The 114,074-nt window shown below is 56.1% G+C and carries 107 protein-coding genes, 2 tRNA genes and 3 rRNA genes (2 of these 112 only partly in view); 79 read left to right on the top strand and 33 right to left on the bottom strand.

The annotated features are described in order from the left end of the window. From GBK02_RS13015 to GBK02_RS12970, 10 genes are all read left to right on the top strand, one after another. A protein-coding gene (locus GBK02_RS13015) for a hypothetical protein (RefSeq protein WP_203467066.1) crosses the window boundary here: on the top strand, positions 1-103 show its 3' end. It extends 206 nt beyond the left edge of the window; the window shows 103 of its 309 coding nt (coding positions 207-309); its start codon lies beyond the left edge, outside the window; the stop codon is at positions 101-103. After that, positions 103-660 carry a transcription elongation factor GreB gene (gene greB / locus GBK02_RS13010; protein ID WP_203467065.1) on the top strand — a complete coding sequence of 186 codons (558 nt, stop codon included), beginning with the start codon at positions 103-105 and terminating at the stop codon, positions 658-660. The genes GBK02_RS13015 and greB overlap by 1 nt, the downstream gene beginning before the upstream one ends. A gap of 378 nt (positions 661-1,038) precedes the next feature. Next, a 16S ribosomal RNA gene (locus tag GBK02_RS13005) occupies positions 1,039-2,576 on the top strand. Positions 2,577-2,636: 60 nt separating this feature from the next. Then, a tRNA-Ile gene (locus tag GBK02_RS13000) sits at positions 2,637-2,713 on the top strand. Positions 2,714-2,725: 12 nt separating this feature from the next. Beyond that, a tRNA-Ala gene (locus tag GBK02_RS12995) sits at positions 2,726-2,801 on the top strand. A 208-nt stretch (positions 2,802-3,009) separates the two neighbouring features. Beyond that, positions 3,010-5,887, top strand: a 23S ribosomal RNA gene (locus GBK02_RS12990). Positions 5,888-5,983: 96 nt separating this feature from the next. Beyond that, positions 5,984-6,096 (top strand): 5S ribosomal RNA (gene rrf / locus GBK02_RS12985). The 16S, 23S and 5S rRNA genes sit together here with 2 tRNA genes alongside, the layout of an rRNA operon. A gap of 179 nt (positions 6,097-6,275) precedes the next feature. Continuing rightward, positions 6,276-8,186, top strand: coding sequence for a molecular chaperone HtpG (htpG, locus tag GBK02_RS12980; protein WP_203467064.1), 1,911 nt, complete (start codon positions 6,276-6,278; stop codon positions 8,184-8,186). Positions 8,187-8,238: 52 nt separating this feature from the next. After that, complete coding sequence (locus GBK02_RS12975; RefSeq protein WP_203467063.1) at positions 8,239-8,451, top strand: DUF3820 family protein; 213 nt, start codon at positions 8,239-8,241, stop codon at positions 8,449-8,451. A 100-nt stretch (positions 8,452-8,551) separates the two neighbouring features. Continuing rightward, positions 8,552-10,336 carry a GspE/PulE family protein gene (locus GBK02_RS12970; protein ID WP_203467062.1) on the top strand — a complete coding sequence of 595 codons (1,785 nt, stop codon included), beginning with the start codon at positions 8,552-8,554 and terminating at the stop codon, positions 10,334-10,336. Between the two features lie 17 nt (positions 10,337-10,353). Here the strand turns inward: GBK02_RS12970 and GBK02_RS12965 are convergent, their stop codons facing one another. From GBK02_RS12965 to nth, 6 genes are read right to left on the bottom strand one after another with little or no spacing between them, the layout of a single operon-like run. Continuing rightward, positions 10,354-11,001, bottom strand: a complete 648-nt coding sequence (locus GBK02_RS12965) for a FecR domain-containing protein (protein ID WP_203467061.1) — start codon at positions 10,999-11,001, stop codon at positions 10,354-10,356. Positions 11,002-11,011: 10 nt separating this feature from the next. Next, positions 11,012-12,184 carry a VWA domain-containing protein gene (locus GBK02_RS12960; protein ID WP_203467060.1) on the bottom strand — a complete coding sequence of 391 codons (1,173 nt, stop codon included), beginning with the start codon at positions 12,182-12,184 and terminating at the stop codon, positions 11,012-11,014. After that, the gene (locus GBK02_RS12955) at positions 12,185-13,030 is read right to left on the bottom strand and encodes a MoxR family ATPase (protein ID WP_203467059.1); all 846 of its coding nucleotides are present in this window, start codon (positions 13,028-13,030) and stop codon (positions 12,185-12,187) included. It lies immediately after the preceding gene. An 11-nt stretch (positions 13,031-13,041) separates the two neighbouring features. Beyond that, positions 13,042-13,473 carry a DUF1841 family protein gene (locus tag GBK02_RS12950; RefSeq protein WP_203467058.1) on the bottom strand — a complete coding sequence of 144 codons (432 nt, stop codon included), beginning with the start codon at positions 13,471-13,473 and terminating at the stop codon, positions 13,042-13,044. Continuing rightward, positions 13,466-14,482 carry an FIST C-terminal domain-containing protein gene (locus tag GBK02_RS12945; RefSeq protein WP_203467057.1) on the bottom strand — a complete coding sequence of 339 codons (1,017 nt, stop codon included), beginning with the start codon at positions 14,480-14,482 and terminating at the stop codon, positions 13,466-13,468. The genes GBK02_RS12950 and GBK02_RS12945 overlap by 8 nt, the downstream gene beginning before the upstream one ends. Then, positions 14,479-15,111, bottom strand: a complete 633-nt coding sequence (gene nth, locus GBK02_RS12940) for an endonuclease III (RefSeq protein ID WP_203467056.1) — start codon at positions 15,109-15,111, stop codon at positions 14,479-14,481. Before nth ends, GBK02_RS12945 begins: the two co-directional genes overlap by 4 nt. A 93-nt stretch (positions 15,112-15,204) precedes the next feature. Between nth and GBK02_RS12935 the strand changes: the two genes are divergently transcribed. Then, entirely contained in the window at positions 15,205-16,173 is a 969-nt protein-coding gene (locus GBK02_RS12935; RefSeq protein WP_203467055.1) for a GGDEF domain-containing protein, read from the top strand. Between the two features lie 29 nt (positions 16,174-16,202). Here GBK02_RS12935 and GBK02_RS12930 read toward each other — a convergent pair whose 3' ends face one another. The 9 genes from GBK02_RS12930 to GBK02_RS12890 form a co-directional block, all read right to left on the bottom strand. Then, a complete protein-coding gene (locus GBK02_RS12930) occupies positions 16,203-16,892 on the bottom strand; it encodes an electron transport complex subunit E (protein ID WP_203467054.1) in 690 nt (229 codons plus the stop codon). After that, positions 16,889-17,566, bottom strand: coding sequence for an electron transport complex subunit RsxG (gene rsxG, locus GBK02_RS12925; protein WP_203467053.1), 678 nt, complete (start codon positions 17,564-17,566; stop codon positions 16,889-16,891). The genes GBK02_RS12930 and rsxG overlap by 4 nt, the downstream gene beginning before the upstream one ends. Next, positions 17,563-18,582: an RnfABCDGE type electron transport complex subunit D gene (locus GBK02_RS12920; RefSeq protein WP_203467052.1), complete on the bottom strand. Its 1,020-nt coding sequence runs from the start codon at positions 18,580-18,582 to the stop codon at positions 17,563-17,565. Before GBK02_RS12920 ends, rsxG begins: the two co-directional genes overlap by 4 nt. Next, positions 18,579-20,327 carry an electron transport complex subunit RsxC gene (gene rsxC, locus GBK02_RS12915; RefSeq protein WP_203467051.1) on the bottom strand — a complete coding sequence of 583 codons (1,749 nt, stop codon included), beginning with the start codon at positions 20,325-20,327 and terminating at the stop codon, positions 18,579-18,581. The genes GBK02_RS12920 and rsxC overlap by 4 nt, the downstream gene beginning before the upstream one ends. Next, positions 20,327-20,887, bottom strand: coding sequence for an electron transport complex subunit RsxB (rsxB, locus tag GBK02_RS12910; RefSeq protein ID WP_371810489.1), 561 nt, complete (start codon positions 20,885-20,887; stop codon positions 20,327-20,329). The genes rsxC and rsxB overlap by 1 nt, the downstream gene beginning before the upstream one ends. After that, positions 20,887-21,471, bottom strand: coding sequence for an electron transport complex subunit RsxA (rsxA, locus tag GBK02_RS12905; RefSeq protein ID WP_203467050.1), 585 nt, complete (start codon positions 21,469-21,471; stop codon positions 20,887-20,889). Before rsxA ends, rsxB begins: the two co-directional genes overlap by 1 nt. A gap of 73 nt (positions 21,472-21,544) precedes the next feature. Continuing rightward, positions 21,545-22,588, bottom strand: coding sequence for a quinone-dependent dihydroorotate dehydrogenase (locus tag GBK02_RS12900; protein WP_203467049.1), 1,044 nt, complete (start codon positions 22,586-22,588; stop codon positions 21,545-21,547). Positions 22,589-22,640: 52 nt separating this feature from the next. Beyond that, entirely contained in the window at positions 22,641-22,967 is a 327-nt protein-coding gene (locus GBK02_RS12895) for an AzlD domain-containing protein (RefSeq protein ID WP_203467048.1), read from the bottom strand. Further along, complete coding sequence (locus tag GBK02_RS12890; protein WP_203467047.1) at positions 22,964-23,668, bottom strand: AzlC family ABC transporter permease; 705 nt, start codon at positions 23,666-23,668, stop codon at positions 22,964-22,966. The genes GBK02_RS12895 and GBK02_RS12890 overlap by 4 nt, the downstream gene beginning before the upstream one ends. 244 nt (positions 23,669-23,912) lie before the next feature. Between GBK02_RS12890 and GBK02_RS12885 the strand changes: the two genes are divergently transcribed. The 6 genes from GBK02_RS12885 (at position 23,913) to GBK02_RS12860 (ending at position 30,298) form a co-directional block, all read left to right on the top strand. After that, a complete protein-coding gene (locus tag GBK02_RS12885) occupies positions 23,913-24,422 on the top strand; it encodes an ankyrin repeat domain-containing protein (RefSeq protein ID WP_203467046.1) in 510 nt (169 codons plus the stop codon). Between the two features lie 160 nt (positions 24,423-24,582). Further along, complete coding sequence (locus GBK02_RS12880; RefSeq protein ID WP_203467045.1) at positions 24,583-25,722, top strand: ABC transporter substrate-binding protein; 1,140 nt, start codon at positions 24,583-24,585, stop codon at positions 25,720-25,722. Positions 25,723-25,786: 64 nt separating this feature from the next. Continuing rightward, complete coding sequence (locus GBK02_RS12875) at positions 25,787-27,187, top strand: TolC family protein (protein WP_203467044.1); 1,401 nt, start codon at positions 25,787-25,789, stop codon at positions 27,185-27,187. Then, positions 27,184-28,386: an efflux RND transporter periplasmic adaptor subunit gene (locus tag GBK02_RS12870; protein WP_203467043.1), complete on the top strand. Its 1,203-nt coding sequence runs from the start codon at positions 27,184-27,186 to the stop codon at positions 28,384-28,386. Before GBK02_RS12875 ends, GBK02_RS12870 begins: the two co-directional genes overlap by 4 nt. Next, positions 28,386-29,084 carry an ABC transporter ATP-binding protein gene (locus GBK02_RS12865; RefSeq protein ID WP_203467042.1) on the top strand — a complete coding sequence of 233 codons (699 nt, stop codon included), beginning with the start codon at positions 28,386-28,388 and terminating at the stop codon, positions 29,082-29,084. Before GBK02_RS12870 ends, GBK02_RS12865 begins: the two co-directional genes overlap by 1 nt. Continuing rightward, a complete protein-coding gene (locus GBK02_RS12860) occupies positions 29,078-30,298 on the top strand; it encodes an ABC transporter permease (RefSeq protein WP_203467041.1) in 1,221 nt (406 codons plus the stop codon). The genes GBK02_RS12865 and GBK02_RS12860 overlap by 7 nt, the downstream gene beginning before the upstream one ends. On the opposite strand, the gene GBK02_RS12855 is transcribed toward GBK02_RS12860, so the two are convergent. The 7 genes from GBK02_RS12855 to GBK02_RS12825 all read right to left on the bottom strand — a co-directional run bounded on the left by GBK02_RS12855 (position 30,299) and on the right by GBK02_RS12825 (position 36,347). Further along, positions 30,299-31,609, bottom strand: a complete 1,311-nt coding sequence (locus GBK02_RS12855) for an EAL and HDOD domain-containing protein (RefSeq protein ID WP_203467040.1) — start codon at positions 31,607-31,609, stop codon at positions 30,299-30,301. It abuts the gene before it with no gap. Between the two features lie 156 nt (positions 31,610-31,765). Beyond that, positions 31,766-32,734, bottom strand: coding sequence for a CapA family protein (locus GBK02_RS12850; RefSeq protein WP_203467039.1), 969 nt, complete (start codon positions 32,732-32,734; stop codon positions 31,766-31,768). Next, complete coding sequence (locus tag GBK02_RS12845) at positions 32,731-33,138, bottom strand: hypothetical protein (protein WP_203467038.1); 408 nt, start codon at positions 33,136-33,138, stop codon at positions 32,731-32,733. Before GBK02_RS12845 ends, GBK02_RS12850 begins: the two co-directional genes overlap by 4 nt. Beyond that, on the bottom strand, positions 33,122-33,808 hold the full coding sequence (locus GBK02_RS12840; protein ID WP_203467037.1) for a YbaY family lipoprotein: 687 nt from the start codon (positions 33,806-33,808) through the stop codon (positions 33,122-33,124). Before GBK02_RS12840 ends, GBK02_RS12845 begins: the two co-directional genes overlap by 17 nt. Beyond that, complete coding sequence (locus GBK02_RS12835; RefSeq protein WP_203467036.1) at positions 33,805-34,554, bottom strand: arginyltransferase; 750 nt, start codon at positions 34,552-34,554, stop codon at positions 33,805-33,807. Before GBK02_RS12835 ends, GBK02_RS12840 begins: the two co-directional genes overlap by 4 nt. 6 nt (positions 34,555-34,560) lie before the next feature. After that, positions 34,561-35,265 carry a leucyl/phenylalanyl-tRNA--protein transferase gene (gene aat / locus GBK02_RS12830; protein WP_203467035.1) on the bottom strand — a complete coding sequence of 235 codons (705 nt, stop codon included), beginning with the start codon at positions 35,263-35,265 and terminating at the stop codon, positions 34,561-34,563. Then, on the bottom strand, positions 35,262-36,347 hold the full coding sequence (locus GBK02_RS12825; protein WP_203467034.1) for an ABC transporter ATP-binding protein: 1,086 nt from the start codon (positions 36,345-36,347) through the stop codon (positions 35,262-35,264). The genes aat and GBK02_RS12825 overlap by 4 nt, the downstream gene beginning before the upstream one ends. Before the next feature lie 148 nt (positions 36,348-36,495). On the opposite strand from GBK02_RS12825, the gene GBK02_RS12820 reads away from it, so the two are divergent. Beyond that, on the top strand, positions 36,496-38,133 hold the full coding sequence (locus GBK02_RS12820; protein WP_203467033.1) for an iron ABC transporter permease: 1,638 nt from the start codon (positions 36,496-36,498) through the stop codon (positions 38,131-38,133). Positions 38,134-38,139: 6 nt separating this feature from the next. Here the strand turns inward: GBK02_RS12820 and GBK02_RS12815 are convergent, their stop codons facing one another. The 3 genes from GBK02_RS12815 to GBK02_RS12805 all read right to left on the bottom strand — a co-directional run bounded on the left by GBK02_RS12815 (position 38,140) and on the right by GBK02_RS12805 (position 40,530). After that, the gene (locus tag GBK02_RS12815) at positions 38,140-38,766 is read right to left on the bottom strand and encodes an ankyrin repeat domain-containing protein (protein WP_203467032.1); all 627 of its coding nucleotides are present in this window, start codon (positions 38,764-38,766) and stop codon (positions 38,140-38,142) included. A 110-nt stretch (positions 38,767-38,876) separates the two neighbouring features. Further along, entirely contained in the window at positions 38,877-39,893 is a 1,017-nt protein-coding gene (locus GBK02_RS12810) for a Fe(3+) ABC transporter substrate-binding protein (RefSeq protein ID WP_203467031.1), read from the bottom strand. A gap of 127 nt (positions 39,894-40,020) precedes the next feature. Further along, positions 40,021-40,530, bottom strand: coding sequence for a C40 family peptidase (locus tag GBK02_RS12805; protein WP_203467030.1), 510 nt, complete (start codon positions 40,528-40,530; stop codon positions 40,021-40,023). A 123-nt stretch (positions 40,531-40,653) separates the two neighbouring features. Here GBK02_RS12805 and GBK02_RS12800 point away from each other — a divergent pair, with 123 nt between their 5' ends. The 8 genes from GBK02_RS12800 (at position 40,654) to GBK02_RS12765 (ending at position 49,733) form a co-directional block, all read left to right on the top strand. After that, a complete protein-coding gene (locus GBK02_RS12800) occupies positions 40,654-41,649 on the top strand; it encodes an oxidoreductase (protein WP_203467029.1) in 996 nt (331 codons plus the stop codon). A gap of 1 nt (position 41,650) precedes the next feature. After that, positions 41,651-42,769, top strand: a complete 1,119-nt coding sequence (locus tag GBK02_RS12795; RefSeq protein WP_203467028.1) for a response regulator — start codon at positions 41,651-41,653, stop codon at positions 42,767-42,769. A 48-nt stretch (positions 42,770-42,817) separates the two neighbouring features. Then, positions 42,818-44,710, top strand: a complete 1,893-nt coding sequence (locus tag GBK02_RS12790) for a propionate--CoA ligase (RefSeq protein ID WP_203467027.1) — start codon at positions 42,818-42,820, stop codon at positions 44,708-44,710. Between the two features lie 130 nt (positions 44,711-44,840). Continuing rightward, on the top strand, positions 44,841-46,343 hold the full coding sequence (gene ppx, locus GBK02_RS12785) for an exopolyphosphatase (RefSeq protein WP_203467026.1): 1,503 nt from the start codon (positions 44,841-44,843) through the stop codon (positions 46,341-46,343). Continuing rightward, positions 46,340-47,446: an ABC transporter permease gene (locus tag GBK02_RS12780; RefSeq protein WP_203467025.1), complete on the top strand. Its 1,107-nt coding sequence runs from the start codon at positions 46,340-46,342 to the stop codon at positions 47,444-47,446. Before ppx ends, GBK02_RS12780 begins: the two co-directional genes overlap by 4 nt. After that, positions 47,443-48,198, top strand: a complete 756-nt coding sequence (locus GBK02_RS12775) for an ABC transporter ATP-binding protein (RefSeq protein ID WP_203467024.1) — start codon at positions 47,443-47,445, stop codon at positions 48,196-48,198. Before GBK02_RS12780 ends, GBK02_RS12775 begins: the two co-directional genes overlap by 4 nt. Before the next feature lie 9 nt (positions 48,199-48,207). Next, the gene (locus GBK02_RS12770; RefSeq protein ID WP_203467023.1) at positions 48,208-49,134 is read left to right on the top strand and encodes an MlaD family protein; all 927 of its coding nucleotides are present in this window, start codon (positions 48,208-48,210) and stop codon (positions 49,132-49,134) included. Between the two features lie 80 nt (positions 49,135-49,214). Continuing rightward, positions 49,215-49,733, top strand: a complete 519-nt coding sequence (locus GBK02_RS12765; RefSeq protein WP_203467022.1) for an ABC-type transport auxiliary lipoprotein family protein — start codon at positions 49,215-49,217, stop codon at positions 49,731-49,733. Here the strand turns inward: GBK02_RS12765 and GBK02_RS12760 are convergent. Next, the gene (locus tag GBK02_RS12760) at positions 49,730-50,341 is read right to left on the bottom strand and encodes a TetR/AcrR family transcriptional regulator (protein WP_203467021.1); all 612 of its coding nucleotides are present in this window, start codon (positions 50,339-50,341) and stop codon (positions 49,730-49,732) included. The genes GBK02_RS12765 and GBK02_RS12760 overlap by 4 nt on opposite strands. Positions 50,342-50,469: 128 nt before the next feature. Here GBK02_RS12760 and GBK02_RS12755 point away from each other — a divergent pair, with 128 nt between their 5' ends. From GBK02_RS12755 to dnaB, 10 genes are all read left to right on the top strand, one after another. After that, a complete protein-coding gene (locus GBK02_RS12755) occupies positions 50,470-51,219 on the top strand; it encodes an electron transfer flavoprotein subunit beta/FixA family protein (protein WP_203467020.1) in 750 nt (249 codons plus the stop codon). Positions 51,220-51,221: 2 nt separating this feature from the next. After that, the gene (locus GBK02_RS12750; protein ID WP_203467019.1) at positions 51,222-52,154 is read left to right on the top strand and encodes an electron transfer flavoprotein subunit alpha/FixB family protein; all 933 of its coding nucleotides are present in this window, start codon (positions 51,222-51,224) and stop codon (positions 52,152-52,154) included. A 30-nt stretch (positions 52,155-52,184) separates the two neighbouring features. Continuing rightward, the gene (locus GBK02_RS12745; RefSeq protein ID WP_239003023.1) at positions 52,185-52,829 is read left to right on the top strand and encodes an energy-coupling factor ABC transporter permease; all 645 of its coding nucleotides are present in this window, start codon (positions 52,185-52,187) and stop codon (positions 52,827-52,829) included. Then, a complete protein-coding gene (locus GBK02_RS12740) occupies positions 52,765-54,708 on the top strand; it encodes a FimV family protein (protein WP_203467017.1) in 1,944 nt (647 codons plus the stop codon). Before GBK02_RS12745 ends, GBK02_RS12740 begins: the two co-directional genes overlap by 65 nt. Further along, positions 54,705-56,486 carry an acyl-CoA dehydrogenase gene (locus GBK02_RS12735; protein ID WP_203467016.1) on the top strand — a complete coding sequence of 594 codons (1,782 nt, stop codon included), beginning with the start codon at positions 54,705-54,707 and terminating at the stop codon, positions 56,484-56,486. Before GBK02_RS12740 ends, GBK02_RS12735 begins: the two co-directional genes overlap by 4 nt. Before the next feature lie 114 nt (positions 56,487-56,600). Then, complete coding sequence (gene rpsF / locus GBK02_RS12730) at positions 56,601-56,972, top strand: 30S ribosomal protein S6 (protein ID WP_203467015.1); 372 nt, start codon at positions 56,601-56,603, stop codon at positions 56,970-56,972. Between the two features lie 5 nt (positions 56,973-56,977). Continuing rightward, positions 56,978-57,325, top strand: coding sequence for a primosomal replication protein N (gene priB / locus GBK02_RS12725; RefSeq protein WP_319002854.1), 348 nt, complete (start codon positions 56,978-56,980; stop codon positions 57,323-57,325). Continuing rightward, entirely contained in the window at positions 57,297-57,572 is a 276-nt protein-coding gene (gene rpsR, locus GBK02_RS12720; protein ID WP_027458986.1) for a 30S ribosomal protein S18, read from the top strand. The genes priB and rpsR overlap by 29 nt, the downstream gene beginning before the upstream one ends. An 18-nt stretch (positions 57,573-57,590) precedes the next feature. Beyond that, a complete protein-coding gene (rplI, locus tag GBK02_RS12715) occupies positions 57,591-58,037 on the top strand; it encodes a 50S ribosomal protein L9 (protein ID WP_203467014.1) in 447 nt (148 codons plus the stop codon). Between the two features lie 67 nt (positions 58,038-58,104). Further along, positions 58,105-59,511 carry a replicative DNA helicase gene (gene dnaB, locus GBK02_RS12710; RefSeq protein WP_203467013.1) on the top strand — a complete coding sequence of 469 codons (1,407 nt, stop codon included), beginning with the start codon at positions 58,105-58,107 and terminating at the stop codon, positions 59,509-59,511. A gap of 3 nt (positions 59,512-59,514) precedes the next feature. Here dnaB and GBK02_RS12705 read toward each other — a convergent pair whose 3' ends face one another. From GBK02_RS12705 to GBK02_RS12695, 3 genes are all read right to left on the bottom strand, one after another. Continuing rightward, positions 59,515-60,798 carry a transglutaminase-like domain-containing protein gene (locus GBK02_RS12705; protein WP_203467012.1) on the bottom strand — a complete coding sequence of 428 codons (1,284 nt, stop codon included), beginning with the start codon at positions 60,796-60,798 and terminating at the stop codon, positions 59,515-59,517. Positions 60,799-60,879: 81 nt separating this feature from the next. Beyond that, positions 60,880-62,310 carry a PhoH family protein gene (locus GBK02_RS12700; RefSeq protein ID WP_203467011.1) on the bottom strand — a complete coding sequence of 477 codons (1,431 nt, stop codon included), beginning with the start codon at positions 62,308-62,310 and terminating at the stop codon, positions 60,880-60,882. 33 nt (positions 62,311-62,343) lie between these two features. Further along, a complete protein-coding gene (locus GBK02_RS12695) occupies positions 62,344-62,799 on the bottom strand; it encodes a peroxiredoxin (RefSeq protein WP_203467010.1) in 456 nt (151 codons plus the stop codon). A gap of 85 nt (positions 62,800-62,884) precedes the next feature. Here GBK02_RS12695 and GBK02_RS12690 point away from each other — a divergent pair, with 85 nt between their 5' ends. Continuing rightward, entirely contained in the window at positions 62,885-65,029 is a 2,145-nt protein-coding gene (locus GBK02_RS12690) for an ABC transporter substrate-binding protein (RefSeq protein WP_203467009.1), read from the top strand. Continuing rightward, positions 65,026-66,198, top strand: a complete 1,173-nt coding sequence (locus GBK02_RS12685; RefSeq protein WP_203467008.1) for a methyltransferase — start codon at positions 65,026-65,028, stop codon at positions 66,196-66,198. Before GBK02_RS12690 ends, GBK02_RS12685 begins: the two co-directional genes overlap by 4 nt. Here the strand turns inward: GBK02_RS12685 and GBK02_RS12680 are convergent. From GBK02_RS12680 to GBK02_RS12665, 4 genes are all read right to left on the bottom strand, one after another. After that, on the bottom strand, positions 66,176-66,844 hold the full coding sequence (locus GBK02_RS12680) for an HAD family hydrolase (RefSeq protein ID WP_203467007.1): 669 nt from the start codon (positions 66,842-66,844) through the stop codon (positions 66,176-66,178). The two genes, GBK02_RS12685 and GBK02_RS12680, sit on opposite strands and share 23 nt — an antisense overlap. Further along, the gene (gene ubiG, locus GBK02_RS12675) at positions 66,837-67,535 is read right to left on the bottom strand and encodes a bifunctional 2-polyprenyl-6-hydroxyphenol methylase/3-demethylubiquinol 3-O-methyltransferase UbiG (RefSeq protein WP_203467006.1); all 699 of its coding nucleotides are present in this window, start codon (positions 67,533-67,535) and stop codon (positions 66,837-66,839) included. Before ubiG ends, GBK02_RS12680 begins: the two co-directional genes overlap by 8 nt. A gap of 70 nt (positions 67,536-67,605) precedes the next feature. Then, positions 67,606-68,265, bottom strand: a complete 660-nt coding sequence (locus tag GBK02_RS12670; protein WP_203467005.1) for an OmpA family protein — start codon at positions 68,263-68,265, stop codon at positions 67,606-67,608. A gap of 56 nt (positions 68,266-68,321) precedes the next feature. Continuing rightward, entirely contained in the window at positions 68,322-69,656 is a 1,335-nt protein-coding gene (locus tag GBK02_RS12665) for a TRZ/ATZ family hydrolase (RefSeq protein WP_203467004.1), read from the bottom strand. Positions 69,657-69,754: 98 nt separating this feature from the next. Between GBK02_RS12665 and gyrA the strand changes: the two genes are divergently transcribed. The 41 genes from gyrA to lapB all read left to right on the top strand — a co-directional run. Then, the gene (gyrA, locus tag GBK02_RS12660) at positions 69,755-72,391 is read left to right on the top strand and encodes a DNA gyrase subunit A (RefSeq protein WP_203467003.1); all 2,637 of its coding nucleotides are present in this window, start codon (positions 69,755-69,757) and stop codon (positions 72,389-72,391) included. Continuing rightward, positions 72,391-73,476, top strand: coding sequence for a 3-phosphoserine/phosphohydroxythreonine transaminase (serC, locus tag GBK02_RS12655; protein WP_203467002.1), 1,086 nt, complete (start codon positions 72,391-72,393; stop codon positions 73,474-73,476). Before gyrA ends, serC begins: the two co-directional genes overlap by 1 nt. 6 nt (positions 73,477-73,482) lie before the next feature. Next, positions 73,483-74,574: a prephenate dehydratase gene (pheA, locus tag GBK02_RS12650; protein ID WP_203467001.1), complete on the top strand. Its 1,092-nt coding sequence runs from the start codon at positions 73,483-73,485 to the stop codon at positions 74,572-74,574. Positions 74,575-74,585: 11 nt separating this feature from the next. Then, positions 74,586-75,674, top strand: coding sequence for a histidinol-phosphate transaminase (gene hisC, locus GBK02_RS12645; protein WP_203467000.1), 1,089 nt, complete (start codon positions 74,586-74,588; stop codon positions 75,672-75,674). After that, positions 75,675-76,541, top strand: coding sequence for a prephenate dehydrogenase/arogenate dehydrogenase family protein (locus tag GBK02_RS12640; RefSeq protein ID WP_203466999.1), 867 nt, complete (start codon positions 75,675-75,677; stop codon positions 76,539-76,541). After that, positions 76,541-77,380, top strand: coding sequence for a DNA ligase (locus GBK02_RS12635; RefSeq protein WP_203466998.1), 840 nt, complete (start codon positions 76,541-76,543; stop codon positions 77,378-77,380). Before GBK02_RS12640 ends, GBK02_RS12635 begins: the two co-directional genes overlap by 1 nt. 49 nt (positions 77,381-77,429) lie before the next feature. Continuing rightward, positions 77,430-78,494, top strand: coding sequence for a dTDP-glucose 4,6-dehydratase (gene rfbB / locus GBK02_RS12630; RefSeq protein WP_203466997.1), 1,065 nt, complete (start codon positions 77,430-77,432; stop codon positions 78,492-78,494). After that, positions 78,491-79,375, top strand: coding sequence for a glucose-1-phosphate thymidylyltransferase RfbA (gene rfbA, locus GBK02_RS12625; RefSeq protein ID WP_203466996.1), 885 nt, complete (start codon positions 78,491-78,493; stop codon positions 79,373-79,375). Before rfbB ends, rfbA begins: the two co-directional genes overlap by 4 nt. Continuing rightward, on the top strand, positions 79,375-79,908 hold the full coding sequence (rfbC, locus tag GBK02_RS12620) for a dTDP-4-dehydrorhamnose 3,5-epimerase (protein ID WP_203466995.1): 534 nt from the start codon (positions 79,375-79,377) through the stop codon (positions 79,906-79,908). The genes rfbA and rfbC overlap by 1 nt, the downstream gene beginning before the upstream one ends. A 76-nt stretch (positions 79,909-79,984) precedes the next feature. After that, complete coding sequence (locus tag GBK02_RS12615; RefSeq protein ID WP_203466994.1) at positions 79,985-80,983, top strand: NAD-dependent 4,6-dehydratase LegB; 999 nt, start codon at positions 79,985-79,987, stop codon at positions 80,981-80,983. Beyond that, positions 80,973-82,148 (top strand): LegC family aminotransferase, encoded by a 1,176-nt coding sequence (locus tag GBK02_RS12610; protein ID WP_203466993.1) that lies wholly within the window; start codon positions 80,973-80,975, stop codon positions 82,146-82,148. The genes GBK02_RS12615 and GBK02_RS12610 overlap by 11 nt, the downstream gene beginning before the upstream one ends. A 94-nt stretch (positions 82,149-82,242) precedes the next feature. Then, positions 82,243-83,244, top strand: coding sequence for an N-acetylneuraminate synthase (gene neuB, locus GBK02_RS12605; RefSeq protein WP_203466992.1), 1,002 nt, complete (start codon positions 82,243-82,245; stop codon positions 83,242-83,244). Continuing rightward, on the top strand, positions 83,244-84,422 hold the full coding sequence (gene neuC, locus GBK02_RS12600; RefSeq protein ID WP_203466991.1) for a UDP-N-acetylglucosamine 2-epimerase: 1,179 nt from the start codon (positions 83,244-83,246) through the stop codon (positions 84,420-84,422). Before neuB ends, neuC begins: the two co-directional genes overlap by 1 nt. After that, on the top strand, positions 84,419-85,462 hold the full coding sequence (locus GBK02_RS12595) for a nucleotidyltransferase family protein (protein WP_203466990.1): 1,044 nt from the start codon (positions 84,419-84,421) through the stop codon (positions 85,460-85,462). Before neuC ends, GBK02_RS12595 begins: the two co-directional genes overlap by 4 nt. Positions 85,463-85,489: 27 nt before the next feature. After that, on the top strand, positions 85,490-86,614 hold the full coding sequence (locus GBK02_RS12590; RefSeq protein ID WP_203466989.1) for an N-acetyl sugar amidotransferase: 1,125 nt from the start codon (positions 85,490-85,492) through the stop codon (positions 86,612-86,614). Continuing rightward, positions 86,614-87,243 carry an imidazole glycerol phosphate synthase subunit HisH gene (hisH, locus tag GBK02_RS12585; RefSeq protein ID WP_203466988.1) on the top strand — a complete coding sequence of 210 codons (630 nt, stop codon included), beginning with the start codon at positions 86,614-86,616 and terminating at the stop codon, positions 87,241-87,243. The genes GBK02_RS12590 and hisH overlap by 1 nt, the downstream gene beginning before the upstream one ends. A 1-nt stretch (position 87,244) precedes the next feature. After that, a complete protein-coding gene (locus GBK02_RS12580; protein WP_203466987.1) occupies positions 87,245-88,066 on the top strand; it encodes a HisA/HisF-related TIM barrel protein in 822 nt (273 codons plus the stop codon). Further along, positions 88,063-89,082: a Gfo/Idh/MocA family protein gene (locus GBK02_RS12575; protein ID WP_203466986.1), complete on the top strand. Its 1,020-nt coding sequence runs from the start codon at positions 88,063-88,065 to the stop codon at positions 89,080-89,082. The genes GBK02_RS12580 and GBK02_RS12575 overlap by 4 nt, the downstream gene beginning before the upstream one ends. Continuing rightward, a complete protein-coding gene (locus tag GBK02_RS12570) occupies positions 89,079-89,777 on the top strand; it encodes a cytidylyltransferase domain-containing protein (protein WP_203466985.1) in 699 nt (232 codons plus the stop codon). The genes GBK02_RS12575 and GBK02_RS12570 overlap by 4 nt, the downstream gene beginning before the upstream one ends. A 59-nt stretch (positions 89,778-89,836) precedes the next feature. After that, on the top strand, positions 89,837-90,403 hold the full coding sequence (locus GBK02_RS12565; RefSeq protein ID WP_203466984.1) for a DapH/DapD/GlmU-related protein: 567 nt from the start codon (positions 89,837-89,839) through the stop codon (positions 90,401-90,403). Beyond that, positions 90,404-91,177 carry an oxidoreductase gene (locus tag GBK02_RS12560; protein WP_203466983.1) on the top strand — a complete coding sequence of 258 codons (774 nt, stop codon included), beginning with the start codon at positions 90,404-90,406 and terminating at the stop codon, positions 91,175-91,177. It abuts the gene before it with no gap. After that, entirely contained in the window at positions 91,174-92,754 is a 1,581-nt protein-coding gene (locus GBK02_RS12555; protein ID WP_203466982.1) for a lipopolysaccharide biosynthesis protein, read from the top strand. The genes GBK02_RS12560 and GBK02_RS12555 overlap by 4 nt, the downstream gene beginning before the upstream one ends. A gap of 55 nt (positions 92,755-92,809) precedes the next feature. After that, positions 92,810-94,657 (top strand): hypothetical protein, encoded by a 1,848-nt coding sequence (locus GBK02_RS12550; protein WP_203466981.1) that lies wholly within the window; start codon positions 92,810-92,812, stop codon positions 94,655-94,657. After that, on the top strand, positions 94,650-95,315 hold the full coding sequence (locus tag GBK02_RS17025) for a CatB-related O-acetyltransferase (RefSeq protein ID WP_305852112.1): 666 nt from the start codon (positions 94,650-94,652) through the stop codon (positions 95,313-95,315). The genes GBK02_RS12550 and GBK02_RS17025 overlap by 8 nt, the downstream gene beginning before the upstream one ends. After that, on the top strand, positions 95,312-95,935 hold the full coding sequence (locus tag GBK02_RS16900; RefSeq protein WP_239003017.1) for a DapH/DapD/GlmU-related protein: 624 nt from the start codon (positions 95,312-95,314) through the stop codon (positions 95,933-95,935). Before GBK02_RS17025 ends, GBK02_RS16900 begins: the two co-directional genes overlap by 4 nt. Continuing rightward, a complete protein-coding gene (locus GBK02_RS12535) occupies positions 95,932-97,068 on the top strand; it encodes an NAD(P)-dependent oxidoreductase (protein ID WP_203466980.1) in 1,137 nt (378 codons plus the stop codon). The genes GBK02_RS16900 and GBK02_RS12535 overlap by 4 nt, the downstream gene beginning before the upstream one ends. After that, positions 97,065-98,039, top strand: coding sequence for a glycosyltransferase (locus GBK02_RS12530; protein ID WP_203466979.1), 975 nt, complete (start codon positions 97,065-97,067; stop codon positions 98,037-98,039). Before GBK02_RS12535 ends, GBK02_RS12530 begins: the two co-directional genes overlap by 4 nt. Positions 98,040-98,057: 18 nt before the next feature. Further along, positions 98,058-99,779: a heparinase II/III family protein gene (locus GBK02_RS12525; RefSeq protein ID WP_203466978.1), complete on the top strand. Its 1,722-nt coding sequence runs from the start codon at positions 98,058-98,060 to the stop codon at positions 99,777-99,779. Continuing rightward, positions 99,767-101,638, top strand: coding sequence for an asparagine synthase (glutamine-hydrolyzing) (gene asnB, locus GBK02_RS12520; protein WP_203466977.1), 1,872 nt, complete (start codon positions 99,767-99,769; stop codon positions 101,636-101,638). The genes GBK02_RS12525 and asnB overlap by 13 nt, the downstream gene beginning before the upstream one ends. Positions 101,639-101,645: 7 nt before the next feature. Next, positions 101,646-102,503, top strand: a complete 858-nt coding sequence (locus tag GBK02_RS12515; protein ID WP_203466976.1) for a glycosyltransferase family A protein — start codon at positions 101,646-101,648, stop codon at positions 102,501-102,503. A 53-nt stretch (positions 102,504-102,556) separates the two neighbouring features. Further along, positions 102,557-103,471 carry a glycosyltransferase family 2 protein gene (locus GBK02_RS12510; RefSeq protein ID WP_203466975.1) on the top strand — a complete coding sequence of 305 codons (915 nt, stop codon included), beginning with the start codon at positions 102,557-102,559 and terminating at the stop codon, positions 103,469-103,471. A 48-nt stretch (positions 103,472-103,519) separates the two neighbouring features. Next, positions 103,520-104,677: a glycosyltransferase gene (locus GBK02_RS12505; protein WP_203466974.1), complete on the top strand. Its 1,158-nt coding sequence runs from the start codon at positions 103,520-103,522 to the stop codon at positions 104,675-104,677. Continuing rightward, complete coding sequence (locus GBK02_RS12500) at positions 104,661-105,263, top strand: sugar transferase (RefSeq protein WP_203466973.1); 603 nt, start codon at positions 104,661-104,663, stop codon at positions 105,261-105,263. Before GBK02_RS12505 ends, GBK02_RS12500 begins: the two co-directional genes overlap by 17 nt. Further along, complete coding sequence (locus GBK02_RS12495; RefSeq protein WP_203466972.1) at positions 105,260-105,916, top strand: acetyltransferase; 657 nt, start codon at positions 105,260-105,262, stop codon at positions 105,914-105,916. Before GBK02_RS12500 ends, GBK02_RS12495 begins: the two co-directional genes overlap by 4 nt. 8 nt (positions 105,917-105,924) lie before the next feature. Continuing rightward, on the top strand, positions 105,925-107,130 hold the full coding sequence (locus GBK02_RS12490) for a DegT/DnrJ/EryC1/StrS aminotransferase family protein (protein WP_239003015.1): 1,206 nt from the start codon (positions 105,925-105,927) through the stop codon (positions 107,128-107,130). A gap of 49 nt (positions 107,131-107,179) precedes the next feature. Next, positions 107,180-109,018: a nucleoside-diphosphate sugar epimerase/dehydratase gene (locus GBK02_RS12485; RefSeq protein WP_239003014.1), complete on the top strand. Its 1,839-nt coding sequence runs from the start codon at positions 107,180-107,182 to the stop codon at positions 109,016-109,018. Between the two features lie 98 nt (positions 109,019-109,116). Then, on the top strand, positions 109,117-111,048 hold the full coding sequence (locus GBK02_RS12480; protein ID WP_203466971.1) for a bifunctional 3-phosphoshikimate 1-carboxyvinyltransferase/cytidylate kinase: 1,932 nt from the start codon (positions 109,117-109,119) through the stop codon (positions 111,046-111,048). 92 nt (positions 111,049-111,140) lie between these two features. Further along, the gene (rpsA, locus tag GBK02_RS12475; RefSeq protein WP_203466970.1) at positions 111,141-112,820 is read left to right on the top strand and encodes a 30S ribosomal protein S1; all 1,680 of its coding nucleotides are present in this window, start codon (positions 111,141-111,143) and stop codon (positions 112,818-112,820) included. 12 nt (positions 112,821-112,832) lie between these two features. Next, positions 112,833-113,117, top strand: coding sequence for an integration host factor subunit beta (locus GBK02_RS12470; protein ID WP_119492172.1), 285 nt, complete (start codon positions 112,833-112,835; stop codon positions 113,115-113,117). Positions 113,118-113,187: 70 nt separating this feature from the next. After that, on the top strand, positions 113,188-113,469 hold the full coding sequence (locus GBK02_RS12465; RefSeq protein WP_239003013.1) for a lipopolysaccharide assembly LapA domain-containing protein: 282 nt from the start codon (positions 113,188-113,190) through the stop codon (positions 113,467-113,469). Next, positions 113,466-114,074 carry the 5' portion of a lipopolysaccharide assembly protein LapB gene (gene lapB, locus GBK02_RS12460; RefSeq protein ID WP_203466969.1) on the top strand. Its footprint extends 564 nt past the window's final position, so 609 of the gene's 1,173 nt are visible here — the first part of the coding sequence; it begins with the start codon at positions 113,466-113,468; its stop codon lies beyond the right edge, outside the window. The genes GBK02_RS12465 and lapB overlap by 4 nt, the downstream gene beginning before the upstream one ends.

Below are 114,074 nucleotides of genomic sequence, written 5' to 3'. Positions count from 1 at the left end.
TGAGGGTGGTGGATGGGCTGAATCGTTTGCCAAGTGTACGGGGTCAATACTGGGGCGAGAATTGATTCGTGTTGATGTCGAGCACTACAGTATCGGGTACTGATGAACAAGGCGTTTGTCAGAGAGACGGAGAGCGACGAGGATGAAGAGCTTCCGAAGTCGCTGGTTCTTCCCTCGGGGACACGTAACTACATAACTCCATCCGGTCATGAGCGTTTAAAGGCTGAGTTGGAAGGTCTCGTAAAGCGTGAGCGACCACATGTGGTCGAGATCGTCGCTTGGGCAGCTTCAAATGGTGATCGTTCTGAGAATGGTGACTATATATATGGCAAGCGACGGTTACGCGAAATTGATCGGCGAATACGTTTCTTGACGAAGCGCCTCGAAATTGCAGAAATTGTTGATCCGCTTCGCCAGGGAAGCAATGACCAGATTTTTTTCGGCGCCAAGGTTACGGTTTCCAGCGAACATGGCGATGAAAACACCTACACCATTGTAGGGGTTGATGAGGTTGATGTTGCCAGAGGGCGTATTAGTTGGATATCGCCATTGGCGCGAGCATTGCTCAAGGCAAGGGAAGGTGATTCGGTAAGATTCCAGAGCCCTCATGGCGTTCGTGAAATAGATATTGTTGAGGTGCAGTACCTCGAGATTGACTGAATGACTCTGCTTTTTTATTTGTTTCCCCGATTTTGCACAAAGTAGTTGACTGCGATTTTAGTGTGTATATAATTCGCCCTCTTCGCTGCTGCCGGGGTTTCCGGCGGAAGGGAAGAAGAAGTTGGTAGGAAAAAAGAAGTGAGAAAGTGCTTGACGAGATGTAGGAAGTGCTTCATAATCTCGCTTCTCTGCTGCAGACGAATCGAAAGAAACGGCGCGGTAGCGATCTTTAAAAATTTGAACAACCGATAGGTGTGGGTGCCTTGATGCGAAGCGACGCAAGTCGCAAAAAAGTATTAAGGCAATCACACGGATGGAGAGATCCATCGAGGTAGAAGTAAAAATTCTACCGTCAGTGAATTGCGAGTGTTTTGGATTGAACTGAAGAGTTTGATCCTGGCTCAGATTGAACGCTGGCGGCATGCCTTACACATGCAAGTCGAACGGTAACAGGGAGCTTGCTCCGCTGACGAGTGGCGAACGGGTGAGTAATGTATCGGAACGTACCTTTCAGTGGGGGATAACGTAGCGAAAGTTACGCTAATACCGCATATTCTGTGAGCAGGAAAGCAGGGGACCTTCGGGCCTTGCGCTGATTGAGCGGCTGATATCAGATTAGCTAGTTGGTGAGGTAAAGGCTCACCAAGGCGACGATCTGTAGCGGGTCTGAGAGGATGATCCGCCACACTGGAACTGAGACACGGTCCAGACTCCTACGGGAGGCAGCAGTGGGGAATTTTGGACAATGGGGGCAACCCTGATCCAGCCATGCCGCGTGAGTGAAGAAGGCCTTCGGGTTGTAAAGCTCTTTCGGCCGGGAAAAAATCGCATGGGCTAATACCCTGTGTGGATGATGGTACCGGAATAAGAAGCACCGGCTAACTACGTGCCAGCAGCCGCGGTAATACGTAGGGTGCGAGCGTTAATCGGAATTACTGGGCGTAAAGCGTGCGCAGGCGGTTTTTTAAGACAGGCGTGAAATCCCCGGGCTCAACCTGGGAACTGCGCTTGTGACTGGAAGGCTAGAGTACGGCAGAGGGGGGTGGAATTCCACGTGTAGCAGTGAAATGCGTAGAGATGTGGAGGAACACCAATGGCGAAGGCAGCCCCCTGGGTCGATACTGACGCTCATGCACGAAAGCGTGGGGAGCAAACAGGATTAGATACCCTGGTAGTCCACGCCCTAAACGATGTCAACTAGGTGTTGGGTGGGTAAAACCATTTAGTACCGGAGCTAACGCGTGAAGTTGACCGCCTGGGGAGTACGGCCGCAAGGTTAAAACTCAAAGGAATTGACGGGGACCCGCACAAGCGGTGGATGATGTGGATTAATTCGATGCAACGCGAAAAACCTTACCTACCCTTGACATGTTCAGAATCCCGAAGAGATTTGGGAGTGCCCGAAAGGGAGCTGGAACACAGGTGCTGCATGGCTGTCGTCAGCTCGTGTCGTGAGATGTTGGGTTAAGTCCCGCAACGAGCGCAACCCTTGTCGTTAATTGCCATCATTTAGTTGGGCACTTTAACGAGACTGCCGGTGACAAACCGGAGGAAGGTGGGGATGACGTCAAGTCCTCATGGCCCTTATGGGTAGGGCTTCACACGTCATACAATGGTCGGTACAGAGGGTTGCCAAGCCGCGAGGTGGAGCCAATCCCAGAAAGCCGATCGTAGTCCGGATCGTAGGCTGCAACTCGCCTGCGTGAAGTCGGAATCGCTAGTAATCGCGGATCAGCATGTCGCGGTGAATACGTTCCCGGGTCTTGTACACACCGCCCGTCACACCATGGGAGCGGGTTCCGCCAGAAGTAGGTAGCCTAACCGCAAGGGGGGCGCTTACCACGGCGGGGTTCGTGACTGGGGTGAAGTCGTAACAAGGTAGCCGTAGGGGAACCTGCGGCTGGATCACCTCCTTTCTAGAGAAAGCATCTCTGGCACCCACAACCTATCGGTTGTTCAGTAGTGGCAACAGACGAGGGTCTGTAGCTCAGTCGGTTAGAGCACCGTCTTGATAAGGCGGGGGTCGTTGGTTCGATTCCAACCAGACCCACCAACGTCTAAACACGGGGGATTAGCTCAGCTGGGAGAGCACCTGCTTTGCAAGCAGGGGGTCAACGGTTCGATCCCGTTATCCTCCACCAAAACCTAAAGATAAGCATGGGTGTTTATCTTTGGCTTTTGGAAACGAAATGCCACGCTCTTTAACAAATTGGAAGAAGGTTGTATTGCTGATGCTGATGAGGCATTGGCAGTACGTTGTGATTGCATCGATCGTTATTTCTTAGTCGGGATAACGGTCGCACAAAGATTTGCCTGTAGCCGCTCTCGCGAGAGAGGACAAGGTTATAGGATCAAGCGACTAAGTGCATGTGGTGGATGCCTTGGCGATCACAGGCGATGAAGGACGTGCAAGCCTGCGAAAAGCGGGGGGAGCTGGCAATGAAGCTTTGATCCCCGATATCCGAATGGGGAAACCCGGCCAGCAATGGTCATCTTTATCTGAATACATAGGATATTGAAGCGAACCCGGTGAACTGAAACATCTAAGTAGCCGGAGGAAAAGAAATCAACCGAGATTCCCCTAGTAGTGGCGAGCGAACGGGGAAGAGCCTGCTAGTGATAGCGGAACTGTTAGAAGAACGGAATGGAAAGTCCGGCCGTAGTGGGTGATAGCCCCGTATTCGAAAACAGATCCGTGGTACTAAGTTAGCGAAAAGTAGGGCGGGGCACGTGAAACCTTGTCTGAACATGGGGGGACCATCCTCCAAGGCTAAATACTCGTGATCGACCGATAGTGAACCAGTACCGTGAGGGAAAGGCGAAAAGAACCCCGGGAGGGGAGTGAAATAGAACCTGAAACCGCATGCATACAAACAGTGGGAGCCTCCTTGTGGGGTGACTGCGTACCTTTTGTATAATGGGTCAGCGACTTACGTTGTGTTGCGAGCTTAACCGAATAGGGGAGGCGTAGCGAAAGCGAGTCTGATAAGGGCGTTTAGTAGCACGGCGTAGACCCGAAACCGGATGATCTATCCATGGCCAGGATGAAGGTGCCGTAACAGGTACTGGAGGTCCGAACCCACTAACGTTGAAAAGTTAGGGGATGAGCTGTGGATAGGGGTGAAAGGCTAAACAAATCCGGAAATAGCTGGTTCTCCCCGAAAACTATTTAGGTAGTGCGTCTTGTATCACTTACGGGGGTAAAGCACTGTTATGGCTAGGGGGTCATCGCGACTTACCAAACCATGGCAAACTCTGAATACCGTAAAGTGCGAGCAAGGCAGACAGACAGTGGGTGCTAACGTCCATTGTCAAGAGGGAAACAACCCAGACCGCCAGCTAAGGTCCCAAGACATGGTTAAGTGGGAAACGAAGTGGGAAGGCATAGACAGCTAGGAGGTTGGCTTAGAAGCAGCCATCCTTTAAAGAAAGCGTAATAGCTCACTAGTCGAGTCGTCCTGCGCGGAAGATGTAACGGGGCTCAAACCATGCACCGAAGCTGCGGATATCGAAAGATATGGTAGGGGAGCGTTCTGTAGGTCTGTGAAGGTGACTTGAGAAGGTTGCTGGAGATATCAGAAGTGCGAATGCTGACATGAGTAGCGATAAAGGGAGTGAAAAGCTCCCTCGCCGAAAGCCCAAGGTTTCCTACGCAACGTTCATCGGCGTAGGGTGAGTCGGCCCCTAAGGCGAGGCAGAAATGCGTAGTCGATGGGAAACAGGTCAATATTCCTGTACCGATTCTAGATGCGATGTGGGGACGGAGAAGGTTAGGTCAGCCATCTGTTGGAATAGGTGGTTTAAGCGTGTAGGAGTGTCCCGTAGGCAAATCCGCGGGAATTATCTGAGGCGTGACGACGAGGTGCTACGGCACTGAAGTGATTGATACCAAGCTTCCAGGAAAAGCCACTAAGCTTCAGTCTAGAATTGACCGTACCGCAAACCGACACAGGTGGGCAGGATGAAAATTCTAAGGCGCTTGAGAGAACTCAGGAGAAGGAACTCGGCAAATTAACACCGTAACTTCGGGAGAAGGTGTGCCCCGGTAGGGTATAAGGCCTCGCGCCGAAAGCCCGATGGGGTTGCAGTGAAATGGTGGCTGCGACTGTTTAATAAAAACACAGCACTCTGCAAACACGAAAGTGGACGTATAGGGTGTGACGCCTGCCCGGTGCCGGAAGGTTAATTGATGGGGTGCAAGCTCTTGATCGAAGCCCCGGTAAACGGCGGCCGTAACTATAACGGTCCTAAGGTAGCGAAATTCCTTGTCGGGTAAGTTCCGACCTGCACGAATGGCGTAACGATGGCCACACTGTCTCCTCCTGAGACTCAGCGAAGTTGAAATGTTTGTGAAGATGCAATCTCCCCGCGGCAAGACGGAAAGACCCCATGAACCTTTACTGTAGCTTTGCATTGGACTTTGAACCGGTCTGTGTAGGATAGGTGGGAGGCTGTGAAACCGGGACGCTAGTCTCGGTGGAGCCGACCTTGAAATACCACCCTGGTTTGTTTGAGGTTCTAACCTTGATCCGTGAATCCGGATCGGGGACCGTGCATGGTGGGCAGTTTGACTGGGGCGGTCTCCTCCCAAAAGGTAACGGAGGAGTACGAAGGTACGCTTAGGGCGGTCGGACATCGCCCATAAAGTGCAATGGCAAAAGCGTGCTTGACTGCGAGACCCACAAGTCGAGCAGGTGCGAAAGCAGGTCATAGTGATCCGGTGGTTCTGTATGGAAGGGCCATCGCTCAACGGATAAAAGGTACTCTGGGGATAACAGGCTGATACCGCCCAAGAGTTCATATCGACGGCGGTGTTTGGCACCTCGATGTCGGCTCATCACATCCTGGGGCTGTAGCCGGTCCCAAGGGTATGGCTGTTCGCCATTTAAAGTGGTACGTGAGCTGGGTTTAAAACGTCGTGAGACAGTTTGGTCCCTATCTGCCGTGGGCGCTGGAAATTTGAAGGGGGCTGCTCCTAGTACGAGAGGACCGGAGTGGACGAACCTCTGGTGTACCGGTTATGACGCCAGTCGTATCGCCGGGTAGCTATGTTCGGAAGAGATAAACGCTGAAAGCATCTAAGCGTGAAACTCGCCTTAAGATAAGATTTCCCGGAGTCTTGAACTCCTTGAAGGGTCGTCGAAGACCACGACGTTGATAGGTCAGGTGTGGAAGCGCAGTAATGCGTTAAGCTAACTGATACTAATTGCCCGTAAGGCTTGATCCTATAACCTTGTTTATACAAGCAAATCCGCAGTCACAACAAAACAACCTTCCTCCCAATTTGGCTTGGCGCTAATCAGCGACAAGCACACAAGTTACGCTTGGCGGCAATAGCCTTCTGGACCCACCCCTTCCCTTCCCGAACAGGACCGTGAAACAGAATCGCGCCGATGATAGTGAGCTTCCGCTCGCGAAAGTAGGTCACCGCCAGGCTCCCATTCAAAGCCCTCGTTACCAACGTAACGAGGGCTTTATGCTTTAATGCTACCAATAATCAAAATCTGATTGAGAGAAAGTAGATTCAAATTCTCCGAGTTTGTCTTTCCTCTTGAAACGCCAGGATTCATCCCCATCTCAAGGAACACATCATTGTTTCATTGGGAGTTTCAAGCATGTCCGAGTCTGCAACTGCGAACGTTAATCGCGAAACCCTGGGTTTCCAGGCTGAAGTCAAACAACTGCTGCAACTGATGATTCATTCCTTGTACAGCAACAAGGAAATTTTTCTGCGCGAGCTGGTTTCAAATGCTTCCGATGCCTGTGACAAGCTTCGTTTTGAAGCCCTTAACAATAGCGCCCTCTATGGCGATGATGCCGACCTGAAAATTCGCATCGCTTTCAACAAGGATGCTCGCACCATCACTATCTCTGACAACGGTATCGGCTTGTCACGTGATGAGGCTGTTGAGCATCTTGGTACGATTGCCAAATCAGGAACCAAGGAATTTTTCTCGGCGCTGACCGGTGACCAGGCCAAGGATGCGCACTTGATCGGCCAATTCGGTGTCGGTTTCTACTCATCGTTCATCATCGCCGACAAAGTTACGGTCGTTTCACGGCGTGCTGGCTTCGAAGCCAATCAGGCTGTTTGCTGGGAGTCGGGTGGTGAGGGCGATTACACCGTCGAGATGGTTGAAAAGGCGACGCGCGGTACCGACGTCACGTTGCATCTGCGTGAGGGCGAGGACGAATTTTTGGGTGGCTGGAAGCTGAAGTCGATCATCCGCAAATACTCCGATCACATTACCTTGCCGATCGTGATGAAGAAGGAAGAGTGGAAAGACGGCGAGCAATTGATGACCGAAGAGGATGAAACGGTCAATCAGGCAAATGCACTCTGGGTGCGTGCCAAGTCTGACATCACCGACGAGCAGTACAAGGAATTCTACAAGCACGTTGCGCACGATTTCGAAGATCCGCTGTCCTGGACGCACGCCCGTGTCGAAGGCAAGCAGGAATACACGCAACTGCTCTATATTCCGGCGCGTGCCCCGTTCGATCTCTGGGATCGTAATGCCCGTCACGGCATCAAACTCTACGTACGCCGCGTCTTCATCATGGACGATGCTGAACAGTTGATGCCGCTCTACATGCGTTTTGTCCGCGGTGTGGTCGATTCGGCCGACCTGCCGCTCAACGTTTCGCGTGAAATCCTGCAGCAGAGCAAGGATATTGACGGTATCCGCAATGGTTGTACGCGCAAGGTGCTCGGTATGCTTGAGGACCTGGCTGAGAACGACAAGGAAAAATACGCGACTTTCTGGGGCGCATTCGGCAATGTGCTCAAGGAAGGCGTCGGCGAGGACCATGCCAACAAGGAAAAAATCGCCGGCCTGCTTCGCTTTGCCTCGACCCACAACGACACGACTGAACAGAATGTCTCGCTGGCCGACTACATCGCCCGCATGAAAGAAGGTCAGGAAAAGATTTATTACGTTACGGCTGATACTTTCAATGCTGCCAAGAACAGTCCGCATCTCGAAATCTTCCGCAAGAAAGGCATCGAAGTCCTGCTGCTCTCCGACCGTGTTGATGAATGGGTCGTCGGTCACCTTACCGAGTTTGACGGGAAGCAACTGCAGTCCGTGGCCAAGGGTGGGCTTGATCTCGGCAAGCTGGAAGATGAGGCAGAAAAGCAGGAGGCCGAAAAGGCTGCTGACGAATACAAGGAACTGATCGACAAGGTCAAGGCCTCGTTGGGCGACAAGGTCAAGGACGTCCGCGTCACCTATCGTCTGACCGACTCGCCGTCATGCCTGGTTTCCGACGAGCATGATCCGTCCGGCAACCTGGCGCGTCTGATGAAGGCGGCAGGCCAGCAAATGCCGAATACCAAGCCGATTCTCGAAGTCAATCCGAACCATCCGGCAGTCATGCGCCTCAAGTATGAAGAAAGCCGCTTCGATGATTGGGCTGCTCTGCTTTTCGAGCAGGCAACCCTGGCTGAAGGTGGCCAACTGGATGATCCGGCTGGCTTCGTCAAGCGGATCAACGACCTGATGATGGCCTTGTCGGCCAAGTAAGTCGATTTCGGCACTTTGCTGCGGTCGACCGTGGCAAAGTGTCGAAAATCACATGAGTCCCGACGATCTGCTTCTCCTGGTGAGCCGTGAAATGCCCTTTGGCAAATACAAGGGGCGCTTGCTGGCCGACTTGCCGGGAAATTATCTCAACTGGTTTGCCCGTGAGGGATTTCCACCTGGGGAGATTGGGCGCTTGCTTGCCTTGATGCAGGAGATAGATCACAACGGTCTGTCTGCTCTGCTGACCCCGCTGCGCCAACGTTGAAAAAGCCGCCTGATCCTGTCAGGCGGCTTTTTTTCGAGGTACGAAGCGCCATTTTTCGGCCTTACAAAACCTTACTTCGCTCCATGCTATATTGGCCAGCATGAATCAAAACACAGTACATGAGCATCGTTTGACGCTCCCGGAAGTGCTTGAAATGCTGCAGGCAGACGGCATGATCGATCACGCAATGGCCGAAGCGTTGAAGATTGAGCAGCGTTTGCAGGGGAACAAGGCGCATCCCCTGGTTCTGGTCGATCAGCAAAAATGGCGCTCGCTCAAATCGCCTGGACGCTTGCTGAATCTCGATGGCTTGAGCGAATGGCTGGCCGGAAAGTGTGGTCTTGAATATCTGCACATTGATCCGCTGAAAATCGATTTCACCGGGGTGACGGATATTATGTCCAGCGCCTATGCCGCCCGCTTCGGCATCCTGCCGGTTCAGGTCAGCACGCGCGAAGTTGTGATCGCGACGGCAGAACCCTTCGTCAGAGAGTGGGAAAGCGAACTCAAGCCCATTCTGCGCAAGGAAATTCGCCGTGTCATGGCGAACCCTGATGATATTTCACGCTACCTTGTCGAATTCTTCAATCTAGCCCGCTCGGTCAAGAAAGCGGCTTCCAAGGGAGAAAATACCCAGGCACTTTCGAATTTCGAACAACTGGTTGAACTGGGCAAGAGCAACCGCCAGTTCGATGCCAATGACCAGCACATTGTTCATATCGTCGACTGGCTATGGCAGTACGCCTTCGACCAGCGTGCCTCGGATATTCACATTGAGCCCCGCCGCGATCTGGGGATTGTCCGTTTTCGTATCGATGGTGTGCTGCATCAGGTTTACCAGATTCCGATGACGGTAATGAATGCCATGACCAGCCGGATCAAGCTTCTGGGACGCATGGACGTGATTGAAAAGCGGCGGCCGCAAGATGGTCGGGTCAAGACCCGGACCCCGACCGGGCAGGAGGTCGAACTTCGCTTATCGACATTGCCGACGGCATTCGGTGAAAAGCTGGTGATGCGGATTTTTGATCCCGAGGTGCTGGTCCGCGATTTCCGCTCGCTGGGCTTTTCCGAGGAGGATCAGGCCCGCTGGCAGCAAATGACCAGCTCCCCGAACGGCATCGTTCTGGTGACCGGGCCGACCGGTTCGGGCAAAACGACGACGCTGTATACCACGCTCAAGCAGTTGGCCACGCCGGAGGTCAATGTCTGCACGATTGAAGATCCGATTGAAATGGTTGAGGCATCGTTTAACCAGATGCAGGTCAACCGCGGTATTGAACTGGGCTTTGCTGATGGGGTTCGCGCCTTGATGCGCCAGGATCCGGATATTGTGATGATTGGTGAAATCCGTGATCTGGAAACTGCCGAAATGGCCATCCAGGCAGCGTTGACCGGGCACTTCGTATTGTCCACCCTGCATACCAACGATGCGCCATCGGCAATTACCCGACTGCTCGACCTCGGTGTTCCGGCCTACCTGATCAACTCAACCGTCCTGGGGGTGATGGCGCAGCGACTGGTTCGTACGCTATGCCCGCATTGCAAGAAATCCAGCCCGATCACCGAGGAACAGCGCTTAACCTGGCGCGCCCTGGTGTCCCCATGGAAATCCGGAGAGCCAACACATCTGCACCATGCAGTCGGCTGTCTGGAGTGCCGCATGACCGGCTATGTGGGCCGGGTCGGTATCTACGAAATCCTGATCAATTCACCGGAGATTCGCAAGCAGATCAAACCGCTGACCGAAATCGCCCGTGTCCGCGATCTGGCTTATCGTGAGGGCATGCGTCCACTGCGCATTTCCGGGGCGCTCAAAGTGGCGCAGGGCCTCACGACGCTTGAAGAAGTCGTCAAGGTGGCTCCCCCGGTCGACGAGATATAAAGAGTCAAAACCGCGCCTCAATAGGCGCTGGTCTTGCCGTAGAACGCTGGCGTACGGCCGACCAGACTTTCAAGGAGCGTCAGCTCACTGTCCGTGTGGTTGATGACGGTGGCGGGCACCATCATCTGGCTGCCATCGGCATGCAGGTAAACCGGTTTGTCGTGGTAGCTGGTTTCCAGCTGCTCGTGGATATCGGGCATATGCATCGAGGTAATTTCGGCTTTGCCGTAACACAGGCAGAAATAGACCTTTTTCGTTTCAGCTTCGATGTAGCAGCCCGTGCCGCGGATGCCGATGGTTGCGGTCGGTGTTTCGATCTGCTTGTTTCCCTTGCCGAACACGGCCAGCAACTTGCCGGTCAGCACGCGCAGTCCGGCGCGTGCTGCCTGACCTGCCAGGCTGACCGTTGTCCGGTCTCGTTGCAGGTAGGCATCATTGCCGATGATGTAGATGGCCTGGCTGTTCGGGCCTGTGGTGACGGTGTCGCCCGGCTTGATCGGTGTGCCGGGACTGGCCGGCTGGCCATTGATTCGCACATCGCCGGTCATCTGGTGCATGCCGGGTGGTGGCAGTTTGCCGCCTGCAGCCCAGGCAGCCTGCAGTGCGCCCAAACGCTCGGCCAAGGCCAGCGCAGCGATTCCCTTGAGTAATTGGCGACGTTGCATGGTTCTTTCCTTAACGTGAGAGTGTCCGCATGGCGCGTTCCAGTCCATCGAGCGTCAGCGGATACATCCGGTTGCCGAGCAGTTGCTGAATCATGTGGATCGATTGCGTGTACGTCCAGTGAGTTTCAGCCAGCGGATTGAGCCAGACTGCGCGTGACCAGGTGGACAGCATGCGTTCTAGCCAGACGGCACCGGCTTCTTCATTCCAGTGCTCGACACTGCCGCCGGGGCGGGCGATTTCGTAGGGGCTCATCGTTGCATCACCGACGAAGACCAGTTTGTAGTCCGGGCCGTAGGTGTGGATGACATCCCAGGTCGATAGCCGTTCCTGATGGCGCCGCCGGTTGTCCTTCCAGACGCCTTCATAGACGCAGTTGTGGAAGTAGAAATGTTCGAGATGCTTGAACTCGCTGCGTGCCGCCGAGAATAGCTCCTCGCAAGCCTCGATGTGGTCGTCCATTGAGCCGCCGATATCGAGGAACAGCAGCACCTTGATCGTGTTGTGGCGTTCCGGACGGAGTTGCAGGTCGAGCCAGCCACCGTTACGGGCTGTGCCGGCAACCGTGCCATCGAGATCGAGTTCGGTGGCCGCTCCCTGACGGGCGAAGCGGCGCAGGCGGCGCAGCGCGACCTTGATGTTGCGTACACCGAGGTCGACCGAGTCGTCGAGGTTGCGGAATTCGCGCTGTTCCCAGACCTTGATCGCCGTCCGGTTGCCGACCGAGTCGCCGCCCAACCGGATGCCTTCCGGGTGGTAGCCGCCATGGCCGTAAGGCGAGGTGCCGGCCGTGCCGATCCACTTGTTGCCGCCGGCGTGGCGTTCCTTCTGCTCGTCGAGCCGTTGCTTGAATTGCTCGAATAATTTCTCGTAGCCGAGCTTCTGCAGCTTGAGCCGGTCTTCTTCCGAGAGATGTCGTTTGGCTGCCAGTTCCAGCCATTCCTCGGGAATCATCGCCTCGAAGCCGGGCAGGGCTTCGATACCCTTGAAGTACTCGCCAAAAGCACGGTCGAAGCGGTCGTAGAGGGCTTCGTCCTTGATCAGGATGGCGCGCGAGAGGAGATAAAAATCATCGAGACTGCCGCTCACCAGCCGGGCCTGCAGTGCTTCAAGCAGCACCAGCAGTTCCTTGGTCGATACCGGAATCTGCCGTGATTTCAGATGCAGGAAGTAGTCGACCAGCATTTACGGCTGTTTGCGGCGTGCCATGAAAGCCAGACGTTCAAATAGATGAACATCCTGTTCGTTCTTGAGCAGCGCACCGTGCAGCGGTGGAATTGCGTCCTTGGCCTCCCTGGCACGCAGGGCTTCCGGCGGAATATCTTCGGCCAGCAGCAGCTTGAGCCAGTCGATCAGTTCACTGGTCGAGGGCTTTTTCTTCAGTCCGGGTACATCACGCAGTTCGAAGAAGACTTCGAGTGCCTCGCGCAGCAGTTCGCGCTTCAGCGTCGGGAAATGGACATCGACGATGCGCGTCATCGTCTCCTTGTCCGGGAACTTGATGTAGTGGAAGAAACAGCGGCGCAGAAAAGCGTCCGGCAACTCCTTCTCGTTGTTCGAGGTGATGATGATCAGCGGCCGGTGCTTGGCCTTGATCGTTCGGTGCAACTCGTAGCAATGGAATTCCATGCGGTCGAGTTCGCGCAGCAAATCGTTGGGGAACTCGATGTCGGCCTTGTCGATTTCATCGATCAGCACGACGCAGGGTTCGTCACATTCGAAGGCCTGCCAGAGTACGCCGTGCACGATGTAATGGCCGATGTCCTCGACGCGTGGGTCGCCCAGTTGCGAGTCGCGCAGGCGAGAGACAGCATCGTATTCGTAGAGGCCTTGCTGGGCTTTGGTGGTGGATTTGATGTGCCATTGGAAGAGCGGCCTGTTCAGCGCCCGGGCGACCTCTTCGGCGAGCAGGGTTTTGCCGGTGCCGGGTTCGCCCTTGATCAGCAGGGGACGTTCGAGCACATTGGCAGCGTTGACCGCGAGGGTCAGGTCGCGGGTTGCGACATAGGCATCGGTACCTTCAAATTTCATCGGCGGGCCTTTCAGATCAGGCTGGATTTGCGTTTGACGGCATCGACATAAGCCAGGGCATCCATCTGGATACCGTTGCGCTGGGCGGCCCAGATAGTTTCTCCGAGGCATTCGACCAGTACATGCTCGGCATCGTGCGGGTCCATGCGCCGGCGCAGATTTTCAAATGCGGCACGGATGCCCGGCGGCTGGTCGATGCTGAGTTGTTCGTGGATGGCGAGATGCAGCGACAGGTGCAGGAATGGACTCATCGCCCCATCTTCCGGCATCCATTCCTGAGTCAGCGCACCCGCCGTGTCGGCCAGCAGCGCATGATATTCCGGATGACGGGCAGCAATGTCGGCGGCGGTGACTTCGGCACCGACCAGCGGCAGACGTTCGACGTGCTTGCGCCAGGCATCGCAAAAAAACTGGCGGACTTGATCGCGGGTGGGGTTAAACATGCAGACTTTCGAAAAGTAAGGTGACGGCTGAATTGTGGAACAGGCGGTTGCGCTGGCTGGACGGTGCGATCTGCCCACTGGCGTAGGCGCCGAGCAACGGTGTTTGCGGACAGGCTTGACGGAAAGCTAGCAAGTCCCGGTCATCGTCGCCGTAGAACAGCGGGCCGCGGCCGATGCAGGAAAACATCAATGCGAAATCGGGCTTTGCCAGCGGGTTGACCGCGGCATCGAGCAATTGCTGCATTTCCTGCGCACTGTGATCCGGATGACGCAGCGCCCAGCAGAGGGTTTCTCCTTCGGCCAGTGCTTCGCCAATCGTCAAGGAGCCATCTGCATTGAGTGAAAGAACAGGAATGGCCGACTCACCCGAGTGGCGCAAGACGACCAGGCGGTGGACCGGCGGATGCTCGCGGAGTTCCGGTGGCAGGTGCTGGCGCAGGCTGTCGGCGGCTCCCATGCCGTCAATCCGGCGCAAATCGTAACCTTGCGCAAAATCGAGCGACAGCCCCGGACTCAACCTCAACAAGCCTGCCGAGCGCAGCAGGGTTGCCGCCATGCCCGGCAAGCGGGTCTCTGCACAGGCATTCGGGCTGATTCGTCCGTGCGACCAGGTCGCTGCATTGGCTTCGAGCAGGCCTGCCCGCTGCGGCAAGGCTTGCCATTCAAAAGGCAGCGTACCGTGGCCGGTAAACGACAGTGTCGGGCTGCCATCGTGCGGGGGGGCTGGCGTTGCCTCGAAAACCAGTGCCGCAGCCCCTGACTGCTCAAGCAGCCAGCCATCTTCCGTGAATAGTCCGCTGGCCGTGGTGCCGCAAACTTGCAGGCAACCTGCTGCGCGTGCTGCGGCCAGAACGGCAGGCTGTGCGTGGCGGACGAAGTCCCGGGTGAGAAACAGGATGACGTTGTTGGCTCGCTCAAGACCGGCCTTCTCCAGCGCGCAGCGAACGGCCTTTTCAGCCAGTGCGGCATCCGGGTGCAGGCCAGAAACCAGCGCGCTGGCAACTTTCACAATGTTTTTCCCTTGAAGCGGCAGAGATCAGCCACGATACAGCGTTCGCATTCCGGCTTGCGTGCCTTGCACACATAACGACCATGGAGAATGAGCCAGTGATGGGCATCCTTCATGTATTCATCGGGTGTGACGCGGAGCAGTTTTTGCTCGACATCGACCACAGTTTTTCCCGGAGCGATGCCGGTCCGGTTGCCGAGCCGGAAGATGTGCGTGTCGACGGCGATCGTCGGCTGGCCAAAGGCTGTGTTGAGTACGACATTGGCCGTCTTTCGGCCGACACCGGGCAGGGCTTCGAGTGCGCTGCGTTCATCGGGCACCTGACCGTCATGCAGGTCAAGCAGCATCCGGCAGGTGGCGATGACGTTTTTTGCCTTGGTCCGATACAGCCCGATGGTCTTGATGTATTCGCTCAGGCCTTCGACGCCCAGCGCATACATCTTGTCAGGGGTCGGGGCGACCGGGAAAAGTCGGTCGGTCGCTTTGTTGACGCCCACATCCGTTGCCTGAGCCGAGAGAATGACGGCTATCAGCAATTGAAACGGTGTTGTGTAGTTCAGTTCGGTCGTCGGTGCGGGATTGGCCGCACGCAAACGGGCATAGAACTGCTCAATATCGGCTTTTTTCACGATTTGGGTGGGCTGGGTGGATTGTCAATCGTTGCAGAATACGACATATTCGTTCAAGGCAAATTTTACCTGATCGAAAGGGGCGAAGGATTGATGCAGTTTGCATCCGACGAGGAGGGGATTGATCTTTCCCAGGTTCTAGAAGGCAATCCGGTGGCGACCATCGTGATCGATGCCCAGCATCGGGTGACGCACTGGAATCGTGCCTGTGCAGTTTTGACCGGTGTTCCGGCGGATGAAATGATAGGTACCTCCGACCAGTGGCGTGCCTTCTACCCCGATGCCCGTTCGATCATGGCCGACCTGATTGTCAGCGGTGCGCTGGAAACTGCGGTCGACGCCTTGTATCACGGCAAATTCCGTCGTTCAGTGTTGATTGAAGGTGCTTTTGAAGCCGAGGATTTCTTCCCGTCCTTTGGCGTGGGCGGTCGCTGGCTCTATTTCACCGCGGCGCCTTTGCGCAATGCCGTCGGAGAGGTCATCGGGGCGATCGAAACCTTGCAGGATGTGACGGAAAGACGCAGGGCTGAAGAGGCTTTGCGGCAAAGTGAAGAGCGTTATCGTAATTTGAGCCTGGTCGATTCCTTGACCGGCTTGTTCAATTCACGTTCCTTGCATGAGCGCCTGCAGGCTGAAGTCGAGCGCGCAACCCGCTATTCCCGGCCACTTTCCTTGTTGGTGCTGGATTGCGACAATTTCAAGCGAATCAACGACAACTTCGGGCATCTCGAGGGCGATCGCGTTCTCCAGGCATTGGCCAGGGTGATTGGCGAGGGGCTGCGGGCATCGGACTCGGCTTACCGCTACGGTGGCGAAGAATTTGTCGTTTTGTTGCCTGAGACCGAAGCCGATGCCGGCAAACAGCTGGCCGAGCGTCTTTGTCGCTCATTCGCTGCCGAGGTAATTCCTACCTCGGCAGGTGAGTCGATTCGCTGCACCGTCAGTATCGGTGTCGCCAGTTACATCCCCGGCGAAACGCGGGATTCGCTGATCCGACGGGCGGACGATGCCGGTTACGAAGCCAAGCGGCAGGGCAAGAATTGCGCCGTGCTGGCCGGTTGACCGGGAAAACCTGATTCGTTTCGCCGCTCTCAGTGGCAACCGGCGGTGCTGACCGGTGCCGGCGGCATCAGTGCAGCCCGGGCGGCGGCGCGGGCATCCATCCAGTTTTTCCAGGCAATCATGCAACCGAGCAGGATGAAGGCGCCCGGCGGGAGCAAGGCGAGCAGAAAGCCGGGGTAGCTTTCCGGCAAGACCTGGATCGGGTGCAGGCTGGGGAAAACCATGTCGATGCCGCCGAGTATCGTGCCATTCCCAAGGAATTCGCGGATGGCGCCGAGCAAACCGAGCGTCCACAGCATGCCGACGCCCATGAAAACACCGTCGAAAGTGGATTGCAGCGGCGGGTTCTTGGCGGCGAAGGCTTCGACGCGAGCCAGGACGATACAGTTGGTGACGATGAGCGGAATGAAGATGCCGAGCACAAGGTAAAGCTCGTGCAAATTGGCATTGAATAGCAGGTCGACCACGGTAACCAGCGCTGCCACGATCAGGATGAAGACCGGAATGCGGATTTCATGGGGAATCAGGTTGCGCAGGCTGGCGATGGCGAAGCCGGAGAGGGCCATGACCAGAATGGTGGCCAGTGACAGCATGATGCCGTTTACGGCATTCGTGGTCGTGGCCAGCAAGGGGCAGAGACCCAGAATCTGTGCAATCGAAGTGTTCTGCTTCCAGATGCCATTGCCGGCAATTGTCTTGAATTCGTCGCGGGTGATCATTTGGCAGCTCCAGTATTGCTGGCCGAGTCGGCAAACAGTTGGTCACGATTGGCATCGGCCCACTGGACGGCCTTCAGTACGGCTTTGGTTACGGCACGCGGTGTCACCGTGGCACCTGCGTAATAGTCGATCCGGCCGCCGTCCTTCTTGACTTTCCATTCCTTGTCGCTGACGTCGGCCAGCGACATGTCGAGGAATTGGGTAATCCACGGGCGGTTCTTGTTCTTGTCTTTCTTGACCTCGACGTAATCGCCCAGCCCCGGTGTTTCCTTGTGCTGCGTGACGCGTACGCCCGCTACTTTGCCATCGGCACGAATGGCCATGATCAAGCGGATCTTGCCAGCATAACCGTCCGGTGCAACGGCTTCGAAAACCAGTGCGACCGGTTGGCCGGCACGGCGGGCGCGATAGAGCGTTGTCGTTTCGCTCAGCCCCAGTTCGCTGGTCGCCGGCAGGGCGAGTGTGTCGTCGAGCAGGGCGTTGTCGTATTCAGTGCGCGGCAGGACTTCGTCGACCAGGCGCATTTTTTCTTCGGCTGCAGAGGCTTCGATTGCCGGCTTGGTCCACAGGTAGGCAGCGGAGAGCAGGCCGGTAAAAATGATGACGAAAACAAACAGGATACCGGCCGTGCGAAATGCCATGCCGGTTGCGCTGAATTCCTTGGCGCCACTCATGACTTGTCCTTCATGCCAAAAATGGCAGGCTGAGTCAGCAGGTCGATGACCGGCGCACAAAGATTGAGCAGCAGTACGGCAAAGGCAACGCCATCCGGATAGCCGCCAAAGACACGGATGATGTAGGCCAGCAAACCGGCGCCGGCAGCAAAAATCAGTTTGCCGCGCGGTGTCGTGCAGCCTGAAACCGGATCGGTGGCGATAAAAAAGGCACCCAGCATGCTGCCGCCTGAGAGCAGATGGAACATCGGGCTGGCGAACTGGCTCGGATCGTAGAGCCAGAGCGCACCGGAGATGGCCAGAATGGCACCGATGAAAGCCGTCGGCACATGCCAGCTAATCAGCTTGCGGTGCCACATCCACAGACCGCCGATCAGGTAACCTGTCGCAACCCATTCCCAGCCGCGACCGGCCAGTTGTCCATAAATTTCGCTGTTGGCCATCAAGTGGCTGACGCTGCTTGTACCTTCGGCCAGCTTGAGGCCGGTTTTCATTGCATCAAGCGGTGTGGCTCCGGAGAGCGCATCGAGGCGTGGACTGAAACCGAAAATGACCTTGCATTGTTCGAGAAAGGAGGCATCGAGTCCGGCCGGGGGCCATTGCGACATCAGTGCCGGAAAAGCAACGATGCACACGGCAAAGGCGATCATCGCCGGGTTGAACGGATTCTGGCCAAGGCCACCATAAAGTTGCTTGGCGACGACAATGGCGAAGGCGGTGCCGGTGACGATCAGCCACCAAGGGGCGAGCGGTGGGAAAGCCAGGGCAATCAGCCAGGCGGTGACGATGGCCGAGCCGTCCGCCAGGAAAAGACCGAGGGGTTTGCCCTGCAGGCGCAACATCAGGCCTTCGGCAAGCAGTGCGGTGAGCGAGGCGAGCAACAGTTGAATCAGGATGGCTGGGCCGATCAGCCAGACATAGGCGGCAATGCCCGGCAGCAGTGCGAGGCAGACCTGGGTCATGACCTTGCTGACGCTGACGTCCTTGAGCAAATAGGGAGCGGGGGCGAACATCATTCGGCTTTCTCGCTGCCCGGTGCGGCGGCATCCTGCGATTCAGGTGCGAGCACGCTACGGCGCGATTCAATATCATCAATGGCGTGTTGCTGTGCAGCAGTCAGCGCCTCGGTATTCTTGGGCTGGACCGCCTCGCGCTGCGCCTTGGCACGGGCCATGGCGGCGGCGATCGCGGCCTTTTTGGCCTCTTTTTCGGCGTCGACCGCAACGGCTTGGGCGGGAGCTTCCGTGCTCGGTACGCTGGCCGCTTGTTCCGTTCCGGCAGATTCGGTGCCGGCGGCCGCTGCCGCCGCTTCAGCCGCCTTCTTGGCGGCTTGGGCGGCGGCCGCCTTGGCCAGCTTTTCGGCCTTTTCGGCTTTTTCGCGTTCTTCGCGCAACTGCTTGAACTCGAAGCGCGTCTTGGCTGTATCGGCCGCTTTCTTTTCGCGTTCGCGGGCCCAGATTTCACTCTTGGCAAAGCGGAAATACTGGACGAGCGGGATGCGTGAGGGGCAGACGAAGGAGCAGCAGCCGCATTCGATGCAGTCGAAGATGTGATATTCCTGCGTCTTGCCGAAATTCTTGGCGCGCGAGAACCAGTACATCTCGAACGGCTGGAGTTCGTGCGGGCAGGCTTCGGCGCACGAGCCGCAGCGGATGCACGGCATTTCCGGCGCCTTGGGCGGGAAAAGCTTTGTCGAATGGGCAATTAGGCAGTTGGTCGCCTTGACCACCGGGGCGCTGCCATTCGGCACCATGAAGCCCATCATCGGGCCACCCATGACGATGCCGTCGGTGTCCTGCTTTGGGCCAGCCAGGGCGAGCAGTTCGTCCATCGGTGTGCCGATCAGAACTTCGTAATTGCGTGGTTCGCCGACATTGCCGGTCAGCGTGACTAGGCGGGAGACAACCGGCTCGCCGTGGGCAATGGCGCGCCAGGCGGTATAGGCCGTAGCAACGTTGAAGCACTGCACGCCGAGATCGGTTGAGCGCTTGCTGGCCGGGACTTCCTTGCCGGTCAGCACGCGGATCAGTTGTTTTGCGCCGCCGGCCGGGTAGAGCGTCGGCACGGGGACGACCAGAAACGATTCGCCGAGGGCGTCGACCGCAGCACGCATGGCGGCAGCGGCTTCCGGCTTGTTGTCCTCGATGCCGATCAACACTTTTTTCGGTTGCAGCAGGTCGCGGAAGATGCCGATGCCGCGTACGACTTCCTCGGCACGTTCGCGCATCAGCAGGTCGTCGCAGGTGATGAAGGGCTCGCATTCGGCGCCGTTGATCACCATTTCTTCCATCTCGACTGTCTTTGATGCGGTCAACTTGCCGTGGGTCGGGAAAACCGCGCCACCCAGGCCGACAACGCCGGCTTGCTGCAGGCGTTCGCGGACTTCCTCGGGTTTCAGCGCCTTGTAATCAAGCGCTTCACGGGCAATCCATTCGTCCTTGCCATCCGGCTCGATGACGACACACATGGCATCCAGGCCCGATGGGTGCGGTTGGACATGCATCGCAACTTCGAGCACGGTGCCTGAGGTCGGGGCATGCACGGCAGAAGAAATCCAGCCGTCGGCCTCACCGATCAACTGGCCCTTGAGCACCTTGTCGCCAGCCTGTACCACCGGTTGCGGCATGCCGCCAATGCTCTGGTGCAAAGGCACGATCAGCCGCGAGGGCAGCGGCGCCTGGGCGATCGGCAGCGTCAGGGACTGGGTCTTGTTGGTCGGCGGCTTGACGCCACCTTTGAATTTGAAAAGATTCATCAGCATCAGGCGGCTTCCTTGAGGGGGGCAGCCTTGATTTCAACGACCGGATACTTCCACTTCCAGTTGTCGATGTTTTCGGTAATCACTTGCATATTGATGCACTCGACCGGGCAGGGCGGCAGGCAAAGTTCGCAACCGGTACATTGCGCGGCAATGATGATGTGCATCTGCTTGGCGGCACCGACGATGGCGTCGACCGGGCAGGCCTGGATACACAGCGTGCAGCCGATGCAGGTGTTTTCATCGATCACCGCAACGGCTTTCGGTTTTTCTTCGGCATCGAGCGGTTTGGCTTCGCGGCCGAGCAAGTCGGCCAGACGCTGGACGCCTTCGGCGCCGCCCGGCGGGCATTTGTTGATCTCATCGCCGTTGGCGATGGCTTCGGCGTAAGGCTTGCAACCCGGATAGCCGCACTGGCCGCATTGGGTTTGCGGCAGGATGGCCTCGATCTTTTCGACCAGCGGGTCGCCTTCGACCTTGAACTTGATCGAGGCAAAACCGAGCGCCGCGCCCAGTACGACGGCCCCAAGGGCCATGATGGCAATAGCGAGGACGATATCCATTATTGGTACTTGTCCAGTCCGGCAAAACCCATGAAGGCCAGCGCCATCAGCCCGGCGGTGACCATGGCGATGGCGACGCCGCGGAAATAGACCGGGACGTCGGCCCCTTCGATCCGCTCGCGGATACCGGCGAAGAGAATCAGGACCAGCGAGAAGCCAACGGCACTACCGGCGCCGAACAGTAGCGAGTCGATGAAGTTGTAGCCATTCGAAATATTGAGCAGCGGTACACCCAGCACGGCGCAGTTGGTCGTGATCAGGGGCAGGTAGATACCCAGTGTCTGTTGCAGCGCAGGCGAGGTCTTGGCGATGACCATTTCGGTCAGCTGGACGATGGCGGCGATGGTGACGATGAAGGATAGCGTGCGCAGATATTCCAGCCCGAACGGCATCAACAGGTAGTGATCGATGATGTAGCTGGCGCCGGTCGCCATGGTCAGCACGAAGGTCGTCGCGGCACCCATGCCGTAGGCGGTTTCCAGTTTTTTGGAAACGCCCATGAAGGGGCAAAGACCGAGAATCTTCACCAGAACGACGTTGTTGACCAACACCGCACCGACGAGGATGAATAAGTAGTGGCTCATGTTTTTCTAAGGCTCGAGGCCCGGAATTATCGGGCTTTGCTGGAATGCAAACAACCGCGACAAAGTTATGGGCTTATACGGATTTCTTCATGATATTAGCCAATGTATCCGCCACCTCGCTGACCAGGTCCGGCCCGCGATAGATGAAACCACTGTAGAACTGAACCAGGCTTGCCCCGGCGCGGATTTTCTCGGCCGCATCTTCACCGCCCAGAATGCCACCGACGCCGATGATCGGCAGTTCTCCGGCCAGCGCGGTCGACAGTTTTTTCAGCACATCCGTCGATTTGCGGAAAACCGGCGCACCGGACAGGCCGCCAGCTTCGTTGCCGTTCTGCATGCCTTCGACGCCGTCGCGCGACAAGGTTGTGTTGGTCGCAATCACGCCATCCATCCGGTGCCGGCGCAAGGCATCGGCAATCGCGGTGATTTGGGTGTCGTCGAGATCGGGTGCGATCTTCAAGGCCATCGGCACGTATTTGCCGTGCTGTTCGGCCAGTTGTTCCTGCTTGGCCTTCAACTGGGCGAGCAGGTCGTCCAGGGCATCGTCCTTCTGCAATTCACGCAAGTTCTTGGTGTTCGGGGAAGAGATGTTCACCGTCACGTAGCTGGCGTCGTTGTAGACCTTTTCGAGACAGATCAGATAATCCTCGGCGGCCTTTTCAATCGGAGTCGTCGCGTTCTTGCCGATATTGATGCCGAGGATGCCGCCTTTTTTCGGAAATTCAGCTGCGCGGACGTTTTCCAGCAGCTTGTCGACGCCGGCATTGTTGAAGCCCATGCGATTGATGATGCCCTGGGCTTCCGGAATGCGGAACAGGCGCGGGCGCGGATTGCCATCCTGCGGCCGTGGGGTGATCGTGCCGATTTCGAGGAAGCCGAAACCCAGCTTGGCCAGTCCGTCGATGTGGTCGCCATTTTTGTCCAGCCCGGCGGCCAGGCCGACCGGGTTCGGAAAACGCAGGCCCATGACGTCGACCGGGCAGGGGGCGACAGGCTTGGCGAGCAGGCCGGCAAGGCCGCTGGCATTAAGAAGATCGACACCGCTCATGCCGATACCGTGGGCGGTTTCGGCGTCGAGTGCGAAAAAGAATTTGCGAATAAGGGGATAGAGCATAGTGGGCGCGATTTTACCGCATTGCAGCAATTTCTGGCCGTAAAAATCCCGCTTAAAGCCCTAATCCAAAGCGTAAACCCAGCAAAACAGTCATTCCGGCAATGAAGGGCAGCCAGGGATTGCGCCATAAGGTGCTTGCTGCAACCGCGGCGCAGCCGGCGGCAAGTTTGGGGTTGAATACCTGTAATTCGTTGCCGACGATCAGCAGGTCAGGAACCACGATTGCCGCCAGGGCGGCCGCAGGGGCATAGCGCAGGGCGCGCTGGACAACGCCGGGCAGGGTGACCCGATTGCCGAGGACGATGAAGCTGGCGCGAGGAAGTGTCGTGGCCAGGCCGATCAAAATGAAAACCAGCCACAGCGAGGCGTCGAAATTCATGGCTGCTTGTTCCTGTGTTCGATGTTTTCCGCGGCAAAACCGGCGGCAATGCCGGCGCAGATGCCGACAATCACGCCGAGTCGCAAAGGCAGGTTGCGCAGCAGTGTCGCGCTGGTTCCGCCAATAATCGCGGCGATCAGCATCGGGCGGACGCGTGCCATCGGCACGAGCAGTACGATCAGGGCAATGGTCGCCATGAACTCAAGCGACCACTGGCGGGGAATGTAGGCTGCCGCAAGAATGCCGATCAGTGCGAAGACTTGCCAGAGTAGCCATGACCAGGCTGCGGGCGCCAGAAAGTAGCCCAGTCGCCAGCGTGGATCGTTGTTGTGCAGCATCTTGTCGAGGCAGACGGCGAATACCCCGTCGGTCAGCAGATGGCCGGCCAGCCAGCGTTCGGCCAGTCGGGTGCCGCGAAAACCCGGGGCAATGGCTGCGCTGAAGATGACGAAACGCAAATTGAGTGCCAGCGCGGTCATGATGATCAGCCAGATCGGTGCTTCGGCGGCGATCAGCGGCAATGTGCCGAGTTGGGCGGTGCCGGCGAAGACAATCACACTCATGCCCATTGCCTGTAGCGGGCTGAATCCTGTACTGATCATCGCCATGCCCATAACCAGCGCCCACGGTACGAGGCCGACCGAAAGCGGCAAAAAAGCCGTAAAACCTTCGCGGGCGCCTGTGCGGAAACTCGATGTCACCGTTGTCCTTGCTTGTTCAAAGGCGTGACAGCATACAGTGAGGTGGGTCGGGGTGAAACAGCCTTGGACGGCATCTTGAACTTTTGTCCGGTCGACCGTGTCCGACGACCTGAAATGCATGATCTTGACCCCAGCCCTACAAGGCTTTACATCATGTCACTGGCGCGCTACAGACCATTGGTCCACGGTCGCGGTATCATGCGTGCTATATCGAAATGACTAGCCACTCGCTGCCCGACACACCATGACCGCACAACTCTTACTCATCAAGGCAATTCGCACCGGCCAGCTCAAGGAGGTTTGCAGGCTGCTTGACGCCGGTACGCCGGTCGAGATGGATGACGGTCACGGGGATTCCGGTTTGCCGATGGGCATTGCCTGCTTCATGGGGCATGTCGATATCGTGCGCGAACTGGCCAAACGGGGCGCCAAGGTCAATCTGGTGGACAACGATCTGGCAACGTCGCCGCTCAGCATGGCCATACGTGGCAGCCGGACGGAGGTTGTCCGGACGCTGATCGAACTGGGGGCCAAGGTGCCGGTTGGCGCCGTTACAGGTCTGACCGAGCATGAGATCATGCTTGCCCAGTGGAAGGCTTTCCGTGACGGGCATAATCAGGAACACAGCGAAGCCGATCATGGTGCATTTGAAGCCGAACCGGTCTTTGAGGAAATCGATGCCGTGCGCTGCATCGGGACCGATACGATGGTGCTTGAGGCCGACGCATTGCGGGCCGCAACCAAAATGCGCTGAAAGTCAGCCGCGGCAAGGGCCTTCCTTGTCTGCTTTGTCGTTTGCATGACAATCTGCCCCGCCAGGTCGGGCTAAAGTCATTCTGCCGTGGGCTTTCCCCGGCGCTAAAACAGAATGCACCGGCGATCAGGCCAAGGTGCGCATCCCTCGGAGAATCTGCATGAAAATGAATTGGCGCGCCCTGGCCGGGCTGCTATTTTCCTGTCTGGTCTTGCTGCCCTTGTCGAGTACAAGGGCGCAGCAGGGCGGGACGATCAAATTGGGCCAATCCGTCCCGTTGACCGGGGCACTCGCCGAACTCGGCACGGAATACCGCGACGGCGCGCTGGCTTGTTTCAATTGGGTGAATAGCAAGGGCGGCGTGCATGGTCGGCGGATTGAATTGCTGGCGATGGATGATGCTTACGTCGTCGAGCGGTCGCTTGAAAACGCCCGCCGTCTGCTTGATAAAGACGGTGTGCTCGCTTTTTTCGGGATGTTCGGCAGTGCCAATTACGCCGCCGTGCAGCCCTTGGTCAATGAGCGCGGCGTTCCATCGCTGGCGCCATACACCGGCTCCGACGAGCTGCGCGCCCAGCCTTCGCCAACCACATTCTGGCTGCGCGCTAGTTATGGCGACGAAAGTGAAAAGATCATCGATCAGCTGACCACGCTGGGCATCGATCGGATTGCCGTGTTTTACCAGAATGACGCTTTTGGCAAGGCGGGTCTGGCCGGGGTCGAGAATGCGCTGAAAAAGCGCGGCCTGAAATTGCGTGGCAGCGGCGTCTACGACAAGACGAAAAATGATGTGGCCGAGGCGGTCAAGGCGATTGCTGCGGTCAACCCGCAGGCGGTCGTGATGATCAGTACCTATAAACCGACAGCTGCTTTCGTCAAGCAAATGCGCCAGACCGGCCAGGTTCCCCAGTTTTTTGCCTTGTCCGTGGTTGGTTTCAAGGCATTGCAGGCAGAGCTGGGTCATGAAGTGGTCGGTGTCGCCATTTCACAGGTCGTGCCTTACCCATGGAGCAGTACCAAGCCGGTGGTGCGTGAATTTTTGGCCTTGCCCAAGGAGTTCCAGCCGGCGGCGGGGGCGACTTACACGACGCTTGAAGGTTATCTGGCGGCCAAGGTCATGGTTGAGGCATTGCAGCGAGCCGGCCCGCAACTGAACCGGGAAAAGCTGCTGGCTGCACTCGATGGCATGCGGCCTTATGATTCCGGTGGTTTTACGGTCAATTACAACGGCAAGGATCGTTTGGGGTCGCGTTTTGTCGAAGTGACGATTGTGGGTAACGGTGGTCGTCTGATGCGCTGAAAAGAGGCATTCGGAAACAATTGCTCACAGTTTTCGTCACACATGGGCGGTTAAACTAGCGCCCATGCCGAAATTCCTGCATTTAACACTTACTGCATTCTGCTGTCTGGCCGCGCCCGTCTGGGCTGGCGGCCTGGCTGATCCCTTTTCGACCGATGCTGCCTTGCCGCTCCGGCCATCGCCCGGCCTGTCTGCCCGCGTTGGCGAAGCGCCTTGTGCCACAGCGATTCCAGCGAACGCGCTGAATGCGATCGATGCGGTCGACCTGGCCTTGTGCAATCATCCGCAGACGCGCGAAGTCTGGGCTGCCGCCCGCGTTCAGGCGGCACTGCTGGGCGTTGCCCAATCAGCCTGGTTGCCTGATCTCGATGGCCGTTTGAGCGGCGTCCGCAATTACACCGAACAACGCAATTACAACCAGAGCAATGCGGCATTGACGCTTTCCTGGTTGCTGTTCGATTTCGGCCAGCGTTCGGCCAATATCGAGAATGCCCGGCAATTGCTCAGCGCAGCCGCTTCGACCCAGAACTCGACGATCCAGTCGCTGTTTCTTGCGGCATTGCAGACTTATTACACGGCCCAGGCCACTCGTGCGGCGGTGATTGCAACCGGCGATGCCGAGCGTGCGGCGCGCGAGAGTTTTGCGGCGGCCGAGGCGCGTTATCAGGCTGGTGTCGCGACGCCGGCCGATCGTTTGCAGGCGCAGACCGCGTTGTCGCAGGCCCGGCTCAACCGGATCAAGGCGGAAGGCGACGCACGCAATGCCTTGGGTGCGCTGGCCAATGCGATGGGCTTCGACGCGCAACAGAAAATTCAACTGGCTGATGTGCCGCCAACCTTGCCCGAAGCGGCTTTCCAGCAGGATATCGACGCCCTGATTGCGGAAGCCCGTGCTCGCCGACCGGACTTGCAGGCTGCCGAGGCCCAGTTCAAAGCGGCCGAAGCCGGTGTCGAGCTGGCCCGGGCGCAAGGCCGGCCGAGCGTCACCTTGTCTACCGGGCCGACCTGGCAGGATGTCGGCGGTGTCGTGACCAACGCCGGCAATCTGGGTGTCACGGTCAACGTGCCGATTTTCTCTGGATTCGAAACAACTTACCGCATCCGTTCGGCAGCGGCCCAGGTCGATGTCAAGGCGGCGCAGCGTGACCGCATTCGTTCGCAGGTGGCACTCGATGTCTGGCGTGCCTATCAGAGCCTGACGACGGCGACTGAGAGCCTCAAGACAACGGCCGATCTGGTGGCCAGCGCCGAGCAGTCCGAGCGGGTTGCATTGGGGCGCTACAAAGCCGGTGTCGGCACGGTGCTTGATTTGCTGACGGCGCAAAGCGCGCTGGCCAGTGCCCGTCTGCAGCGCATCCAGGCCGGGCTCGACTGGCATGTTTACCGCGCCACGCTGGCCCAGTCGGTCGGCGCACTTGATTACACGCTGCTGCAAGCTCCGGCTGCAGTGGAAGGAAGACCATGAAACGGATAGGCAAGATTCTCGTAGGTACGACCGTCATCGCCGGCTTGATCGGCGGCGGCCTGTGGTACTCGAAGCAGCGTGAAGCGCAGAACCCGGAGCAGCGTTACAAGCTGGCGACGATCGACAAGGGTGAGGTGATCCAGACCGTCTCGGCCAACGGGACGCTTAATCCGGTCGTGCTGGTCAGTGTCGGCACGCAGGTGTCTGGCACCGTCAAAAAGTTGTACGTTGATTTCAACGACAAGGTCAAGGAAGGCCAGCCGCTGCTCGAACTGGATGCCGCCTTGCTGACGGCGCAGGCACGCCAGAGCGAAGCCAATCTGGCCAGCGCCAATGCGGCGCTGGAGTTGGCACAGGCCAATGAGGCGAGGATCAAGGCGCTGTTTGCCCAGGAGTACGTCTCGAAACAGGAGTACGACCAAACTCGTCAGGCGCTCAAATCGGCCACGGCACAACTTGCCCAGGCCAAGGCGCAGCTCGACAAGGATCGGGTCAATCTCGGCAACACCACCATCCGTTCGCCGGTTTCCGGTGTGGTGGTTGATCGCGTAGTCGATCTCGGCCAGACGGTTGCAGCCAGTTTCCAGACGCCGGTGCTGATCAAGATTGCCCAGGATCTGACCGAAATGCGCATCGACACCAGCTTTGCCGAAGCCGATATCGGCAATCTGCGTGAGGGCCAGAAGGCGCGTTTCACGGTCGACGCCTTTCCGAACCGCAATTTCAGCGGCGAAGTGCAGCAGATCCGGCTCAATCCGACCAATCAGCAAAACGTCGTGACCTACAACGTCCGCGTTACCGTGGCCAACCCGGAACTGGTGTTGCTGCCGGGCATGACGGCTTACGTCAATATTGGTACGGCGCGCAAGGAAGGTGTCCTGCTCGTGCCGAATGCGGCCTTGCGTTTCAAGCCGGCCGACGCGTCGGAAAAGAGCGCCGAAAATGGCGGAAAACCGGCGTCGACCGCAGCACCGGCGGCACCCGGCGAGAAAAAGGGCAAGAAGCGTGATGGCCAGAGTGGCACGGTCTACGTGCTTTCCGGCGACGAAATCAAAGCGGTCAGCGTGCAGGTCGGCATTACCGATAATCGCAATACCGAGGTGGTTGGCGGCGAATTGAAGGCCGGCGACCGGGTGGTGACCGGTGAAAATGCGGCCGGCAAGAAAGCGCCATCCAGCGTCGGCATGAGAATGTTCTGATGAGCGAGTCGGTCATCCGCGTCGTCGGGCTGGGGAAATCCTATGCCACGGCAGCCGGCCTGTTTCCTGCACTGCGCGGCGTCGATCTCGATATCCGGCGGGGCGAATACATTGCCATCATGGGACCATCCGGCTCGGGCAAGTCGACGTTCATGAATCTGCTCGGCTGTCTCGATACACCGACGACCGGCGACTATTTCCTGGCTGGCGAAAATGTCGCCCGGATGGAGAAGGATGCCTTGGCCCAGCTGCGCAACCGGACGCTGGGTTTCGTTTTTCAGGGCTTTAACCTGCTGCCGCGCATGACCTTGCAGGACAACGTTGCCCTGCCGCTGGTCTATGCCGGGATGGATGTCGATACCCGGCGTCGCGCCGCCCGCGAGTTGCTCGACAAGGTGGGCCTCGGCAAATACGCCGACTCCCTGCCGGCGCGCATTTCCGGCGGCCAGCAGCAGCGCGTGGCGATTGCCCGGGCACTGGTCAACAAGCCTCGCCTGATTCTGGCCGACGAGCCGACCGGCAATCTCGACAGCCATACCAGCGAGGAAATCATGCGCCTGTTCGGCGAACTCAACGCCGAAGGCATCACCATCGTGCTGGTCACGCATGAGCCGGATATTGCCGCCCACGCCAAGCGCCAGGTGCGCTTTCTCGATGGCCGGCTGGTCAGCGATCAACTGACGGAGGCAACATGTTGAAGGCGATGCTTGGCGAAGCCTGGATGGCGATGGGCGCCAACCGCCTGCGCACGGCGCTGACCATGCTCGGCATGGTGATCGGCGTCGGCGCCGTGGTGATCATGATGGCCATCGGGCAGGGTGCCCAGTACGCCGTGCAACAGACGATCAGCACGATGGGCTCGAATCTGTTCATCGTCCTTTCCGGCTCGTTTACTGCAGCCGGTGTGCGCAGCGGTTCGGCCGGTGCGCCGACGATCAATGTCGCCGATGCCGATGCGATTGCCGAACTCGACGGCATCGCCAATGTCGCGCCGACGCATCAGGGCACGCGCCAACTGGTTTACGGTTCGCAGAACTGGAGCACGCAGGTGATCGGTACGACGCCGCCGTATCTTGAGGCGCGCGCCTGGAATATCGTCAACGGCGCAGCTTTTGGCGATTCCGATGTGCGTGCCGCAACCCGCGTCGCGCTGATCGGCAAGACCGTGGCTGAAAACCTCTTTGTCGATGACGATCCGGTCGGCAAAACCATCCGCATCCAGCAGAATCCTTTCGTCGTGATCGGTGTGCTCGGCAGCAAGGGGCAGAACCTGGATGGGCGGGATCAGGACGATACGGTGATCATTCCGCTGACCACCGCTCAACGCAAGGTGTTCGGCACGCCGTTCCTCGGTTCGGTGCGCATGATCATGGTCCAGGCAGAATCCTCGGAAGCCTTGCCGCTGGCCGAGAAATCGGTCGAGTCGCTGCTCCGTCAGCGGCACCGTCTACGCGAAGGCATGCCGAACGACTTCTTTACGCGCAACCTGTCGGCGGCGGCTGAGTCGGAAGCTGAAACGACGCGCACGATGTCCATCCTGCTCGGCGCCATTGCCTCGATTTCGCTGCTTGTCGGCGGCATCGGGATCATGAATATCATGCTTGTTTCGGTGACCGAGCGGACGCGTGAAATCGGTATCCGGATGGCGATCGGCGCCCGTCAGAAAGACATCCTGACGCAGTTTTTGCTTGAAGCGATCATGATTTCGCTGGCTGGTTGCCTGCTCGGCCTGTTGCTCGGCATTGGCGGCGCGCTGCTGGTCAATGCGACGACCGGTATGGTCATCGTCGTTTCCGGCAGTTCGGCGCTGGTCGCCTTCGCTGTTGCCGCCGGGGTCGGTGTGTTCTTCGGTTACTACCCGGCGCGCAAGGCGGCGCAGCTCGATCCGATCGAGGCGTTGCGCTACCAGTAATCAGTCGTTGCCGACTTCGCTCGTCGCCCAGGTCATCGCTTCGCGGTAATAGTCGAGCAATTCGGTCGGGCTGATCCGGATCGACGTGGCCAGAACGATGGCCTGGTCGAGCCGGCAGCGTTCCAGCGCCAGCGCCAGTTGCAGCGGCCTGGCGTAGGGGCCTTCGCCGCGCAGCAAGGCATCGGCAACCGTTTCCGGCAGGCGCATCTTTTCGAGAATCTGGCTCATTGGCAGGCCGAGCAGGCTTTCGAGGATGGACAGCAGGCCGACGAGGAACATTTCATCCGCCTTCTGCTTGTCGGCATCGCCGGCCACCTGCTTGAGAAAGGCTGCGCGGCACAGGGCAAAAACCATCAAGGTCTGGTCGCGCCCACTGTTGGCGTCGACATGCAGCAGGGCGATGGCCAGCCAGCGATAGACGGCATCGCGGCCGAGCAGCATGATCGCTTCTTCGAGATTGGCAACCTTGCGCGGCAGGCCGTAAAGCGGCGAGTTGGCCATGTCGAGCAGCTTGACGACGACCGCTGGATCACGCATTGCTGTCGTTGCCAGATCGGCCAGATCGACGTCGCTGCGCAACTGGTTGAGCATTTCGATGACCACCAGCCGGCTTTCGCTGATCGGTCCGGCGGCAGCCTCTTCATCGCGTGTCGCGGCAAAACTGCCGAGACAAAAATCGAAACCGAGCGACAGGCAGAGCCGGTGTTCGGTCCAAGTGTGTACATTGTCTGCTGCCATCAGCAGGCCGGGTTTGCGCTGGCGCAGTGTTTTGACCGTTTTTTCGAGCGTGGCGAGAGAGGCAGTCTGGAAATCGAAAAGCAGGACATCGGCTTGTCCAGCCAGATTCAAATCCGCATCGTTTCGCAGGTCGACCGCAAGACGTGCGCCGGCGGCACGAATGCTGGCGACCAATGCGTCGCGTGCAGGGGCGTCAAGTTGGCCGAGGTCGTCGATCAGGAAACAACTGCGGCGCTGGATCAGGCTGCGGAAATCGACGGCCTGCCATTGCGCCACGGTCAGGGGAATGATCACCAGGCGCTGTTCGGCAAAGCGCGCCACTTGTTCGCGCTCGAGTGCCTGGCGCAACGCACTGGCTTCAATCGGACGATTGGCGACCAGTGAGCGGGGGCGGAGCAGATAGCCTGAAATCTTGGATTGTCCATCGACCATTTCACCCCAGCCGATGAAGATCAGCGCTGCGCCTTGCGGTGCCTGGGCTACGGCCGCCGGTGCAACCGGGCGCGGGCTTGGCGCGGCGGTGGCTTTTTTATCGTCCGAGAAAAAACCGAAGAGGCGCTTGAAAAAACTCATTGGGCGGAAATTTCCTGGGCAATCGAGAGCAGCAAGGGGATTGAAGGTCGTTCAGCGAATGCCAAATGATACCGCGGGGTGATGCACAAAAGTAGTGCGGAGATCTGCCATGGCGCCCGTGTCACCGTGGGCGGCGACGCTAATTGAATGATTCCCTTACGGGGTGTGGCATTCGAGCAGATCGGCTTCGCCGCCGCGTCCGCAGGGCGTGAACGCCCCTGAAACCGGGTGCGGTGTTCCGTTTTCATCCATTTCTGCGAGCAATGTTTCCCAGAACAGCAGGCCGGTTTGATCGAATTTCAGGCGCAACAACCAGCCGCGTCGGGCGGCCGGCAGATCGAAGCCGTCGAAAACGAAATTGCCCAGGCTGTAGATGATCGGTTTGCCCTGATAAATCTCGGCGCCTTGCGTGACGTGCGGATGGCCGCCGACGACCAGGCTGGCACCCGCGTCGATCATCTTGCGGGCCAGGGTTTGCTGGCGCTTGTCGGGCAGCGGTTCGCGTTCCCAGCCCCAGTGCATGAAAGGAATGACGTGATCAGCCCCGGCAGCTTTGGCGGCCCGGATGTCGGTGATGACCTGGTCGTCCTCGCTCCAGGCAATGCCTGGCCAGTTGGCGCCGGCTTCGAAGGTGCGGGGCTTGAATTCGTTGTAGCTGAGTACGGCAATTTTCAGGCCCTTGCGCTCGATCCACAGCGGTGCGTGCGCTTCGCTCAGGTTGCGTCCGCCGCCAAAGTGGGCGATGCCAGCCTGGTCGAGGTGGTGCAGGGTTTCGAGGAAGGCTTCGCGGCCGTAATCGCCGGAGTGGTTGTTGGCCAGCGCTACGGCATCGAAACGACCTTGCAGGACGCGGGTGACTGCCGGCTGGGCGCGGAAGCTGTAGATCTTGTTATCGAAGGCCTGGCCGCTTTCGGCGATCGGGCATTCGAGATTGCCGATCCGGTAATCAGCTTCGCGCAGGATGTCGGAGAAGGGGAGTAGCGGGTCGCCGCCATCGGCGATCAGTCGGCCCGGACCATCGTCAAGCATCAGGTCACCGGCAAAAATCAGGCTGAGCGGTTCGGCCTGCAACTGGCAGGTAAAGAGCAGCAGGAGTGTCGCGGTCAACCGGCCGAAATGGCTCATTTTCCCGCTCCCGGCTTGAATTTGCACCAATATTGCAGCTCGCCGTCGCGCATTGGCTCGTAGACGAAATTCAGGCCGCTGAAGCCGTAGACCGGGAGATTGACCGGCGGATAGAGGTGGCTGGCCTGGTGGATCAGTTGTGGCCCGCTGTCGCGGTCGGCATAGGTGTACAGCTTGATGCCCGACACATCGGCCGGTTCATCGCGGACCACAATGCGAAAGAGAAAGAAGGAGCCGATGGCGACCGGTGCCACCTGATACGGCGAGGCTACCGGCTGTGCTTCGATCGTCTGCGTTTCGCCGCCATAGGTGATGTGGCAGGCAACGCCGGCCGCTGCGGCGGGCAGGGCCGGCAGCAGCAAGGCGGCGAGCAGCGCGCCGCCGGGTTTAACGGCGCGGGCCACGAGCGGCTGGCTTGAGGCGCATTTCGACCGGGTTCGGCTGCCCGTCAGTGAGTGCCGGATAGCTGCGGTCGTTGATGAACAGCAGCTTGCCCCGGCTTTCGATGCGTGCCGAAATGGTGATGCGCGCCCGCTTGCCGATCAGGTCGCGGTCGATGGTTGTCTGGAAGTTGATTGGCACTTGCTGGCCGGCCAGTTCGATGCGCTGTTCGGCCAGGGTTCGGGCCGGTGCTCCGGCACGGGCGGTGTCCTGGATGCGGACAATCAGCACGGCATCAGGCGGCAGGGCGATGCGCTGCAGATAGCTGACGCTGCCGGCGATGTCGACGAAACTGCTGGCGGCTGCCGGGGCCGGGCTGGCGGCGCCCGGTGGCGGCGTGTTGCCGCGCAGGCAGTCGCGGCGGTTGCCCTTGTCGTCCTCGAACAGGGCGCGCTCTTCCTTGGTGTGCAGGCGCAGTGTTTCGTTGCGGTACAGCGTGCCGGATGCCGCCGGTACTTGCGGCAGGGTGATCGCCTCGTCGGCGAAATGGAGCGTGGCTTGCGGTCGACCGTCGCTGTTGGCGGAAAATGAAATTTCGATATGGCTGCCGTTGTCGCAGGCGTAGGGCTGGCGTTCGTTGTCGGCTGATGCTGCCAGCGGCAGGAGAAGCAGGGCCAGGAGAGCTGATTTCATGCAGGGTCTTCAGTGTTGGGTTGGAGAGGTGACCAGCGACCGTCAATGAGGCCTTCGATCGGCTGGAAACTCGCTTTGTAGGCCATTTTCCGGCTTTCGGCAATCCAGTAGCCGAGGTACAGGTAGGGCAGTCCCAGTGCCTCGCATTGCGCCGCCTGCCAGAGCACGTTGTAGGTGCCGAAACTGGCGTTCGGGATAGCCGGGTCAAAAAAGGTGTAGACCGAGGAAAGGCCGTCGTCGAGCACATCGATCAGGCTGACCATGCGGACTTCGCTGCCTTCGGAAAATTCGATCAGGCGGGTATCGACCCGGCTTTGCAGCAGGAAGTTGGCGTACTGGTCGTGGCTGTCTTGATCCATTCCGCCGCCGGCATGGCGGGCGCTTTGGTAGCGGGCATAAAGAGCGTAATGGTCGTCGAACAATTCAAGCGGTAATTCGCGGGCGACCAGATTGGCGTGTCGCTTGAGCGCCCGGCGCTGATTGCGCCTTAGCTGGAGTTCGGCAACCGGCAGGCGGACTGGAACGCAGGCCTGGCAGGCATCGCAATGCGGCCGGTAGGTGAAAATCCCGCTGCGCCGGAAACCCTGGCGGACGAGTGAGCTATAGATTTCGCTGTTGATCAGGTGCGCTGGTGTGGCGACCTGCGAGCGGGCCAAACGCTCAGGCAGATAGCTGCAGTCGTAGGGCGAGGTGGCGTAGAACTGGAGCAGCGAGAACGGCAGCGCAGCGTCGTCGGGTTGGGCCATGGTTTCCTACCAGTTCAGATCGAGCGACTGGATCGACCAGGCATCGCGGCGGACGGGTGCTGCGGTCAACCGGCGCAAATGGTCGATAAACAGGCTACGCGGAATTTCCCGGCCGCCGAGCGAGGCCAGATGATCGGTATACATCTGGCAGTCGATCAGCTCGACGCCAAGCGCCGTGAGTTGCCTGATCAGGTGAGCGAAGGCGACCTTCGAAGCGTTGCTGCGGCGCGAAAACATCGATTCACCATAAAACATGTGACCGATGGCCAGGCCATAAAGACCGCCAACCAGATCGCCTTCTACATAGACTTCGACCGAATGGGCCCAGCCGAGTTCATGCAGGCGGATGTAGGCGGCGAGCATCTCTGCTGAAATCCAGGTGCCGTCCTGTCCCGGGCGTGGCGTTTCGGCGCAGCCGCGCATCACTCCGGCAAAGTTGCGGTCGAAATGTACGTCGAAACAGCCGCTGCGCAATATCTTGCGCAGCGAACGGCTGGGCTGGAACTCATCGGGAAACAGCACCATGCGCGGATCCGGGCTGTACCACAGGGGTTGTCCTTCGACCGTGCCCCACGGGAAAATTCCCTGGGTGTAGGCGTCGAGCAGGCGGGCCGGGTCGAGCTCGCCACCCACGGCAAGCAGGCCACCCATGTCGCTTCGGGCCGTCTCGACCGGCGGAAAAAGGTCGAGCGAACCGAGAAAGGGAATCATGCGTGCCCGGCGCCTGTGTGCTGGGCCTTGAAGGCAATGACGTGATCGGCATCGAGACGGATGCCGATTTTTTCGCCGAGCGCGTGGTTGTGGTGCGAGGGGACCAGCGACAGTACTTCGGCGCCGCTGGCCAGGCGCAAGGTGTACAGGATGTCGGCGCCGCGAAACGCCTTGTGCAGCACCTCGGCCTGGAGCGGGCTGCGATCGTCGTGCACGATGTCATCGGGACGCAGCAGGACATCGACGTCGCAACCGTCGCCGCAGTTGGCGCAGGTTTCACTGCATTCGACCGGGATGTCGGAGGTTAGCTTGCCCAGTTCCATGTCGACATTGCTGCCGCCGACAACCACGCCGGGCAGCAGCACGCCCTGGCCAATGAAATCGGCCACGAAACGATTGGCCGGCCGGTGGTAGAGGTTGTAGGGGACATCCCATTGCTGGATGCGACCTTCGTGCATGACGCCGATTTCGTCGGCCATGGCGAAGGCTTCATTCTGATCGTGCGTGACGAGTATCGCGGTCGACCCCTCGCGTTTGAGGATTTCGCGTACCTCGACCGACAGGCGTTCACGCAAGCCGACATCGAGGTTGGAAAACGGCTCGTCGAGCAGGATCAGTTCGGGGCGTGGCGCCAGGGCACGGGCCAGGGCGACGCGTTGTTGCTGGCCACCGGAAAGTTCGTGCGGATATTTATTGCCCTGGCCGGAAAGACCGACCGTGGCGAGCAACTGGCGAACGCGCAGATGGGCATCTTCTTGCGGTTTTTTGCCCAGACCGAAGGCGACATTCTGTTCGACAGTCAGGTGAGGGAACAGGGCGTAATCCTGAAAGACCATCCCGATTCGGCGTTTCTCCGGCGCAATGCGTTCTCCGGCCTGGCTGACCGTTTCACCGCGCAGCTTTATCTGGCCGCCGACAATATCTTCAAAGCCGGCAATGCAGCGGAGCAAGGTCGTCTTGCCGCAGCCGGAAGGCCCGAGGAGGCAGGCAATCTGTCCGGCTTCGAGGCGAAAATCCACACCATCGACAATGGTGTGCTTGCCGTAGCGCTGGACAATGTCATTGAGTTCAAGTTGAGCCATAGCGCTTGATTATAATTCGCATTGAGCGACATCGAATCGCCTGCTGCAACGAAAATCCCGGCATCGCCGGGGGCGGGCAAGAGGCGAATCCGGAGAGTCGGCGGTTAGCTGATTTGCGGGGCAACGATTATAATTCGCATTGACCACCATGCGCACCCGGACCTATTCCCCGCTAATCATTATTGCCGCCCTTGTCGCCTTTCTGGCCGGCTTGCCGGTTGCCAGTGTCGGGTTGAATCTTTTTGTCGGCGGCACCAGTTCAACCTGGCTCCATCTTTCCCAGACCGTCTTGCCGGAGTACATCGCCAATTCGCTGTGGCTTTGCTTGGGGGTAGGGAGCGGCGTGGCCTTGATCGGCGTAGCCACTGCCTGGTTGACGGCGATGCACGATTTTCCCGGCCGCCGGTTTTTCGAATGGGCTATGGTTTTGCCGTTGGCGGTGCCGGCCTATGTCATGGCCTATGTCTATACCGATTTCCTGCAGTTTGTCGGCCCGGTCCAGACTACATTGCGCGAGGTTTTTGGCTGGGAACACGGTGATTACTGGTTTCCCGACATCCGTACCTTGCCTGGCGCAGTACTAATGTTCGTCTGCGTGCTTTATCCCTATGTTTATCTGCTGGCCCGTACTGCCTTTATCGAGCGGGCGAGCGGCATGCTCGAAGCTGCCAGGACGCTGGGCATGGGGCCGTGGCGTGCATTTTTTGCCGTTTCCCTGCCGCTGGCCCGACCTGCGATTGTCGCCGGTGTCGCCTTGGCATTGATGGAAACGCTGGCCGATTACGGAACGGTTGCCTATTTCGCGGTCAACACCTTCACGACCGGTATTTACCGTGCCTGGTTTTCGCTGGGTGATCGTGTCGCAGCGGCTCAGCTGGCGGCCATGCTGCTCGGTTTCGTCCTCTTCCTGTTGATGGCCGAACGCCTTTCGCGCAGCCGTGCGCGCTATCACAACACGACAGCCCGCAATCGTCCGATGGCCGGTGCACGCCTGACCGGCTTCTCGGCGCTGCTGGCTTCGCTGGTCTGTGCCTTGCCGCTGCTTCTCGGTTTTGTCCTGCCGGCCATTTTGCTGCTCAAAATGGCGTTGACCGAAGGCGATGCGCAGTTTGGCGAGCGTTTCCTGATGTTGTCACGCAACAGCTTCCTGCTGGCTGGATGTACGGCTGGAATCGGCGTCCTGATCGCTCTGTTGCTGGCCTATGGCGCACGCCTCTCAAAAGGCTCGCTGGCGAGCGGATTGAATCGCCTGGTCGGGCTGGGCTACGCAGTGCCGGGTGCCGTCATTGCCGTCGGTGTCCTCATTCCGGTGACTCGCCTTGATAACTGGCTGGCCGGGCAATGGCTATTCTGGTTTGGTCACAATCCGGGATTGCTGCTGACCGGGGGCATCGCGGCACTGATTTACGCCTATCTCGTCCGCTTTCTTGCCGTGGCACTGCATACCGTCGAATCGAGCTTGGCCAAAATTACACCAAGCATGGACGATGCCGCCTGCAGCCTGGGACTGGGGCAGGGTGAAACCCTGCGTCGGGTGCATGCACCGATGCTGCGTGGCAGTCTTTTTACGGCCGGCTTGCTGGTGTTTGTTGATGTGATGAAGGAGTTGCCGGCAACGCTGGTCATGCGTCCCTTCAATTTCGATACCCTGGCGACTCAAGCCTACACTCTGGCTTCGGATGAACGCCTGGCAGAGGCGTCGACCGCAGCATTGGCGATCGTTGTGGTTGGTCTGCTGCCGCTGATTGCGCTGTCGCGTCAGATTTCGGCAACTCGCCGGGGCTGAATGAATTCAGCCTTCGCTTTTGCCTGATTGCCAGAAGCTCGGCTTTGGCGGTTCTGCCGGGTTTTCCTGATCTTTTTGCTGTGTCGCTTCCTCGCGTTCATCATTGAAACGCATCAGGTCCATGGTCAGCAGGTTGGTGTCGGTGCCGTAACAGGAACGCACGTGAACTTCCTCGATTGCACTCTGGATGGCTGATGTTTCGAATTCGATGATATTCGATGCCGGTTCGCTATTTTTTACTTCATGCGCAGGCGTGGCTGGCTCATCCAGCAGTAAATCAACATGGTCTGGCGTTGATGGCAAGGCCTCGGTCAGGGCTGCACCATGCATTAGTTCATCGTCGATTACGAGGTCGGATGGAATACTGGCTCCCTGCTTGATGAGCAAGGCGGCAATGGTTCGATGACCACCACGCAAGGCCAGTCGAAGCGGCATGCCGGTGCCGCTGCTGCCAAGCGCATTGACATTGGCGCCATGGGTCAGCAATTCGCGGATGATCGGCAGATTGCCTTCGAAACAGGCGGTGCGCAGGGGGAGACCGCCGAAACCGTGAATGTCGGCTTCTTCTACGTCATCACCCTCTTCAAGTGCTTCGATGACGCCATTCAGACTGTTGGCCCGAATGGCTGTCATTAGTTTGCTTGTCTTAAATCCGAGTTTGGCCATCGTTTCGCTTTCATCCCAATGCCTGCGGAGTTTAGGCGATAGTGGCGGATTTGGCGAGTCCGCCAGCCCATCGGCATTTATTTGAAGCCGGCCCGATCGAAAATCATTTGAGCCTTGGTCTGGTACATCGCCAGATTCTTGACTGGCAATTTGTCGGCCTTGAATTTGCCCAGGCTGTCGAGTGCCGGGTTGCTGACCTTGATGCCATCAACGGCAGGCCATTCATTGTTGCCATCGGCAAAATAGCGTTGCGCAGCATCGGATGCCAGGTATTCGAGGAATTTGACGGCAGCTTCTTTGTGCGGCGCGGTCTTCAGCATGCCGCCGCCAGATACATTGATATGCGTACCGGTGGTGCTTTGGTTCGGCCAGATGACGCCGACTTTCTCCATTGCTTTTTGCTCTTCCGGCTTGGTCGATCGCAGCATTCGGGCGACATAGTAAGTATTCGACAGGGCGACGCCGCATTCGCCGGCGGCGACTGCCTTGATTTGATCGGTATCCCCGCCTTTCGGCGCACGGGCAAAATTGGCCACCATGCCACGGGCCAGTTCTTCCGCCTTGGCTTCACCCTGGTGGGCGATGATCGAAGCCATCAGCGACAGGTTGTAGGGGTGCGAGCCCGAGCGTGAGCAGAACTTGCCCTTGAGCTTCGGATTGGCCAGGTCTTCGTAGTTCTGGACATCTTCAGCCTTCACGCCAGCCTTGTTGTACACAATGACGCGTGCCCGGGTTGAAAAGGAAAACCAGTCTTCGGTACGCAAATGAGCCGGGAGGCGGCTATCGAGCACTTTTGACGTGACGTTGGCAAAAATACCCAGCTCGTGCGCCTTGGCCAGGCGAGCTGCGTCGACCGTCAGGAAAATATCGGCCGGGCTGTTGCTGCCCTCGTTTTTGATGCGCTCCAGCAGTTCGTCTTCCTTGCCCTCGATGCGATTGATCTTGATGCCGGTTTGCTGGGTAAAGTTGGCGTAGAGCGCTTCGTCAGTCTGGTAATGTCGTGCCGAATAAAGATTCAGGATCTTTTCTTCTGCTTGAGCAGGATTGATCAGGGCGAGAAGTGCGGCGGCAATCAGTGAGAGGGGCTGCTTCATGAGAAAACCTGACGAAGGGATAGAGATGGCGCGAGTCTACCTGCTGCCAGCTATTTTTGTAAATGAGAAACGTTATTGATCGAGGGTAGGGCTGGACGAAAAAAAAGCGGCATATTTGCCGCTTGTTTCAGTTGCCTTCGATGATTCGTCGGGCGCCGTTGTAGCGCTGTACCCAGTAACTGTTTTCCATGCTTTCCACACGAACTTCGGCGCCCGTGCGCGGTGCATGCAGGAAGTGGTTGTCACCGAGGTAAATGCCGACATGCGAGAAAGTCCGGCGCATGGTGTTGAAAAAGACGAGATCGCCAGGTTTGAGCTGGCTGGTATCGATTTTTTCGCCGACTTCGCTCATTTCGCGTGCCGTGCGTGGCAGGGATGCGCCAATGCTGTCCTTGAACACCAGGCGAACAAAGCCGCTGCAGTCCAGGCCACTGTCTTCATTGTTGCCACCGAGGCGATAACGAACGCCGACCAGCTTCAAGCCCTGCAGGATGACATCCTGCGCGGCGTTGGTGTAACGTTCGAAGAAAGAAAGTTGTTCCTCGGGTTTGCGCCACTGTTCCGCTGCTGCGGATGCCCCTGTGCCGCCCACGAGAAGGGCAGCAACGAGCAGTACGGGAGATAGAACTTTACGCATAGCCGTGGAATGTATTTCAAAAACGCTTAACTGTAAAGTTGCCGACACGTTTGACCGATGTAACGCTGTTCATAATCCGTAATTATGAATTACAATTTATTTTCCCGTGGAGTGAGAAAAGTAATGAATTCGTTCAAGGCTCTGTTGATTGAACAGCAGGATGGCAAGGTAAGCAGCAGCTTCGTCCAGATGGATGAAAGCCAGCTGGATAGCGGCTCCGTCACCATTCGCGTTGCCTATTCCAGCGTTAACTACAAAGACGCTTTGGCGGCGACCGGAGCCGGAAAAATTATCCGCCGCTTTCCGTGCGTCGGAGGGATCGATCTTTGTGGGACGGTGATTGATAGTGCCGATACACGCTTCAAGGCTGGCGATCAGGTCATCGCGACAAGCTTTGATATCGGTGTCGCTCATCACGGGGGCTATGCTGAAATTGCCCGTGTTCCGGGTGATTGGGTGGTACCGCTGCCGTCGGGTCTTTCCTTGTTTGAATCCATGGCGCTGGGGACGGCGGGCTTTACTGCCGCACTTGGTATTGTGCGGATGGAAGAGAATCGTTTGCGTCCGGAAAACGGACCGGTCATCGTTACCGGGTCGACCGGGGGCGTCGGCAGTCTGGCAGTCGACATGCTGGCCAGGCTGGGCTATCACGTTGTTGCGCTGACCGGAAAGGAAAGCGAGGCTGATTACTTGCGTAGCCTGGGGGCTCGCGAAGTGATGCTCCGCCAGAATCTCGATCTGACCAAGATACGTCCGCTCGACAAAGGCCGCTGGGCTGGCGCGGTTGATAACCTGGGGGGCGATGTGCTGGCCTGGATTGCAAGCACCATGGAGCAGGGTGGAACAATCGCCAGCATCGGCCTGGCTGCCAGCATGTCGCTCAATACGACGGTTGCACCGTTCATCCTGCGCGGCGTGTCATTGCTGGGTATTGATTCCGGATATATCCGCGAACCTTATCGCAGTGGTGTCTGGCAGCGGCTGGCGACAGATTTGCGCCCACCCCATCTGGCATCAATGGCTCGCCGGATTGCGCTTGATGATTTGCCGGCCACCTTCACTGAATTTGTGGCCGGAAAAGCTCGCGGCCGGGTTGTTGTCGAGATCGCAGGAGGCTGAGGTGGCAAACCTGCCTCGCATTCTTGTTGTGGATGACTCGAAAGTGGTGAGGGCTTCGCTGGCTCACCACCTCAAGGGTATCTATGACGTGCGGGAAGAGGAGAATGGTGAGTCTGCCTGGCAAACTCTGGTACTCGATCACTCGATCCAGGCTGTCATTTCCGATCTGCAGATGCCGAAGCTGGACGGATTCCAGCTACTTGAGCGTGTTCGAGCCTCGCGATTGAGGCGTTTGCAGCAACTTCCCTTCATTCTTGTTTCAGGTGAAGAGAGCGAGGAAGAACGCCTGCGTGCCAGTTCTCTCGGTGTTTCAGACTTCATCGCCAAAGGGGCAGGCAGTGCCGAGATCCTGTTACGGCTGAATCATCTGCTGGCCTTGTCGGATGCCCGGGCATCACTTGAAACCTCGCGCGAAAGCCTGGTTCAGGACCCGGAGAGCGGCTTCTTTACCCGGAAGTATCTCGAACTGCAGATTGCCCAGGCGCTTTCCCATTCTGCCCGTCACGGTGTCGATATGAGCGTGATGGTGCTTGCCTTTGATGGTTATGCAGCGCTGGTTGATCGTCTTGGCGAGGATGTTGCCGGGCAGGTTGGCGCGCGTTTTGCCCGGATGCTGGCCGGAAAAATGCGCCAGGAAGATAGTTTGGGCCATTTCTTGCCGGGGCAGTTCGCGATTGTTTCCCCCGGAACATCTGCTGCATTTTGTGCCGCTTTTGCCGAGCGGGTTCGTCAGGCTGTTGAGGTGGCGCGCCTGACTGTGCGTGGTGAGAGTGTGGCGTTGACCGTGAGTATCGGCCTGGCGGGCGTACCGATGGATCGGGTTGCCTCCGCTGGTGCCATGCTCGATCTGGCGGCACTGCGAACTCAGGAAGCCATGGGGTCCGGTGGAAATCGCATTGTTGCACCGGGGGCCGCGCCGGCGATTCCCAATTCCATCTCGATCCAGCATGCCCTTGAATTACTTGCGGCAGGGCGGCGTGAGGCTGTATTGCCGCACCTGGGCGCACTTGGCGAGCAGTTGCTGCCGCTTTTGCGGATCATCGGCAGTGAATTTGATCTGGCCTTGCCAATGGCCGATATCGAGCAGCGTTTCATTGAGCGGGCAGGGAAAAAACAATAGCCCGATCTTTATTTTGTTGTGCAGGAAAACCTAACTTGAGGGAGTTGTATGGCGACTTACAAGGAATTTCATCAGTATTCCATTGAAAAACCGAATGAGTTCTGGACCGAACAGGCCCAACTCGTCGACTGGAAGGAACCGTTTACCCAGGTATGCGACTACTCGCGTCCTCCGTTTGCCAAATGGTTCGTCGGCGGCAAGACCAATCTTTGCTACAACGCGGTTGATCGTCATGCGGCCAAGCGCCCGAACGATCGTGCGCTGATCTTCATTTCGACCGAAACCGATGAAGAAACGGTTTACAGCTTTGCCGAGCTGCAACGCGAAATCGAGCGCATGGCGGCGATTTACCAGAGCCTCGGCGTCAAGAAGGGCGACCGCGTCCTGATCTACATGCCGATGATCGCCCAGGCAACCTTCGCCATTCTGGCCGCAACCCGTATCGGCGCCATCCACTCGGTGGTGTTCGGCGGCTTTGCTTCCGGTTCGCTGGCAACACGTATCGATGACGCCAAGCCGACCCTGATCGTTTCCTCCGACGCCGGCATGCGCGGCGGCAAGGCTGTGCCGTACAAGCATTTGCTCGATGAAGCCATCGAGCTGGCTGAACACAAGCCGGCCAAGGTGCTGATGGTTGATCGTGGCCTGGACAAGGAATTCAACAAGGTTGCCGGTCGCGACGTTGATTACGCCACCGAACGTGCCAAGTTCATGGATGCTCAGGTGCCATGCGAATGGCTGGAGTCCAACGAGCCGTCCTACATCCTCTACACCTCCGGCACGACCGGCAAGCCGAAGGGCGTGCAGCGCGATACCGGCGGTTATGCCGTGGCGCTGGCCTCGACCATGAAGCACATCTACTGCGGTGGCGAGGGCGAAACCTTCTTCTCCACCTCGGATATCGGCTGGGTGGTCGGTCACTCCTACATCATCTATGGCCCGCTGATCGCCGGCATGGCCACCGTGATGTACGAAGGCACGCCGCTGCGTCCGGATGCCGGCATCTGGTGGCAGATCGTCGAGAAGTACAAGGTCTCGGTCATGTTCTCCGCACCGACGGCTGCTCGCGTGCTGAAGAAGCAGGATCCGGCCTTCATGCACAAGTACGACCTGTCGACCCTGAAGCACATCTTCATGGCCGGCGAGCCGCTTGATCAGCCGACCCACGAATGGTTCATGGGTGAGCTGAATATCCCGGTCATCGACAATTACTGGCAGACCGAAACCGGCTGGCCGATGCTGGCTGCGTTGCCGGGTGTGGAAAAGACGCCGATCAAGTTTGGTTCGCCGAGTTTCCCGGTCTACGGCTACAACCTGAAGATTTTCCGCGAAGATGGTTCCGAGTGCGGCGCGAACGAAAAGGGCATTGCTGCGGTTATCCCGCCGCTGCCGCCCGGTTGCCTGTCCACCGTTTGGGGCCAGGATGACCGTTTCGTCAGCACCTATTTCACCTTGTTCAAGGAGCCGCTGGTTTATTCCTCCTACGATTGGGCAATCAAGGATGATGACGGTTATTTCACTATCCTCGGTCGTACCGATGACGTGATCAACGTCGCTGGTCACCGCCTGGGCACCCGTGAAATCGAGGAAGCGATCCAGAATCACGCGGCAATTGCCGAAGTGGCTGTGGTTGGCGTCGAAGACAAGCTGAAGGGGCAGGTCCCGATGGCGTTTGCCGTCGTCAAGGACGCTTCCAAGGTGGCAACGCCCGAGTTGGTCAAGGCACTGGAGAAGGAAGTGTTTGCCACGGTCGACGGCATTTTGGGTGCCATTGGTCGTCCGGCCCGCGTGCACTTCGTCACCGGTCTGCCCAAGACCCGTTCCGGCAAGATGCTGCGCCGTTCGCTGCAGGCTTTGGCTGAAGGTCGCGATCCAGGCGATCTGACAACCATCGACGATCCGTCAACGTTGGAACAGATCAAGAACGCGTTGGCCAGCTAATCCTGCCTCGCTTCTGCAAAAGCCCGCCGACGCAAGCCGGCGGGCTTTTTTACGCCTGGACTGTAATAACCGGCTTTGGGGGTGGGTGTTAGAATGCCCGTCAGTCCTACCTTTCCCGTGTTCCTTACTGATGATTTACGAAACAGTCGCTGCAGTTGATTTAGGCTCCAATAGCTTCCGCCTGCAAGTTGGCCGGGTGGTCGATGACCAGATTTATACGCTGGACTCGATGAAGTCCGCCGTGCGGCTGGCTTCCGGGCTGAATGCCGATAAGCGCCTGGATGCGCCATCGCAGGCGCGTGCCTTGCTGGCCTTGCGAAATTTCGGCGAGCGTTTGCGCGGCCTCGATCCTGGGGCTGTTCGTGTTGTTGCCACCAATACCCTGCGTGTGGCTAAGAATGCGGCCGAGTTTCTGCCGCTGGCGGAAGAGGCGCTCGGTTTTCCGATCGAAATCATTGCCGGCCGGGAAGAGGCACGCCTGATTTACATCGGCGCCTCGCACTCCTTGCCTTCTGCGTCGCACAAGCGTCTGGTCATTGATATCGGCGGCGGGTCGACCGAATTCATTATCGGCAAGCGCCATGACCCGCAACTGATGGAGTCCCTTTACATGGGCTGCGTCAGTTATACCCAACGTTTTTTCCCGGATCGGAAAATCGACAAGAAGCGTTTGCGTGAGGCACAGGTTGCGGCGGCGAAGGAAATCGAACTGATTGCCCACGATTATCAGCGCCTGGGCTGGAAGGAAGCGGTTGGTTCTTCCGGTTCGGCACGGGCGATTGCCGATGTGCTCGAAATGAACGGCATGAACCCGAATGGCGAAAGTGGTATTACCCGTGAAGGCCTGGACAAGCTCTGTGCCTTGCTGATCAAGGCGGGGTCTGCTGAAGCGCTTGATTTGCCGGGGGTGCGCAGTGATCGTTTGCCGGTTCTACCGGGGGGTATCGCGATCATGTCGGCCATTTTCGAGGAATTGGGGCTGGAGCGCATGACCTATGCCGATGGCGCTTTGCGTCTCGGCGTGCTGTATGACCTGCTTGGTCGTTTTCATGACCACGATATGCGTGATTCGACCGTCAAGCAGTTTCGTCGGCGTTATCAGGTAGAAGCGGATCAGGTCGAACGGGTGGAAGCAACGGCGATTTCGGCGCTGACCCAGCTCTCGGAAGGCATGCCGAGCGAAGTCGATGTTCAGTTTTTGTCCTGGGCGACCCGTTTGCATGAAATCGGGATTTCGGTGGCCCATAACGCCTACCACAAGCACGGTGCCTATATCCTGACGTATGCCGACATGCCGGGTTTCTCCAAAAAGGATCAGGCACGCCTGGCCATGCTGGTGCTCGGGCATCGCGGCAAGCTTGAAAAGCTGGGCTCGATTCCTGCGGTCGACAGTGCCTGGACACTGGTTTTCTGTTTGCGGCTGGCCGTGCTCTTGCATCGCACACGGGATGACCGGGCTTTGCCGGATTGGCGGGTTTCCCGCAGCGGCAGCGGCTTCCTGCTTGAACTGCCGGCTGGTTGGCTGGCGACCAATCCATGGACAGCCGCGGCTCTTGGCGAAGAGGCTGCCATCTGGAAACAGATCGGGCGTGATTACGTGGTCAAGTCGCGGGCCTTGAGGAAGGGCGAATGAAGCCGTTCCCCAGCTTGCAGCTTGAGCCGGGGAAAGTCGTGCTGGCCGGGGAATGGACGCTGGCCGCAATGCTGCCGCAGATTGACGTGCTGAAGCAGCAACTTGCTTCAGCCATCTCCGGTGAGCAAAGCTGGGATTTTCTTGCTGTTACCCGGATTGACAGTGCTGCCGCCGTTTTGCTGTGGCGTACCTGGGGCCAGGCCTGGCCGGGAAACCTGCGGATTTCGGATGTGCACCGCGCCGTCATCGAGCGCGTTGCCAATCTTCCGGCTGAAATTTCTGCACCGCCGGCCGAGTCCTTCCATCCGCTGGAAATTGTTGGCCACCAACTGCTCAAGGCTACCGTCAACTTGCGTGGCATGGTGACGCTGCTCGGGCAACTCTGGCTCGATGTGATTTATCTGGCTCGCCATCGGGCCGATATTCCTTGGCGTGAGTTCACCGCCAATCTCTATAAATCCGGTGCCCAGGCACTGCCGGTAACGGCACTGGTCGGTTTTCTGATCGGTATTACGATCAGCTACTTGTCCGCCCTGCAATTGAAAACATTCGGCGCCGATCTGTTCATCGTCAATATCCTCGGCATTTCAATCATCCGCGAGCTTGGCCCGGTCTTGGTCGCGGTGCTGGTTGCCGGCCGATCCGGTTCGGCAATGACCGCCCAGATCGGTGTGATGCGAGTGACAGAGGAAATCGATGCTTTGTCGACAATGGGTATCTCGCGCACGGTACGTGTCGTTTTGCCCAAGATTTTCGGGTTGACCGCGGCAATGCCGCTGCTGGTTTTGTGGACATCGGCCGTCGCCTTGTTTGGCGGGATGATTGCCGCGATGTTCCAGCTTGATCTGTCACTGATCTATTTTTTCGAGAATCTGCCGCGTGCCGTGCCGATGGCAAACTTGCTGATCGGTTTGGCCAAAGGCGTGCTGTTCGGCTTTGTCATCGCACTTGTGGCCTGTTATTTCGGCTTGCGAGTCAAGCCGAACACCGAAAGCCTGTCCGCCAACACAACCAGTGCAGTGGTAACGGCAATTACCGCGGTCATTCTGGTTGATGCGGTTTTTGCCGTATTGACCCGTCAGATCGGGATGCCCCAGTTATGACCCGCGATGTCGTCATTGAACTGCGTGGTGTCGATACGGTTTTTTCCGGGCATTACGTGCACCGCAAGCTCGATTTGTCTATCGAACGCGGTCAGATCGTCGGTTTGCTGGGTGGCTCGGGGAGCGGGAAAACCACCCTGTTGCGTGAAATGCTCGGCTTGCTTAAGCCGACGGCCGGGTATGTACGTCTTTTCGATGTTGATTTGAATGATCCGGACGGCCTGGTGCAGCGAGCCATCCGCCGTCGGCTCGGCATGCTTTTCCAGCATGGTGCGCTATTTTCGGCACTATCCGTTTTTGACAACATCGCTTTCCCCTTGCGCGAATTGCGTTGCCTGGATGAAGACTGGATTCGGCACCTGGTCCATCTCAAGCTGGCAATGGTCGAACTGGCGCCGGCTCATGGCCTGTTGATGCCGGCGGAACTGTCCGGCGGGATGGTCAAGCGTGTCGCACTGGCGCGTGCGCTTGCCCTTGAGCCGGAACTGCTGCTGCTTGATGAGCCGACGGCTGGCCTTGATCCCGATCGCAGCCAGAACTTTGTCGAGCTGGTCGGTTCGCTGCAACAGGCGCTGGGCTTGACGGTCGTGATGGTGACGCATGACCTGAATACCCTGGCCGGGCTGGCCAGCCATGTTGCCGTCCTGGCCGAGGGACATATCATTGCCCACGGCCCCAAGGCAGAAGTGATGACCGTCGATCATCCCTTCGTGACTGGCTTTTTTGGCGCAGACCGCAAGAAACTGCTTTAATGAAAGCTCATGGAAAATAAATCTCATGCCTTCGTGGCCGGCATTTTTGTCCTATTGCTGGGTCTTGCTGCTTTGCTGGCACTCTACTGGCTCGGTGGTGCCAAGGACGATACGCACGATTACGTGGTGGTTACCAAGCAAAATATCGGTGGACTGAATCCGCAAGCACAAGTGCGCTATCGCGGCATCCGGGTTGGCAAGGTCAGCGATATCCGGCTCGATCCGGATGACTACAGCAATATTCTTGTGACGATCTCGGTGCGTGAAGATGTCCCGCTCACCAAGGGGACGGTGGCCAAACTCAACTATCAGGGCGTCACCGGGCTGGCGCACATTCTTTTGCTCGAAACCGGCAAGGACAAGGCTCCCCTTGAGCCAGACGATGAAAAGCCGCCGCAGATCATGATGATCCCCTCGCTTTTTGACGAGTTGGGCGAAAGCGGCGCGGCGACCTTGAAGCAAGCCCAATTGCTCATGGCATCCGCCAATGCCATGCTCAGTGAAGAGAATCGCAAACACCTCACGGCAACGCTGGCTAACCTGGAAACCGCTTCGGCGCACATGAAGCCGGCGCTTGAAAATCTGAACGGCAGCCTGATCCAGATTCGCAAGTTGGTTGATGATCAAAATGTCAAAAAACTATCGGCTGCAGCCGGCGAAGTGGCCCCCTTGCTGGCCGATACGCGCGTGCTGATCGGCAAAATGCAGGCGGCTACAGACAAGCTCGATGGCGCCATTGGCGATGCCTCGGCCGGAGGAACGGCGGCACTGATGCCGCGCCTGAATGAATTGGCCAGTGATTTTTCGACGACCTCGCGTCAGTTGAGCCGCGTTTTGCGGATTCTCGAAGATTCGCCGCAGGGGCTTGTCTTCGGTGCGCCGGCATTGCCTCCCGGCCCCGGTGAGCCAGGCTTTGCGAACGGGGGCGGGCAATGAACATGCGATTCTTTGCGATACCGCTCCTTGTGCTGTCGTTGGCCGGCTGTTTGACGTCAGGCAAGCGAGGCGATACGGCAATGGCTGTCTATGACCTCGGTTTTGCGGTCGACCGCAGCAATCCGCCGATTCGTAAAGTGCCGATGGCCGTTGAAGTCAGGGCGCCGCTGTGGTTCGACTCGCTGGGTATCGGTTACCGTCTGGCCTATGACGAGCCTGCGCGATTGCGTGAATATGCCAGGGCACGTTGGGCGGGTCCGCCGGCTCAGTTGATTCAGCTTAAGCTGGTTCGCGATTCAGGCCTGGTTGCGGCAGGGCAGGGGCGGGCGCGTTGTGTGCTACGCCTTGATATCACGGAGTTCAGCCAGGTTTTTGATACGGCAACCGTCAGTCGGGCTGTCCTGCAAGGTCGCGTGCAATGGCTTGATCGTAGCCGCGGGCGTTTGGCTGAGCAAACTTTTGCCTTTGACCAGGCCGCCGGGTCACCTGATTCAAAAGGCGGTGTAGCTGGCTTGACGGCAGTGGTCGAGCAGTTGACCGCAGCAATCGGTGTGTGGGAGCAGGAGCGATCCGGTGTGCTGGCTGATTGCCTGCGTTAATTTGAAACAATGCGTTCGGCAATGCGTTGCTTGAGATCGCCAAGATTGTCGTCAAACTCACTGTAGTGCATCAGCGATAGCCCGAAAACGCAGGCGTACAGCAGCAGGCTGCGACTTTTTGCTTCGGCTTCCGACATGCCGGAAGCAACAAACAGTTTGCGGGTACACTCCAGGCGATACAAATCGACGGCTTCGACGACAGCTGCCGCACGTGTATCATGACGAGCCCAATCGCGCACAGCCAGTTCAATGGACATGCCTTTGCGATTGCGATTGGCGCCATAGACCTCGATGGCGTAGTGCAACTGGTCGCGTTCCTGGCCGGGGGCAACCGAGGTGGTTTTCTCGATGTCACGAATCCGGCCTTCTTTCCAATGCTCCAGTACGGCATCGAGCAGCGCCTGGCGATCCTTGAAGTGCCAGTAAAAGCTGCCTTTGGTGACGCCGCAGCGCTTGGCCAGCACTTCGACGCGCAGGCCGGCAATGCCTTCTCGGGCGAGGACGTCAACCGCCGTTTCGACCCAGTGGTTGGGGTCAAGTTGCGTGCGTGGCGATACCGCCTTCTTGCGAGGCACTTTCAGGGGAGACTTGACAGGTGTGATTTCCATACGCTACCGTATGCACTCCATACGACACAGTATGGTCATTGTGCGTAATGACCAAGACTCTGTCAAACAGATGCCAGTTTGTAGTACAAAGGCGCTGATAAATTTAAACGACCTGAAAGGAGAGGCTTGTGAAAATTCTCGTCCCCGTGAAGCGGGTAGTGGACTACAACGTCAAGGTACGCGTGAAGGCGGATGGCTCAGGTGTTGACCTGGCCAACGTCAAGATGAGCATGAACCCGTTTGACGAAATTGCGGTGGAAGAAGCCGTGCGCCTGAAGGAAGCCGGGATTGCGACAGAAGTGATCGCCGTTTCCTGCGGCGTGGCCGCCTGCCAGGAAACCCTGCGTACCGCGATGGCCATCGGCGCCGACCGCGGCATTCTGGTTGAAACCGACGTCGAACTGCAGCCGCTGGCTGTCGCCAAGCTACTCAAGGCGCTGTGCGACAAGGAACAACCGCAACTCGTCATCTGCGGCAAGCAAGCCATCGACGACGACGCCAACCAGACCGGCCAGATGCTGGCTGCGCTGCAGAACTGGCCGCAAGCCACCTTCGCCTCCAAGGTTGTCATCGCCGACGGCAAAGCAGAAGTCACCCGCGAAATCGACGGGGGTCTGGAAACCCTGGCAATCAGCCTGCCGGCCGTCGTCTCGACCGACCTGCGCCTGAACGAACCGCGCTACGCCACGCTGCCGAACATCATGAAAGCCAAGAAGAAGCCGCTCGACACCGTCAAGCCGGCCGACCTCGGCGTTGACGTTACCCCGCGCCTGAGCACGCTGAAAGTCGCCGAACCCGCCAAGCGCTCCGCCGGCGTCAAGGTCGCGGATGTGGCCGAACTCGTCAATAAACTCAAAAACGAAGCCAAGGTGATCTGATCATGACCATCCTCGTTATCGCAGAACACGACCACGCCAGCCTCAAGGCCGCTACGCTCAACACCGTGGCTGCAGCCGCGAAAATCGGTGGCGACATTCACGTCCTCGTTGCCGGTACCGCCTGCAGCGGCGCCGCCCAGCAAGCCGCCGGCCTGCAAGGCGTGAGCAAAGTCAAAGTGGCTGATGCCGGCCACTACCAAAGCCAGACCGCAGAAAATCTGACTGCGCTGGTCATCGCCAATGCCGCCGGCTACAGCCACATCCTGGCCCCGGCCACGACTTTCGGCAAGAACCTCCTGCCGCGCGTCGCCGCACTGCTCGACGTCGCCCAGATTTCCGAAATCACCGGCGTTGAAAGCCCGGACACCTTCGTTCGCCCGATCTACGCCGGCAATGCGCTGGCCACGGTCAAGAGCGCCGACGCCGTCAAGGTCATCACCGTGCGCACCACCGCCTTTGACGCGGTCGCCGCCGGCAACAATGCCGAAATCGAAACGCTCGGCGCCGCCGCCGACACCGCCCAAAGCACGCTGACCCACCGCGAACTGACCAAGTCGGCCCGCCCCGAACTCGGCGCCGCCAAGATCATCGTCTCCGGCGGTCGTGGTCTGGGCAGCGGTGAAAACTATCAGCAACTGCTCGAGCCGCTAGCCGACAAGCTCGGTGCCGCACTCGGCGCCAGCCGTGCTGCGGTCGACGCCGGTTTTGTGCCGAATGACTATCAGGTTGGCCAGACCGGCAAGATTGTCGCGCCGCAGCTCTACCTGGCGGTCGGTATTTCCGGTGCGATCCAGCATCTGGCCGGGATGAAGGATTCCAAGGTGATCGTTGCGATCAACAAGGATCCGGATGCGCCGATCTTCCAGATCGCCGATTACGGCCTGGTGGGTGATTTGTTTGAGGTGGTGCCGCAACTGGTAGCTGCTGTTGGCTAAAATAGCCGTGTGAATCTACCGGATACACTGTTGGGCGAAGCGTGGTACTGGGCGGCTTGGGTCGTCTGGCTACCCGTCTTCGCCCTTTGTCTTTTTCGGGCCGACTGGGCGCGTCTCAGGAGTTCGGAACAGCTCAATGTGTGGCTTGGCATGATCGTGTTTCTGGTGCTGATCTGGAGCATGAAAGCGGGCGTCAAGCCCGGGTTGGGGTTCCATCTGCTTGGCGCCACCGTCTTTACGCTGAGTTTTGGTCCATACCTTGCCTTTATCGGTTTATCTGCCGTCTTGGCTGCCGTCACCTTGAATGGTTCTGCCGGAATTTTTGCCTTTGGGTTGAATGAGCTACTCATGGCTGGCGTGGCGGTGCCGTGCAGTCATTTCTTGTTCAAGTGGCTCTCTCCGGTTCTTCCCAGGCATTTTTTTGTTTATATATTCATCCACGGCTTCCTTTGTGCGGCACTGACTGTTATTGCGACCGGATTTTCAGTTTCTGTGTTCATGGCAATGGCGGGGGCGTATGAATGGGAATATCTGATTGGTGATTATTTTCCCTATTTTTTGTTATTGGGATTCTCCGAGGCATGGCTCTCGGGAATGGTCATGACGCTTTTTGTCGTTTATCGTCCCAACTGGGTACTTACCTTTAACGATTCCTGTTATCTATGTGATAAATAACGACTACAATCCGCTTAGTTTTTTGTCATTGAGGGCTGTTTCCTTGAATTGTTTGACTTTCCGTTATTGCTTTCCGGTCGCCTTGCTCGCCGTTTCTGCGAGTGCTTCAGCGATTGGGCTGGGGGAGCTCAGGGGGCAGCCTGCATTGGGTGATCGTCTGCAGGTTGAGGTCGGTTTGCTGGGCGGGGGCAAGGAAGTGCTTGATGCTTCATGCTATCGCCTTGTTCAGCCGACGAATGGCGGTGATCTGCCCTGGCTCAAGAAAGCGGTGCTGAGTACTCGCAATGGCAATCCGCCCGTTCTGGAAATCAAATCGGATATTCCCTTGCGTGAGCCGATCATGCAGTTTGCCGTGCATGTGGCGTGTGGGAATGATATCTCTCGTGACTATGTGATTCTTGCTTCACCGGCCAGGGATGTTGCGCCAGAGTCACCGCGTGCGGTTGCTCGCGAATTGCCGTCACAGGTTCAAGGAGATTCAGTAAAGGCTGCTTCACGTCCGGCGGCGGCAGACCGTGGACCGGTTGTTTCCCGTCCTTCTGCCCCGCGTTCGCGTCCTATCGGACGAAATGATGCTGGCAAGGGATTGCCAGACCGCTTGATGCTTTCAACGGGGATCGATGTCGGTGATCCCTCCTTGCGTTTGGCGACCGATATTGCCGGAATGGGCAGGCAGACAGGTGCTGGGCAATCGGTCGAGGCTCAGCGTGAAGTGCTGCGCCTCGAATATCGCATGTTGATGGCGCTTCATGAGCAGGCCAATACCCAAATGGCGACGGCGGAAAAGCTGCGCAACATGGAAGGTACCTTGGCTGAACTGGAACAGAGAACGCTGGAAATTGCCCAGCGTTCCGAGAAGGATGCAGCTCAGGGAGCGCCTGCAGTAGCGGGGGCTCAGCCCGTTGGCGATGCTGCCAAGCCTGTTGCGCCTGTACCCCCGCCGCCTGCTCCGCCAGCCAGCCCACCGCCTGCCGCAGCCGATTCGTCGAGTGATCTCTCCGAGTGGGGGCTCTACGGACTTTTGTCGGTAGCTGTGTTGGCGCTCGGGGGCTTGCTTGGCTGGAGAAATTATCGTGAGCGCCAATTGCGCAATATCGATTCTGACGATTTATTCGTTGCACCCGGGTTGGAGGTTGATCCAAAGCGTGACGAAGAGTACGAAGAGCTCGGTGGTGTTGATCTGCCTGTCGAGCCGGGCATGATGGGGTCGACCATGAAGGTTGATCTTGAGCTTGATGGGCACGATACAGGTAAAGTGGTCAGCAATTCGCCGCAGGCTACGAACGACTCCCTGGCGGAGGCCCAGCTTGATTCTGTTTTCTCGGTCAATGCCACGACGCTTGATGAGCATTTTGAAGCCAATCCGGTCATGGAACTGGCTGACATCATGCTTTCCTTCGGGCGTGTCAAGGGCGCAGCCCAGGCGCTTCAGGAGTACATCGATAATAATCCGCAGGAGGCCTTGCAGCCATGGATTCGTCTGATGGACGTCTACAAGATGGCCGGCATGCGCAATGAATTCGAAGCCGTTGCATTGAATCTGAACCAGAACTTCAATGTTGAAATTCAACAATGGGATGGCTCGGAGCCGAGTCAGAACCGTCATTCGCTGGACCTGATTCTCGATGATGAGGCTCCGGTTTCTCCTGTACCTGTTGCTCCGCGTCCGGAATGTCTAGAGGATATGCCGCGCATCATGGCGTCGGTGACCCAGTTCTGGTCATCGGGTGATGTGGTTGGCTATCTGTATCAGCTGTTGCGCGATAACCGTGGCGGCAAGCGGGTTGGTTTTGCTTTGCCGGTTGTCGAGGAAATTCTGTTCCTGATCGAACTCAAGGAAACATCAAACCGCATGGAAAGAGAAGTGGAGGGGGCATGAGCGAATATGTTGCACCGCTGAAGGACATTCGTTTTGTCATGCAGGAACTTGCAGGCCTGGATCAGGTTGTAGCGCTGCCTGGCTGCGAAGAGGCTTCTCCAGATGTGGTTGATGCAATTCTCGATGAGGCAGCCAAGTTCGCGAGTGAGGTTCTGTCCCCGCTGAATCGGGTGGGGGATCGAGAGGGAGCCAAGTGGGCGGATAAGGTGGTAACCACCTCGCCTGGCTTCAAGGAGGCTTATCGTCAATTTGTAGACAATGGCTGGAATGGCTTGGGTTGCGACCCCGAGTTCGGCGGTCAGGGCTTGCCCCGTTTGCTGTCTGCTGCTGTCAGCGAAATGTGGAAGGCCTCCAACCATGCTTTTTCCCTGTGTCCGATGTTGACTCAGGGTGCGATCGAGGCGTTGATGATCGCCGGTACGGATGCTCAGAAAGCGGCTTATCTGCCTAAACTGGTCTCCGGTGAATGGACAGGTACGATGAATCTGACCGAACCCTCGGCTGGGTCAGATCTCGCAGCCGTACACAGTCGTGCAGAGCCTGTCGGAGATGGTGCCTACAGGATTTTTGGTCAGAAAATTTTCATTACTTATGGCGAGCACGACATGGCGGACAATATTGTCCACTTGGTTCTGGCTCGTACGCCCGATGCCCCGGAAGGTGTCAAGGGGATTTCCCTTTTTGTGGTTCCGAAGTTCCTGCTGGATGCAGCAGGCGAGCCGGGTGAGCGTAATGACGTCTTCTGTGTCTCGATTGAGCACAAGCTGGGCATTCATGGCAGCCCAACCGCCGTTCTGGCCTTTGGCGACAATGGCGGCGCCATCGGTACGCTGGTCGGTGAAGAGAATCGTGGCCTGGAATACATGTTCATCATGATGAACGCCGCCCGTTTCAATGTCGGTCTGGAAGGTCTGGGTGATGCCGAAAGGGCTTATCAGCGGGCAGTTGTCTACGCCAGGGATCGTGTGCAGGGGGCTGAGGTTGGTGTGCGTGGCGGGCCGAAAGTCCCGATCATCAGGCATCCTGACGTTCGACGCATGTTGATGTCGATGCGGGCACGGATTGAGGCAATGCGAGCTTTGGCCTATGTGACGGCAACGGCTCAGGATCATGCGCATGCCAACCCGGATGAGCACGCTCGCCAGTGTGGTCAGGCCTTTGCTGATTTGATGATTCCGGTGGTCAAGGGGTGGAGTACCGAGAGTGCCATCGATATTGCTTCGCTCGGCGTGCAAGTTCACGGCGGTATGGGTTATATCGAGGAAACGGGTGCGGCACAGCATCTGCGCGATGCGCGAATCACTGCGATTTACGAAGGCACAACGGCAATTCAGGCAAACGATCTGATTGGCAGGAAGATCGCTCGCGAAAAAGGGGTGACGATTGCAGCCTTGATTGCGGATATGCGCGCCGCTGCGCTGCAACTTGATGATGATCTGTCGCACATAGGTGCCCGTCAGAATGCTGCGGTCGACGCGCTGGAAAAGGCTGTTTCCTGGATTGTCGAGACATTTTCGTCGGATACCAAAGCAGTTCATGCCGGAGCTGTGCCATTTCTTTGTCTGCTGGGGATTGTTGCCGGAGGCTGGCAACTAGGGCGCGCAGCGGTCATCGCCCGTGCCAGGTTGGCGTCCGGTGATACCGACCCCTTCTGGAAAGCCAAGCTGGCTACAACCCGCTTCTATGCTGACCACTTTTTGACTCAGGCAGAGGGCTTGGCTGAGTCTGTCATGAGCGGTGCTGTCGGTGCGCTCCAGATTGATGACGATAGTTTTTAATAAATAAGCCTTTGTTTTTCCCTCTAAGCCCACGATTTCTGCTATAGTCGTGGGCTTTTCAACCTTGCCCCACCGCGACCGCATGGCGGGGGGTATTAGCCAAAAGGAGTTTGCATGCGCCATTACGAAATCGTCTTTATCGTCCATCCGGACCAAAGCGAACAAGTGCCAGGCATGGTCGAACGTTACCGCGCCATCGTTACCGCAAAGAACGGCACGATCCACCGTCTTGAAGATTGGGGCCGTCGTCAGCTGGCTTACCCGATCCAGAAGATCCACAAAGCTCACTACGTCCTGATGAACATCGAGTGCGAAGGTGAAACGCTCAATGAACTCGAGCATTCGTTCAAGTTCAACGACGCTGTTCTGCGCCACCTGACCGTCAAGATGAAGGCTGCTGTGACGACTCCTTCCCCGATGATGAAGGAAGAGAAGTCCAAGTCTTTGCTGGCTGGTGAAGCTGCCGTCGAAGCACCGGCTGCTTAACGGATATTTGTACGGGATTACGGCTGAACTGTCTTGAAATCACTGGAAAGCTGCTTGAGCGTAAAGCGTTGCGCTACACGCCGGCAGGAATTCCAGTCAGTGAAGGATGGCTGCAACACAGCTCCTCACAGATTGAAAACAAAACAGAGCGTCTGGTAGAAGTGGAAATTGCTGTTTTGGCCTTGGGCGATTCTGCCCGCTGGCTCGAAGCAGTCCCTCTGAGTGGGGGTGTCAAAGTGACAGGTTTTCTGGCTGCCAGAAATCGCAACAGCAAAATGCCCGTGCTGCATGTGCACTCAATAGAATTTTTGGAAGGAAACGAAAATGGCTCGATTCTTCAAGAAGAAGGATGACGACAAGAAAAAGAAGCGCGGTGGCGGCCTGTTCAAGCGTCGCAAATTCTGCCGCTTCACGGCTGAAAAGGTCGAACAGATCGACTACAAGGATGTAGACGTTCTCAAGGAATACATCCAGGAAAACGCCAAGATCATGCCGGCTCGTCTGACCGGTACCAAGGCCGGCTATCAGCGTCAGCTGGGCACCGCAATCAAGCGCGCCCGCTTCCTGGCTCTGCTGCCTTACACCGATAACCATCAATAATTTTCGAGGAGACGAAACATGCAAATCATTCTGCTCGAGAAGGTTGTTAACCTCGGTAACCTCGGTGATGTCGTCAAGGTCAAGGACGGTTACGCCCGTAACTTCCTGATCCCGAAGCGTATGGCCAAGCGTGCTACGCCGGCTGCCATGGCTGAGTTTGAAGCTCGTCGCGCTGAACTGGAAAAGCTGGCCGCTGAAAAGCTGGCTGCTGCCCAGGGCGTTGCCGACAAGATGAATGGCACCACCGTTACCGTTGCCCGCAAGGCTGGTATGGATGGCCGTCTGTTCGGTTCCGTCGGCAATGCCGATGTTGCTGAAGCACTGAAGGCTGCCGGCTTTGCCGTCGATCGTTCAGCTGTCCGCATGCCGGAAGGCCCGCTCAAGACGATCGGTGAATTCCCGCTCGACGTTGCCCTGCACACCGATGTGCTGGCCAACATCAATGTGGCTGTGGTTGCCGAGTAATTTCGCTTACTCTGTTTCATTGAAAGGCCTCGCATTTGCGAGGCCTTTTTAATTTACACTCTCCCCGATGAACCAGCGTCCGCCAAAACCAAAATCCGTCGATCCTTCCCTCGCTCAGCTACGTGTCCCGCCGCATTCGATTGAGGCCGAGCAATCCGTTCTCGGAGGTCTCTTGCTTGATAACCAGGCATGGGACCGAATGGGCGATCTGCTTACCGATAGCGACTTCTATCGCGATGAGCACCGACGCATTTTTCGTCAGATTCGCGGTCTTCTCGAACGAGCCAAGCCGGCTGACGTCGTTACCGTGGCCGAGGCGCTCGATGCAGCAGGAGAAAGCGATCAGACCGGCGGCTTGGCTTACCTGGGCGAACTGGCGGCAAATACACCATCGGCCGCAAATATCCGGCGTTACGCTGAAATTGTTCGAGAACGCGCCGTGTTGCGCCAGCTGGTTGCGACAGCAGATGAAATTGCCTCTGATGCCTTGAATCCCCTCGGGCGTGATGCGGCAACCTTGCTCGACGAAGCCGAGTCCAAGATTTTCAAGATTGCTGAAGCGGGGGCTGGGCACAGTGAAGGTTTTGTGCATATCAACCCTTTGCTGACCCAGGTGGTTGAGCGCATCCAGGAGCTGCACGACCGGGATAACCCGTCGGATATTACCGGCGTGCCAACCGGTTTTATCGACCTTGATCAAAAGACCTCCGGTTTCCAGCCGGGGGACCTGATTATCGTGGCCGGCCGCCCATCCATGGGGAAAACGGCCTTTGCCTTGAATATCGCAGAGAATGTCGCGGTCGACACCGGTTTGCCGGTCGGTGTGTTTTCGATGGAAATGGGCGGCGCCCAGTTGGCCATGCGGATGCTGGCTTCAATCGGGCGATTGAACTCGCAAAATCTTCGAACTGGCCGGATGAATGATGAGGAGTGGTCAAAACTCTCCTTTGCCCTCGGCAAGTTGCATGAGGCGCCAATTTATATCGATGAGACCGGTGGTCTGAGTCCGGCCAACCTCCGCGCCCGCGCGCGACGCCTGGCGCGGCAGTATGGCGGGAAGCTCGGTCTGCTGGTTATCGACTACATCCAGTTGATGAGTGGTAACAAGCAGGGAGAAAATCGGGCAACGGAAGTGTCCGAGATTTCACGCTCGATCAAATCTCTGGCCAAGGAATTGCAGGTTCCTATCGTGGCGCTTTCGCAGCTCTCCCGAAAGGTCGAAGAGCGGACCGACAAACGTCCGATGATGTCTGACTTGCGAGAGTCCGGTGCTATCGAGCAGGATGCGGACGTTATTCTGATGATGTACCGCGAGGAGTATTACAAGCCTGACACGCCTGACAAGGGGATTGCCGAAGTGATTATCGGCAAGCAACGTAACGGTCCGACAGGAACAGTGCGGATGAACTTTGTCGGTGAGTTCACCCGCTTCCAGAATCTGGCTGGCGGTGGTTTTGTCAGCTCGGATAACTAGGTTTCAGAGCTCGACGCCGCGTGTGCTGATCGTATATTGAATGGCTGCCGGGTTGGTTCCATCAAGCCGCCCGGTGCTTGATTCGAGTTGTGGGAGCAGCAGGAAGGGTAGTATCCGGCTCTGTCCGGGCAGGGTGATGTCATTGCCGACATTGAATGCAATCCAGTTCATTTCCCAGACACCAAACAGGATTTTCTTCAGCGAAAGAAGCTTGCTGTCGCGGTCCGAGTAGCCTTCCAGTGCAATCGAGCGACGTACATCGCTGGGGTCGACCGGAATCCAGCCATAGCCGGGGATATAGAACTCAGCCCGGACGTGTTGCCCGCGAGTCGCGTCGCTGCCGTTCAAGCCCAGGCTGCGGAACAGGCGTGATGGCCCTACACGCAAGCCGTAGACGCAGCGTGCCGGGATGCCGATGGCCCGGCAAATCGAAACAAACAGTCCGTTGATGTCGGCTGAGCGACCACCGTACTGCCCTTGAATCAGCTGCTTGCGGACATCACCAGTGCCGCAGCCGGGGAGGCTGGGGTCATAGATCGAGTTATCGACGACCCAGTCATAAATTGCTTTCGCTTGGGCGACCGGATCCTTGATGCGACCAACAATTCGCTCTCCAAGCTGGAATGCGAGGCCTTCATTCGGAATCAACTGGGAGGCCTGCAGGTTGCGCCGGAGAATGTCTTCACGCTCTGGCGCAACGGTACGTTTTGTCACGTCGAAATGGCGGTCTGCTGTTGTGACCAGTGTGGTGAGCTGGAGTGATGCTTCTCCACCATCCCTCCATTCGCAACGAAATACTTCAAGATCGCCGTCCGGCAGGCGTCGCATGCTTGAACTATTTGGATTGCCACCCCATGAATGGCCCAGTGTGCGCTGGAAAAGCGTGTCCTGATTCAATGGCAACGGCAGCCAGAGCTTGCTTTGGCCACTGGTGTTTTTTAGGTTCACCGTGGTGGTGATTTCGTAGGTGCGCCATTCGCTGGGCGGTTCGGCCGCCTTGACGGGGGGCAGGCGCGAGGCAGAAGTACCCTGTGGGGGTCTTTCGATGACTGGGTCGTCGGCCGTGTGCGTGACGGGGCCGGCGGCTACCTGGCGATAGCTGTGCCGTCCTTTTTTGGTCGATTGCCCCGGCTTTTTCGAGGTGGCGCCTTTTTTGGAGCCACTGGATTTCGATGAAGACGATTTGCCCGCAGTAGCCTTGGCGCTGCTTTGTTTTTTTGCGGCGGCAGCTTCGCCGGCAAAGAGCGTCAGAGCGGCAGCAGATACTAGAAAATCACGACGTTTCAAAAGTTTCCTCCGGCAGAGCAGCCCGTGGCTGAAACGAAAAGGCCGTGTCGCTGACACGGCCCCTTTGGTTATTTCCAGCGATTATAACACTTCGGCTGCATGGTCCGCCAAGCGGGAGCGCTCACCACGTTGTAACGTTATGTGACCGGAGTGAGCCCAGCCTTTAAAGCGGTCGACTACGTAAGTAAGGCCGGAACTCCCTTCTGTCAGGTAAGGGGTGTCGATCTGGGCAATATTGCCGAGGCAAACGACCTTGGTTCCCGGACCAGCGCGAGTGACCAGGGTTTTCATCTGTTTGGGCGTCAGATTCTGGGCTTCATCGATGATCAGATACTTCTTCAGAAAGGTCCGGCCGCGCATGAAGTTCATCGACTTGATCTTGACCCGCGAGCGAATGATGTCGTTGGTCGCCGCTTTGCCCCAGTCGCCGCCGTAGGTGCCGCTGCTTGCTTCGTCGGTATGGGTGAGGACGTCGAGATTGTCTTCCAGCGCGCCCATCCAGGGGGCCATTTTTTCCTCTTCGGTGCCGGGCAGGAAGCCGATGTCCTCACCGACCGGGACTGTGGCCCGGGTCATGATGATTTCGGCAAACTGCTTGCTCTCGAGAACCTGGGTCAAGCCAGCGGCGAGCGTCAGCAGTGTCTTGCCAGTGCCGGCCTGGCCGAGCAGGGTGACAAAGTCGATGTCCGGATTCATCAGCAGGTTCATCGCAAAATTCTGCTCGCGATTGCGTGCCGTGATACCCCATACCGCATTTTTGGGATGCGTGTAATCAACCAAGGTTTCGAGTACGGCACTTTTCCCGGAGGTTTCCTTGACGATGGCGGTGAAGCCATCCTTTTCCATCCAGACGAATTCATTGACCAGCATTTGTGGGCACAGCGGGCCGCTGACCTTGTAGTAGGTCTTGGCCTCCTTCTTCCACGACTCCATGCCCTTGCCGTGCTTGTCCCAGAAATTGTCGGGCAGGGCGCGGGTGCCGGTGTACAGGATGTCGGTGTCTTCCAGCACCTTGTCGTTGAAATAGTCTTCTGCCAGCAGATTCAGCGCTCGGGATTTGATGCGCATGTTGATGTCTTTCGACACCAGGATGACCGGGCGCTTGGGGAATTTCTTCTGCAGGTGGATGACCACCGAAAGAATCTGGTTGTCGACCTTGGAAGTCGGCAGGCCCTGTGGCAGATCGGCGCTGATTGCCTCGGTCTGCAGGTAAAGGCGACCGCTGGCCAGTTTGGCTGATGGGCCGTAAAGATCAATGCCCTCGTCGATATCATCCTCGCCGTTGGCGGCCAGCAGTTCATCGAGCGTACGCGATGTCTGGCGGGCATTGCGGGCGATTTCGGACATGCCCTTCTTGTGATTGTCGAGTTCTTCCAGCGTCATGATCGGCAGGAAGACATCGTGTTCCTCGAAGCGGAACAAGCTGCTTGGGTCGTGCATCAGCACGTTGGTGTCGAGGACGAAAATCTTGGTAACGGCGGGCTTCTTTGAGGCAGCGGGCTTGCGCGGCATGGAGTGGGCCTTTGGTCGGGGTGGGGAAAGGAGTTAAATCGTTTTGACGAAATCGAGTACTTCCTGAACGTGGCCCGGTACTTTGACGCCACGCCATTCGCGGCGCAGAACACCTTTTCGATCGATGACAAAGGTGCTGCGTTCCACGCCACGAACCTGTTTGCCATACATGTTTTTCATTTTCATGACGCCGAACAGATTGCATACGGCTTCATCGCCATCCGATCCGAGTTCGAAGGGGAATTCCTGCTTGGCTTTGAAGTTTTCGTGCGATTTCAGGCTGTCGCGGGAAATGCCCAGAATCACTGCGTCGACCGCAGCAAACTCGCTGTGCAGATCGCGGAAATTCTGTCCCTGCGTGGTGCAGCCCGGGGTGCTGTCCTTGGGGTAGAAATAGATGACCACGATCTTGCCGGCCTGGGCGGCGAGATTGAACGTCTGGCCACTGGTGGCCGGCAGGGAAAAGTCGGGGATTTGGGTGTCGAGCATGGGTTGCCTTTTTGTTATCGGGTTTGGTCCATTGTGGGCAAATCGTGTCCGGGCGGTCAACTCGTCATTTGTTAAACTCTCGCTCATGCGAACAAATTTTGTCTGCCTCTCTTTCTTCCTGTTGCTGGCCGGTTGTGGCCAATCCTGGAATGATCCCTATCCGGCCGCTGATGCCGGGCAGAATATTCTTTACACCGTATTCACCGAACGCCCAAAGCATCTTGATCCGGCCCAGTCCTACACCGAGGATGAACTGGCATTCACCGGGCAGATTTATGAACCGCCCTTGCAGTATCACTATCTCAAGCGTCCCTACGAATTGATGCCGGCCACCGTCGAGGCCGTGCCGCAACCTCGGTTTTTCGATGCCGCGGGTCGTGAGTTGCCGGCTGACGTGGCGCCGGAGAGGGTTGCCGAGAGTGTGTATGAATTGAAATTGAAGCCGGGCATCCGCTTTCAGCCGCATCCGGCTTTTGCGCTCGATGCTCACGGTCAACCGCTTTACTTGGGCAAAAATGCGGCCGATGGTCGTCAGTCGATGAGCGACTTTGCAGAAATGGCGACGCGTGAACTGACCGCCGATGACTACATCTACCAGATCAAGCGACTGGCTCATCCGCGTCTGCATTCACCGATTTTCGGCATGATGGCCGACAAAATCGTTGGCTTGCAAGCCTTGGGGGAATCGCTTGGGCAGGCGGCCAAAGCCTTGCCGAAAGATGCCTGGCTGGATCTCGATGAGCATGCCTTGTCGGGCGTTCAGAAAGTCGATGCGCTGACCTGGCGCATCCGTATCAAGGGCAAGTATCCGCAGTTTCTTTATTGGCTGGCAATGCCGTTCTTTGCGCCGGTACCGCGTGAGGTCGACCGCTTTTTCAGCCAGCCGGGCATGGCGGCAAAGAACTTCTCGCTGGACTGGTGGCCGGTTGGGACGGGGCCGTATTTTCTCGCCGAAAATGATCCGAATCGTCGCATGGTACTTGTCCGGAATCCGAATTTCCACGGCCAGACTTATCCCTGCGAAGGTGAGGCGAGCGATCGCGCAACGGGCTTGCTGGATGATTGCGGCAAATCGCTGCCGTTTGTCGATCGGGCCATCTTTACCCGTGAGAAGGAGGCCATTCCGTACTGGAACAAGTTCCTGCAGGGGTATTACGATGCTTCCGGGATTTCCTCGGATAGCTTCGATCAGGCGGTTCGCGTCAATGTCGGCGGCGAGGTGGGGCTGACTGACGAAATGCAGGCCAAGGGTATCCGGCTGCTGACTTCGGTCAAGAGTTCGACCTTCTACATGGGCTTCAATATGCTCGATCCGGTTGTCGGCGGGCTGGTGCCGCGGTCAACCCGTTTGCGGCAGGCAATTTCAATTGCCATCGATCAGGAAGAGTACATTTCGATTTTTGCCAATGGCCGGGGTATTGCCGCGCAGGGGCCTTTGCCGCCGGGGATTTTTGGTTACGAGAATGGCGAAGCGGGAATCGATCGTGTGGTCTATGACTGGGTCGATGGCAAGCCCAAGCGCAAGCCGGTCGAGCAGGCGCGCCAGTTGATGGTCGAGGCGGGCTATCCGAACGGGCGCGATGAAAAAACAGGCGAGCCGCTGGTCGTCAATCTTGATACGACCGGTGGAGGAAGCGGTGAAAAATCCCGGCTGGACTGGCTGGTCCGTCAGTTTGCCAAGATCGACATCCAGCTGGTTGTCCGTTCGACGGACTTCAATCGTTTCCAGGACAAGATTCGCAAGGGTAATGTCCAACTCTATTATCTTGGGTGGAATGCCGATTATCCCGATCCGGAGAATTTCTTTTTCCTGCTCGATGGTAATGAAGGCAAGGTTGGCCGGGGTGGAGAGAACGCTTCGAATTACGCCAATCCGGCGTTTGATCGCTTGTTCGCCCGCATGAAAAACATGGACAACACACCGGAGCGTCTGGCGATCGTCCGCGAAATGAACGGGCTTTTGCATCATGATGCCCCCTGGGTCTTCGGCTTTCATCCCAAGAGCTATACCTTGAGCCATCGCTGGTTGAAAAATCGAAAACCGAGCGAAGTCGGGAACAATATTCTGAAATATCAGCGAATTGACACGGTCGACCGCAGCAATGCCCGAAAATTGTGGAATCCGCCGGTTTTCTGGCCAATCGGGCTGGCTGTGCTGGTCCTGGTGCTGGCCTTGTTGCCGGCCTGGAGCGCTTACCGCCGACGTGAGCAACGAGCTGCGCTGAAATGAATCTCGCGGTACGTCAGCGTGAAATTGATGGTTTGCTTGCTGCCAGTCAGCCGTGCTGGCATCCGCAACCCTTCCGCGAACCTTTGCCAGCCTGGTGCGACAGCTATCCGGCTTTGCTTGATGAACTGAATGCCTTGTCCGAGGCTGAGGTCAGCCGGCTGAACGATGACGGGGCGGCGGCCCTGGCCTTGCTGGCCAGGCATCAGCCTGACTGGCGTGATCTTGCTGTGCTGGCGACTTTGCCTGAGCGACCCAAAGTACCAATGGTCGAACATGGGCCGCATTGGTGTCGTGATATTCCCGGGCGGAAGCGTGAGCAAATCGAGGCTTTTGCCGCATCGACATCGCATCAGGCACTGCCTGTGATCGACTGGTGTGGCGGCAAGGGGCATCTCGGTCGCTTGCTTGCCCTGCAGTGGCAGATGCCTGTCAGTACGCTAGAAATTGATCACCAGCTTTGTCAGGAGGGGCGGCAGTTGGCTGCTCGTCAGCAATTGCCGCAGGAATTTTTTGAGGCGGATGCGTTGACCGTGGCAGATTGGCCGCAGTCCGGTCAGCATGCGGTAGCCCTGCATGCCTGTGGCGAGTTGCATCGCCGCTTGATCAGTCATGGTGTGGCGCGCGAGGTGAGGCAATTTGATGTCGCGCCGTGCTGTTACCACCGGGGCGTTACCCAGTCATATCAACCCTTGTCGCCAGGTCTGGCGACCGTCCTGACGCGCGACGATACACGTCTGGCAGTGACCGAAACAGTGACCGCATCCCCCAGGCTGGCACGCCTGCGGGATAAGGAAATGGCCTGGAAACTGGGGTTTGATGCGTATCGCCGCCAGGTGTCCGGCGATGTTTACAAAACCTTCAAGCCGGTTCCGGCCGCCTGGTTTCGGCAGCAATTTGAGGATTTTCTGGCCTTGATGGCTGAGCGTGAAGGTTTGCCTGTGCCAAGTGATCGTTCTGCTGCCGATTTTGAGGCGCAGGGATGGCAGCGGCAGCGCCAGGTGATGCGGTTTTCGGTGGTTCGGCACGCTTTTCGCCGGCCGCTTGAAGTTTGGCTGGCGCTTGATCTAGCCGGGTTTCTTGAGACGAGCGGCTACCGCGTTGAGCTGGGTGTTTTTTGTTCCCGACAGCTGACGCCGCGCAACCTGCTTATTTCTGCCCGGCGCAGCTAGCCACGTAGTCGGCCAGTTCGGATGGGTGGTCAATGATCAGATCGGCCCCCCAGGTTTCGAGCGGCCCATTGTGGCCGAGATAGCCATAAGAGACGGCTACGGTGAAGCAGCCGGCGGCTCTTCCGGCCTGGATGTCGCGCAGATCATCGCCGACATAAATGCTACGTACCGGGTCGGCCTTGAGGTTTTGGCAGGCGTACAGAATCGGGCGTGCCGAGGGTTTGGCTTCCGGTGTCGTGTCGCCGCTGACGACGCAGCGGGTGCGTGGCGTCAGTCCCAGCAGTTTGACCAGCGGATCGGTGAAACGCATCCGCTTGTTGGTCACGATGCCCCAGCTTAGACCCCGGTTTTCCAGTTGATCGAGCAAATCCGGAATGCCGTTGAACAAGGTGCTTTGATCGCACAGTCGCTCAGCATAGATTTCCAGAAAGCGCTGAGCCAGTCGATCGTATTCCGGTGCTCCCGGATCGAGATCGAAACCAGCCTTGAGCAAGCCGCGCACACCTTGCGAGGTGTAAGGGCGCAGCTTGTCGAGCGCTTGCTGCGGTCGACCTTCTTCCTGGAGCAAGAAATTGGCGGCACCGCCCAGGTCCGGGGCGGTATCAGCCAGTGTGCCATCCAGGTCGAAGAGAACCGCTTCAAACATGCCGGGTAGTGCGCAACAGGTAATTGACGCTGGTGTCCTGTCCCAGTGAATATTCCTTGAGCAGCGGGTTGTAGCTCATGCCCAGCATTTCATCAGGCTCCAGCCCAGTCTGCTTGGCCCAACGAGCCAGTTCCGATGGCTTGATGAACTTGGCGTAGTCGTGGGTGCCCTTGGGCAGCATCTTGAGGATGTATTCAGCGCCGAGCACTGCGAACAGATAGGATTTCGGATTGCGGTTCAGTGTCGAAAAGAAAACCTGCCCACCGGGTTTGACCAGGCGAGCGCATGCGCTGACGACGCTCGATGGGTTGGGGACATGTTCGAGCATTTCCAGACAGGTGACCGCGTCAAAGGTGCCGGGCATTTCTTCTGCCAGTTGTTCGACGGCGATCTTGCGGTAGTCAACCTTCTGGCCGGTTTCCAGCAAATGCAGGCGGGCGACGCCAAGCGGCTTTTCAGAGAGATCGATGCCGGTGACATCGGCCCCCATTCGGGCCATGCCTTCTGAAAGCAAACCGCCACCGCAACCTACATCAAGTACTTTTTTACCTGAGAGTCCGACGTTGCGGTTAATCCAGTCCAGTCGCAGTGGATTGATGTCGTGCAGGGGCTTGAATTCGCTATTCGGGTCCCACCAACGGTGAGCAAGTTCGCCAAATTTATCGAGTTCTGCGGGATCAGCGTTGAGCATTTTGGTCTATGAAAGTGGATGAAAAGAAAAAGCCCCGCTGGGCGGGGCTTTTTGTTGAAGCTTCGGCAGATTACTTGGTGCCGATCACTTCGATATCAACGCGACGATCCGGCTGCAGGCAGTCGATCAGCGCCTTGGACTTGCCGTTACCCTTGCACTTGTCGCCGGTAACCGGTTGCTTCTCGCCCTTGCCTTCGGTGTAAACACGGTTGGCTTCAATACCCTTGGAAACCAGGTATTCCTTGACGGCAGCAGCGCGCTTTTCCGACAGCTTCTGGTTGTAGGCATCGCCACCGATACGGTCAGTGTGACCAACGGCCAGGATCACTTCCAGCTTGATGGCCTTGGCCTTGGAAACCAGCTCGTCGAGCTTGGCTTTACCAGCCGGGCGCAGAACAGCCTTGTTGAAGTCGAACAGGGCGTCGGCAGCGACGGTGATCTTTTCACCGGACGGCTTCGGACCGGCAACGGCAGCACCGCCGGCAGCGCCCTTGGCAGCGGCTTCACAGGCTTCCTTCGGCAGCAGGTCCTTGTCGCATTCGCAACCGGCAGCGTCCTTGGCGGCAGCAGCCGGGGTCCAGTAACCGGTGCGCCAGCACAGGCCGAAACCGGACTTGGCGACGACGTCGCGCTGGTCGATCACGTAAACGCGTTCTTGAGCAGTAGCAGCGAAACCGATACCGGCCAGCAGGGCCAGAACCAGTGTTTTCTTGGCGATGTTTTTGATCATTGTTTTCCCTCGTTGAAGAAAATTTAAAAATCCTTGACCCGCAAATTCAGCTAAAACTAAGCCTCACCGCGGACTTCAAGCTTATTTTGCCATAGGGCAATGGCCGAATCCAAGTCATTTTGCCCATTCGTGCGTAAAGTTTTGTGGTCTACGCAACACTTTCCGGCGACCCAAACATGGCTGACATTTTCCCGTCCGGCAACGTGGACAAGATGTGACAGCGGATCAAAACAAGGTTGTGTTTCCAGGTTGCCAAGCTCCACTGCGCAGAGGTCTGCCGCCTTGCCAATGGTGATTGATCCTGTTTCATGGCTGAGGCCGAGTGCGCTCGCGCCATTGAGTGTTGCCATGCGCAAGACTTCGTTGGCTGGCAAGGCACTGGCATCGCCGGTGGTTCCTTTGGCGAGCAGTGAGGCCAGTCGCATTTCTCCGAACAGGTCGAGTCGATTGTTGCTGGCCGCACCGTCGGTGCCCAAGCCCACATTGATGCCGAGTTGTCGCATTCTTGCGACAGGGGCAATGCCGCTTGCCAGTTTCAGGTTCGATGTCGGGCAGTGCGCGATGCTGCTGCCGCTGTCGGCCAGTATCGCCAGATCAGCTTCATTGTTGTGCACTGCATGCACGCCGATGAATGAGGGGCCGGTTAGCCCCAGTTTTTGCAGTCGCTGAAGTGGTGTTTGCCCGTGTAGCTTGAGGCTGTCGGCCAGCTCCTGGCGTGTTTCGTGAACGTGGCAGTGGATCGGTAGGTTGAGTTGTGCCGAAAGCGTCAGGATGCGCTCGAAAGTGAGATCGGAGACGGTGTAGGGGGCGTGCGGCGCAAGGCAAAAGCCGATCAGTGGATGGTCGAGCCAGTTTTCGCGGGCTGCAAGGCCTTTGTTGATGTAGTCATCGGCGTCGCTGGCGTAAGGGGTCGGGAACTCCAGTGTGGTGATGCCGAGCATTGCGCGCATGCCGAACTCGGCTACGGCGGTTGCTGCTGCTTCGGGATAAAAATACATATCACTGAAGCAAGTGATGCCGCCCTTGAGCATTTCGGCGCAGGCCAGGCGAGTGCCGTCGTACACGAACTGTGCCGACATGTGTGCTACTTCGGCTGGCCAGATGTGTTCCTGCAGCCATTCCATCAAGGGGAGGTCATCGGCCAGTCCGCGCATGAGAGACATGGCTGCGTGCGTGTGCAGGTTGATCAGGCCGGGAATGAGAATGTGTTCGGCGAGTGTGACCCGTTCCTCCGCCCGGTATCGTGCCCGTGCTTCACCGGTGGGCAGAATGTCGATGATTCTGCCGTTGTGAATCGCCACGGCATGGTTTTTCAGTACCACATCAGGGTCGACCGCGGCAATCCAGCGGGACTCGATCAGCAGGTCGATGATTTCGGGTGTTCTTGTCATGGAAAACGACGTCTGTTCATTGATGGTGGCGTGTTAAAATAACAAATTACGCTCGATTCAACTAATACGGCATCGCGCAAGCGGTGCGAATGTGAGACATGGACCAATTCGCCAAAGAAACTCTGCCGATCAGCCTCGAAGACGAGATGCGGCGTTCCTATCTCGATTACGCGATGAGCGTGATTGTCGGTCGTGCCCTGCCGGATGCGCGTGACGGCCTGAAGCCGGTACATCGCCGCGTCTTGTTCGCGATGCACGAGTTGAACAACGACTGGAATAAGGCGTACAAGAAATCAGCCCGTATCGTCGGTGACGTGATCGGTAAATATCACCCGCATGGTGACTACGCCGTTTATGAAACCATCGTTCGCATGGCGCAGGATTTTTCGCTGCGCTACATGTTGGTCGATGGCCAGGGCAACTTCGGCTCGGTGGACGGCGACAGCGCGGCAGCGATGCGTTACACCGAAGTGCGCATGGCCAAGATCGGCCACCAGTTGCTGGAAGATCTCGACAAGGAAACCGTCGATTTCGGGCCAAACTACGATGGTTCCGAGCATGAGCCGCTGGTCATGCCGGCACGCATTCCCAATCTGCTGATCAACGGTTCTTCCGGTATTGCTGTGGGTATGGCGACGAACATTCCGCCCCACAATCTGAACGAAGTGATCGCCGGTTGTCTGGCCTTGCTGGAAAACCCGGCAATCACCATTGACGATCTGATCGAATACATTCCGGCCCCCGATTTTCCGACGGCTGCGCTGATTTACGGTGTGATGGGTGTGCGCGAAGGTTACAAGACCGGTCGTGGTCGTGTGGTCATGCGCGCCCGTACTCACTTCGAGGACATGGAAAAGGGCAATGGGCGTCAGGCACTGATCGTCGATGAAATTCCCTACCAGGTTAACAAGAAGTCGCTGATCGAGAAAATCGCTGAACTGGTCAACGAGAAGAAAATCGAGGGCATCTCGGACATCCGCGACGAGTCCGACAAGTCCGGTATGCGCATCGTCATCGAACTGAAGCGTGGCGAAGTCGGCGAGGTCATCCTCAATAACCTCTACAAGCAGACCCAACTGCAAGACACCTTCGGCATGAACATGGTGGCGTTGGTCGATGGCCAGCCGCGCCTGCTCAACCTCAAGCAGATGCTTGAGTGCTTCCTGTCGCATCGTCGCGAAGTGGTGACGCGCCGTACTGTCTATGAACTGCGCAAGGCGCGCGAGCGTGGCCATATCCTGGAAGGTCTGGCCGTCGCGTTGTCCAATGTTGATGACATCATCACGCTGATCAAGGCGGCACCGACGCCGGCCGATGCCAAGCGCGGGCTGATGGAACGCCAGTGGCGCAGTCCGGTGGTTGAGGAAATGCTGGTTCGTGCCGCCTCGGATGCTTCGCGTCCGGATGGTCTGGCGCCGGAATTCGGTTTGTCGTCGCAGGGCTATCGTTTGTCCGATGCTCAGGCCCAGGCAATTCTGGAACTGCGTCTGCAGCGCCTGACCGGTCTGGAGCAGGACAAGATCGTCAGCGAGTACAAGGACGTCATGGCCAAAATCCTCGATCTGCTCGATATCCTGGCCAAGCCTGCACGCATCACCGAAATCATTGTTAGCGAACTGACCGCGATCCGTGAACAGTTCGGCGACGAGCGTCGTTCGGAAATCGTACTGCACACGCAGGAGCTGGGGATTGAAGATTTCATCACGCCGATGGACATGGTCGTCACGTTGTCGCATGGCGGTTACGTCAAGGCTCAGCCGCTGGCCGATTATCGTTCGCAGCGTCGTGGCGGGCGTGGCAAGCAGGCAGCGGCGATCAAGGACGAGGATTTCGTCGATCACCTGTTCGTCGCCAATACGCACGATTACATCCTGTGCTTCTCGAATCGCGGCCGTTGCTACTGGCTGAAGGTTTACGAAGCGCCACAGGGTAGCCGGACCAGTCGCGGCAAGCCGATCGTCAATCTCTTCCCGTTGGAAGAGGGCGAGCGGATCAATGCCGTGCTGCCGGTCAAGGAATTCTCCGATGACCAGTACGTCTTCATGGCGACGGTCATGGGAACGGTCAAGAAGACCCCGTTGTCCGACTTCTCCAACCCGCGCAAGGCCGGCATCATCGCCGTTGCGCTGGACGAAGGCGATATCCTGGTCGGCGTCGAGCTGACTTCCGGCCAGAGCGATATCGTGTTGGTTTCGGATGCCGGCAAGGCAGTCTGGTTCGACGAGGAAGATGTCCGTCCGATGGGCCGTGGGGCTCGTGGCGTGCGCGGTATGCGTCTGATGGAAGGTCAGTCGGTCATTTCTCTGCTGGTCGCCGAGAGCGATCAGGCGACCGTGCTTGTTGCAACCGAGAATGGCTACGGTAAACGTACTGTTCTGGCTGATTTCCGTCACTCCGGTCGCGGTACGCAGGGCGTTCGCGCCATTGCCGACAGCGAACGCAACGGAACGGTAGTCGGTGCCAAGCTGGTCAGCGATGAAGATGAAATCATGCTGATCACGACCGGTGGCGTGCTGATCCGGACCCGCGTTGCGGAAATCCGCGGCATGGGCCGGGCGACACAGGGCGTCACGCTGATTTCGCTGGATGAAGGCGAGAAGCTGGCTGGTCTTGAAAAAGTGGCCGAATCCGTCGTTGAAGTCGAAGCGGAAGCCGAGGGCGATGCGGCAGAGGCGGTTGTCGAGGCAGCCCCTGAAACCCCGGCGCCGAATGTTGAAGAAGGTGGAGAAGCCTGATGAGTCGAATCTGGAATTTCAGCGCCGGTCCGGCTGCTCTCCCAGAAGAAGTCCTGCGCCAGGCGCAGGAAGAGCTGCTCGACTGGCATGGCGCCGGTTGCAGCGTGATGGAGATGAGCCATCGCGGCAAGGAGTTCACCAGCATCATCGAGCAGGCCGAAGCCGACCTGCGCGAGTTGATGGGCATTCCGGCCAATTACAAGGTGCTTTTCCTGCAAGGCGGTGCGACGCAGCAGTTCGCGCAGATCCCGATGAATTTGCTGGCCGGCCGTTCGGCCGATTACATCGTGACCGGCTCCTGGTCCAAGAAGGCCCTGAAGGAAGCGCAGCGCATCGGTACGGCGCGTTGTGCCGCAACGACGGAAGGCAGCGCCTTCACTCGTTTGCCGGTGGCTGAAGAGATCAAGCTCGATCCGTTCGCGGCTTACCTGCACGTCTGCACCAACGAAACGATCCATGGTGTCGAAATTCCGGCTGAGCGCATTGCCGATGTCGGCGTGCCGCTGGTCGCCGACATGTCATCGCATATCCTGTCGCGCCCGGTCAATGTCGAGAAATTCGGCATGATTTACGCCGGGGCGCAGAAAAATATCGGTCCGTCCGGTCTGACGCTGGTCATCATGCGCGAAGAGTTGCTCGGCATGGCACCGCTGACGATTCCGAGCGTGATGGATTACGCGGTGATGGCCGAAAACGGTTCGATGCTCAACACGCCGCCGACCTACGGTATCTACATCGCTGGTCTGGTTTTCCAGTGGCTGAAGAAGCAGGGAGGTCTGGCCGGCATTGACGCGGTCAACGCCGAAAAAGCCCGCATTTTGTACGAATGCATCGACAACTCGGGTGACTTCTATGTCAATCCGGTCGATGCCGATTGCCGCTCGCGCATGAATGTCCCGTTCACACTGGCCGATGCCGGGCTGGATGCTGCATTCCTCGCCGAGTCCAAGGCTGCCGGCCTGGTTTCGCTGAAAGGCCACAAGTCGGTCGGCGGCATGCGCGCCTCGATCTACAACGCGGTTCCGCTCGCCGGTGTTCAGGCGCTGGTGGAATTCATGAACGATTTCGCCAAACGCAACGGTTAAGCCACGATGAGCGACGAACTGCAGAAGGCCCTGGCCGGTGTGCGCACCGAAATTGATGGCATCGACGCCGAATTGCTCCGCCTGCTTAACCAGCGTGCCCGTTGTGCGCAAAAAGTTGGCGAGATCAAGGCCGAGCATGGCGACGCCGGTTATATCTACCGCCCCGAGCGTGAGGCGCAAGTGCTGCGTCGCTTGCAGGAACAAAACCCCGGGCCTTTGCTCGGTGAAAACATTACCTTCTTTTTCCGCGAGGTCATGTCCGCCTGTCTGTCGCTTGAGCAGCCGCTCGGCATCGCTTTTCTCGGTCCGCTCGGCACCTTCTCGGAATCTGCTGCGACCAAGCATTTCGGCCATGCCGCACGTTTGCTGCCGCAATCGTCGATCGACGATGTTTTCCGCGAAGTCGAATCCGGCCATGCCCAATACGCCGTGGTGCCGGTCGAAAACTCGACCGAGGGCGCGGTTGGCCGGACGATGGATCTGCTGCTTGGTACGCAGCTCAAGATTTGTGGCGAAGTGGTTCTGCGCATTCATCAGAATCTGCTGACCAATGAAACCGATCTGAACAACATTACCCGGGTTTATTCCCACGCCCAGTCGCTGGCCCAGTGCCACGAATGGCTGAACAGGATGTTGCCGAATGCCCAGCGCATTTCAGTCGGCAGTAATGCCCAGGCTGCCCAGAAAGCTTCCGAAGAAGTCGGTACGGCGGCGATTGCCGGCGAGGCAGCGGCCGCACGCTACAGCCTGCCGCGTCTGGCTGAAAATATCGAGGACGAGCCGAACAACACGACGCGTTTCCTGGTGCTGGGTCGCCATGATGCCGGCCCGTCCGGCCGCGACAAGACGTCGTTGATCATGTCGGCGCCGAATCGCACCGGGGCGCTGCATGAACTGCTGTTGCCTTTGTCAACGTCGGGCGTTTCGATGTGTCGCCTGGAGTCACGTCCGGCTCGCAATGCCTTGTGGGAATACGTTTTCTACGTCGATATCGAAGGGCATCGTGATGAAGCCCCGGTCAAGGCGGCGCTTGAGGAACTTGCCCGGCGTGCGGCTTACATGAAAATTCTCGGGTCCTACCCGGTTGCGGTTTATTGAGGATTGCACCCATGAGTCTTGCTGAACAAGCCTTGTCGTATGTCCGTGCCATTTCGCCTTATCAGCCGGGTAAGCCAATTACCGAGCTGGCCCGTGAAATGGGTATTCCGGTTGAAAGCATCGTCAAACTGGCGTCGAACGAGAACCCGCTGGGCATGAGCCCGAAGGCCAAACTGGCTGTCGAGGCTGCAATTGGCGGTATCGAGCGTTACCCCGATCAATTCGACCTGATCAAGACGGTGGCCGAGCGCGCTGCCCTGAATCCCAGTCAGGTGGTACTTGGCAACGGTTCGAACGATGTGCTTGACCTGATTGCCCGTGTTTTCCTGGCGCCTGGCCGTTCGGCTGTTTTCGCCCAGCACGCCTTCGCGGTTTACCCGCTGGCGACGCTGTCGACCGGGGCAGAGTTGATTGCCACTCCGGCCAAGAATTTTGGTCACGATCTGGCGGCCATGCGTGCCGCCATCCGGCCTGATACGAGGATTGTCTGGATTGCCAATCCGAACAATCCAACCGGCAATTTCCTGCCGTATCCGGAAATTCGCGCCTTCCTCGAAAGCGTGCCAAAGGATGTCGTGGTCGTGCTCGACGAGGCTTACAACGAATATCTGCCACCGGCCGAGCGCGTCGATACGGCCAGCTGGATCAAGGATTTCCCGAATCTGGTGGTGACCCGCACTTTCTCGAAGATTTTCGGCCTGGCCGGTTTGCGTGTCGGTTATGCCCTTGCTTCGGCAGAAGTGGCCGATCTGATGAATCGGGTGCGTCAGCCGTTCAACGTCAATAACCTGGCCATCGCGGCAGCGATTGCGGCGCTCGATGATGTCGAGTTTGTTGCCACCAGTTACGAGCTGAACCAGTCCGGCATGGCGCAAATCATTGCCGGGCTCGACAAGCTCGGGCTTGAATACATCGCTCCGCACGGTAATTTCGTGACCTTCAAAGTCGGCGATGCTGCCGGGGTTAACCAGAAATTGCTCCAACAGGGCGTCATCGTTCGTCCGATCGGTGGCTACGGCCTGCCCGAGTGGTTGCGCGTCACGATCGGCAAAACGTCCGAAAATACGCGCTTCCTGGAGGCGTTGGAGAAAGCCCTCTAAATGCCGGAGTTTGGCAAGCTTGTCGTTTTTGGTACTGGCCTGATTGGCGGTTCTTTTGCCCTCGCGCTCAAGGAAGCCGGCGCGGTGGAAGAGGTTGTCGGTTTTGGCCGTACCCCGGCCACGCTGCGTTCGGCGCAGCAGTTGGGGGTGATCGACCGGGCCGGAATCAATCCGAATCACGAAATTGAAGATGCCGACATTATTCTGGTGGCGACGCCCGTCGCCCAGATGCCGGAAATTTTCAATCGCATTGCACCTTACCTCGGACCAAATACCATCGTGACCGATGGTGGTTCGACCAAGGGTGATGTCGTCGCTGCGGCGCGTGCCGCCTTTGGCGAGCGTATCGGTCAGTTTGTTCCGGCGCACCCGATTGCCGGGGCAGAAAACAGCGGTCCCTCGGCGGCGCGTTACGACCTGTATGAAGGCAGGAAGGTTGTTGTGACGCCCTTGCCGGAGAACAGCGATGATTCGCTCGATCACATCAAGCGTGCCTGGTCCTTGTGCGGGGCGGATATTTACGAGCTGACGCCGGAAGCGCATGACCGCGTTTTTGCTGCAGTCAGCCATCTGCCGCATCTGCTTTCCTTCGCCTTGGTGCACGATCTCGCCGTGCGCGAGGATGCGGACGTGTTCTTTACCTTTGCCGCCTCCGGCTTCCGCGATTTCACGCGAATTGCGGCCAGCCATCCGGAAATGTGGCGCGACATCTGTCTGGCCAACCGCGAAGCACTGCTCGGCGAGCTCGATAGCTACCGGGCGCAGCTCGATGAATTGCGCCTGGCGTTGGCGCAAAACGACGGTGCCCGCCTGGAGGAAATCTTCGGCGTCGCCCGCAAGGCACGACGCGATTGGGCGGGGGACTGATGGCTGGGGTGTGGCGGGTCATCCTGCTTGTCTGGGTGTTGCTTTTCCCGACTTTGCCGCATGCTGCTGCGCCAGCCATTTTGCTTGCCGAGGTTTATCGCAACCAGGTGGATGTGACGCGCTATCTGGTCAGCGAAAAGCTGGATGGTGTGCGTGCTGTTTGGGATGGTCGGACCCTGCGCTTTCGCAGTGGGCGCGAAGTCAACGCCCCGCAATGGTTTCTCGATGGCTTGCCGAAGCAGGCGCTGGATGGCGAATTGTGGCTGGGGCGTGGCACCTTCGAACGTCTTTCCGGGATTGTCCGGCGCGATGTGTCGGATGAGGCCGAGTGGCGGCAAGTTTGCTACATGATTTTTGAACTGCCCGGTGGCGACGGTGATTTTCGTCAGCGTGCCGAGCAAATCCGGTATCTCGTGCAGCAGGCCAATGTGCCGTGGTTGCATGCAATCGAGCAATTACCGGTCGTCGACCGCGACAGTCTGCAGAAGCGGCTCAACGAAGTAGTCAAGGCCGGTGGTGAAGGCTTGATGCTGCATCGCGCCGATGCGCGCTACGAAACCGGGCGCAGCGATATCTTGCTCAAGATCAAGCCCTGGGAGGATGCTGAGGCAGTGGTCATCGCACATTTGTCGGGTAAAGGAAAGCACGCTGGACGACTCGGTGCCTTGCGCGTGAAAACCGATGATGGGCGCGAGTTTTCGCTGGGCACTGGCTTGAGCGACGCGCAGCGAGACAATCCACCGGCTATCGGGACAACTGTGACGTATCGCTATCGTGATCTGACGCGCAACGGTTTGCCGCGCTTCGCCAGTTTTTTGCGCGTCAGGGCTGCTGAGTGATGCGGCGTATCGATATTTCCTCGTTCTTCAGTTTCAAGGGGTTGGGCAAATGATTCTGGTCACCGGTGGTGCCGGCTTTATCGGCAGCAATTTTGTGCTCGACTGGTTGGCGCAATCCGACGAGCCCGTGCTCAATCTCGATGCGCTGACCTATGCCGGAAATCTCGATAACCTGTCCAGCTTGCAGGGTGATTCGCGCCATATTTTTGTTCACGGCAGCATTGACGATGGTGAACTGCTGAGTCGTTTGCTGGCCGAGCACAAGCCGCGTGCGATCCTTAATTTTGCGGCTGAATCGCACGTCGACCGCAGCATTCATGGCCCGGAAGATTTCATTCAGACCAATATCGTCGGTACCTTCCGTTTGCTGGAAGCGGTGCGCGCTTACTACGGTCAACTGGAAAATCCGGCCAAAAATGAATTCAGGTTTTTGCACGTCTCGACCGACGAGGTGTATGGCTCACTGGCCAAGGATGACCCCGCTTTTGCCGAAACCAACCGCTACGAGCCGAACAGTCCGTATTCAGCCAGCAAGGCTGCCAGCGACCATCTGGTGCGGGCTTACCACCACACCTACGGCCTGCCGGTACTGACCACCAACTGCTCCAACAACTACGGCCCTTACCACTTTCCAGAAAAGCTTATTCCACTGGTTATCCACAATGCACTGGCCGGCAAGCCGCTGCCGATCTACGGTGATGGTCAGCAGATCCGCGACTGGCTTTACGTCAAGGACCATTGCTGTGCCATTCGTCGCGTGCTGGAGGCTGGCCAATTGGGCGAAACCTACAATGTGGGCGGCTGGAACGAAAAGCCCAATCTTGAGGTTGTCCATACGTTGTGTACGATCCTCGATGAACTCAGCCCACGGGCTGATGGCAAGCCGTACAAGGCGCAGATTGCCTATGTCCAGGATCGTCCCGGTCACGACCGGCGTTATGCCATCGATGCGACCAAAATCGAGCGTGAGCTGGGTTGGAAACCGGCTGAAACCTTTGAAACAGGGATTCGCAAGACGGTGCAGTGGTATCTCGATAATCAGGCCTGGGTGGCCAACGTGACGAGTGGCAGCTATCGCCAGTGGCTGGACCGGAATTACGGAGCGCGCACATGATCAAACGCAAAGGCATCATCCTGGCCGGCGGTTCCGGCACCCGGCTTTATCCGGCCACCTTGTCGGTCTCGAAGCAGTTGTTGCCGATCTACGACAAGCCGATGATCTACTATCCGCTGACCACGCTGATGCTGGCGGGAATCCGCGATATTCTGGTCATTTCGACGCCGCAGGACACGCCGCGTTTTGCCCAGTTGCTCGGTGATGGCAGCCAGTGGGGGATCAACCTTCAGTATGCCGTCCAGCCCAGTCCGGATGGCCTGGCGCAGGCTTTCATTCTGGGTGCCGACTTCGTCGGGAACGACCCCTCGGCGCTGATCCTTGGCGACAACATCTTTCATGGCCACGAATTCAGCGATTTGCTGCACTCGGCCAATGCCGACGAGCAGGGGGCTACTGTCTTTGCTTACGCGGTCACTGATCCGGAGCGTTACGGCGTTGTCGCTTTCGATGCCTACCAACGTGCCATTTCGATTGAAGAAAAGCCGGTTGTACCGAAGTCGCGCTACGCCGTCACCGGCCTGTATTTTTACGACAATGCCGTGGTCGACATCGCAAAATCGATCAAACCGAGCGCGCGCGGCGAGCTGGAAATTACCGACGTCAATCGTGTTTACCTGGAGCGCAATCAACTCAAGGTCGAGATCATGGGGCGCGGTTATGCCTGGCTCGATACCGGCACACATGATTCGCTGCTTGAGGCGGGGCAATTCATCGCCACAATTGAAAAACGCCAGGGCCTGAAAGTGGCGTGCCCGGAGGAAATTGCCTGGCGTCAAAAATGGATATCCGACGATGATTTGGTCAATATCGCCCAGTCCTACGCCAAGACCGGCTACGGCCAATACCTGCTGGGCATGCTCAAGGAAAAGATTTACTGATGAAAGTCACGCCAACTGCAATTCCCGAAGTTCTTGTCATCGAGCCAAAGGTTTTTGGTGATGACCGTGGTTTTTTCTTTGAAAGCTTCAATCAAGCAGCCTTCAAGGAAGCCACCGGGCTGGATGTGATTTTCGTGCAGGACAATCATTCGAAAAGCGCCAAAAACGTCTTGCGCGGCTTGCACTATCAAGTTGTTCAGCCACAAGGCAAGCTGGTGCGTGTCGTGCAGGGCGAGGTTTTCGATGTTGCGGTCGACATTCGCAAAGGCTCCAAAACGTACGGACAATGGGTCGGTGAAATACTCTCGGCTGAGAACAAAAAGCAGTTCTGGGTTCCGCCAGGCTTTGCCCATGGTTTCCTGACGTTGAGCGATACGGCCGAGTTTCTCTACAAGACGACGGATTACTACGCGCCGGAGCATGAGCGATGTATTCGTTGGGATGATGTGTTAATAGGTATTAAATGGCCTATTTCGGAAAAGCCGATGCTGTCAGCTAAAGATGACGCTGGATGTGCTTTTCGAGAGTATTGAGCATGCTGACTACAGGTAAAATATCTACCAAAGCATAGTAAATTGATCATAGGTTAAGTGGGATTATTAATATTTAATGAAAAAAGTTCTTATTACCGGTGCCGATGGATTCATAGGTTCGCACCTTACTGAACATATGGTGCGACAGGGGTATGACGTCCGTGCTTTTGTGCTTTACAACTCATTTGATAGTTGGGGTTGGCTTGATCAGTGCGCACCGGACGTGCGTGGAAAATTTGATGTGTTCGCCGGCGACGTGCGTGATCCGAACGGGGTGCGCAAGGCGATGGAAGGCTGTGATATCGTTTTGAATTTGGCTGCTTTGATCGCTATTCCCTATTCGTATCACTCACCAGACACCTATGTTGATACGAATATTAAGGGAACGCTGAACGTCGTTCAGGCAGCACGAGACCTCGGGGTGGAGCGTGTGATTCAAACGTCAACCAGCGAAGTGTATGGTACTGCTCGATACGTCCCGATTGATGAAAAGCATCCGCTGCAAGGTCAGTCTCCCTATTCCGCGACCAAAATAGGAAGTGACCAAATTGCGCTTTCTTTCTACAACGCATTCAATACCCCCGTCAGTATCATCCGTCCATTTAATACCTATGGGCCGCGTCAGTCGGCACGAGCCATCATTCCGACGGTTATTACCCAGATCGCAAGTGGCAAGCGAAAACTGAAACTGGGGGCGCTACATCCAACAAGGGACTTCAACTACGTTCAGGACACGGTGCGTGGTTTCCATGCCATCGCAGAATCCGAGGGCTCGATTGGTGAAGTCATCAATATCGGCAGCAATTTTGAGATATCGATTATTGACACAGTTCGCTTGATTGCCGAGACCATGGGAGTGGACGTTGAGATAGAGACCGATGCAGTCCGCTTGCGTCCGGAGAAAAGTGAAGTGGATCGTTTGTGGGCGGATAACACAAAGGCATGGGAAATCGCTGGGTGGAAGCCTGAATACGCAGGCCGCGAAGGCATGAAGCGTGGCATGGCTGAGACAGTCGCATGGTTTAGCAATCCAGACAACCTCAGACGGTACAGGTCTGACAGCTATGTCATCTAATTTCACACCTGCTTCTGTTCTCGATGCGTTGCGCTCGGTTGTTCCCACAGGCTCGGCGCCGCTGCACGAACCGCATTTCCAAGGGAACGAGTGGGCGTACGTCAAGGAGTGCCTGGACACCGGCTGGGTTTCGTCTGTCGGCAAATTTGTTGATCGCTTCGAGCACGATATCGCCGAGTTTACCGGCGCCCGGTACGCTATAGCTGTAGTAAATGGCACAGCAGCCCTCCATATCTGCCTTAAACTCGCTGGCGTTGAATCAGGTGATGAAGTAGTGATGCAGTCCCTGACCTTTGTGGCTACAGCCAATGCCGTTAGCTACTGCGATGCCGTCCCGCATTTTGTTGATGTCGAAGAGAACTCACTTGGAATTGATCCTGAGGCTTTGTCTGAACATCTCGGCAATATCAGTGAATTTCGGGGCGATGCGTGTTACAACCGCCTAACTGGACGCCGTATTCGCGCCTTGTTACCAATGCATACCTTTGGGCACCCTTCCAACTTGGACGCACTTCTGGAGGTCGCAAAGCGATTTCACCTAGAATTTATCGAAGATGCTGCTGAGTCCCTTGGATCGTATTATCGCGACCGTCATACCGGCAATTTTGGTCGCCTCGCTGCCTTCAGCTTTAATGGCAACAAAATTATTACTACTGGCGGTGGTGGCGCAATTGTCACTAACGACGAAGTGCTAGCTAAGTTAGCAAAACACATCACAACTACCGCCAAATTGCCACATCGCTGGCGTTTCGATCACGATATGGTCGGTTTTAACTATCGGATGCCGAATATAAATGCAGCGCTGGGGTGTGCCCAAATTGAGCAACTCCCCGAGTTTCTTGCTGCCAAGCGACAGTTATTTGCGCATTATCGCGAGGCATTCTCGGGAATTGAAGGCATTCGCGTATTTGGTGAGCAAGAAGATTGCAGGAGCAACTACTGGTTGCAGACTCTGCTACTCGACAACGAGCACGCTAGCATGCACAGCAGTCTACTTGAGGCGAGTAATAACAATGGATTAATGACGCGGCCAGCTTGGACACCTTTGCACCGACTTCGTCCATACGCAGAATGCCCACGTATGGAACTGCCGGTGACGAGTTCCCTAGAAAAGCGCATTATTAACATTCCAAGTAGTCCTCAGTTAGTAGCCATATCCCGATGATTTATCCGGGTGAAATTCTCTCGCCCCTATCTTATTGGGGTTACTTGAGCGGCATAAGTGAAGATATTTCATTAATATTTTAAATTCATTAAAAATGAGAACTTTGATTATTGCCGAAGCAGGGGTCAATCATAACGGTGACCTGACAATGGCACGGCACTTGATCGATGCTGCGGCAGACGCAGGAGCAGACATCGTCAAGTTTCAAACCTTTAAGGCTGACCGGTTGGTTACGGCGTCAGCCAAGAAAGCCGCATACCAGATGGTCACCACGGCAGCCGATGAGTCACAGTACGAGATGATTCGGCGACTGGAGCTAAGCGAAGCAATGCATGAGCAACTTATCGCTCACTGTAAATTACGAGGGATTGAATTTTTCTCAACGGCATTCGATATAGAAAGTCTTGATTATCTAATGTCTCTCGGCATGGAAAGAATCAAAATTCCTTCCGGCGAAATTACAAATCTCACTTACCTGCGACGCGTTGGCAGTTTTGGTAAGCCGGTTATTCTATCGACGGGCATGTCTAATCTTGGCGAGATTGAAGCAGCCTTGATGGTGCTTGAGAAGGCTGGAATGACGCGTGACCGGATTTTCGTGCTTCACTGTAATACCGAATATCCTGTACCGATGCGCGAAGTAAATTTAAGAGCAATGCAATCCATTCGTCAGGCTTTTGGCGTTAGTGTCGGATTTTCAGATCATACCAAGGGAATCGAGATTGCTATTGCTGCAGTCGCGCTTGGGGCCTGTATCATCGAAAAACACATTACGCTTGATCGTAAACTGCCTGGCCCTGATCACAATGCAAGCATTGAGCCCGATGAACTAGCACGCTTGGTCTATTCGATCCGTAACCTCGAGCTTGCGCTTGGAGATGGCATTAAGAGTCCTTCGGACAGCGAGGTGAAAAATCGATTGGTGGCGCGAAAATCGCTGGTCGCTGCCCGGGTGATAACGCAGGGTGAGCTGTTCTCGGAGCAAAATCTTGTGGCAAAACGTCCTGGTACGGGGATCTCGCCGATGTGTCTTGATGAGTTGCTGGGCCGTCCGGCACCACGGGACTTTGCGCCCGACGAACCGATACAACTGTAATGCGTAGGATTTGCGTCGTTACGGGAACTCGCGCCGAATATGGCTTGTTACGTTGGTTGATGCAGGACATCGAGGCCGACCCTTGTTTGTCGCTACAAGTCATTGCCACATGTATGCATCTGGCTCCGGAATTTGGTGATACCTACCGCGAAATCGAATTGGATGGATTTATTATCGACCGCAAGGTAGAAATGCTGCTCAGCGGAGATTCTCCATCGGCTATCGGGAAGTCGATCGGTTTGGGGGTGATTGGATTTGCAGATGCCTTTCAATCCCTTACTCCAGACTTGGTGATCGTCTTGGGAGACCGTTTTGAGATACTTGCCGCGGTCAGTGCTGCTTTGGTTGCGCGTATCCCGGTTGCTCATTTGCACGGTGGTGAACTGACTGAGGGGGCGGTTGACGACGCAATTCGCCACGCGGTTACCAAAATGTCCCACGTCCATTTTGTGGCCACCGAAGCCTACCGGCAGCGTGTTATCCAACTTGGTGAGAGTCCAGAAAGGGTGATCTGCGTTGGTGGCTTGGGTGTTGATGCAATCATGCGGCAGCCCCTCATTTCTCGCGAAGCCTTGGAAGCATCGCTGGATTTTCAATTTCGTCAACGCAACCTGCTGGTAACCTTTCATCCGGCGACCCTTGATACGGCGTCGCCAGCAGCGCAAATGGCAGAATTGCTGGCAGCCCTTGCTCCGCTTGATAATGTTGGTTTGATCTTTACTTTACCCAACGCCGATGCTGGTGGGCGGGAGCTCATGCGTCAAGTGTATGCGTTTGTTGATGGCCGCAGCAATGCCAAGGTATTTGTGTCACTGGGTCAGCAACGCTATTTATCCTGCATGGCCTTGGTCGACGGCGTTGTAGGAAACTCCTCGAGTGGTCTTTTGGAGGCTCCATCGTTTCGTGTTGGTACGGTTAACCTCGGTAGCCGTCAGCACGGGCGAGAGCAGGCTTCCAGCGTGATTAATTGCGAGGTTGAACGTGGAGCTATCACTGATGCCATCGCTACGCTGTTTTCGACCGAATATCGGTCTAGCCTTTACAATGTGCACAATCCCTACGGGAATGGTGGTGCTAGCGCGCGGATCGTTGCTGAAATTAAACAACTGGAACTGGATAAACTGGTGAAAAAGACGTTTTTTGACCTTCCTGCTGCTTCGGGGGGGGGGGCGACATGAGTCTGCCAGAACACCTGTGGCGAAAAATTATGCTGTCGCCGGACAAGCTTATCCGAGACGTTATTGCCAATTTGAACGAGAGTGGGCTGCAGATCGTGCTCGTAGTCGATGATTTTGGCAGATTATTGGGTACTGTTACTGATGGAGATATTCGCCGCGGTTTGTTACGGGGCGGGCAGATTGATTCCCCATTGTCTGCTGTAATGCGCAGCAACTCCTTGGTGGTGCCGCCGGAAATGGGGCGGGAGATGGTTGCGCATCTGATGCGTGTCAACAAATTGCGGCAGCTTCCTGTGGTCGATGGCGATCATCGGGTTGTCGGACTCCATCTCTGGGATGACGACGTGGCAGGAGAGGTTCGCTCCAATACTATTGTGATCATGGCAGGAGGTTTGGGAAAGCGAATGCGCCCCCACACCGAAACCTGCCCAAAGCCGATGCTACCTGTTGCCGGAAAGCCTATGCTAGAGCACATCATTGAGCGTGCCCGAGGAGAGGGTTTTCGCCACTTCGTGCTGGCCATTATGTATCTCGGTCACGTAATCGAAGATTATTTCGGCGACGGTTCGCGTTGGGATGTAAGCATCGACTACCTGCGCGAGATATCCCCACTGGGTACGGCCGGGGCTCTTGGCTTGCTCAATCCGCAGCCTTCTGATTCCTTTATTGTGACCAACGGCGATGTCCTCTCCGACATTCGATATGGTGAAGTGCTGGATTTCCATTATCGGCAAGGGGCTGCCGCCACCATGGCAGTACGTCTCTACGAATGGCAGCATCCCTTTGGCGTGGTGCAGACAAATGGAGTCGATATCGTTGGCTTTGAGGAAAAACCGGTTAATCGAACGCACATCAATGCCGGAATCTACGCGCTGAGCCCACAGGCGTTGACTCACGTCAAGCCTAACATGCTGCTGGATATGCCCAGCCTCTTCGAGCAACTGCAGTACGAGGGTAAACGTACCGTTGCCTTTCCTATGCATGAGCCTTGGCTTGATGTAGGACGGCCAGATGATTTAGCTCTGGCCAACAAAACGTAGAGAATACTGAACTGGAGAGTTTTAGAAATGTCCTTAGCTATCCCTGAATTGCGTTGGTGTTCCAACTGTCTCGCAATGTCTACTCGCCCAAGAATTACCTTTGATGAGCGTGGTTACTGCAATGCATGCCGTTGGGCCGAGACAAAAACAAATCTAGATTGGGGGGCTCGGCTTAACGAGTTGCAGCAGCTTTTGAATCGGCATCGCTCGAGTAACGGTCGATTCGACTGCTTGGTGCCGGTTAGCGGAGGGAAGGATGGTTCGTATGTGGCCTACAACCTGAAGCACAAATATGGCATGAACCCTCTCGCTGTAACTGTAACTCCAGCTCTACCTCTGGAACTTGGAGACAAGAACCTCCGTGCTTTTGTGAACAGCGGGTATAACCATATTTCCGTCAATCCATCATATGAGGCTATGCGCAGGCTTAATAAGGCTGGATTTGTCGATATTGGCTTTCCGTACTATGGATGGCTGATCGCCATTCATACAGCGGTAATACATGTGGCAATGGGCTTTGGAATTGATCTGGTTTTCTACGGAGAAGATGGTGAGGTCGAATATGGTGGATCGACTGAAACAGCCAAGAATCCGATTTACGACGTGAATTATCAGAAGAAGATCTACCTCGAAGGCGGGTATGAGAAAGTGCTTGAAAGCTGCGGACTTCCGGAGAGCGAATTGCAGTTTTTCAGATTTCCCGCTTCCGATGCGCTAGATCGGAACCCCATTGACCTGACCCATTGGTCCTACTACGAGAACTGGGACCCGTACCGGAATTATTTGGTGGCGAAGGAACACTGCGGCTTGCAGGAGGCAGACTCATCAAATGCAGGAACCTTCACCAATTTCGCGCAAAACGACCAAGCACTTTACGCTTTGCATGCTTATCTAATGTATTTGAAATTCGGTTTTGGTCGAGCCAACCAGGATGCAAGTATCGAAATTCGCCGTGGGGCAATGGACAGGCAGCAGGCTCTCAACTTGGTTCGTCTCTACGATGGCTATTATCCCGAGGAATTTATTGATCTATATCTGGACTATTACCAGATGAGCAAGGCAGAGTTTGATGCCGTACTTGATCGCTACGCGAATCGCGCTCTCTTTGAAAAAATAGATGGTCGCTGGATGCCAAAATTTCAGGTCGTTTGATGACAAACAATTCCGTCACGATTGTCGACTACGGCATGGGCAACATTTGCTCAGTGGTTAGCGCATTCAATTATCTGGGGTGCGATGCGCTAGTTGTGAGCGATCCAGACCTTGTTGCCAGTGCGGATACCCTTGTCCTGCCTGGTGTCGGCTCGTTCAGAAAAGCTATGACATCTTTGCGCGAGCAAGAGTTGGACCTCGCACTCGAGCATGCGATCCTGAATCGTGGTCGGAAAATTCTTGGCATTTGCTTGGGCATGCAATTGTTGGGAGAGAGAGGTTTAGAGGATGGTGAAACGCATGGTTTAGGTTTGATTCCTGCCGTTGTCGAACGTTTTTCTATCGATGAGGTCCGTGGTTCGAAGATTCCCCATGTTGGTTTCAACAGTGTCAATGTGCCTCCCGGAAGTCGCTTGATGGCAGGACTGCCTGCGGAGGCTGATTTTTATTTCGTGCACTCATATCGAATGTTGCCGGACGGTGTGCCGGGCTTGGCCGCTAATTGTGTCTACGGAGTTGAGTTTTTGGCAGCGTACGAGCACGCGAATATCTTCGCGACTCAGTTTCATCCCGAAAAGAGTCAGTCAAACGGGTTGTTGTTGCTGAAAAACTTTATTGAGTGTGCCTGAAATGCTCAAGAAGCGTCTGATATTCACGCTGCTTTACTCTCGTGGCCATTTCATGCTGAGCCGAAATTTTCGACTGCAGAAGGTTGGCGATTTCAATTGGCTACAAAGAAATTACGATTTTTCGCATATTGCTTATTCGATCGATGAGCTGGTCGTTCTCAACGTCGATCGAGATGGCGCGTGCCAGAAAGAGTTCTGTGATGTTCTAAAATTGCTTGCAAAAGGTTGTTTCGCCCCCATCGCTGCTGGCGGTGCCGTCCGATCGATCGATGATGCTCGGGCGCTGCTTCGTTCGGGGGCAGACAAAATCGTGCTTAACACTCCACTTTACGAATCGCCAGAGTTGGTCAGGGCACTTGCCGCAGAGTTCGGCCAGCAGTGCATTGTTGGTTCTGTGGATGTAAAGCGCTCGGAAAGCAAGGGGTATGCGGTTTTTTCAAGCTGCGGAGCGCTTGAGATTGAGGCGGACTTGTCGGGATGGATCGATCAAATCTCAGCAGAGTCAGTCGGTGAAATTTACCTAAATTCAATTGATCGGGACGGTACTGGTCAGGGCTACGATTTCGGCATCCTGGATTCCCTTTCCCGGAAAATAGGCGTCCCTGTAATTTTTGCCGGTGGTGTAGGGAATACCGCACACCTAGCCGCTGGGCTTGCTGACTCGCGGATTGATGCAGTAGCTACGGCCAATCTGTTCAATTTTGTTGGGGATGGACTGAAAAAGGCACGGCGCACCTTGGTCGATAGTGGGGTGAATTTGCCACTTTGGAATATCGAGTTGATGGAGCGCCATTTTGCTTCACTTCGGAAAGTTGCTCAGTGATCGCGCGGGTCCTCATTGTCGGTTACGGGAGTATTGGTAGCAGGCATCTCAGATTGGCAAGGCAATTGCTCCCCGAGGCCGATATTCGGGTATTGCGGCATCAAGTCGATCACTTCGTGCCCGAATTTTCAAACGGCTGTTTCTACTCTCTGGAGAGCGCTCTATGTTTTGCTCCTCAGCTTGCCGTGGTAGCCAATCCGGCACCATTTCACCTGAACGTAGCATTGCCTTTGGCGGAGCAGGGGGTGCATCTGCTGATAGAGAAACCGCTGTCTGATTCTGCCGCCGATATTTCTCTGCTGATTGAACTGTGCCAAAGGAGGCAGTGTGTTCTGATGGTCGGATACAACCTGCGTTTTCTCCCTTCACTGGTACGTTTTCGCGATCTCGTTCGTAGTGGCGAGCTGGCAGGGAAGATAGCTTCCGTTCGTTGCGAGATCGGCCAGTATCTGCCAACCTGGCGACAGGGGGGGGATTACAGGAGCGGTGTTTCGGCACGCAAGGCTTTGGGTGGTGGGGCGCTGCTCGAATTAAGCCATGAGATCGATTACCTGTGCTGGATCTTTGGACGGGTTGACTGGGTGAGGGCTGCTCTATTACACCAGAGTGGCTTGGAAATCGACGTCGAAGATTCCGCACATCTCCTTATTGGTTTTGAGCCAATCAACGACGGACATCAACTGGTTGCCACGCTGAACATGGACTTCATTCGACACGACACTACCCGCATCTGTGTTGCCATCGGTTCTGAAGGGAGTCTTCGCTGGAATGCGCTGACCGGCTGCGTGGATTTTTTTGCTAGGGGTGCGGCCAATTGGGAAACGATTTATTCGTATACTCAGCAGCGTGACGAAAGCTATCTCGCAGAGTGGCAACACTTTTTAAGGCTTATTGAGGATCGAGAGTCACCTCTGGTCAGCGGGGAGGATGGGTTGATGGTGATGGAAGTCATAGACGCGGCTCGCAGAGCAGCAGATTCATGTGGCCTTGAGTTGATTAATTCGGGTGAGCAATGAAGGCGACGGCGTTTATATTTGCGCGAGGTGGTTCGAAGGGGTTGCCTGGGAAGAATATTCGTCCTTTGGCTGGTAAACCATTGATTGCATGGTCGATTGAGCATGCGCTGTCGGTCGGTCGAATCGATCGCGTCATTGTTTCTACTGATTCGGAAGACATTGCGGCACTGGCGAAAGCCCATGGTGCTTGTGTGCCTTTCATCCGCCCAGCGGAGTTCGCAGCAGATAACTCCCCGGAATGGCTGGCTTGGCGCCATGCATTACGTTTTCTGGAAGTTACCGAAGGTGCATTGCCGGAAGTGATGGTCTCGTTGCCTGCGACGGCACCATTGAGACAACCGATAGACATCGAAAATTGTCTAGATGAGTACGCAAAAGGTGATGCCGATGTGGTAATTACCGTCACCGAGGCGCATCGCAGTCCTTATTTTAATATGGTTAAGGAGAATGCGGATGGGTGCGTCGGTTTGGTGATTCCACCCATATCAGCGATTACCAGGCGCCAAGATGTGCCTGTAGTTTATGACATGGCCACGGTGGCTTATGTGATCAGGCCTGAATTCGTCTTCTCGAGCGATGCTATTTTCAAGGGGCGGGTACGTGCTGTTCAAGTCCCGAAACAACGCGCTATCGACATTGATACACTTTACGATTTTCAGATGGCTGAGTGCCTCTTGTGTCTCGGCAATGATTGAAATGCAGATGTCGTTATCGTTCCAACTGCCCTGAAATCCACTTGGAGAATCCGGATCGAATGAAGCTTGCAGAGTTGGTAATACGATACAGGTTTTGGTGCGATGCAGACCGTATTGGGCCTGATATGCTGGGAACGCACTGGCGCCTGTATTTCAAAAGTACAATGCGGGCCCTGTGTTGCCAGAAATTCATGGCCTTTGGTGATGGCGCAGAATTCAGGCCGGGCGCTTACGCTGAGGCTTGTTCGAAAATCATGATCGGGCGTAATGTTGTTATCAGACCGGGATCCTTCCTTTTCGCGGATCCGACCGAGGGCGGTGGTGGCATTGTTATCGAAGACGATGTGTTGATTGGTCCCGGAGTTCATTTTTACACCAACAATCATGAGTTTTCCGATGTGACGACACCGATAATCCATCAAGGCTACCCAAAGCCGAGTAGCGAAGACTCTATTAACGTTAAACGGGGTGCCTGGATTGGAGCCGGAAGTATTCTCCTTCCAGGTGTTACTGTTGGTGAGAATGCAGTTGTCGGAGCTGGTTCGATCGTGACACGCGATGTTCCGGCGTTTTCCGTGGCAGTAGGGAATCCAGCCCGGGTTCTGAAGCAGATAAAGAATAGCTAAATGAAATCACTGGATAATGCACTTGTTGTCGTAGCGGGTGGGGCTGGCCTGCTCGGACGAAGTTTTGTTCGTGCCATCGCTGAAAACGGGGGGCGAGTTGTTGTTGCCGACATCGACATTCAAGCCGCAGAAAAGCTCGTGGCTGAACTGGATCGTGAATTTCCGGCACGAGTTTACGCAGCCAGCCTTGATATAACTCAAAAGGCGTCCATTGGCTCACTGATTGATGACCTGCAGTGTAGATATGGAACGATAGATGCTTTAGTCAATAATTCTTATCCGAGAAACAAAAATTATGGACGCAAGATTGAAAATGTTACCTACGACGATTTTTGCGAGAATGTGAACCTGCATCTTGGTGGCTATTTTTTGGTTGCCCAGCAGTTCTGCATGGTATTTAAGGCGCAGGGGCATGGGAATGTAATCAACATGTCTTCCATCTACGGTTCAATAGCACCTCGTTTCGAGGTGTATGAAGGTACTCCGATGACGATGCCGGTCGAATATGCGGCTATCAAATCGGCAGTTGTACATTTGACTCGCTATTTTGCCCAGTATTTTAAGGGGGCTGGAATCCGAGTGAACTGTTTGAGTCCTGGTGGAATTCGTGCCAATCAGCACGGTGATTTTTTGGCTGCCTACAATGCTCATTGCGCTTCCAAGGGTATGCTTGATCCTGGGGATATTGTCGGTGCGCTGCTCTTCCTGTTATCCGACGAATCGCGGTACATAACGGGACAGAATCTTCTGGTTGACGACGGTTTCTCCCTTTGAGCGTTCCTGAGCTAAAAGTGCCTCCTTCATCTGTCAGGAGACGTTTTCTTTTTTCCGTTGCAGCTAATCTGGCTCGAGCTGCAATTAGCTTGCTGGCAGGGTTGCTTGTTGCCCGTGGGCTAGGTCCTGCAGACTATGGGAATCTAGCCTACCTTCTTGGGAGCTTTTGGGCACTTCGGGCCTTATTGGATCTTGGGTCGTCCAGCGCTTTCTACACCTTTATTGCCCAACGGCACCGTGGCCGTAGTTACTACATAGTCTATTTTGCTTGGTTGGCATTTCAGTTCGTCCTGTCAGCAGCCTTGGTCGTAGTGCTTATCCCTGACTGGGTTGTTGATGGCTTCTGGCTTGGGCAGTCTCGCGAAATAATCATTTTGGCTCTATTGGCCACTTTTTTGCAGAATCAGGTATGGCAGACTGTTGTCCAGGCGCACGAAGCAGTACGCAAGACAATTCGTATTCAGAGCGGTAGCTTAGCAGTCATTGCCGCCCACCTAGTGGTTGTTTCCTTGATGATGTTAGAGGGATGGCTGACGGTGCGTATTGTACTCTGGGCAATTATTATCGAATATCTGCTTGCTACAGTCTGGCTTTCAGCGACCCTTCGCCAAGCACACTGCAACCTGGTTTCTGATGGTGAAAGCTGTTCGCTACGAAAAGCATTTCTCGACTATCTGGCCTATTGCCGTCCGATGATTGTAATGGCTGTTTTCTCGTTTTGTTACGAAATGTTGGACCGCTGGTTGCTCCAGCGTTTCGGTGGGGCCAGCCAGCAAGGTTTTTATCAAATTGCTTCGCAGCTTTCGACCATTAGTCTGTTAGCTACGACGTCGATTATGAATATTCTCTGGAAAGAGATTGCCGAGGCCAATGCGCAGGGTAAAACAGAGCGTGTGATAGAGCTACATCGAAAGGCGACGCGGCTTTTGATATCTCTGTCCGCATTCGTATCGTGTTTTTTGGGGCCGTGGGCGGAGGAGCTTGTGCGCATGTTATTGGGTAGCGCCTACCAGTCAGCTTGGATGGCACTGCTTGCCATGCTTTTTTACCCGATACACCAAGCGATGGGGCAAATCAACGCAACCTTGTTCATGGCGACCGGGCAGACCGGTATCTATATGAGGCTTGGTGTTGTTGGATTGTTGGTTGGCATGCCTATTTCATACGTTCTTGTTGCCCCCGTGTATGGATCAGTGGTGCCGGGAGTGGAGTTGGGAGCGCTGGGTTTAGCGTTAAAGACCGTGGGACTGAACGTACTGTTTACGAATGTTCAATCTTGGTTTATTGCGCGTCATTATGGTGTCGCTTTCCAGTGGCGTTACCAAGTGGCGATAATTATGTTGCTAGGTGGTTTGGGGTACGTGGCTCATTGGCTTGTGCGATGGGGAGGTGGTGAATTAACAAATATCTCTCTTTTGGTTAGTCTGGTTTTTGCGGGGTGTGTGTACACGCTTGCATGCTTGCTGGTTTTGATAAAGTGGCCTGGTTTTTTTGGGATGAATCAAGCTCACATTTCTATATTTATAGCGAAAACATTAGGGCTATTTAATCGAAATAATACACCCGGCAATAAGTAGGCAGGGCGGTAAAAATGCAGTCGGATTCTAGGGGGCTGTGTTCAGAAAGTGTTAAATGCTTAGTCAACAAAATGAAATTATCGAGGCGGGGGCTATTTTCCGCCTGTTATTTATCATCGAATCACGTGAAGGTTGGGGGGCGGCCAAGGATGCCTATGATCCTGCTTGCGATTTGGTGTTGACTTATGATTTTGGATTGAAGCACGATATTGATGCACTTGGCGGGAGGGCTTATTACCTGGATCATCTGTGTTCCCAGGCGATTATGCAGGAAAATAATTTCCTTATGTACCATTTTTTTAGGGATTGGCACTTCGATAAAAATGGGAAAGATTTATTTAATCACAATGGTGTTGATTTTGGCTTTAGCTTTCGCATTGAGATATGGAACGATTTTACTTTCTATGTTCGTACTCGAATGTGTTTGGAACAGTTGCGTACTATTCAGTATGAAGCGTTGTGGGTCGGAGCTGGTCAGGATTTGATATTCGAAGTGCTTCAGGACATGGGGTTGCCCTTTTCTGTGCTTGAGAAAGTTTTGAAAACAGGTAAACCCCGCTATTTTTTTCCAATTCATCGATGGATGGATGAGCGCCTTCGAATTCGCACTTGGCGGCAAGTGCTTCGTGATGTGGTAGTCCCGTTGCAAGGGGTTGCTATGGCTTGGGTAGATTCGCTCGTTGGTCGGTTTTTAACTCAAGATTGCATCTTCGTGCAAGAGTACCATCCAAGTCGTGCTTTGATGTACGCACTACAGGCAGACCCTGAGGTAAAGGTTTTGCAAGGACATTTTTCTGCGAAATCTGGTTTTCGCAAATTCTGGGGTGAAAGGCCCATTCCAGTCTACGGCAGGGTTTCAAAATTGATTCCGCTGGCTGATAAACTAATGGATGGTTGGATTCAGAGTCGTTGCGCGCGGCTAGTTCTATCTAATGGAATTGATATTACTGAGCCATCTTTTCGCCTAATTGAAAGGCGTATTCGAAGTCTTTTGCCAGCAACTCTGCGAAATTTGGATTGTGTTATACGTTATCTAAATCGATTTCCCCTTAAGCTAGTGGTTCTCATCGGAAATGTCGGACAGCTTGCAATGCTGGTCGATTCTGTTGCAAAGAATCGGGCAGTGCCGACTTATATGATAATTAATGGAATTCTGAGTAATGAATATCTCGATGAGGCGAAGTATGCATCGTTCATTAATTCTTACTCTGTTAGCATTCGTGATAATTATTTTAAAGGGTTGGATAATGTTGTTTGTTTGGGGGATCCGAGAATGGATGGCTATTATGATTTCTCGCCAAATAGCAGAATAGATCGGAGCTTAACTCATATTGCTATCGGAGCTTCTGGATTTAATAATGTTGATTTGAATTCTTATCTCTCAGTTGAGTATGAATTTTTGAGTGATGTGCTTACTGCTATTTCGAATGTCGCAAAGCAGGGAAATGAAATCGACGTTGTTTTAAAAGTTCGGCCCAATGGATATGTTGGTGATTATAGAATATTTATTGAAGAGTATTTTCCTGGTGTTGTTATACGCATTGAGGATGAAATTCCTATGCGAACAGTTCTTGAGCAAGTTGATTTCTACATTTCAATTTACTCGCAAACTCTGTTTGAGGCTTCCTGCATGGGTATTCCTTGTGTTTATCATAAAAAGGACGTGGAAATTATGGATCCGCCGTTTGACGGTAAATCCGAAGTTGTCACAACCACCAGTGTTCCAGAACTCGAGCAGGCGATCATCGATTTTCTTTCCGGGAGTACCCGATTCGATTCATTCCTCAGTAAGCCCGTCATGGAAAAATACATCGGCCCACTTGATGGAAAAAACCTAGAACGCAATATTTCATTTGTTAAGAAACTGATTAAGACGAGTTGTATGGAGAGCGAGAGTGATTAACTCTTTTTTAACGGCTATCAGAGCCCGAATTTATCAGTTTAGGCAGCGCCGCCGCTATCCAAGTAGCGTAATTCATTATGGTGCAATCGTTGATCCAGCATCTTCATTGGGGCGTTACTCCGTGCTTTTTAAGGGAGCTAAGCTAATGCATGCTTCTCTGGGAGCTTTTAGTTATGTTCAAGAAAACTCTTTGCTTTCCTGTGCTGATGTTGGACCATTTTGTTCTATCGCCGCTAATGTCACTGTTGGGCTAGTCAACCATCCGACTGCCATGGTCAGCACAAGTCCCATGTTTTATGACAATACCCAGCCGTTGCCCTATTCGTTTGTACCTGATGTGTTGTGGGAGTCCAGTCTTGGCAGAACTGTGATTGGAGCTGATGTTTGGATCGGCGAAGGAGCAAAGATCATCGCAGGTGTTAGCGTGGGTGAGGGCGCGGTCATTGGTGCGGGGGCCATCGTTACAAAGGACGTGCCACCATATGCTATCGCAGTCGGGGTGCCTTCCAAGGTCATTAGGCAGCGTTTCGACGCTACGGTATGTCAGCGGCTTAGCGCTTCACGCTGGTGGGAATTTGAGGTGGAGCAATTAGCTGAACTGGCACCACTATTCTCTGATCCCACGTTATTCCTCAAAGCGATTGAGGACGGCAAATGAGTGTAAGTTTCTTGCGTCGTTTGCGTGGGAGAGTCAATCGGGTATTGTTCGGCTTTTTTCAGGCTCCCTACTTGGCAGCTTGTGGTAAGCAAGCCTTGTTGCGTCGTCCGTTTCGCATTGATGGCGCTCAATTTATCAGTTTAGGTAGTGCGACGGTTATTCAGGAGGGGGGGTGGCTTTACTGTTGCCCTGAGGATGAAAAGAGTGGGCGTCTTGTAATTGGCGCGGGTTGTGTTTTGGGTTACAACAATCATATTGCATCCGTGAAGGATGTTGTCATAGAGGATTGTGTGTTGACTGCGAATAATGTCTACATCTCAGACAATGTTCATTCATTCGATGATGTTTCGACCCCGATCATGCATCAGAAAGTGCGCTATAAAAATAGAGTTCTGATTCGAGAGGGGAGTTGGATCGGAGAGAATGCCTGCATCATCGGTGCTAGTGTCGGCCGCAACTGTGTGATCGGTGCGAATGCTGTGGTAACTTCCGACATCCCAGATTATTCCGTCGCGGTAGGTGCTCCTGCCGTGGTTATCAAGCAATACGATCACACAACGCAGCAATGGCGCAAAGTAGCCAATGCTTCGTCTTGTCAGCAAAAAAACGTAACTGAATGACTCAAACTATCCTGATTACTGGCGGGGCTGGATTTATTGGTTCCAGACTTTCATTGGCGTTACTTGCACGAGGCCACAAGGTACGGGTACTAGATACACTTGCCGAGCAGATCCATGGTGCGGATCCGGAGTTGTCCCCGCTGTTCCGTGCCATTCAGGGAAAGGTGGAGTTTGTTCGGGGGAGTGTGACCTGTGAAGATGATCTCAAGCGCGTCCTCCCCGGGATTGATACGGTTGTCCACCTTGCCGCTGAAACAGGGACCGGACAGTCGATGTACGCAATTCGCCATTACTCTGACGTCAATATCGGTGGTACGGCACTGTTGCTTGACCTGATTGCCAACGAGCCATTCCCTGTGAAGAAAATGATTGTCGCCTCTTCACGAGCGGTTTACGGTGAAGGCAAGTATCGTTGTTCTGTGCATGGGGATGTGTATCCGGGGAACCGTCAGTCCGATGATATGGCAAAGGGGGAGTTTGGCGTTCGCTGCCCGCATTGCTTCCAGTTCGCAGAGATGCTTCCGACGGATGAAGCGACCCCGGTCAATCCCGCATCGGTGTACGGCATTACCAAGCTGAATCAGGAGCAGATGGTTTTGACCGTGGGGCGGGCTCTGGGTATTTCTGCTCTCGCTTTCCGGTATCAGAATGTTTACGGACCCGGGCAGTCATTGTCGAATCCTTATACAGGGATTCTTTCAATTTTCTCGACGCGGATCCGTCACGATAAGAGCATCAATATTTTTGAAGATGGACTCGAAAGTCGTGATTTCGTCTTTATTGACGATGTGATCGATGCCACGGTGCGCGGGATAGAACTGGAGCAGCCAGTTGTCGATGTTTTCAATGTTGGTTCGGGCGTGCCGACCGATGTTGTGACCGTTGCCAGGACCTTGCAAGTTCTTTTGAAGCACGAAGTGCCGACTGCAGTTTCCGGGCAGTTCCGGGTTGGTGATATTCGCCATAACGTGGCTGATCTGACAAAAATTCAGCACGTTTTAGGGTTCGTTCCAAAAGTCAGTGTTGAAGAAGGCTTGCAGCGCTTCGTGAAGTGGGTTCTGCAAGAGGAAATACAGCAGGATCGGTATGAGGATAGCCTGGCTGAACTGAGAGAGAAGGGCTTGTTCAAGTGAGCACGTTAGTAACCCCGGGTTTGGTCAGCATTGTTGTTGCCAGCTACAACCACGCCGAGTACCTCGTGGAGCGCATGGATAGTCTGGTGAATCAGACCTATCAGCGCATTGAGATTCTGGTCATTGATGATCGTTCCCCAGACAATAGCGTTGAAATTCTGAATCGCTACACGACCCATCCCAAGGTCAAGTTGTTGGTGCGCGAAACGAATGGTGGCTGGGTTACAGTCAGTAATCAAGGGGTGGAAACAACCACCGGCGAGTATGTGCTTTTCGCTAATTGCGATGATGACTGTTTGCCTGGCATGGTCGAACAACTGGTTCTGGCCATGCAGGCCAACCCAACGGCTGGCGTTGCTTTTTGTCGAAGTCTGATGGTTGATGAAAAAGGCATCGTGACCGGGGATGATTTTGCCATTCGTGAGCCGGCGTTCAGGCAGCGCTGTGCGACAGATACCTTGATCGAGCGTGAGGAAATGCGGCGCTTTCTGCTTCACTCATGCGTCATTCCAAACCTGAGTGCCGCGCTGATTCGCCGTGCATGTTTTGATCGTGTCGGTCTTTTATCTCACGATTACAAGGCTTGTTCCGATTGGGATATTTTTTTCCGGATCGCCGATCATTTTGATTTTTGTTACGTGGCTGAGCCGCTAAATAAATTCCGTCAGCATACGACTACAATCCGGAGCGCGACCAAGGGAAGGGTCACCTATGATGAATTCTTCCGTTTATTGCTTGGCCAGGTTTGCAGCAAGCAATTGACGACTGCAGAGCGGGCCAAGTATCGCTTGCACGTCATGTATTTGTGGGCGATCGATCTGCTTCGCCCATCAACGAGCGGCATCATCAATTTTGCGCATCATTTTGGCAATGTTGCCCGCCAGGACCCGGTTGCTTTGATTTTTTTGCCGGTGGCTTTGTGCAAGCGGGTAATTGAACTCCCCGTAAAAGCCCTTTCGAAGCTGTTCTGATCGTTACGGGATGACCGAGTGAGTCTTTTCAATGTTCGTGAGTGGAACAATTTTCGGCATGCCAGCGTGCGTCGACCGTGGCATTGGCCGGCTTACGCCATTCAGCTTGTTTCGCTTGTCTATCGTCGATTTTCGAATAGTCGCTCGCTGCGTCGCCAGAGCCAGCCTCACCTTGGTTTGAAGCAGCGCCCTGAATGGCTGTCATCATCGCGTTGGCCAGCTGCTGCGTTGCCTGAAAGCCCTGTTTTCCCTGGCTATGTGCCAATTGAAGCCAAGTTTTCATTGCCTGCTTCGCCTTTTTTGCCTGGCTCGACGGACCCCGAAGCATTGCTTGCACGGCATCGCTGGGGGAGTTGTCTCTCCGCTCTTCTTGTCGGGGATGAGGCCGCAGCAGGTGCCTTGAATGATGTTTCTGTCTGGCTGAAAAACCCTCCCGAAAAGGCCGAGGCAGCCTGGGAAACTTATTCCTGTTGTGAACGGGTTGCCAATCTGGCAGTTTTGCTCGCTGCTCGTCCGGCTTGTCGTTCCTTGGTGAGTGATGAAGTGCTGTCTGGTTTTTTCCTCTCATCCGCTGAGTGGATTGACAGCCGCCTCGAGTACTACGGAATGGCGCGGACAAATAACCATGTGTTGAACAACGCGCGAGCTTTAGTGATTGCCGGACATGTCTTGTCCAATCAGGCGATATTGGTAGAGGGGCTGCAGATTTTTGCCAGAATGAGCCGTGAGCTCTTTGGTCAGTCGGGCTATCTGCGTGAACGTTCGTCGCACTACCAATTTGTCGTTGCGAACTGGCTTTTTGATGTTCTGCATTTTTCGCGTGGAACGGAAGCAAGTTGCGGCTTAGGGGCTGACGCGTTTGCCGAACTGGAAAACCTTGGGCAGCGAGTTGCTTCAGCCACCGCAAGGTTAATTGCTGTTCTGGGCGATCAGCCGACGCATGTCGGTGATATCTCTCCGGATGCTCATCCGCGCTGGACGGTGGCGCGTTTGCGTTTGCTTTATCCTGAGCGGCTGGAGCGGAGCGAATCTAACTTCGTCGAGAGTGATCGCTGGCCAATGGTCCAGCGAGGTGATTGCAGTCTGGTTGCCAGTCCACTACCTGATGTTTTTCCGTTCGACTATGCCAGTCACGGACATCAGGATCTGGCTAGCTTCATCTGGGTTCATCGAGGCCACCTGCTTTTGGTTGATGCCGGGCGCAGCAGTTATGCAAAAACCGACGATGCAAAATTTCAATGCAGTCCGGCGGCTCATAATACCCTGACGATCAATGCGCTCGCGCCGCTTTCGGAATCGTTGCTTGATGCCGGCTTATGGTTGCCCGCAACTTATGCTGCAGCAGCGATCAAGGCTCGAGTCGATGTCGATGGTTTTACCATTGATCACTCCGGATTCGCTCGCATACCGGGGGTGCAGGGGCATCAGCGTGATGTTCGGATGGTTGCCGATGGCTTGACTGTGCGCGATCAAATTAGTGGAAATGTCGCGGTCGACATCGAAATTTACTGGCATTTCCCACCTGGCTTTGCGCAAGTCGGCGATGGCTTGGTGCAGGGCGAAGGCTTGTGTCTGGAAGTCCTGTCGGATATCAAAGGGGCGACATTGAGCTGGCAGGACTATCCCTTCTCGAAAGGGTATGGCGAAGTAATGCCCGCGCGCATGCTGACGATGAAAGGCAGGATTGATCTGCCTTGTACGATTTCAAGTCATTTCAAGGTTATTCCATGTGCGGCATAGCGGGCATCCTGAATTTTGGTGGCTTGCCGGTTGCTCGTCCGGATATTGTCGCCCTGACTGATGCGATCGCCCATCGTGGACGTGACAGTGCAGCTGTCGTTGTCGGCGGCGAGGGCGGTGATGGGGTTTCCCGCTATCCGGGCATTGCGCTAGGCCATCGACGTTTGTCGATCATCGACCTGGCGGCACATTCGGCCCAACCCATGCGCTCGACCGACGGCCGGACATGGATTGTCTACAACGGCGAGTTGTACAACTACCAGGCTTTGCGGCGGGAGTTGCGCAGTCTTGGCAAGGTGTTCAGGACTGATTCGGATACGGAAGTCGTGCTGGTTGCCTATGAAACCTGGGGCAAGTCCTGTCTGGCACGTTTCAACGGCATGTTTGCTTTTGCGGTCTGGAACGAGGATCGCCAAACCTTGTTTTGTGCGCGTGACCAGATCGGGATCAAGCCGTTCTACTATCGGCTGGATAAAACTGGTTTCAGGTTTTCATCCGAGTCCAAGGCATTGATTCACCCGGCGCAGGATTCACTCAACGCTGATGCCGTGGCATGTTATTTCTTGTCGATGTACGTGCCGCGCCGGATGAGTATCTTTGCCGATGTCGAGAAGTTGTTGCCGGGACAATGGCTGGAAATCGGATGTGATGGTCGCCACGAGATCCAGTCTTACTGGCAATTGCCTGTTGCCGGGACCAAGCATGTTTCAGCGACAGCTGCAGCCGAGGAGATGCAGGTATTGCTCGACAAGGCTGTCGCCTCCCAATTGCAAAGCGATGTGCCGGTTGGCGCTTTTTTGTCGGGGGGATTCGATAGCGGCATGATCGTCGCTTCGGCCGCACGCAGCACGGCAGGGCCACTGCATACTTACAGCGTTGGCTTTGACGCCGCAGCTCAATCCAGTGAGTTGCCTGTCGCCAAGTCGATGGCAGAGCGTTACGGTACAACACATCACGAACGCATCATCAATGGTTCCGAAGTCATTGGCATGCTGGATCGGGCGATCGCCAGCATGAGCGAACCGGTTGCCGATAGCGCGATGGTGCCGACTTATTGCCTTTCCGAGATGGCCGCGAACGATGGTGTCAAGGTACTCTTGAGCGGAACCGGTGGCGATGAGGTTTTTGGCGGTTACTCGCGTTATGTCGCGGTCAACGCGCGCCGAAAGCTGTTTTTTCAAGTGCCGCGCAGCATTCGCCAAGGCTTGGGAGCGGGCTTGTTGTCCGGAACCGTGTTTGGCAAACGACTGGCCCATGCCTCGCTGGACATGATGTTCTATACCGGAGGCTCGGCAGGGTTCGCCGAGAACTTTTTTGCGGACCGCAAGGCATTTCTTGGGTTTCTCGATAATTTGACCGGCCGTGTTTTCCCAAGGCCGGCAGCTCAGGTTGCCGAGCTTTATGAAAACATGCAGTTCGACCTGCAGGTTTATTTGCCGGATCTGCTTTTGATGCTTCTTGACCAGTTGACCATGGCACACACCGTTGAGGGACGGGTGCCGCTGCTTGATATTGATTTGCTGACAGCCAGCTTCAGTCTCGATCCTTCGCTGCATGCTCGCCCGACATCTCCTGATACGCGCTGCCTGATGCGTCGGATGGCTGCAGGCCAACTTGATGAAAGAACCTTCTCTGCACGCAAACAGGGGTTTTCCGGTCCAGTGAGAAGTTGGATACAGGGTAATCGCGAGCACTTCCGTGAGCAGACGATGGCGGCCAGAGCAATTCCGGCATTGCACGGACTTGACCCGGAAAGTCTTTGGAAAGCCGGGGCTGAAGAGAGCAACGCTTTCTGGGCAACAGAGGTTTTTTCTTTGTACTGTTTTTCCGTTTGGTACCAAACCCATGTCGCACACTAGTCACCCCATGATCAGCGTTGTCATTCCAACGCATAATCGTCGTGAGCGACTGGCCCGTGCGATTGCTTCGGTCTACGCCCAAACATGGCCAAATATTGAAATTGTGGTCGTCGATGATGCCTCAAGTGACGACACCCCCGCTTACCTTCAAGACCTTGCCCTGAGTGACCCCAGGGTAAAAGTGGTACGTAATGAATTTGCGCAGGGCGGTGGCGGAGCCAGAAATTGTGGAATAGCCGAGGCGACGGGCGACTACATTGCATTTCTTGATGATGATGATGTCTGGGTACCTGAAAAACTGGACGTCCAGCTTTCGATGCTACTTGCCAAGCCAGGCGTTTCTGCTGTCTCCTGCGGGTTTGTCGCAGAATTCCCTTTTTTTGGCAAACGAGCAGTCCGGGTTGTCGCGCCGCTGGATGAGCAACAACTGCTACGCTCGAATCACCTGGGCGGTGCGTCCATGTGCCTGACCAGCAAGGCTGCGCTGCTCGCGATCGGTGGTTTTGATCCCAAATTGCGCAGCGGTCAGGACTGGGATTTGTGGCTGAAGTTGTATGGACAGGGGGAAATTGTTGTCAGCAACCAGGCATTGGTTCGCTATATCCCACATTCCGGTGTGCGTATTACCAGCAACCCAAAATCAACTTATAGCGGACGCCGGCGGATTTATTTCAGGTACCGGTTGAAAATGGAACGGGCAACACGCCTCTTGTTGCTTTGCGAATTGATGTATTGCAGGCGGATTTTGCTGGCCATTGGGAGTCGGGCAAAACTGAGCGGATTCGTTCAGGTATTCAAAGCGGCGATTGGCAGAAACTCGCTCCGTTATACCTACCGTTTCGCAAAACATCTTATGTTGGGGTGAGTACGGAAAATGTCGATCAAGACAAAATGTCGTGCTCTCGGGCTGGTGGGCAAGTGACAACCGTTGCCGTCATCATCCCGTGTTTTCGCGATGCGGCAACCCTGGGCTGGGCGATTGATTCGGTTTTGGCGCAGTCTCACCGTGTCGACGAAATCATAGTTGTCAATGATGCCTCGCCCGAAACGGAGGCGATAGAGAGCGTCATCAGACGTTATCCTGAAGTAATGTATTTGGTAAACCCGAGGAATGAAGGGCTTGCTGCGACGCGAAATAACGGATTGCGTGCTGCAAAAAGTGATGTTGTTTCATTTCTCGATGCTGACGATCAGTTGCATCCGGAAAAAATAAAGCGCCAGTTAGCTCTTTTGGAAAGTGATTTTCCTGTCGCTGTTACGTGCAGCGTCAGTCTTTTCAATCAGCCGGGACCATGTGTCTTTGAGGCAAGGCAATCGCTTCCTTTGTCCGTTACTGTTTTTCAGAAAAGCAGCTCCTTGCTTTTCCGCAACAGGTTAACGGGGGCCGCGTTGATGATTCGGCGGGAGTTGCTTTTGAAGCATGGTGGATACGATGCCAAGCTTCGTTCCTGCGAAGATTTCGATCTTTGGCTACGGCTTCTTGATGCCAAGGTCAAAGTGATCAAGCTGCAGCTTCCTTTGTATGCCTACTATGTCAATCCGACAGGGCTTTCAAAAAACTATCGCAATATATCGGCGTGGGAATTGACTGTTTTAACCAAATATTTTGCCGGCAACAAGATGGGCAAATGGCTTGAGTCTGTCGTCCTGTTTTTTTGGCTGTCCAAGCATTCGGTGCGAGCATCATTGTCGGCCGATGTCGAATTGGCGGAGCTGACGGTATTGAATGCACGGCGTCTTTTCAGGCTTAGGTCGATGATGTATTTGTTTTGTACGCTTGCTGACAGCGGCGTTTTTTCCTGGTTTGCCAAGGTCCTGCTTCGTGTCAGATAAAGATTTTCATGATGGCCTGGTGCTTTATGGCGCCGGCAAGGAGAGGAAATGAAACGTAGCCTTGCATTTGTGGTATCGGCTGATATGACGGTCAAGGCTTTTCTCGTAAAGCACCTTGTGGCAATCGGGGAAAAATTTGAATTGACGGTGATGGCTAATACCAACGACCGCGAACTCCTTGCACGTGAAGGTGTTTCGGGGCGTCTCCAGCCTGTTTCCATCGTTCGTCCGATTAACCTGCTGGCAGATCTCAAGGCATGTCTTGAGTTGTTTTCACATTTCAGGCGGCAGCACTTTGATGGAATTGTCTCGGTAACACCAAAGGCTGGCTTGCTGTCCATGCTGGCTGGATTTTTGGCCGGCATCCCTGTCCGCATTCACTTCTTTACCGGACAGGTCTGGGTCACCAGGCATGGTCCAATGCGTCAAGTGCTTAAGTTCATGGACAGGCTGATTGCCTGGCTTGCGACGGATATTCTCGTTGATAGCGAAACACAGCGCCAATTCCTGATTGCCGAGGGCATCGTTTCAGGGAAAAAATCCTGTGTTTTGGCCAGCGGGTCGATTAGTGGCGTTGATTTGCAGAGATTCAAACCAGATTTTCTGGCCAGGGAGGAAATTCGTCGGCAATTGAGCCTCAATGACGACAATGTGATTTTGCTATTTCTTGGTCGTCTGAATACGGATAAGGGGGTTCTCGACCTAGCGCGGGCATTCGACGCGATTGCGGGGGAGTGTCCGGCTGCACATCTTCTTTTTGTGGGGCCGGATGAAGGTGCATTGCGGGAGGATATTCGTCAGATTTGTGCCTTGAATCTGGATCGCCTGCATTTTGTTGATTACACGCCCCTGCCCGAAAAATATATGGCTGCAGCGGATGTTTTTTGCTTACCCAGCTATCGAGAAGGATTTGGCTCGGTCATTATCGAGGCTGCAGCAGTTGGTGTGCCCGCTGTTGCATCGAGAATTTATGGTTTGACCGATGCCGTGCTGGATGGAAAAACGGGCATCTTGCATGCACCACGGAAAGTTGATGAGTTGTCGGACGGGCTCAAGGTGTTGATTGCTTCTGCCGAGCAACGTCAACAATATGCACTTGCAGCTCGTGAGCGAGTCGTGAATGAATTTTCGTCAGAGAGAGTAACTGCTGCACTGCTTGATTATTTGAATGGCAGGCTGGAGATAAAGCATGAAGCGCCTGTTTGATTTTGTTCTGGTTTCTGTTGCAGTAATTATTCTGCTGCCACTCATCTTGCTTGTAGCCCTCATGATCAGGTTGCGTTTGGGCAGTCCTGTTTTCTTCAGACAGCAGCGCCCGGGGTTGCATGGCAAACCATTCATGCTTTACAAGTTTAGAACCATGAGCAATGCGTGCGATGCCAACGGAGAGCTTTTGCCGGACGAGATTCGCCTTGGTGGATTCGGGAAAACAATACGCAAGCTGAGTCTGGATGAGCTGCCGCAATTGTGGAATGTGCTGGTGGGTGATATGAGCCTGGTTGGGCCTCGGCCATTGTTAATGCAATATTTGTCACGTTATTCGAACCATCAGGCTCGCCGTCATGAGGTGAGGCCGGGTATTACCGGATGGGCTCAGGTGAATGGCCGCAATGCCATTTCTTGGGAAAAGCGATTTGATCTTGATGTCTGGTATGTTGATCACCATTCTTTCTGGCTTGATCTCCGCATTCTCCTGATAACGGTGAAAAAGGTATTTGTAAGCAGTGGTGTGAGCGCCACTGGGCATGTGACAATGCCGGAATTCATGGGAAACACGGAGAAAACTCCATGAAAGACCTCGTCATTGTCGGCGCAGGTGGTCATGCGCGTGAGGTGCATCAAAGCATCCTGGCGATCAACCGGGTTTCTCCAACCTGGAATTTCCTTGGTTTTATTGACGACTTTGCGCGCTCGACTGAGGTTGCCGGCTGCCCAGTTTTGGGCGGAATGGCCTGGCTACGTGGAAAAACGTGCCACATGGTGGTTGCCATTGGTTCACCTGCGGTCAGGCGCAGGGTAGTGAATGAACTTCTTTTGCAGGAATCGGCAGAGTTTGCAACGCTGATTCATCCGTCTGCACAGGTTGGTAATTCGGTCATCCTGGAGCCGGGGTGTATGGTTTCTGCTGGGGCCATTCTGACGGCGGACGTCAAAATAGGTCGGCACGTCATCGTCAATACCGGTGCGGTTGTCTCGCATGATTGTCAGATTGCTGATTTTTGTACGATTGCACCTATGAGTTGTTTGTGTGGTGCCGTCAGGCTGGGTGAGGGTGCCGAGTTGGGGGCCAGTGTGACAATCATTCCTGGTGTTAGTTTGGGGAAATGGTCGATGGCCGGAGCAGGAACTACGGTGATCAGGGATGTCCCCGACAATGAAACGGTGGTTGGCGGAACCAACCGGGTCATCAATAAGCAGAATGCCGGTTGGCATGAAAAGGTATAGGTAGCAAGTTGGAAACGAAAGATCGCATTCGGCAGGCATTGGCCGCCCCCTGGCCTTTTTATGATGATGAGCAGATTTCGGCTGTGACAACCGTACTTCGCTCAGGCAAGGTCAATTATTGGACTGGAGAAGAATCCCGTCTTTTCGAGCAGGAGTATGCGGCCTATCTCGGTCGCCGGCATGTGATTGCCGTGGCCAATGGAACGCTGGCCCTGGAACTCGCGCTGGAAGCATTTGGCATCGGTGAAGGGGCAGAGGTCATCGTGCCCTCAAGGACTTACATTGCCTCTGCCAGTTGCGCCGTCATGCGCGGTGCAATTCCTGTCGTGGCGGATGTTGACCGTGACAGTCAGGTGCTGACTATTGAAACGATCAGTGCAGTTCTGACGCCGAAGACACGTGCGATTGTTGTTGTGCATTTGGCCGGCTGGCCATGTGCCATGGATGAAATCATGGCCTTTGCCGACCAGCATGGCCTGATCGTCATTGAGGATTGTGCTCAAGCGCATGGCGCCTTTTTTAAAGGTAAGCCGGTTGGCAGCTTTGGGCATGCGGCCGCTTTCTCTTTTTGTCAGGACAAGATCATTACGACGGGCGGTGAGGGGGGAGTACTCGCGCTTGATGACGAAACTGCCTGGTCACGGGCCTGGGCTTACAAAGATATCGGGCGCAGTCATGAAGCGGTTTATCACCGTCAACATCCTCCCGGTTTTCGCTGGCTGACTGAATCTTTTGGGACCAATTGGCGTTTGACTGAAATGCAGTCGGCACTGGGCCGGATTCAGTTACGTCGCCTACCCGGTTGGCAGGCACAGCGTAAAGCAAATGCCGGCTATTTGACTGCAGCACTAAGCCGGGTGCAGGGTTTGCGAATCCCCGTCCCACCGGAGTCGGTCGAGCATGCATGGTATAAATTCTATGCGTTTGTGCTTCCCGAGCAACTGCTTCCCGGCTGGTCACGTGACCGGGTGATGGCGGAAATCGAGTTACGCGGCGTCCCGTGCTCGGTGGGGTCGTGTAGCGAGATCTATCGTGAAAAAGCGTTCCTCGAACGAGGCTGGGGACCTGCCCAGCCATTGCATATTGCCCATGAGCTGAGTAATACCAGTTTGTGTTTCTTGATCCATCCTACACTTGGTACCCGCGAGATGGCGTTGGTTGCCGAGGTCGTTGCTGAAGTCATGTGCCTTGCGGCAGATCAGTCCAAGTCATGAACTGTTCGCGTAAAATACGCGTTTCATGATCTCTTGCTGAGTCATTAACTTGTCCTCATTCCATTTTTCGGGGGGTGCCCGGCGCCTGCTCGCCTGTCTTCATGACGTCGCGGCATTGGTGCTGTGCTGGTATGCCTCGTACTGGCTTCGATTCAATCTTGATGTTCCGCCGGATTTCATGCGTGGAGCGTTGCTTTCCCTGCCTGTACTTGCCTGTTTGCATGTCCCGATTTACTGGATGATGGGTCTGTATCGTGGTATCTGGAGATATGCCAGCGTAATGGACTTGCGGCGTATCATCATGGCGGTCGGGATGGCCGCAATTGCTGTCGCTGCCGCCGTTCAACTATTGGGCTTCCCCTTCATCCCCCGGTCTGTTTTTGTACTGCATCCGATTTTGCTGGTTGTCGTCATGGGGGGGAGTCGGTTTATCTACCGTGCCTGGAAAGATCGTATGCTGTACGGTCACCTCGCCTTGGGTGGGGAGCCGGTACTTGTTCTTGGTGCTGGTGATGCGGCTGAGCGTTTGTTGCGCGAATTGGCGCATTCTGACGACTGGCGTGTCGTTGGTTTGCTCGACGATACGCCAAGACGTGCTGGCAATGAACTCAGAGGGGTTCGCATCCTCGGCCCAGTCAAGGACGTTGCGCTGTGGTCTGAGAAACTGGAGGTACGGCGAGCCATCGTGGCGATGCCGGAGGCAGGTGCGCATGAGCGCAGGGTTGCGATGGAAGCTGCTGTACAAGCCGGTTTGGCAGTCCTGACGGTGCCCAGTCTGAACGATATGCTGGCCGGTAATGTGGCTGTTTCACAAATGCGTCAGGTTCAACTGGAAGATTTGCTGGGGCGGGAACCTGTATTGCTGGATGATGAAGGGCTGCGCGGCTTGCTCGGTGGGCGTCACGTACTGGTCACCGGTGCCGGGGGGTCGATTGGTTCAGAACTGGCGCGCCAGATTGCCTCTTTTCAGCCGAGTTTGCTGGTCTTGTTTGAACTTTCCGAATTTGCCCTCTATCAGATCGAACAGGAGTTTTCCTCGCTTTTCCCCGAAATCAGGATTGCCTGTGTTGTGGGGGATGTGAAAGATGCCGCCCGGCTTGATGGCGTTTTTGCCGCCTACAAGCCGGCAGTTGTTTTTCATGCCGCTGCTTACAAGCATGTCCCTTTGATGGAAAGTGGCAATGCTTGGGAGGCGGTGCGTAACAATGTCGGTGGTTCGCGTTGTTTGGCTGAAACATCAATCCGTTATGGCGTCGAAAAATTTGTTCTGATCTCGACCGACAAAGCGGTTAATCCGACCAATGTCATGGGAGCCACCAAGCGTCTTGCCGAGCGCGTTCTGGCTGGCTTCGATCAGAATTGCAGCACGCGTTTCATCACAGTTCGTTTCGGCAATGTTTTGGGTAGCAATGGCTCCGTGATTCCAAAATTTCGTGAGCAGATTGCCAGGGGCGGGCCGGTCACGGTGACGCATCCAGACATAATTCGCTACTTCATGCTGATCCCTGAAGCGGCGCAACTTGTCCTGCAGGCTGGTTTAATGGGGCAGGGCGGCGAAATTTTTGTTCTTGAAATGGGTGAGCCGATCCGTATCGCCGATTTGGCCAAGGACATGATTCGCCTGAGCGGATTTTCGGATGACGAAATCAAGATTGTCTTTACCGGTTTGCGGCCAGGGGAGAAATTGTACGAAGAGTTGTTGACGGACAACGAGTGCACACTGGCTACACCGCATCCCAAATTGAGGGTAGGTCAGGCGGAGGTGTCGCCTGGGCCTGTTTGGCAGGCGGAGTTGCTTGACTGGGTGGCTGGCCGTCAGCCTGAGGATGAGCGGCTTCTGAAGGTGCGCCTGCAATATTTTGTGCCGGAGTATCTCCCGCAAATGTAATGAGTCAAGGCGTGCGCCGCAATATAGGCCACGCCTTTCCTTCTGCTGCCTTTTGAGGGGATAGCAGGGTTTTTGTCAGCGTTATAAACAGAGTCATCATGGAATTCCTCGATCTTCCCCAACTGATTTCCGCCGCCGGTACCGTTCGTCTCCCCGGTTCAAAGAGCATCTCCAACCGGGTTCTCCTGCTTGCTGCGCTGGCAGAGGGTGAAACCGAGGTGCGTGACTTGCTGGCTTCGGACGATACCGAGCGCATGCTCGATGCCCTGAAAATCCTTGGTGTCGGTGCGACCCACCTGGACGGTGAAAACTGGCTGATCAAAGGTTGCGCAGGGCGCATTCCTGTCAAGCAGGCCGAGTTGTTTCTGGGTAATGCCGGTACGGCATTCCGCCCGTTGACTGCGGCGCTGGCGTTGGCTGGCGGGGACTACATACTGAAAGGTGTCGCCCGGATGCATGAGCGGCCGATCGGTGATCTGGTCGATGGCCTACGTCAGTTGGGCGCCGACGTCACCTATCTCGGCAATGACGGTTATCCGCCGCTACATCTTAAACCGGCCAATATCCAGCCCGGCGGTGTGGTCAAGGTGCGTGGCGACGTTTCCAGTCAGTTCCTGACTGGCCTGCTGATGGCTTTGCCGCTGACTGGCGAGGCTGCCACGGTCGACGTGGTCGGGGAGCTGATTTCCAAGCCGTATATCGAAATCACGCTGGCCATCATGGCGCGCTTCGGCGTTCATGTGCAGCGTGAAGGCTGGCAGCGTTTCACCGTGCCGGCCGGTAGTCGCTATATTTCTCCCGGTACGGTTTATGTCGAAGGCGATGCCTCATCGGCCTCCTATTTCCTGGCGCTGGGGGCAATTGGTGGTGGCCCTGTTCGAGTTGAGGGAGTTGGCGCCGACTCCATTCAGGGCGATGTTAAATTTGCCGAGGCGCTTGCCCGGATGGGGGCGGAGATCGACATGGGGCCGAATTGGATGACGGCCAAGGCGCCGAAATCCGGGCTTGTCGCGGTCGACCTTGATTGCAACCATATTCCCGATGCCGCGATGACCTTGGCTACTGCAGCGCTGTTCGCCAAAGGTACGACCACTTTGCGCAACATTGCCAGCTGGCGAGTCAAGGAAACAGACCGGATTGCCGCGATGGCCACCGAGTTGCGCAAACTGGGCGCTGTTGTGGAAGAGGGCGAGGACTTTATCCGCGTTACACCCGCGACACTCAAGCCGGCGGCGATCGATACTTACGATGACCACCGCATGGCGATGTGTTTCTCGCTCGCCGCTTTCGGTACGCCCTTGCGGATCAATGATCCGAAATGCGTTGCCAAAACCTTCCCGGATTATTTCGAGCGTTTTGCTACGGTCAGCCAGGCCGCGCCAGTGATCGCCATCGATGGCCCATCGGCTTCGGGCAAGGGCACTGTTGCCGGTCGTGTTGCAGCGGCACTGGGTTATGCCTATCTCGACTCGGGGGCGCTTTACCGCCTGACCGCGCTGGCTGCACGTCAAGCCGGCGTTGACTGGGCTGACGAGGTGGGGGTGGCTGCGATAGCTGCTGCGCTCGATGTCGAGTTTTTCGAGTCAGATATCACGCTGAATGGCCAGTTGGTTGGCGACAGCATTCGTACCGAGGAAATTTCTGCCGGAGCCTCCAAGGTTGCGGCGCTGCCTGCCGTGCGTGCTGCATTGTTGTTCCGTCAGCGGGTTTTCAACAAAGTCCCCGGTCTGGTTGGCGACGGGCGCGACATGGGGTCGGTCATTTTCCCCCGGGCCAGGCTCAAGGTCTTCCTGACCGCCAGTGCCGAAGCGAGGGCTGATCGTCGCTATAAGCAGTTGAAGGAAAAAGGATTCTCTGCTAATCTCACGGACCTTCTGCAAGACCTGCGGCAACGTGACGAGCGCGATTCTCAGCGCAGCGTGGCTCCGCTCAGGCAGGAGGCGGATGCCGAATTGCTCGACACCACCGGGCTCACCATCGAACAGGCGGTGACGCAGGTGCTGGATTGGAGCAGGAAAGCTTCGTTGTAAAGTGTTGCCGGCCGCCCTGGCCGGTAGCTTGTTTTAACCCTAACCCGCTGTGGATTTCACGGTTCGCAGCAGCATGAAAGTTCTCTCCGTCAATGGAATCTTTTGCTCAACTATTTGAAGAATCCCTGGCTCGCCAGGAAATGCGTCAAGGCGAAGTCATCACTGCAGAAGTGGTGCTCATCGATCACAACTTCGTTGTGGTCAATGCCGGCCTGAAATCCGAGTCGTATGTTCCGCTCGAAGAATTCCTGAACGATCAGGGCGAACTGGAAGTTGCCGTTGGCGATTTCGTCCAGGTCGCAATCGAAATGCTGGAAGACGGCTACGGCGCAACCCGCCTGTCGCGCGACCGCGCCAAGCGTATCGCCGCCTGGAACTTCCTGGAACAGGCCCTGAACGACAACTCCCTGGTCACCGGCACCATCACCGGCAAGGTCAAGGGCGGCCTCACCGTCATGTCCAACGGCGTCCGCGCATTCCTGCCGGGTTCGCTGGTCGACATGCGTCCGGTCAAGGACACGACCCCGTACGAAGGCAAGACCCTCGAATTCAAGGTCATCAAGCTCGATCGCAAGCGCAACAACGTCGTGATGTCCCGTCGTGCCGTGCTCGAAGCTACCGCTGACAAGGATCGCGAAAAGCTCCTCGAGAACCTCAAGGAAGGTACTGTCGTCAAGGGTATCGTCAAGAACATCACCGATTACGGTGCGTTCGTCGACCTCGGCGGTATCGATGGCCTGCTGCACATCACCGACCTGGCCTGGCGCCGTGTCCGTCACCCGTCCGAAGTTCTGGCCGTGGGCGACGAAGTGACCGCCAAGATCCTCAAGTTCGACGCAGAAAAGAACCGCGTCTCCTTGGGCATGAAGCAACTGGGCGACGATCCGTGGGTTGGTATTGCCCGCCGTTACCCGGCTGGTACCCGCCTGTTCGGCAAGGTCACCAACCTGACCGACTACGGTTCATTCGTTGAAATCGAACAAGGCATCGAAGGTCTGGTTCACGTTTCCGAAATGGATTGGACCAACAAGAACGTTCATCCGTCCAAGGTTGTTTCCCTGGGTGATGAAGTCGAAGTCATGATCCTCGAAATCGACGAAGAGCGTCGCCGTATCTCCCTCGGCATGAAGCAGTGCCTGCCGAATCCGTGGGACGATTTCGCGATGAACCAGAAGAAGGGTGACAAGGTCAAGGGCGCTATCAAGTCCATCACCGACTTCGGTATCTTCATCGGTCTGCCTGGTGGCATCGATGGTCTGGTTCACCTGTCCGACCTCTCCTGGTCTGCGACCGGCGAAGAAGCCATCCGCAACTTCAAGAAGGGTGACGAAGTTGAAGCCGTCGTTCTCGGCATTGATGTCGAGAAGGAACGCATCTCCCTCGGCATCAAGCAGCTCGAAGGCGATCCGTACACCAACTTCATTGCTACCCACGAAAAGAACAGCATCGTGCGCGCTACCGTCAAGACGGTTGATGCCCGCGGCGCCGTGATGACGCTGGATGGCGAGAACGAAGGTTACCTGCGCGCTTCCGAGTTCTCCCGTGATCGTATCGACGACCTGTCGCAGCACCTCAAGGTGGGTGACGAGGTTGAAGTCATGATCATCAACGTGGATCGCAAGACCCGTGGTATCAACCTGTCCGTCAAGGCCAAGGATCAAGCCGAACAGCACGAAGCAATGCAGAAATTCTCTGCAGAGTCGAACTCCGCTGCTTCCGGTACGACCAACCTGGGCGCCCTGCTGAAGGCCAAGCTCAACCAGCAAGGCTGATAGGTTCAAGGCATGACCAAATCCGAGCTCATCGCCCGACTGGCGGAGCGTTTTCCGCAGTTGGTGGCGAAGGATGCTGATTTTGCGGTCAAGATGATTCTCGATGCGATGTCCGACGCACTTGTGCGCGGGGATCGTATCGAGATCCGCGGATTCGGCAGCTTTGCGCTCAACTACCGGCCCCCACGCACCGGCCGTAACCCCAAATCGGGGGATAAGGTCAGTGTTCCTGCCAAATGGGTTCCCCATTTCAAGGCAGGGAAGGAATTACGTGAGCGGGTCGATCAGTCGATCTGACGTCGTGCAGGTACAGTGTGGTAGATTCGGGGCGGTGAATGATTTCACTGCCCCTTTTTATTTGAATGCCATGACAGTTCTGAACTGGGCCATACGGCTCACCCTGTTTTCATTTCTGGTCGTTTTTGCGTTCCAGAATACCGATCCGGTAAGTCTGAATTTCCTGTCTGGGCAGGTCTGGCAGGCACCGCTGGTCATTATCCTGCTGGTCTTCTTCGCCGGTGGGGCCATTCTCGGCCTGCTCTCCGTACTCGGTGTCATCTACCGCCAGCGACGCGAAATTTCCCGCCTCAAGCAGTCTGCCGACAAGCCATCTCCGGTCGTTTTGCCGGAGCTACCGCCTAATTTATGAACGATTTTTTCGAATACTGGCAACTCCTGCTGATCCCTTTGTTCTTTGGTCTGGGTTGGGCTGCAGCACGGGTCGATATGCGTCAGGTTGTGCACGAATCGCGTGCCTTGCCGCGCTCCTATTTTCAGGGTTTGAATTTCCTGCTCAATGAGCAGCCCGACAAGGCGATTGACTCCTTCCTTGAGGTCGCCAAGGTTGACTCCCAGACCGTCGAGTTGCACTTTGCACTGGGTAACCTGTTTCGCCGGCGTGGTGAAACCGAGCGCGCCATCCGCATGCACCAGAATCTGATCGACCGACTCGATTTGAGCGACGCTGTCAGGCTGCACGCACTTTCCGAGTTGGGTCAGGACTACCTCAAGGCAGGTTTGCTTGATCGTGCCGAGGAAATTTTCAACAAGATGATTGGTACAACCTACGAGGAAGATGCCAAGCGCAATCTGCTGGAAATTTATCAAGTCGAAAAAGAGTGGCTGAAGGCCATCGACATCGCGCGCGAATTGCCCGATGTCGCCTCGCAGCGCGAAATTGCCGAGTATTACTGCGAGTTGGCGGCAAACGAAATCATGCGCTCAAAACCAGACTCGGCGCGCGAGTATCTTGAT

This window comes from Dechloromonas sp. TW-R-39-2 (genome assembly GCF_016864195.1).
Taxonomy (GTDB): domain Bacteria; phylum Pseudomonadota; class Gammaproteobacteria; order Burkholderiales; family Rhodocyclaceae; genus Azonexus.
This window is presented reverse-complemented; position numbering and strand designations above follow the sequence as displayed.

What these genes read in the sequence shown, in the direction of transcription:
- greB (WP_203467065.1), top strand. Translation starts at nt 103, where the DNA reads ATGAACAAGGCGTTTGTCAGAGAGACGGAGAGCGACGAGGATGAAGAG.
- htpG (WP_203467064.1), top strand. Translation starts at nt 6,276, where the DNA reads ATGTCCGAGTCTGCAACTGCGAACGTTAATCGCGAAACCCTGGGTTTC.
- GBK02_RS12975 (WP_203467063.1), top strand. Translation starts at nt 8,239, where the DNA reads ATGAGTCCCGACGATCTGCTTCTCCTGGTGAGCCGTGAAATGCCCTTT.
- GBK02_RS12970 (WP_203467062.1), top strand. Translation starts at nt 8,552, where the DNA reads ATGAATCAAAACACAGTACATGAGCATCGTTTGACGCTCCCGGAAGTG.
- GBK02_RS12965 (WP_203467061.1), bottom strand. Translation starts at nt 11,001, where the DNA reads ATGCAACGTCGCCAATTACTCAAGGGAATCGCTGCGCTGGCCTTGGCC.
- GBK02_RS12960 (WP_203467060.1), bottom strand. Translation starts at nt 12,184, where the DNA reads ATGCTGGTCGACTACTTCCTGCATCTGAAATCACGGCAGATTCCGGTA.
- GBK02_RS12955 (WP_203467059.1), bottom strand. Translation starts at nt 13,030, where the DNA reads ATGAAATTTGAAGGTACCGATGCCTATGTCGCAACCCGCGACCTGACC.
- GBK02_RS12950 (WP_203467058.1), bottom strand. Translation starts at nt 13,473, where the DNA reads ATGTTTAACCCCACCCGCGATCAAGTCCGCCAGTTTTTTTGCGATGCC.
- GBK02_RS12935 (WP_203467055.1), top strand. Translation starts at nt 15,205, where the DNA reads ATGCAGTTTGCATCCGACGAGGAGGGGATTGATCTTTCCCAGGTTCTA.
- GBK02_RS12930 (WP_203467054.1), bottom strand. Translation starts at nt 16,892, where the DNA reads ATGATCACCCGCGACGAATTCAAGACAATTGCCGGCAATGGCATCTGG.
- rsxG (WP_203467053.1), bottom strand. Translation starts at nt 17,566, where the DNA reads ATGAGTGGCGCCAAGGAATTCAGCGCAACCGGCATGGCATTTCGCACG.
- GBK02_RS12920 (WP_203467052.1), bottom strand. Translation starts at nt 18,582, where the DNA reads ATGATGTTCGCCCCCGCTCCCTATTTGCTCAAGGACGTCAGCGTCAGC.
- rsxC (WP_203467051.1), bottom strand. Translation starts at nt 20,327, where the DNA reads ATGCTGATGAATCTTTTCAAATTCAAAGGTGGCGTCAAGCCGCCGACC.
- rsxB (WP_371810489.1), bottom strand. Translation starts at nt 20,887, where the DNA reads ATGGATATCGTCCTCGCTATTGCCATCATGGCCCTTGGGGCCGTCGTA.
- rsxA (WP_203467050.1), bottom strand. Translation starts at nt 21,471, where the DNA reads ATGAGCCACTACTTATTCATCCTCGTCGGTGCGGTGTTGGTCAACAAC.
- GBK02_RS12900 (WP_203467049.1), bottom strand. Translation starts at nt 22,588, where the DNA reads ATGCTCTATCCCCTTATTCGCAAATTCTTTTTCGCACTCGACGCCGAA.
- GBK02_RS12895 (WP_203467048.1), bottom strand. Translation starts at nt 22,967, where the DNA reads ATGAATTTCGACGCCTCGCTGTGGCTGGTTTTCATTTTGATCGGCCTG.
- GBK02_RS12885 (WP_203467046.1), top strand. Translation starts at nt 23,913, where the DNA reads ATGACCGCACAACTCTTACTCATCAAGGCAATTCGCACCGGCCAGCTC.
- GBK02_RS12880 (WP_203467045.1), top strand. Translation starts at nt 24,583, where the DNA reads ATGAAAATGAATTGGCGCGCCCTGGCCGGGCTGCTATTTTCCTGTCTG.
- GBK02_RS12875 (WP_203467044.1), top strand. Translation starts at nt 25,787, where the DNA reads ATGCCGAAATTCCTGCATTTAACACTTACTGCATTCTGCTGTCTGGCC.
- GBK02_RS12870 (WP_203467043.1), top strand. Translation starts at nt 27,184, where the DNA reads ATGAAACGGATAGGCAAGATTCTCGTAGGTACGACCGTCATCGCCGGC.
- GBK02_RS12865 (WP_203467042.1), top strand. Translation starts at nt 28,386, where the DNA reads ATGAGCGAGTCGGTCATCCGCGTCGTCGGGCTGGGGAAATCCTATGCC.
- GBK02_RS12860 (WP_203467041.1), top strand. Translation starts at nt 29,078, where the DNA reads ATGTTGAAGGCGATGCTTGGCGAAGCCTGGATGGCGATGGGCGCCAAC.
- GBK02_RS12855 (WP_203467040.1), bottom strand. Translation starts at nt 31,609, where the DNA reads ATGAGTTTTTTCAAGCGCCTCTTCGGTTTTTTCTCGGACGATAAAAAA.
- GBK02_RS12850 (WP_203467039.1), bottom strand. Translation starts at nt 32,734, where the DNA reads ATGAGCCATTTCGGCCGGTTGACCGCGACACTCCTGCTGCTCTTTACC.
- GBK02_RS12840 (WP_203467037.1), bottom strand. Translation starts at nt 33,808, where the DNA reads ATGAAATCAGCTCTCCTGGCCCTGCTTCTCCTGCCGCTGGCAGCATCA.
- GBK02_RS12835 (WP_203467036.1), bottom strand. Translation starts at nt 34,554, where the DNA reads ATGGCCCAACCCGACGACGCTGCGCTGCCGTTCTCGCTGCTCCAGTTC.
- aat (WP_203467035.1), bottom strand. Translation starts at nt 35,265, where the DNA reads ATGATTCCCTTTCTCGGTTCGCTCGACCTTTTTCCGCCGGTCGAGACG.
- GBK02_RS12825 (WP_203467034.1), bottom strand. Translation starts at nt 36,347, where the DNA reads ATGGCTCAACTTGAACTCAATGACATTGTCCAGCGCTACGGCAAGCAC.
- GBK02_RS12820 (WP_203467033.1), top strand. Translation starts at nt 36,496, where the DNA reads ATGCGCACCCGGACCTATTCCCCGCTAATCATTATTGCCGCCCTTGTC.
- GBK02_RS12815 (WP_203467032.1), bottom strand. Translation starts at nt 38,766, where the DNA reads ATGACAGCCATTCGGGCCAACAGTCTGAATGGCGTCATCGAAGCACTT.
- GBK02_RS12810 (WP_203467031.1), bottom strand. Translation starts at nt 39,893, where the DNA reads ATGAAGCAGCCCCTCTCACTGATTGCCGCCGCACTTCTCGCCCTGATC.
- GBK02_RS12805 (WP_203467030.1), bottom strand. Translation starts at nt 40,530, where the DNA reads ATGCGTAAAGTTCTATCTCCCGTACTGCTCGTTGCTGCCCTTCTCGTG.
- GBK02_RS12800 (WP_203467029.1), top strand. Translation starts at nt 40,654, where the DNA reads ATGAATTCGTTCAAGGCTCTGTTGATTGAACAGCAGGATGGCAAGGTA.
- GBK02_RS12790 (WP_203467027.1), top strand. Translation starts at nt 42,818, where the DNA reads ATGGCGACTTACAAGGAATTTCATCAGTATTCCATTGAAAAACCGAAT.
- ppx (WP_203467026.1), top strand. Translation starts at nt 44,841, where the DNA reads ATGATTTACGAAACAGTCGCTGCAGTTGATTTAGGCTCCAATAGCTTC.
- GBK02_RS12780 (WP_203467025.1), top strand. Translation starts at nt 46,340, where the DNA reads ATGAAGCCGTTCCCCAGCTTGCAGCTTGAGCCGGGGAAAGTCGTGCTG.
- GBK02_RS12775 (WP_203467024.1), top strand. Translation starts at nt 47,443, where the DNA reads ATGACCCGCGATGTCGTCATTGAACTGCGTGGTGTCGATACGGTTTTT.
- GBK02_RS12770 (WP_203467023.1), top strand. Translation starts at nt 48,208, where the DNA reads ATGGAAAATAAATCTCATGCCTTCGTGGCCGGCATTTTTGTCCTATTG.
- GBK02_RS12765 (WP_203467022.1), top strand. Translation starts at nt 49,215, where the DNA reads ATGGCTGTCTATGACCTCGGTTTTGCGGTCGACCGCAGCAATCCGCCG.
- GBK02_RS12760 (WP_203467021.1), bottom strand. Translation starts at nt 50,341, where the DNA reads ATGGAAATCACACCTGTCAAGTCTCCCCTGAAAGTGCCTCGCAAGAAG.
- GBK02_RS12750 (WP_203467019.1), top strand. Translation starts at nt 51,222, where the DNA reads ATGACCATCCTCGTTATCGCAGAACACGACCACGCCAGCCTCAAGGCC.
- GBK02_RS12735 (WP_203467016.1), top strand. Translation starts at nt 54,705, where the DNA reads ATGAGCGAATATGTTGCACCGCTGAAGGACATTCGTTTTGTCATGCAG.
- rpsF (WP_203467015.1), top strand. Translation starts at nt 56,601, where the DNA reads ATGCGCCATTACGAAATCGTCTTTATCGTCCATCCGGACCAAAGCGAA.
- rpsR (WP_027458986.1), top strand. Translation starts at nt 57,297, where the DNA reads ATGGCTCGATTCTTCAAGAAGAAGGATGACGACAAGAAAAAGAAGCGC.
- rplI (WP_203467014.1), top strand. Translation starts at nt 57,591, where the DNA reads ATGCAAATCATTCTGCTCGAGAAGGTTGTTAACCTCGGTAACCTCGGT.
- dnaB (WP_203467013.1), top strand. Translation starts at nt 58,105, where the DNA reads ATGAACCAGCGTCCGCCAAAACCAAAATCCGTCGATCCTTCCCTCGCT.
- GBK02_RS12700 (WP_203467011.1), bottom strand. Translation starts at nt 62,310, where the DNA reads ATGCCGCGCAAGCCCGCTGCCTCAAAGAAGCCCGCCGTTACCAAGATT.
- GBK02_RS12695 (WP_203467010.1), bottom strand. Translation starts at nt 62,799, where the DNA reads ATGCTCGACACCCAAATCCCCGACTTTTCCCTGCCGGCCACCAGTGGC.
- GBK02_RS12690 (WP_203467009.1), top strand. Translation starts at nt 62,885, where the DNA reads ATGCGAACAAATTTTGTCTGCCTCTCTTTCTTCCTGTTGCTGGCCGGT.
- GBK02_RS12685 (WP_203467008.1), top strand. Translation starts at nt 65,026, where the DNA reads ATGAATCTCGCGGTACGTCAGCGTGAAATTGATGGTTTGCTTGCTGCC.
- GBK02_RS12680 (WP_203467007.1), bottom strand. Translation starts at nt 66,844, where the DNA reads ATGTTTGAAGCGGTTCTCTTCGACCTGGATGGCACACTGGCTGATACC.
- ubiG (WP_203467006.1), bottom strand. Translation starts at nt 67,535, where the DNA reads ATGCTCAACGCTGATCCCGCAGAACTCGATAAATTTGGCGAACTTGCT.
- GBK02_RS12670 (WP_203467005.1), bottom strand. Translation starts at nt 68,265, where the DNA reads ATGATCAAAAACATCGCCAAGAAAACACTGGTTCTGGCCCTGCTGGCC.
- GBK02_RS12665 (WP_203467004.1), bottom strand. Translation starts at nt 69,656, where the DNA reads ATGACAAGAACACCCGAAATCATCGACCTGCTGATCGAGTCCCGCTGG.
- gyrA (WP_203467003.1), top strand. Translation starts at nt 69,755, where the DNA reads ATGGACCAATTCGCCAAAGAAACTCTGCCGATCAGCCTCGAAGACGAG.
- serC (WP_203467002.1), top strand. Translation starts at nt 72,391, where the DNA reads ATGAGTCGAATCTGGAATTTCAGCGCCGGTCCGGCTGCTCTCCCAGAA.
- pheA (WP_203467001.1), top strand. Translation starts at nt 73,483, where the DNA reads ATGAGCGACGAACTGCAGAAGGCCCTGGCCGGTGTGCGCACCGAAATT.
- hisC (WP_203467000.1), top strand. Translation starts at nt 74,586, where the DNA reads ATGAGTCTTGCTGAACAAGCCTTGTCGTATGTCCGTGCCATTTCGCCT.
- GBK02_RS12640 (WP_203466999.1), top strand. Translation starts at nt 75,675, where the DNA reads ATGCCGGAGTTTGGCAAGCTTGTCGTTTTTGGTACTGGCCTGATTGGC.
- GBK02_RS12635 (WP_203466998.1), top strand. Translation starts at nt 76,541, where the DNA reads ATGGCTGGGGTGTGGCGGGTCATCCTGCTTGTCTGGGTGTTGCTTTTC.
- rfbB (WP_203466997.1), top strand. Translation starts at nt 77,430, where the DNA reads ATGATTCTGGTCACCGGTGGTGCCGGCTTTATCGGCAGCAATTTTGTG.
- rfbA (WP_203466996.1), top strand. Translation starts at nt 78,491, where the DNA reads ATGATCAAACGCAAAGGCATCATCCTGGCCGGCGGTTCCGGCACCCGG.
- rfbC (WP_203466995.1), top strand. Translation starts at nt 79,375, where the DNA reads ATGAAAGTCACGCCAACTGCAATTCCCGAAGTTCTTGTCATCGAGCCA.
- GBK02_RS12615 (WP_203466994.1), top strand. Translation starts at nt 79,985, where the DNA reads ATGAAAAAAGTTCTTATTACCGGTGCCGATGGATTCATAGGTTCGCAC.
- GBK02_RS12610 (WP_203466993.1), top strand. Translation starts at nt 80,973, where the DNA reads ATGTCATCTAATTTCACACCTGCTTCTGTTCTCGATGCGTTGCGCTCG.
- neuB (WP_203466992.1), top strand. Translation starts at nt 82,243, where the DNA reads ATGAGAACTTTGATTATTGCCGAAGCAGGGGTCAATCATAACGGTGAC.
- neuC (WP_203466991.1), top strand. Translation starts at nt 83,244, where the DNA reads ATGCGTAGGATTTGCGTCGTTACGGGAACTCGCGCCGAATATGGCTTG.
- GBK02_RS12595 (WP_203466990.1), top strand. Translation starts at nt 84,419, where the DNA reads ATGAGTCTGCCAGAACACCTGTGGCGAAAAATTATGCTGTCGCCGGAC.
- GBK02_RS12590 (WP_203466989.1), top strand. Translation starts at nt 85,490, where the DNA reads ATGTCCTTAGCTATCCCTGAATTGCGTTGGTGTTCCAACTGTCTCGCA.
- hisH (WP_203466988.1), top strand. Translation starts at nt 86,614, where the DNA reads ATGACAAACAATTCCGTCACGATTGTCGACTACGGCATGGGCAACATT.
- GBK02_RS12580 (WP_203466987.1), top strand. Translation starts at nt 87,245, where the DNA reads ATGCTCAAGAAGCGTCTGATATTCACGCTGCTTTACTCTCGTGGCCAT.
- GBK02_RS12570 (WP_203466985.1), top strand. Translation starts at nt 89,079, where the DNA reads ATGAAGGCGACGGCGTTTATATTTGCGCGAGGTGGTTCGAAGGGGTTG.
- GBK02_RS12565 (WP_203466984.1), top strand. Translation starts at nt 89,837, where the DNA reads ATGAAGCTTGCAGAGTTGGTAATACGATACAGGTTTTGGTGCGATGCA.
- GBK02_RS12560 (WP_203466983.1), top strand. Translation starts at nt 90,404, where the DNA reads ATGAAATCACTGGATAATGCACTTGTTGTCGTAGCGGGTGGGGCTGGC.
- GBK02_RS12550 (WP_203466981.1), top strand. Translation starts at nt 92,810, where the DNA reads ATGCTTAGTCAACAAAATGAAATTATCGAGGCGGGGGCTATTTTCCGC.
- GBK02_RS16900 (WP_239003017.1), top strand. Translation starts at nt 95,312, where the DNA reads ATGAGTGTAAGTTTCTTGCGTCGTTTGCGTGGGAGAGTCAATCGGGTA.
- GBK02_RS12535 (WP_203466980.1), top strand. Translation starts at nt 95,932, where the DNA reads ATGACTCAAACTATCCTGATTACTGGCGGGGCTGGATTTATTGGTTCC.
- asnB (WP_203466977.1), top strand. Translation starts at nt 99,767, where the DNA reads ATGTGCGGCATAGCGGGCATCCTGAATTTTGGTGGCTTGCCGGTTGCT.
- GBK02_RS12515 (WP_203466976.1), top strand. Translation starts at nt 101,646, where the DNA reads ATGATCAGCGTTGTCATTCCAACGCATAATCGTCGTGAGCGACTGGCC.
- GBK02_RS12505 (WP_203466974.1), top strand. Translation starts at nt 103,520, where the DNA reads ATGAAACGTAGCCTTGCATTTGTGGTATCGGCTGATATGACGGTCAAG.
- GBK02_RS12500 (WP_203466973.1), top strand. Translation starts at nt 104,661, where the DNA reads ATGAAGCGCCTGTTTGATTTTGTTCTGGTTTCTGTTGCAGTAATTATT.
- GBK02_RS12495 (WP_203466972.1), top strand. Translation starts at nt 105,260, where the DNA reads ATGAAAGACCTCGTCATTGTCGGCGCAGGTGGTCATGCGCGTGAGGTG.
- GBK02_RS12480 (WP_203466971.1), top strand. Translation starts at nt 109,117, where the DNA reads ATGGAATTCCTCGATCTTCCCCAACTGATTTCCGCCGCCGGTACCGTT.
- rpsA (WP_203466970.1), top strand. Translation starts at nt 111,141, where the DNA reads ATGGAATCTTTTGCTCAACTATTTGAAGAATCCCTGGCTCGCCAGGAA.
- GBK02_RS12470 (WP_119492172.1), top strand. Translation starts at nt 112,833, where the DNA reads ATGACCAAATCCGAGCTCATCGCCCGACTGGCGGAGCGTTTTCCGCAG.
- GBK02_RS12465 (WP_239003013.1), top strand. Translation starts at nt 113,188, where the DNA reads ATGACAGTTCTGAACTGGGCCATACGGCTCACCCTGTTTTCATTTCTG.